This is a genomic window from Caballeronia sp. ATUFL_F1_KS4A (genome assembly GCF_023630905.1).
Taxonomy (GTDB): Bacteria; Pseudomonadota; Gammaproteobacteria; order Burkholderiales; family Burkholderiaceae; genus Caballeronia; species Caballeronia zhejiangensis.
In genome coordinates, this window is sequence record NZ_JALQEB010000034.1 from 171331 (window position 1) to 284818 (window position 113488).

Annotated in this window: 107 protein-coding genes (2 of these 107 running past the window's edge); 36 read left to right on the forward strand and 71 right to left on the reverse strand. The window is 63.3% G+C overall.

The window, feature by feature from the left end; translation table 11 throughout:
* The 6 genes in view from NCS03_RS21270 to NCS03_RS21295 are tightly spaced (at most 5 nt apart) and all read right to left on the reverse strand, a layout consistent with a single transcriptional unit that may run on beyond the window.
* Window positions 1-1123: the 5' portion of an AMP-binding protein gene (locus NCS03_RS21270; protein ID WP_008348097.1), read on the reverse strand. Its footprint begins 440 nt before the window's first position; only the first 1123 of its 1563 coding nucleotides appear in the window; it begins with the start codon at window positions 1121-1123; its stop codon lies off the left edge, out of view.
* Window positions 1116-1643, reverse strand: a complete 528-nt coding sequence (locus NCS03_RS21275) for a (2Fe-2S)-binding protein (RefSeq protein WP_085955302.1) — start codon at window positions 1641-1643, stop codon at window positions 1116-1118. The genes NCS03_RS21270 and NCS03_RS21275 overlap by 8 nt, the downstream gene beginning before the upstream one ends.
* Window positions 1644-1648: 5 nt before the next feature.
* Window positions 1649-2470, reverse strand: a complete 822-nt coding sequence (locus NCS03_RS21280; protein ID WP_008348100.1) for an FAD binding domain-containing protein — start codon at window positions 2468-2470, stop codon at window positions 1649-1651.
* A complete protein-coding gene (locus NCS03_RS21285) occupies window positions 2467-5499 on the reverse strand; it encodes a xanthine dehydrogenase family protein molybdopterin-binding subunit (RefSeq protein ID WP_250529729.1) in 3033 nt (1010 codons plus the stop codon). The genes NCS03_RS21280 and NCS03_RS21285 overlap by 4 nt, the downstream gene beginning before the upstream one ends.
* Window positions 5500-5503: 4 nt before the next feature.
* Entirely contained in the window at window positions 5504-6118 is a 615-nt protein-coding gene (locus NCS03_RS21290) for a UbiX family flavin prenyltransferase (protein WP_008348102.1), read from the reverse strand.
* Window positions 6111-7604: a UbiD family decarboxylase gene (locus tag NCS03_RS21295; protein ID WP_250529730.1), complete on the reverse strand. Its 1494-nt coding sequence runs from the start codon at window positions 7602-7604 to the stop codon at window positions 6111-6113. The genes NCS03_RS21290 and NCS03_RS21295 overlap by 8 nt, the downstream gene beginning before the upstream one ends.
* A gap of 276 nt (window positions 7605-7880) precedes the next feature.
* On the opposite strand from NCS03_RS21295, the gene NCS03_RS21300 reads away from it, so the two are divergent.
* The 3 genes from NCS03_RS21300 to NCS03_RS21310 all read left to right on the forward strand — a co-directional run bounded on the left by NCS03_RS21300 (window position 7881) and on the right by NCS03_RS21310 (window position 12538).
* Window positions 7881-8822: a LysR family transcriptional regulator gene (locus tag NCS03_RS21300; RefSeq protein ID WP_008348104.1), complete on the forward strand. Its 942-nt coding sequence runs from the start codon at window positions 7881-7883 to the stop codon at window positions 8820-8822.
* Entirely contained in the window at window positions 8819-10258 is a 1440-nt protein-coding gene (locus NCS03_RS21305) for an aldehyde dehydrogenase family protein (RefSeq protein WP_175980896.1), read from the forward strand. Before NCS03_RS21300 ends, NCS03_RS21305 begins: the two co-directional genes overlap by 4 nt.
* Window positions 10259-10633: 375 nt before the next feature.
* On the forward strand, window positions 10634-12538 hold the full coding sequence (locus NCS03_RS21310) for a hybrid sensor histidine kinase/response regulator (protein WP_250529731.1): 1905 nt from the start codon (window positions 10634-10636) through the stop codon (window positions 12536-12538).
* A gap of 119 nt (window positions 12539-12657) precedes the next feature.
* Here the strand turns inward: NCS03_RS21310 and NCS03_RS21315 are convergent, their stop codons facing one another.
* Window positions 12658-13827 (reverse strand): zinc-dependent alcohol dehydrogenase, encoded by a 1170-nt coding sequence (locus NCS03_RS21315; protein ID WP_175980901.1) that lies wholly within the window; start codon window positions 13825-13827, stop codon window positions 12658-12660.
* 734 nt (window positions 13828-14561) lie between these two features.
* Here NCS03_RS21315 and NCS03_RS21320 point away from each other — a divergent pair.
* The 8 genes from NCS03_RS21320 (at window position 14562) to oxlT (ending at window position 23580) form a co-directional block, all read left to right on the forward strand.
* Window positions 14562-15710, forward strand: coding sequence for a glutathione-independent formaldehyde dehydrogenase (locus NCS03_RS21320; RefSeq protein ID WP_239294579.1), 1149 nt, complete (start codon window positions 14562-14564; stop codon window positions 15708-15710).
* 167 nt (window positions 15711-15877) lie between these two features.
* Window positions 15878-16639 (forward strand): SRPBCC family protein, encoded by a 762-nt coding sequence (locus NCS03_RS21325; protein WP_250529732.1) that lies wholly within the window; start codon window positions 15878-15880, stop codon window positions 16637-16639.
* Between the two features lie 11 nt (window positions 16640-16650).
* Window positions 16651-17823, forward strand: a complete 1173-nt coding sequence (locus NCS03_RS21330; RefSeq protein ID WP_034470938.1) for a zinc-dependent alcohol dehydrogenase — start codon at window positions 16651-16653, stop codon at window positions 17821-17823.
* A 79-nt stretch (window positions 17824-17902) separates the two neighbouring features.
* Window positions 17903-18997, forward strand: coding sequence for an SMP-30/gluconolactonase/LRE family protein (locus NCS03_RS21335; RefSeq protein ID WP_250529733.1), 1095 nt, complete (start codon window positions 17903-17905; stop codon window positions 18995-18997).
* A 105-nt stretch (window positions 18998-19102) separates the two neighbouring features.
* Entirely contained in the window at window positions 19103-19558 is a 456-nt protein-coding gene (locus NCS03_RS21340) for a RidA family protein (RefSeq protein WP_250457413.1), read from the forward strand.
* Window positions 19559-19685: 127 nt separating this feature from the next.
* Window positions 19686-20444 carry a GntR family transcriptional regulator gene (locus NCS03_RS21345; RefSeq protein ID WP_250529734.1) on the forward strand — a complete coding sequence of 253 codons (759 nt, stop codon included), beginning with the start codon at window positions 19686-19688 and terminating at the stop codon, window positions 20442-20444.
* Window positions 20445-20578: 134 nt separating this feature from the next.
* Window positions 20579-22198, forward strand: coding sequence for a gamma-glutamyltransferase family protein (locus NCS03_RS21350; RefSeq protein ID WP_250436545.1), 1620 nt, complete (start codon window positions 20579-20581; stop codon window positions 22196-22198).
* Between the two features lie 101 nt (window positions 22199-22299).
* Entirely contained in the window at window positions 22300-23580 is a 1281-nt protein-coding gene (gene oxlT, locus NCS03_RS21355) for an oxalate/formate MFS antiporter (protein WP_250529735.1), read from the forward strand.
* 21 nt (window positions 23581-23601) lie between these two features.
* Here oxlT and NCS03_RS21360 read toward each other — a convergent pair whose 3' ends face one another.
* Complete coding sequence (locus NCS03_RS21360) at window positions 23602-24453, reverse strand: LysR family transcriptional regulator (RefSeq protein WP_008348117.1); 852 nt, start codon at window positions 24451-24453, stop codon at window positions 23602-23604.
* 134 nt (window positions 24454-24587) lie between these two features.
* Here NCS03_RS21360 and NCS03_RS21365 point away from each other — a divergent pair, with 134 nt between their 5' ends.
* On the forward strand, window positions 24588-25460 hold the full coding sequence (locus tag NCS03_RS21365; RefSeq protein WP_250529736.1) for a DMT family transporter: 873 nt from the start codon (window positions 24588-24590) through the stop codon (window positions 25458-25460).
* 63 nt (window positions 25461-25523) lie between these two features.
* Here NCS03_RS21365 and NCS03_RS21370 read toward each other — a convergent pair whose 3' ends face one another.
* From NCS03_RS21370 to NCS03_RS21415, 10 genes are all read right to left on the reverse strand, one after another.
* Entirely contained in the window at window positions 25524-27065 is a 1542-nt protein-coding gene (locus tag NCS03_RS21370; protein WP_250529737.1) for an amidase, read from the reverse strand.
* Between the two features lie 29 nt (window positions 27066-27094).
* Entirely contained in the window at window positions 27095-27859 is a 765-nt protein-coding gene (locus tag NCS03_RS21375) for an SDR family NAD(P)-dependent oxidoreductase (protein WP_250521930.1), read from the reverse strand.
* Between the two features lie 46 nt (window positions 27860-27905).
* The gene (locus NCS03_RS21380; protein ID WP_008348127.1) at window positions 27906-28556 is read right to left on the reverse strand and encodes an ANTAR domain-containing response regulator; all 651 of its coding nucleotides are present in this window, start codon (window positions 28554-28556) and stop codon (window positions 27906-27908) included.
* Between the two features lies 1 nt (window position 28557).
* Window positions 28558-29712 (reverse strand): transporter substrate-binding domain-containing protein, encoded by a 1155-nt coding sequence (locus NCS03_RS21385; protein WP_008348129.1) that lies wholly within the window; start codon window positions 29710-29712, stop codon window positions 28558-28560.
* Between the two features lie 81 nt (window positions 29713-29793).
* A complete protein-coding gene (locus tag NCS03_RS21390) occupies window positions 29794-30780 on the reverse strand; it encodes an acetamidase/formamidase family protein (RefSeq protein ID WP_008348131.1) in 987 nt (328 codons plus the stop codon).
* Between the two features lie 12 nt (window positions 30781-30792).
* Window positions 30793-31500: an ABC transporter ATP-binding protein gene (locus NCS03_RS21395; protein WP_008348132.1), complete on the reverse strand. Its 708-nt coding sequence runs from the start codon at window positions 31498-31500 to the stop codon at window positions 30793-30795.
* Complete coding sequence (locus NCS03_RS21400; RefSeq protein WP_008348134.1) at window positions 31497-32207, reverse strand: ABC transporter ATP-binding protein; 711 nt, start codon at window positions 32205-32207, stop codon at window positions 31497-31499. Before NCS03_RS21400 ends, NCS03_RS21395 begins: the two co-directional genes overlap by 4 nt.
* A complete protein-coding gene (locus NCS03_RS21405; RefSeq protein ID WP_250529738.1) occupies window positions 32204-33286 on the reverse strand; it encodes an ABC transporter permease subunit in 1083 nt (360 codons plus the stop codon). Before NCS03_RS21405 ends, NCS03_RS21400 begins: the two co-directional genes overlap by 4 nt.
* A gap of 8 nt (window positions 33287-33294) precedes the next feature.
* Window positions 33295-34164, reverse strand: a complete 870-nt coding sequence (locus NCS03_RS21410; RefSeq protein ID WP_250436559.1) for an ABC transporter permease subunit — start codon at window positions 34162-34164, stop codon at window positions 33295-33297.
* A gap of 72 nt (window positions 34165-34236) precedes the next feature.
* Entirely contained in the window at window positions 34237-35469 is a 1233-nt protein-coding gene (locus NCS03_RS21415; RefSeq protein WP_008348141.1) for an urea ABC transporter substrate-binding protein, read from the reverse strand.
* Window positions 35470-35806: 337 nt separating this feature from the next.
* Here NCS03_RS21415 and NCS03_RS21420 point away from each other — a divergent pair, with 337 nt between their 5' ends.
* Window positions 35807-36616, forward strand: coding sequence for a class II aldolase/adducin family protein (locus NCS03_RS21420; protein ID WP_008348142.1), 810 nt, complete (start codon window positions 35807-35809; stop codon window positions 36614-36616).
* Window positions 36617-36716: 100 nt separating this feature from the next.
* Window positions 36717-38021 carry an MFS transporter gene (locus tag NCS03_RS21425; protein ID WP_250529739.1) on the forward strand — a complete coding sequence of 435 codons (1305 nt, stop codon included), beginning with the start codon at window positions 36717-36719 and terminating at the stop codon, window positions 38019-38021.
* Window positions 38022-38030: 9 nt separating this feature from the next.
* Here NCS03_RS21425 and NCS03_RS21430 read toward each other — a convergent pair whose 3' ends face one another.
* Together NCS03_RS21430 and NCS03_RS21435 are read right to left on the reverse strand one after the other, a co-directional pair.
* Entirely contained in the window at window positions 38031-38942 is a 912-nt protein-coding gene (locus NCS03_RS21430) for a LysR family transcriptional regulator (RefSeq protein ID WP_008348147.1), read from the reverse strand.
* A 152-nt stretch (window positions 38943-39094) separates the two neighbouring features.
* Window positions 39095-39307 carry a DUF6900 domain-containing protein gene (locus NCS03_RS21435; protein WP_250440982.1) on the reverse strand — a complete coding sequence of 71 codons (213 nt, stop codon included), beginning with the start codon at window positions 39305-39307 and terminating at the stop codon, window positions 39095-39097.
* Between the two features lie 320 nt (window positions 39308-39627).
* On the opposite strand from NCS03_RS21435, the gene ptsP reads away from it, so the two are divergent.
* Both ptsP and ptsG read left to right on the forward strand, forming a co-directional pair.
* Window positions 39628-42159 carry a phosphoenolpyruvate--protein phosphotransferase gene (gene ptsP, locus NCS03_RS21440; RefSeq protein WP_250529740.1) on the forward strand — a complete coding sequence of 844 codons (2532 nt, stop codon included), beginning with the start codon at window positions 39628-39630 and terminating at the stop codon, window positions 42157-42159.
* Between the two features lie 23 nt (window positions 42160-42182).
* Window positions 42183-43967 (forward strand): PTS glucose transporter subunit IIBC, encoded by a 1785-nt coding sequence (ptsG, locus tag NCS03_RS21445; RefSeq protein ID WP_250529741.1) that lies wholly within the window; start codon window positions 42183-42185, stop codon window positions 43965-43967.
* A 1-nt stretch (window position 43968) separates the two neighbouring features.
* Here the strand turns inward: ptsG and NCS03_RS21450 are convergent, their stop codons facing one another.
* Window positions 43969-45177, reverse strand: coding sequence for a benzoate/H(+) symporter BenE family transporter (locus NCS03_RS21450; protein WP_250503242.1), 1209 nt, complete (start codon window positions 45175-45177; stop codon window positions 43969-43971).
* 75 nt (window positions 45178-45252) lie between these two features.
* Window positions 45253-46575 (reverse strand): MFS transporter, encoded by a 1323-nt coding sequence (locus NCS03_RS21455; RefSeq protein WP_239294831.1) that lies wholly within the window; start codon window positions 46573-46575, stop codon window positions 45253-45255.
* Between the two features lie 290 nt (window positions 46576-46865).
* Between NCS03_RS21455 and NCS03_RS21460 the strand changes: the two genes are divergently transcribed.
* A complete protein-coding gene (locus NCS03_RS21460) occupies window positions 46866-47372 on the forward strand; it encodes a MarR family winged helix-turn-helix transcriptional regulator (protein WP_200889168.1) in 507 nt (168 codons plus the stop codon).
* Here the strand turns inward: NCS03_RS21460 and NCS03_RS21465 are convergent, their stop codons facing one another.
* The 13 genes from NCS03_RS21465 to NCS03_RS21525 form a co-directional block, all read right to left on the reverse strand.
* Window positions 47373-48968 carry an MFS transporter gene (locus NCS03_RS21465; RefSeq protein ID WP_250529742.1) on the reverse strand — a complete coding sequence of 532 codons (1596 nt, stop codon included), beginning with the start codon at window positions 48966-48968 and terminating at the stop codon, window positions 47373-47375.
* A gap of 47 nt (window positions 48969-49015) precedes the next feature.
* Window positions 49016-49639, reverse strand: a complete 624-nt coding sequence (locus NCS03_RS21470) for an N-carbamoylsarcosine amidohydrolase (RefSeq protein WP_250521939.1) — start codon at window positions 49637-49639, stop codon at window positions 49016-49018.
* Window positions 49640-49657: 18 nt separating this feature from the next.
* A complete protein-coding gene (locus NCS03_RS21475; RefSeq protein ID WP_250529743.1) occupies window positions 49658-50692 on the reverse strand; it encodes a 2,5-dihydroxypyridine 5,6-dioxygenase NicX family protein in 1035 nt (344 codons plus the stop codon).
* The gene (locus tag NCS03_RS21480; protein ID WP_250521940.1) at window positions 50679-51527 is read right to left on the reverse strand and encodes an alpha/beta fold hydrolase; all 849 of its coding nucleotides are present in this window, start codon (window positions 51525-51527) and stop codon (window positions 50679-50681) included. Before NCS03_RS21480 ends, NCS03_RS21475 begins: the two co-directional genes overlap by 14 nt.
* Window positions 51528-51538: 11 nt before the next feature.
* Window positions 51539-52291 carry a maleate cis-trans isomerase family protein gene (locus NCS03_RS21485; RefSeq protein ID WP_034471022.1) on the reverse strand — a complete coding sequence of 251 codons (753 nt, stop codon included), beginning with the start codon at window positions 52289-52291 and terminating at the stop codon, window positions 51539-51541.
* A 34-nt stretch (window positions 52292-52325) separates the two neighbouring features.
* Window positions 52326-53291, reverse strand: coding sequence for an amidohydrolase family protein (locus NCS03_RS21490; RefSeq protein ID WP_250529744.1), 966 nt, complete (start codon window positions 53289-53291; stop codon window positions 52326-52328).
* A 71-nt stretch (window positions 53292-53362) separates the two neighbouring features.
* A complete protein-coding gene (locus NCS03_RS21495) occupies window positions 53363-54553 on the reverse strand; it encodes a xanthine dehydrogenase family Fe-S subunit (RefSeq protein WP_250529745.1) in 1191 nt (396 codons plus the stop codon).
* A gap of 10 nt (window positions 54554-54563) precedes the next feature.
* A complete protein-coding gene (locus tag NCS03_RS21500) occupies window positions 54564-55400 on the reverse strand; it encodes an FAD binding domain-containing protein (RefSeq protein ID WP_250529746.1) in 837 nt (278 codons plus the stop codon).
* The gene (locus NCS03_RS21505; protein ID WP_250529747.1) at window positions 55397-57802 is read right to left on the reverse strand and encodes a xanthine dehydrogenase family protein molybdopterin-binding subunit; all 2406 of its coding nucleotides are present in this window, start codon (window positions 57800-57802) and stop codon (window positions 55397-55399) included. Before NCS03_RS21505 ends, NCS03_RS21500 begins: the two co-directional genes overlap by 4 nt.
* A gap of 20 nt (window positions 57803-57822) precedes the next feature.
* Window positions 57823-58332: an aromatic-ring-hydroxylating dioxygenase subunit beta gene (locus NCS03_RS21510; protein ID WP_034470910.1), complete on the reverse strand. Its 510-nt coding sequence runs from the start codon at window positions 58330-58332 to the stop codon at window positions 57823-57825.
* Window positions 58333-59625, reverse strand: coding sequence for an aromatic ring-hydroxylating dioxygenase subunit alpha (locus tag NCS03_RS21515; protein ID WP_250529748.1), 1293 nt, complete (start codon window positions 59623-59625; stop codon window positions 58333-58335).
* Window positions 59612-60856: an NAD(P)/FAD-dependent oxidoreductase gene (locus tag NCS03_RS21520; protein WP_250529749.1), complete on the reverse strand. Its 1245-nt coding sequence runs from the start codon at window positions 60854-60856 to the stop codon at window positions 59612-59614. Before NCS03_RS21520 ends, NCS03_RS21515 begins: the two co-directional genes overlap by 14 nt.
* 14 nt (window positions 60857-60870) lie before the next feature.
* On the reverse strand, window positions 60871-61176 hold the full coding sequence (locus NCS03_RS21525; protein ID WP_250440994.1) for a non-heme iron oxygenase ferredoxin subunit: 306 nt from the start codon (window positions 61174-61176) through the stop codon (window positions 60871-60873).
* A gap of 166 nt (window positions 61177-61342) precedes the next feature.
* Here NCS03_RS21525 and NCS03_RS21530 point away from each other — a divergent pair, with 166 nt between their 5' ends.
* Together NCS03_RS21530 and NCS03_RS21535 are read left to right on the forward strand one after the other, a co-directional pair.
* The gene (locus NCS03_RS21530) at window positions 61343-61639 is read left to right on the forward strand and encodes a hypothetical protein (protein ID WP_250529750.1); all 297 of its coding nucleotides are present in this window, start codon (window positions 61343-61345) and stop codon (window positions 61637-61639) included.
* Between the two features lie 22 nt (window positions 61640-61661).
* Complete coding sequence (locus tag NCS03_RS21535; protein WP_034470899.1) at window positions 61662-62786, forward strand: DSD1 family PLP-dependent enzyme; 1125 nt, start codon at window positions 61662-61664, stop codon at window positions 62784-62786.
* Here NCS03_RS21535 and NCS03_RS21540 read toward each other — a convergent pair.
* The 5 genes from NCS03_RS21540 to NCS03_RS21560 form a co-directional block, all read right to left on the reverse strand.
* On the reverse strand, window positions 62774-63070 hold the full coding sequence (locus NCS03_RS21540; RefSeq protein ID WP_250529751.1) for a DUF3325 domain-containing protein: 297 nt from the start codon (window positions 63068-63070) through the stop codon (window positions 62774-62776). The genes NCS03_RS21535 and NCS03_RS21540 overlap by 13 nt on opposite strands.
* Window positions 63067-64725, reverse strand: coding sequence for a PepSY-associated TM helix domain-containing protein (locus tag NCS03_RS21545; RefSeq protein WP_502801534.1), 1659 nt, complete (start codon window positions 64723-64725; stop codon window positions 63067-63069). The genes NCS03_RS21540 and NCS03_RS21545 overlap by 4 nt, the downstream gene beginning before the upstream one ends.
* Window positions 64692-64979: a DUF3649 domain-containing protein gene (locus NCS03_RS21550; RefSeq protein ID WP_175980978.1), complete on the reverse strand. Its 288-nt coding sequence runs from the start codon at window positions 64977-64979 to the stop codon at window positions 64692-64694. Before NCS03_RS21550 ends, NCS03_RS21545 begins: the two co-directional genes overlap by 34 nt.
* A gap of 261 nt (window positions 64980-65240) precedes the next feature.
* Window positions 65241-65492 (reverse strand): hypothetical protein, encoded by a 252-nt coding sequence (locus NCS03_RS21555; RefSeq protein ID WP_250440998.1) that lies wholly within the window; start codon window positions 65490-65492, stop codon window positions 65241-65243.
* A 79-nt stretch (window positions 65493-65571) separates the two neighbouring features.
* Window positions 65572-66786 carry a YeeE/YedE family protein gene (locus NCS03_RS21560; protein ID WP_008348170.1) on the reverse strand — a complete coding sequence of 405 codons (1215 nt, stop codon included), beginning with the start codon at window positions 66784-66786 and terminating at the stop codon, window positions 65572-65574.
* 125 nt (window positions 66787-66911) lie between these two features.
* Here NCS03_RS21560 and NCS03_RS21565 point away from each other — a divergent pair, with 125 nt between their 5' ends.
* Together NCS03_RS21565 and NCS03_RS21570 are read left to right on the forward strand one after the other, a co-directional pair.
* A complete protein-coding gene (locus NCS03_RS21565) occupies window positions 66912-67592 on the forward strand; it encodes a dihydrofolate reductase family protein (RefSeq protein WP_175980982.1) in 681 nt (226 codons plus the stop codon).
* Between the two features lie 112 nt (window positions 67593-67704).
* On the forward strand, window positions 67705-68427 hold the full coding sequence (locus NCS03_RS21570; protein ID WP_008348173.1) for a DeoR/GlpR family DNA-binding transcription regulator: 723 nt from the start codon (window positions 67705-67707) through the stop codon (window positions 68425-68427).
* 74 nt (window positions 68428-68501) lie between these two features.
* Here the strand turns inward: NCS03_RS21570 and NCS03_RS21575 are convergent, their stop codons facing one another.
* The 8 genes from NCS03_RS21575 to deoC are packed head-to-tail and all read right to left on the reverse strand — an operon-like array spanning window position 68502 to window position 78121.
* A complete protein-coding gene (locus NCS03_RS21575; RefSeq protein WP_235366231.1) occupies window positions 68502-69521 on the reverse strand; it encodes an ABC transporter permease in 1020 nt (339 codons plus the stop codon).
* Between the two features lie 38 nt (window positions 69522-69559).
* Window positions 69560-71080, reverse strand: a complete 1521-nt coding sequence (locus tag NCS03_RS21580; RefSeq protein ID WP_250436581.1) for a sugar ABC transporter ATP-binding protein — start codon at window positions 71078-71080, stop codon at window positions 69560-69562.
* 47 nt (window positions 71081-71127) lie between these two features.
* A complete protein-coding gene (locus NCS03_RS21585) occupies window positions 71128-72132 on the reverse strand; it encodes a substrate-binding domain-containing protein (protein WP_250436582.1) in 1005 nt (334 codons plus the stop codon).
* Window positions 72133-72184: 52 nt separating this feature from the next.
* Window positions 72185-73228 carry an ABC transporter permease gene (locus NCS03_RS21590; protein WP_008348180.1) on the reverse strand — a complete coding sequence of 348 codons (1044 nt, stop codon included), beginning with the start codon at window positions 73226-73228 and terminating at the stop codon, window positions 72185-72187.
* Complete coding sequence (rbsK, locus tag NCS03_RS21595; protein WP_008348182.1) at window positions 73225-74157, reverse strand: ribokinase; 933 nt, start codon at window positions 74155-74157, stop codon at window positions 73225-73227. Before rbsK ends, NCS03_RS21590 begins: the two co-directional genes overlap by 4 nt.
* Window positions 74154-74636 carry an RbsD/FucU family protein gene (locus tag NCS03_RS21600; RefSeq protein ID WP_008348185.1) on the reverse strand — a complete coding sequence of 161 codons (483 nt, stop codon included), beginning with the start codon at window positions 74634-74636 and terminating at the stop codon, window positions 74154-74156. The genes rbsK and NCS03_RS21600 overlap by 4 nt, the downstream gene beginning before the upstream one ends.
* Window positions 74637-74696: 60 nt before the next feature.
* A complete protein-coding gene (locus tag NCS03_RS21605) occupies window positions 74697-77087 on the reverse strand; it encodes an aldehyde dehydrogenase family protein (protein WP_250529753.1) in 2391 nt (796 codons plus the stop codon).
* A gap of 26 nt (window positions 77088-77113) precedes the next feature.
* A complete protein-coding gene (deoC, locus tag NCS03_RS21610; protein ID WP_250436587.1) occupies window positions 77114-78121 on the reverse strand; it encodes a deoxyribose-phosphate aldolase in 1008 nt (335 codons plus the stop codon).
* Between the two features lie 290 nt (window positions 78122-78411).
* On the opposite strand from deoC, the gene NCS03_RS21615 reads away from it, so the two are divergent.
* The 11 genes from NCS03_RS21615 to NCS03_RS21665 all read left to right on the forward strand — a co-directional run bounded on the left by NCS03_RS21615 (window position 78412) and on the right by NCS03_RS21665 (window position 88404).
* Window positions 78412-79629 carry an ABC transporter substrate-binding protein gene (locus tag NCS03_RS21615; protein ID WP_250529754.1) on the forward strand — a complete coding sequence of 406 codons (1218 nt, stop codon included), beginning with the start codon at window positions 78412-78414 and terminating at the stop codon, window positions 79627-79629.
* An 83-nt stretch (window positions 79630-79712) separates the two neighbouring features.
* Window positions 79713-80585, forward strand: coding sequence for a branched-chain amino acid ABC transporter permease (locus NCS03_RS21620; protein ID WP_034470891.1), 873 nt, complete (start codon window positions 79713-79715; stop codon window positions 80583-80585).
* A gap of 18 nt (window positions 80586-80603) precedes the next feature.
* A complete protein-coding gene (locus NCS03_RS21625; protein ID WP_250529755.1) occupies window positions 80604-82388 on the forward strand; it encodes a branched-chain amino acid ABC transporter ATP-binding protein/permease in 1785 nt (594 codons plus the stop codon).
* Window positions 82372-83076 (forward strand): ABC transporter ATP-binding protein, encoded by a 705-nt coding sequence (locus tag NCS03_RS21630; RefSeq protein WP_008348196.1) that lies wholly within the window; start codon window positions 82372-82374, stop codon window positions 83074-83076. The genes NCS03_RS21625 and NCS03_RS21630 overlap by 17 nt, the downstream gene beginning before the upstream one ends.
* Window positions 83077-83124: 48 nt before the next feature.
* On the forward strand, window positions 83125-83661 hold the full coding sequence (locus NCS03_RS21635; protein WP_250529756.1) for a 2,4'-dihydroxyacetophenone dioxygenase family protein: 537 nt from the start codon (window positions 83125-83127) through the stop codon (window positions 83659-83661).
* The gene (locus NCS03_RS21640) at window positions 83658-84677 is read left to right on the forward strand and encodes an NAD(P)H-quinone oxidoreductase (protein ID WP_008348200.1); all 1020 of its coding nucleotides are present in this window, start codon (window positions 83658-83660) and stop codon (window positions 84675-84677) included. The genes NCS03_RS21635 and NCS03_RS21640 overlap by 4 nt, the downstream gene beginning before the upstream one ends.
* 1 nt (window position 84678) lies before the next feature.
* Window positions 84679-85440: an SDR family oxidoreductase gene (locus NCS03_RS21645; RefSeq protein WP_239294834.1), complete on the forward strand. Its 762-nt coding sequence runs from the start codon at window positions 84679-84681 to the stop codon at window positions 85438-85440.
* Window positions 85437-86540: a glycerol dehydrogenase gene (locus NCS03_RS21650; RefSeq protein WP_250529757.1), complete on the forward strand. Its 1104-nt coding sequence runs from the start codon at window positions 85437-85439 to the stop codon at window positions 86538-86540. Before NCS03_RS21645 ends, NCS03_RS21650 begins: the two co-directional genes overlap by 4 nt.
* On the forward strand, window positions 86537-87553 hold the full coding sequence (locus NCS03_RS21655; protein ID WP_033536211.1) for a LacI family DNA-binding transcriptional regulator: 1017 nt from the start codon (window positions 86537-86539) through the stop codon (window positions 87551-87553). Before NCS03_RS21650 ends, NCS03_RS21655 begins: the two co-directional genes overlap by 4 nt.
* 99 nt (window positions 87554-87652) lie before the next feature.
* Entirely contained in the window at window positions 87653-88195 is a 543-nt protein-coding gene (locus NCS03_RS21660) for a hemerythrin domain-containing protein (protein ID WP_250457388.1), read from the forward strand.
* A gap of 29 nt (window positions 88196-88224) precedes the next feature.
* Entirely contained in the window at window positions 88225-88404 is a 180-nt protein-coding gene (locus tag NCS03_RS21665) for a hypothetical protein (RefSeq protein WP_250457387.1), read from the forward strand.
* Window positions 88405-88425: 21 nt separating this feature from the next.
* Here NCS03_RS21665 and NCS03_RS21670 read toward each other — a convergent pair whose 3' ends face one another.
* The 4 genes from NCS03_RS21670 to NCS03_RS21685 all read right to left on the reverse strand — a co-directional run bounded on the left by NCS03_RS21670 (window position 88426) and on the right by NCS03_RS21685 (window position 90351).
* Window positions 88426-88731 carry a hypothetical protein gene (locus NCS03_RS21670; protein WP_008348212.1) on the reverse strand — a complete coding sequence of 102 codons (306 nt, stop codon included), beginning with the start codon at window positions 88729-88731 and terminating at the stop codon, window positions 88426-88428.
* On the reverse strand, window positions 88728-89102 hold the full coding sequence (locus NCS03_RS21675) for a phage holin family protein (RefSeq protein ID WP_008348214.1): 375 nt from the start codon (window positions 89100-89102) through the stop codon (window positions 88728-88730). Before NCS03_RS21675 ends, NCS03_RS21670 begins: the two co-directional genes overlap by 4 nt.
* A gap of 81 nt (window positions 89103-89183) precedes the next feature.
* The gene (locus NCS03_RS21680; RefSeq protein WP_008348216.1) at window positions 89184-89729 is read right to left on the reverse strand and encodes a low affinity iron permease family protein; all 546 of its coding nucleotides are present in this window, start codon (window positions 89727-89729) and stop codon (window positions 89184-89186) included.
* Between the two features lie 181 nt (window positions 89730-89910).
* Entirely contained in the window at window positions 89911-90351 is a 441-nt protein-coding gene (locus tag NCS03_RS21685) for a DUF3597 domain-containing protein (RefSeq protein WP_034470889.1), read from the reverse strand.
* Window positions 90352-90525: 174 nt separating this feature from the next.
* Here NCS03_RS21685 and NCS03_RS21690 point away from each other — a divergent pair, with 174 nt between their 5' ends.
* Window positions 90526-91110 carry a hemerythrin domain-containing protein gene (locus NCS03_RS21690; protein WP_250529758.1) on the forward strand — a complete coding sequence of 195 codons (585 nt, stop codon included), beginning with the start codon at window positions 90526-90528 and terminating at the stop codon, window positions 91108-91110.
* Window position 91111: 1 nt separating this feature from the next.
* Here NCS03_RS21690 and NCS03_RS21695 read toward each other — a convergent pair whose 3' ends face one another.
* The 4 genes from NCS03_RS21695 to NCS03_RS21710 all read right to left on the reverse strand — a co-directional run bounded on the left by NCS03_RS21695 (window position 91112) and on the right by NCS03_RS21710 (window position 97458).
* Window positions 91112-93430, reverse strand: a complete 2319-nt coding sequence (locus NCS03_RS21695) for an FdhF/YdeP family oxidoreductase (RefSeq protein ID WP_250529759.1) — start codon at window positions 93428-93430, stop codon at window positions 91112-91114.
* A gap of 107 nt (window positions 93431-93537) precedes the next feature.
* A complete protein-coding gene (locus NCS03_RS21700) occupies window positions 93538-94770 on the reverse strand; it encodes a phosphatidylserine decarboxylase family protein (RefSeq protein ID WP_250529760.1) in 1233 nt (410 codons plus the stop codon).
* Window positions 94771-94825: 55 nt separating this feature from the next.
* On the reverse strand, window positions 94826-96142 hold the full coding sequence (locus NCS03_RS21705) for an MFS transporter (protein ID WP_250436614.1): 1317 nt from the start codon (window positions 96140-96142) through the stop codon (window positions 94826-94828).
* 41 nt (window positions 96143-96183) lie between these two features.
* A complete protein-coding gene (locus tag NCS03_RS21710) occupies window positions 96184-97458 on the reverse strand; it encodes a glucarate dehydratase family protein (protein ID WP_008348230.1) in 1275 nt (424 codons plus the stop codon).
* A gap of 155 nt (window positions 97459-97613) precedes the next feature.
* Between NCS03_RS21710 and NCS03_RS21715 the strand changes: the two genes are divergently transcribed.
* A complete protein-coding gene (locus tag NCS03_RS21715; protein WP_033536277.1) occupies window positions 97614-98309 on the forward strand; it encodes a GntR family transcriptional regulator in 696 nt (231 codons plus the stop codon).
* A 3-nt stretch (window positions 98310-98312) separates the two neighbouring features.
* On the opposite strand, the gene NCS03_RS21720 is transcribed toward NCS03_RS21715, so the two are convergent.
* The 11 genes from NCS03_RS21720 to NCS03_RS21770 all read right to left on the reverse strand — a co-directional run bounded on the left by NCS03_RS21720 (window position 98313) and on the right by NCS03_RS21770 (window position 111038).
* A complete protein-coding gene (locus NCS03_RS21720) occupies window positions 98313-99569 on the reverse strand; it encodes an aromatic ring-hydroxylating oxygenase subunit alpha (RefSeq protein WP_250436619.1) in 1257 nt (418 codons plus the stop codon).
* Window positions 99570-99686: 117 nt separating this feature from the next.
* Complete coding sequence (locus NCS03_RS21725; RefSeq protein ID WP_250521956.1) at window positions 99687-100613, reverse strand: LysR substrate-binding domain-containing protein; 927 nt, start codon at window positions 100611-100613, stop codon at window positions 99687-99689.
* A gap of 7 nt (window positions 100614-100620) precedes the next feature.
* On the reverse strand, window positions 100621-101622 hold the full coding sequence (locus NCS03_RS21730; RefSeq protein WP_008348237.1) for a LysR family transcriptional regulator: 1002 nt from the start codon (window positions 101620-101622) through the stop codon (window positions 100621-100623).
* 45 nt (window positions 101623-101667) lie between these two features.
* Window positions 101668-102438, reverse strand: a complete 771-nt coding sequence (locus NCS03_RS21735) for a pyrroline-5-carboxylate reductase (protein ID WP_250529761.1) — start codon at window positions 102436-102438, stop codon at window positions 101668-101670.
* A gap of 17 nt (window positions 102439-102455) precedes the next feature.
* A complete protein-coding gene (locus NCS03_RS21740) occupies window positions 102456-103949 on the reverse strand; it encodes an aldehyde dehydrogenase (protein ID WP_250529762.1) in 1494 nt (497 codons plus the stop codon).
* 17 nt (window positions 103950-103966) lie between these two features.
* Window positions 103967-105298, reverse strand: a complete 1332-nt coding sequence (locus tag NCS03_RS21745; RefSeq protein WP_250457373.1) for an NAD(P)/FAD-dependent oxidoreductase — start codon at window positions 105296-105298, stop codon at window positions 103967-103969.
* Window positions 105299-105310: 12 nt separating this feature from the next.
* On the reverse strand, window positions 105311-106198 hold the full coding sequence (locus tag NCS03_RS21750; protein WP_175981019.1) for a dihydrodipicolinate synthase family protein: 888 nt from the start codon (window positions 106196-106198) through the stop codon (window positions 105311-105313).
* Between the two features lie 85 nt (window positions 106199-106283).
* A complete protein-coding gene (locus NCS03_RS21755) occupies window positions 106284-107165 on the reverse strand; it encodes a glycine betaine ABC transporter substrate-binding protein (RefSeq protein ID WP_008348248.1) in 882 nt (293 codons plus the stop codon).
* 55 nt (window positions 107166-107220) lie between these two features.
* A complete protein-coding gene (locus tag NCS03_RS21760; protein WP_175981021.1) occupies window positions 107221-108108 on the reverse strand; it encodes an ABC transporter permease in 888 nt (295 codons plus the stop codon).
* Window positions 108105-109391 (reverse strand): quaternary amine ABC transporter ATP-binding protein, encoded by a 1287-nt coding sequence (locus NCS03_RS21765; protein ID WP_250436634.1) that lies wholly within the window; start codon window positions 109389-109391, stop codon window positions 108105-108107. Before NCS03_RS21765 ends, NCS03_RS21760 begins: the two co-directional genes overlap by 4 nt.
* A 354-nt stretch (window positions 109392-109745) precedes the next feature.
* The gene (locus NCS03_RS21770; protein WP_250529763.1) at window positions 109746-111038 is read right to left on the reverse strand and encodes an NRAMP family divalent metal transporter; all 1293 of its coding nucleotides are present in this window, start codon (window positions 111036-111038) and stop codon (window positions 109746-109748) included.
* 233 nt (window positions 111039-111271) lie between these two features.
* On the opposite strand from NCS03_RS21770, the gene NCS03_RS21775 reads away from it, so the two are divergent.
* Together NCS03_RS21775 and NCS03_RS21780 are read left to right on the forward strand one after the other, a co-directional pair.
* Window positions 111272-111475, forward strand: coding sequence for a cold-shock protein (locus NCS03_RS21775; protein ID WP_008348254.1), 204 nt, complete (start codon window positions 111272-111274; stop codon window positions 111473-111475).
* Between the two features lie 194 nt (window positions 111476-111669).
* A complete protein-coding gene (locus tag NCS03_RS21780; RefSeq protein ID WP_008348256.1) occupies window positions 111670-111888 on the forward strand; it encodes a hypothetical protein in 219 nt (72 codons plus the stop codon).
* A 91-nt stretch (window positions 111889-111979) separates the two neighbouring features.
* Here NCS03_RS21780 and NCS03_RS21785 read toward each other — a convergent pair whose 3' ends face one another.
* From NCS03_RS21785 to NCS03_RS21800, 4 genes are all read right to left on the reverse strand, one after another.
* On the reverse strand, window positions 111980-112396 hold the full coding sequence (locus tag NCS03_RS21785) for an organic hydroperoxide resistance protein (RefSeq protein WP_008348258.1): 417 nt from the start codon (window positions 112394-112396) through the stop codon (window positions 111980-111982).
* A gap of 36 nt (window positions 112397-112432) precedes the next feature.
* Window positions 112433-112705: a hypothetical protein gene (locus NCS03_RS21790; protein ID WP_250441014.1), complete on the reverse strand. Its 273-nt coding sequence runs from the start codon at window positions 112703-112705 to the stop codon at window positions 112433-112435.
* Window positions 112706-112740: 35 nt separating this feature from the next.
* The gene (locus NCS03_RS21795) at window positions 112741-112959 is read right to left on the reverse strand and encodes a DUF4148 domain-containing protein (RefSeq protein ID WP_250529764.1); all 219 of its coding nucleotides are present in this window, start codon (window positions 112957-112959) and stop codon (window positions 112741-112743) included.
* A gap of 207 nt (window positions 112960-113166) precedes the next feature.
* Window positions 113167-113488, reverse strand: partial view of a thioredoxin family protein gene (locus NCS03_RS21800; RefSeq protein ID WP_008348264.1) — the 3' portion only. It continues 218 nt past the right edge of the window; the window shows 322 of its 540 coding nt (coding positions 219-540); its start codon lies off the right edge, out of view — the gene reads right to left on this strand; its stop codon occupies window positions 113167-113169.

Sequence of the window (113488 nt, forward strand, 5' to 3'; positions counted from 1 at the left end):
CCGGGCGATTCCAGTAGCCTTCGAAAGCCTCGTCGCCGAGCAGGTCCGCGATGATCTGGCCTTCCTCGCCGGCAGCGGCGATCTGATCGGGCGATACGGCATCCAGCTTCACGACGCGCAGCCGCGTGTTGATGCCCGCGCGCCCCGCGCTGCCGGGCTTCTTCGTCGCGTCCTGATCGATGCTGAACGTATAGACCTCGGACGAGCCATAGTGATTGACGAAGAGTTCCGGCTCGAAGGCGGCGGACAGGCGCTTGAGCAGGCCGTCGTTCATCGGCGCGCCCGCGAAACCGAGCTTCCTGACCGACGACGTGTCCGTGGCCGCGAACGTCTTGTCGGCGAGCAGGTCGTGATAGAGCGTCGGCACGAGGTAGAGGCACGTGAGCCCGTGCGCGGCGATGGATTCGAGCGCGAGCTTCGCGTTCCAGCGGCGCACGCAGACGAACAGGCCGTCGACGAGCGCCATCGCGAGCAGCGAGCGCACGCCCATCGTGTGATAGAGCGGCATCACGCCGAGCGTTCTCTCGCCCCGCCGATACAGGTTCTGCGCGACATGCGCGAGCGCGCCCGCGCGTTCGTGACGATGACGCCGCGGCACGCCCTTGGCCTTGCCGGTGGTGCCGGACGTGTAGAGGATCAGCGAGATGTCGTCGGCGGTGGCGCGCGTCGTCGCGTCGTGGCGCGCTTCGCTGCGGTCGGCAACGAGCGCATCGAACCCCAGGTTGCGGCCGGGCGCATCGTCGAGGCCGATGCGCGGCACGTTCTGCGCAGCCGGACTCTGGATGACGGCATCGGCGCAAACGGGCTCGTAGACGATCGCCTTCACGCCGGCATCGGTCACGCAATAGTCGAGTTCGTCCGGCTTCGCGCGCCAGTTGAGCGGCACGATCACGATGCCGGCGAATTGTCCCGCCCAGTGCAGCGTCGCCATTTCCCAGCGGTTCTGCAGCACGACGAGCAGCCGGTCGCCGCGTTCGAGACCGAGCGCGCGCAGGCCATCGGCGACATTCAGGATCACGCGATGCCACTGTGCATAGGTCAGTTGCAGTTCGCCATCGACGAGCGCGAGCGCGTTCGGACTGCGCTCGACGCTTTGCAGAAAGGTGCGGCCGAGATCAAGCATGTTCGACCTCGCTCGTGTCCGCTTGCGTCCGGCGGCGCGCCGCCACGTCGAGCACCGCCGCCACGATCGGCGTGTAGCCCGTACAGCGGCAGATATGCCCCGACAGCATTTCGCGCACTTGCTCCTCGGTCGGATTCGGCACGCGTTGCAGATAATCCGCGCACGACATGAGGATGCCCGCCGTGCAGAAGCCGCACTGCAAGGCGTGATGCCGCTGGAACGCCTGCTGCAGGTCGCCGAGCGTCTGCTCGGGCGCGAGACCTTCGACGGTATCGATACGCCGTCCGTCCGCCTGCACCGCGAGCATCAGGCACGCGCGCGCCGCAACGCCATCGACGTGCACGGTGCATGCGCCGCAGACGCCGTGTTCGCAGCCGACGTGCGTGCCGGTCGCGCCCAGTTCGTGCCGGATGAAATCCGACAGCAGTTCGCGCGGCTCGCAATGGCCGCTGCGCTCGCGGCCGTTGAGCGTCAGCGCGATGCGCTGCCGTTCGTCCCGCCGCATGATGTTTGCCGACATGTCGCTCACTTCGCCTCCTCGATCACACGCCATCCGAGTTGCCGGACCAGATTCCGGCGATATTTCGCGCTGATATGCGCGTCGTCCTGCGCGTTCAGTTTCCAGCTCAAATCGTTCAGTGCGCCGCGCAGGTCGTCGCCTGCGAGACGCGGCCAGCTTTCGACCACGGGCCTGTCGGCGACGCCGCCCACCGCGATGCGAATCGCATCGTCCGATACGACCGCCGCGCACGCGACGATCGCGAAATCGCCGTGACGCGCGGAGAATTCGCTGAACGCGTAGCGCTCGCCAGCTTTTCGCAGCGGAAAGCGCACCGCTTCGACGAGTTCGTCCGGCTGGCGCGCGGTCATCAACATGCCCTGAAAGAAATCCTGCGCGGCGAGCGTGCGCCGCTTCTTCTTCGAGCGCAGCATCACGTCGCCGCCGAGCGCCGAGAGCACGAGCGGCAGTTCCGCGCTCGGGTCCGCATGTGCGATCGATCCGCACACCGTTCCGCGATTGCGGATCTGAAAATGCGAGATATGCGGAAAGGCCATCGCGAGCAGCGGCACTTCTTCTGCGAGCGTCGCGCGCCATTCGACGCTGCCTTGCGTCGCGGCCGCACTCACGACGAGCCGCCCCGCTTTCTCGTCGATGCGCACGGCACTGAGTTCGGCGGTGCGGGATATATCGACGAGCATCTTCGGCTGCGCGAGCCGCATGTTGAGCACGGCCATCAGCGACTGTCCGCCCGCCAGCACGCGCGCGTCCTCGCCGTATTGCGCAAGGGCGTCGAGCGCGTCCTGCGTGGTCGGCGCGCGCAGATAATCGAACGCTACCGGCTTCATGCGCGCCTCCTGAAACGTGCGAGGAATCTCGCGAGCCACGATCCGCGCGTCTGCACCGGCTTGCCCGCCGCCTGCCGCCCGAGCGATTCGAACAATTGATTCAGCACGACCTTCGTCGCGCCTTCGAGCATGCGGCCGCCGACCGCGGCGACCTTGCCCGACACCTGCGCTTCGTAGTCGTACGTGAGCCGCGTGCCGCTGCCTTGCGGCTTCAGTTCGACGAGACCGCTGCCGCGCGCGCTGCCGAGCGGCGACGTGCCCGCGCCCGCCAGCCGCAGACGATGCGGCGCGTCGATCTCCGACAAGCCGATGCGCGCCTCGAAACGTGCCTTGATGAGGCCGACGCCCACGGTCACGTCCGCGCGATACTGGTTCGGCGCGGCTTCTTCGAGCGCATGACAGCCCGGAATCACGTTAGCGAGCGCCTTCGGATCGAGCAGCACGGCGAACACGGCTTCCGGCGTCGCGGGCAGATCGACGCTTCCCTGCGCCGTCAGTGCGCGTCCGCCGCCCGGCGTCGCGGGCTTCGCCGCCGGCGCTTCGCGATATTCGGGGCGCGACGGCTCCGGATCGTCGATGCCGATCATCGCCATGACCCTGGACGGCGTGAGCGGCAAGCGAATGTCTTCGACGCCGAGCGCATCGGCCACCGCGTTCGCGATGCACGGCGGCGTGCTCATGTTGTTGCCTTCGCCGAGCCCTTTCGCGCCGAGCGGCGTGAACGGCGACGGCGTCTCCAGATGCACGATCACCGGATCGGGCACTTCGCAGGTCGTCGGCATCAGATAGTCGGCGAGCGTGCCGGACTGGAAGCTGCCGTCCGCGCCGTAGCGGAACTCCTCCATCAGCGCCGCGCCGACGCCCTGCGCGAAGGCGCCGCGAATCTGGCCATCGGCGAGCGCGGGATTGAGGATCGTGCCGGCATCGTGCACGGTGACATAACGGTCGATCCGCACGCGCCCGGTCGCACGGTCCACTTCGACGCCGCACATGTCGAACGCGAAGCCATACGCCGCCGACGTGTTGATGCGGTCGGCCTCGTCGGGCGCGTCCATGTGCGGCGGCGACCAGAACACAGTCTCGCGCAGGCCCGGCTCCTCGCCTTCGGGCAGGAGCGCGGGCGCCCAGTGCGGCGCATTGCTCGCGGCGCGCGCGAACGGCAGCGCGCGATCCTCGGCGTGCACAGGAAAGATGCGCGCGCCTTCGAAGCGGATCTCGTCGGGCGAGCAGCCGAACTGCTTCGCGAGCACGCGCGACAGCTTCTCGCGCACGCGCGTGGCGGCCAGATGCACCGTGCCCGCCACCGCGCCCGCGAAGCGGCTCGAATAGTTGCCCGCCGCGACGGACCACGCGTCCTTGTGCGTATCGAATTCGACGTTGACGACGATGTCCTTCGGGTCCAGCCCGAGCACATCGGCGACGACTTGCGCGCACACCGTCATGTGCCCCTGCCCCGCGGGCGTCGATGCGATCGTCACGACGACGCCGCCCAGCAGATCGACGCTGACTGTGGCGCTCGCGATCGCGCCGTTCTTCGGCCCGGCCTTGCGGCGCGCGTCGGCGGGCATGACGGTCGTGATGTAGCCCATGTTCGATACCGACGGCTCCACGATCGCCGCGAAGCCGATGCCGAAGAGCCGCCCTTCCCTGCGCGCGGCATCGCGGCGTGCGACGAGTTCGGCGTAACCGCCTTCGTCGATCGAGCGGCGCAGCGCTTCCTGATAGTTGCCTGAATCGAGCAGCGCGCCGGCCGCCGCGCGATACGGAAACGCATCGGCGGGAACGAAGTTGCGGCGATACACGTCGAGCACGTCGAGCTTCAGTTCGATGGCAATGCGCTGAATCAGCCGCTCCAGCGCGAAGTACACCTGCGGTCCGCCGAAGCCGCGCACGAGGCCGGTCGGCGTCTTGTTCGTGAGCACGACCCGATTGCGCACGAGCAGATTCGGGATCGCATACGCGCCTGTCAGACAGCCGTGCATCCGGTAGAACGTCGCGGGCTCCGGCGCGCGCACGTAACCGCCGACGTCTTCAAGCTGGTCGTAGGACAGCGCGACGATGCGGCCATCGCTTTGCACCGCCGCCTCGATGGTCGAGAGGCGCGCCGTCGCGGAGGTCGCCGCGCTCAGGTGCTCCAGCCGGTCCTCGACCCATTTCACCGGCGCGCCCGCCTTGCGCGACGCGAGGCACATCAGCACGACATACGGAAACACGGCCTGCTTCACGCCGAAGCTGCCGCCCGAGTCGCGCGGAGCCTTGTGACGCAGACGGTTCGCGGGCACGTTGAGCGCCATCGCCATGACGGCGTGCAGCGAGAACGGCCCCATGAAGTTCGACGTGACGTCGTAGCCTTCGTCGCCGGACAGATATTCGGCGATCACGACGCCGCACTCGATCGGCGCGCAGGTGTTGCGCGGATACTGCGCGACGAGCTTCACGCGATGCGGCGCGTTCTCGAACGCCGCTTCCGGCTCGCCGTAGCGGAAATGCCGGTCGCTGACGACGTTGCTGCCGACGCGCTCGTGCAGCAACGGCGCGTCGTCCCGCACCGACTGCTCGATCGACGTGACCGGATCGAGCGTCGCGTATTCGACCTTGATGAGATCGAGCGCGTCTTCCGCGAGGGCACGCGAATCCGCGATGGCGACCGCGACCGGCTCGCCCACATAGCGCACGCGGTCCATGGCGAGCGCCCACTGTTCCATCGGCGATTTCACGCCGACGACGAACGGACGCGACCACGCACGCAGATCGTCGCGCGTGAGCACCGCATGCACGCCGTGCAGCTTCAACGAGGCGTCCGTGTCGATAGAAACGATGTCGGCATGAGCGTGCGGCGAGCGCAGGATCGCGGCGTGCAGCGTGCCTGGTTTCACGGCAATGTCATCGCCGTAGCGGCCGCGGCCCGTGAGAATCGCCGGGTCTTCGAGGCGCTGCATGGCGCGGCCGACGTGGCGCTGCGGCGTGGCAACGGCGTCGTCGGCGACGCGTGCATTGATATCTGCGAAGGCGGTATCGCGCTGATTCATCGCATCATTCCTCATCTTGCGCGCGGCGGCCGAATGCATCGGCGAGGCCGCTCCAGCGTCGCGCGATCTCCTGATGCTCGATGCCGAAGAGATCGAGAATGCGCCCGACCGTGTGATCGACCACATCGTCGATGCTCTTCGGATGCGCGTAGAACGCGGGCACCGGCGGCATCACGATCGCGCCCATTTCGGTGGCGAGCGTCATGTTGCGCAGATGCGCGAGATTGAGCGGCGTTTCGCGCGCGACGAGCACGAGGCGGCGGCGTTCCTTGAGCATCACGTCGGCGGCGCGCGTGAGCAGGTTGTCGGCGAAGCCGTTGGCGACGGCCGCGAGCGTCTTCATCGAACACGGTGCAATCACCATGCCGTCGCTGACATACGATCCGCTCGCGACCGACGCGCCGATATCGCGCACGTTGTGGACGACGTCGGCGAGCTGGTCGATGTCGCCGCGCGTCAGCCCGAGTTCCTGCGCCGCCGTCACCGCGCCCGATGCCGACACGATCAGATGCGTCTCGTGCGTGCCGAGCCGCCGCAACGCAGCGAGCAGGCGCACGCCGATCACCGCGCCGCTCGCGCCGGAAATGCCGACGACGAGGCGCTTCTTCTGCTCAGCCATGATTGCGCGCCAGGTAGGCGTCCAGTGCGCTGTTGTCGGCGGCGACGAGCGCGTCCAGATCGACTGCGTCCTGTCCGGGAATGCGCACGCGCGTAAAGACGTGCTCGGCATAGACGACGGGGCGCGTCGCATCGAGGCCCATCTTCGTGCTCATGCCTTGCAGATGCGCGGGCGCATCGGCGGGCTGGCCGACAGTCGTCGACGGATCGAGCGGCGAACCCTGCGCGCCCGCGATCACGACGAGATCGCGGTCCGCCTGAAAACGCGTCGCGATGGCCCATTCGATTTCGGCGGGATCGTGCACGTTCACATCGGGATCGACTACGACCACTTGCTTGATGTCGTAATGCGCGCCGAACGCGCAGAGGATCACGTTCTTCGCTTCGCCTTCGCGCTTCTTGTCGAACTGCACCCACAGGTGATAACGGCACACGCCGCCCACCGAAAGATGCACGTCCTTCACGTTGGGATGGCTGCGTTGAAGGTGCGCGAGCAGCGTCGCTTCGCGCGGAATCGCACCGAGCAGCAGATGCTCCATCTCGGCGGGCACGATCGTATGAAAGACCGGATCGAGCCGATGCGTCACCGCCGTCACTTCGATGACTTCGCGCGCTTCCTTTGCACTGTAGTACTTCGGGAATTCGCCGAACGGTCCTTCCGGCTCGCGCACGTCCGGCAGAATGCGCCCTTCGATCACGATCTCCGCGAACGCCGGCACATGCACGCCGTTCGTCACGCACGCGACGACGGGCAGCGGCGCGCCATGCAGCGCACCCGCGATCTCCAGCTCGTCGTGATCGATCGGCGTGATCGCTTGCGAAGCGAGCATCGTGAGCGGATCGACGCCGATGGCTACCGCGACATCCAGCGCATCGCCGGCTTCTTCCGCCGCGCGCTGAAAGGCATAGAGGTGGCGCGGCAGCAGCAGGATCGCCATGCGGTCGCGGCCATGCACCTGAATGCGGTTGATCGAAACGTTCTGCACGCCGGTCCGCGGATTGCGTGCAATCACGAGACCCGCGGTGATGTACGGGCCGTTGTCGTGTTCGCTATGCGTCGGAATCGGCAACAGCGCGTGCAGGTCGATGCCGTTCGTATGCACGACTTGCTGGCACGGCGCGTTTTCGCGCTCGACGCGTTTCGATGGAAGCGGCGCAGCAACAGCAGCCGAGAAGCGGGCGAGCAGTTCGGTTTCGTCGACGCCCATCGCTTCCGCGATCCATGCACGCTTCGCCATGAAGCCGCTGACGACAGGCACCGCGTGACCGCCCGGCTGCGTGAAGAACGCCGCCTGCGTGCCGTCGAGGCGCTTGGCGATGGCAGCGAGTTCATGTTCGAGCGCAACGGGCTTGTCGATCGTCGCGACGCGGCCGGTCCGCGCAAGATGCGCGAGCCAGTCGCGCAGCGAAAGGGAGCCGGTATCGGTGCGATCCGGGGCCCACGAGAATGCGGGATTGCCGTTCGTTGCGGCATCGCGTGTGTTCATCAGCGTCTCCATCTGGGCGCGCCTGCCAAAGCCAGCGCATTGGATGAAGCGTAGCGAGATCACCCCATAACGGCTAATACTGTTTATTGATGCGCCGAATCATTCGTGCTTATATCGGTGCTAGCCCGGATGACACGGTTGTTACGGTCACGTATCAATGGAGCACGCGCGAATGGGCGCTTGAGCAGCAAGCCTGAACAAACGCCCGGCGCGGTCCATCGAAGCAGTCTGATAACGGTGCGGTCGCCTATTAGCATCGCTGATACCCCACGGAACATGGACCTCAAGCAAATCCAGTACTTCATCGCGCTGTTCGAGGACGGCTCGGTCACGCGCGCGGCCAAGCGTCTCAACATCGTGCAGCCCGCGCTCAGCATGCAGATCGCGAAGCTCGAGGACGAATTGCATCAGCAGCTTTTCGAGCGCGGCGCGCACGGCATGGCGCCGACCGCCGCGGGACGGCTGATGTACCGCCTGTTCTTGCCGATCATGCGGGACCTGGCCCACGCGCGGCAGCAACTCGTGCAGCGCGACGAAGTGGTCACGGGACATGTCGGCATAGGGTTGATCGCATCGGTGACGGAGAGCGTGCTCGCGGATTCGCTGTCGCGCTTTCACGCGCGTTACCCGGATGTCGAAGTCACCGTCGCCGATGGCTACAGCGCCACCTTCATCGACTGGGTCGCGGGCGGCCAGCTCGATGCCGCCATCATCAACAAGCCGCGCGCGCGTCTTTCGCTCGACTCGCGCCCGCTGCTCGACGAAGAGATGGTGCTCGCCACCAGTGCGACGCATGGACCGGATCTGCCGCACGCGATCGAACTCGCGCAACTGCCGGAACTGGAACTCGTGCTGCCGACCAAGCGCCACGGTCTGCGCGGCGTGCTCGACAGCGCCGCGCAGCACGAAGACATCCTGCTTGCGCCGCGCTTCGAGATCGACGTGCTGTCGACCATTCTCAAGCTCGTCGAAAATACGCGCTTCGCGACGATCCTGCCGCGCATCGTCGTCGAGCGGGCCGCGCGGCACGGCACGTTGCGCGCATGTCCGATTCTCGCGCCGCGAATCGTGCGACACATTCTCTGCGTGAGCCATCCGCGCCGCCCGTTGAGCGCGGCGGCCGAAGCGCTCATCGCGATCATCGGCGACGAGTTGCATCGGGCGTCGAACTTTTCGGGTGACGAACCCTCCCCCTTAATCAAGGAAAGCTCCGCATGAACGCACGACACTGGATCGCCGGCGAATGGACCGGCACGCCGACGCTCGACAGCATCGACCCCGCGACGGGGGAAGCCATCGGCCAATATGCCGACGGCGGCGCGCACGAAGCCGACGCAGCCATCGCCGCCGCGCGACATGTGTTCGATCGCACGACGTGGGCGCAGGACGCGCGTTTGCGTCAGGACGTGCTGCTGGCGTGGGCCGCGGCGCTGGACCACGAGCGCGAGTCGCTCGCGACGCTGCTCACGCGCGAGAACGGCAAGACGATCGCGCAGTCGCGTGGCGAGATCGCGGGCGCCATCTCGGAGGTGCGCTATTACGCGGGTCTTGCGCGCCATATCGCCGGGCATGTGCTGGAGCCTGAGCCCGGCACGATATCGACGATGCTGCGCGAAGCGGCCGGCGTCGTCGCGATCATCGTGCCGTGGAACGCGCCCGCCGTGTTGCTCGTGCGCTCGCTCGCGCCCGCGCTGGCGGCCGGTTGCACGGCGATCGTCAAGCCCGCCGCCCAGACTTCGCTCGTGACGGCCGCGATGATGCGCTGCTTCGAGCTCACCGCGTTGCCCAAGGGCGCCGTGAATCTCGTCAACGAGCGCGGATATGCGGCGAGCGAGCGGCTCGCGGATTCACACGGCGTCGATGTCCTCAGCTTTACGGGATCGACCGCGACGGGCAAGAAGATCATGGTCGCGGCGGCGGACAGCATCAAGAAGCTGTCGCTCGAACTCGGCGGCAAGTCGTGCTGCGTCGTGTTCGGCGATGCGGATATCGACGCCATCGCGCCGCGTCTCGCGCGGGCCGCGACGATCATCTCGGGTCAGCAATGCACCGCGGCGCGCCGCGTGCTGGTTCATGCGTCGCGGGCAGCGGACATGCGCGAGAAGCTCGCGTCGGCGCTCGCGTCGCTGAAGGTCGGGCCGGGCATCGATCCGGCGACGGATATCGGCGCGCTCATCGACGCCGCCACGCGCGATTCCGTCGAGCACACGATCGAACGTGCGTGCGCGACTGCCGATCGCGTGCTGCTGCGCGGTGCTCCATCGGGACATGCGTTTCTGTCGCCGACGCTCGTCGAGCATGCCGACCCCAAGGCGTTCTTCTGTCAGGACGAGATATTCGGTCCGTTCGTCACGCTGGAGGTGTTCGAGAACGAGCAGGAAGCGATTCTGAAAGCCAACGATACGGTTTTCGGCCTCTCCGCGAGCGTGTGGACGAACGATGGTCCGCGCGCGTTTCGCATGGCGCGGGCGCTGCGCAACGGGACGGTGTGGATCAACGATCACAACAAGCTATTCGCCGAGGCGGAAACCGGCGGCTATCGTCAAAGCGGGCTGGGACGGCTTCATGGCTATGATGCCCTTGCGGATTTCACCGAGCTCAAGCATATCTGCATGCCAGCCGGCGTCGCGGACGGGATCGCGCCGCTGCGGTGATGGCGGGTGGCGGGCCGGCTCCGTCGTGCCGAGCCAAGGCACCAAAAAGAAAGGCAAGAGTCATCCTGTGTAATCCCGATATAAGAAAGTTTTATCCGAGCCATCACGCGATGCTATTAGAACCGGTGGACCTTTCTGCCTAGAATTCAGGTCTCTCAGGTTCGTCGGAATCTCGCTTCTTTGACGGACTTTCAAGCGCCGCCCCCGTAATGGAGTCGGCGCTTTTTTGTTGGCGACTCGGACCCGACTCGCTGACCGAGCGAGGGGCACCGAGTTCCGCCGGCAGCGGATTCCAACGCTCTGCAAGTCGCGAGAAGATAGGAACAAAGACTGCACAGTGGACAGGATAACAACCAGCCCAATCGAGTCACGACCATGATCGTACGCATCGCCCAATATCCACCGAAACAGCGCCTGGTCTTCGGTATTGCAGCTACCGCCGTTATCGTGACAGCTCAGCAGGCGCTGACGATGGTTGCCCACGGACGGCTGACATTCCTCTTCTTCAGCGCGACGCTTCCGTTGATCACGGTGCTGTTCGGCGCGTGGTCGGGATCGCTGCTTCTCGTGAGCGGCATGGCCTTCGGCGCGCTCTGGATGCCGCCCGTCGGCAGTCTGGCCGTTCTGCAACACGACGACCGCATCGTGCTGGTGGCATACGCGTTGGTCGGGGCATTTCTGGTGGCGGCCGGGCAGCAACTCGCCAAGGTGGCGCGGCGTGCAGGAAGCGCCGAAGCCGCTACGCAGGAGGCCACGGATCGCCTTCTGCAGGTCGAGCGCCAGGCGCGACACCGGTTCGACGTGGCCCTGGACAGCGCAGGCGTGCCGTTCGTCATCCTGACCCCGGTCGTTCGCGAGGGCCGCATCGCCGAGTTTCGATGGGACTATCTGAACAAGGCGGCCGCCCAGCTTTTCAATCAGAACGCCGCAGTCGTGATCGGCAGTTCCACGGCATATGTGCGTCCGGCCGGGTGGGAGGCGAACATGCTGCTCGAGCGGCTCACACCGCTCGCCCAGCGCCCGGGAAGAGAGGCCTTCGACATACGCGTATCGGGTGAAAACGGCGAGCAGTGGTTTCACGTCGTCGCGGCGTCTCTGGACGGTTCGGTCGTGGCGTGGTTCGGAGACGTGACGCCACGCGTGCGGGCCGAACAGGCCCTTTCGGAGGCTGACCGCCGCAAGGACGAGTTTCTCGCGACGCTCGCACATGAATTGCGTAATCCGCTCGCGCCGATCCGACACGTCGCGGAGATACTCGAACAGCCGAACTTGACGGAAGAGCGCAGGATCTGGTGCATCAGCGTGCTGCGCCGGCAGTCGGCCGCGATGGCGCTTCTGCTCGACGACTTGCTGGACGTGTCGCGCATCACGCGCGGCGCGCTCAAGCTGCGCAAAGAGGCCGTGGCGATGCGCGAAGTCGTCGACGAAGCGGTCGAAATCGCGAGACCGATCCTCGCAGGCAAGGGGCACGAGCTCGTCATCAAGCCGCCCGTCAGACCATTGCATATCGAGGCGGACCGGCTCCGGCTCGCGCAAGTACTGGCCAACCTGCTGATGAACGCGGCGAAGTACACGCCACCGGGCGGGCGCATCGAACTCGCGGCGACGGCTGACGACGCCGAGATCGTCCTGTCGGTCACGGACAACGGTATCGGCATCGAGCCGGACAAACTGTCGGCGATCTTCGCGATGTTTTCCCAGGTCAATCGCGATCAGCATCGGCAGGGCGGTCTTGGCATCGGCCTCGCGCTGTCCAAATCGCTCATCGAGCTGCATGGAGGCCGACTCACCGCGTCGAGTGGCGGAAAGGATCGGGGGAGCTGCTTTGCCATTCATCTGCCCGCGACGTCGCGCGTGTTGCCCATGCCGGCGCCAACACGCGCTGCGCTTGCCGTTCACGCGTCGGCCCCGAAGCGCCGAATCCTGGTCGTCGACGACAACGTCGATGCAGCGGACGCAATGACGGCGTTTCTGGAGATGCAGGGACACGATGTACGAACAGTCTATTCCGGCGAAGAGGCGATCGAACTCCTCGGCGAATACAACCCGAACGTGGTCTTGCTCGACCTTGGCTTGCCGGGCATGAGCGGGCTCGACGTCGCGCGCCGCATACGGGCAACGCCCTCGACGCACGACGTGACGCTCATTGCCGTCACCGGCTGGGGTCAGCAACAGGACCGGGCGCGCACAACAGACGCCGGATTCGATTTTCACTTCACGAAGCCGGTCGATATCGCGCAACTGACTCAAGCCGTCGACAGTGCGGTCGCCGCGCCATAGAAGAAGGCGGCCTGCGGCAGTGACATTCGCGGTGCTTCCGTCCATGATCGTGCGACCGTTTCAACGGTCGCGGCGGAACCTCCGCACCAGCGGATTCAGGCAAGCCGCCGTCTTCCCGACTAAGGCTTCAGCACGACCTTGATGCAGCCATCTTCCTTGTCGCGGAATGTCTTGTACATCTCGGGTCCTTGATCGAGCGGCACCGTGTGCGTGATGACGAACGACGGATCAATCTGCCCTTCCTGAATGCGTCGCAACAGGTCGTCCGTCCAGCGGTTCACATGTGTTTGGCCCATGCGCCATGTCAGCCCCTTGTTCATGGAAGCGCCGAACGGAATCTTGTCGATGAGACCGCCGTACACGCCTGGAACCGACAGCGTGCCCGCCGGACGGCAGACGTAGATCATCTCGCGCAATACGTGCGGCCGGTCCGTTTCCAACATCACGGCCTGCTTCGCCCGGTCGTACAGGGAATCGAATGAGCGCGTCGCATGCGACTCCATGCCGACCGCGTCGATGCACTTCTCGGGGCCCTTGCCTTGTGTGAGATCGGCCAAGCGCTCGAGGACGCTCTCTTCTTCGAAGTTGATGACCGTGGCCCCGCCCGCACGCGCCATGGCGAGACGCTCGGGCACCCGGTCGATTGCAATCACCTGCTTCGCGCCGAGCAGAACGGCGCTGCGAATCGTCATCTGGCCGACGGGCCCTGCGCCCCAGATCGCGACGGTGTCTGTCGGCTCGATGTCGCACTGAGCCGCCGCCTGCCAGCCGGTCGGAAAGATGTCGCCGAGGAAGAGCACCTGCTCGTCGGTGAGGCCGTCGGGAATCTTCACGTGCGTTCTGTCCGCATACGGTACGCGCACGTATTCGGCCTGACCGCCCGGATAGCCGCCTGTGAGATGCGTATAGCCGAACAAGCCCGCAGTCGTGTGGCCGAACACCTTGTTCGCGACGTCCTGGTTCCGATTGCTCCGCTCACAGACGGAAAAGTTGCCGCGCTTGCACTGTTCGCATTCGCCGCAGATGATCGTGAAGGGAACGACGACCCGATCGCCGATCTTCAGCGTGCTATTCGCGTTGCCGACTTCCACCACCTCGCCCATGAATTCGTGGCCCATGATGTCGCCGGATTCCATGCCGGGCATGAACCCATCGAACAGATGCAAGTCCGAGCCGCAGATGGCACATGTCGTTACCTTAATGATCGCATCGCGGGGATGTTCTATGACCGGGTCCGGAACCGACTCGCACCGGATGTCCTTCTTGCCTTCCCAGATGAGCGCTCTCATCGCTAGCCTCCATTGTGAGTGAGCGGTTGTATCGCGCGGCATCCTCTTCGCTTCACAGCAACGCGGCAACCGCCACGCAAACAGCATTCGACGTTCCGTTCAACGCATGCTGTCTTGCCCGCATCGTTGGTTGTCCATCGGGCCATCGACGCCGGCCGGGAATCGGGAGTCGCTGGTCCTGCATCGGTGTCCATGTCAATGAGTGTCCTTATGCGCTTCCGTGCCCGATATGCGGGCGCGCCGAGCTTTTTTGTCATGGACAAGCGCTTCGATAAACGACCGGCGATGCGGGCTAAGTCCGCGAGCCAACTGACCGAATAGCGACCCTTCCGGTTCTCGAACCAGGCCGCTCTTGCAAGATCTGCAGCCCGGTGCAAGTTCTTCGCGACTACGCGATTACACGTCACCCCCACGCATCGATTAGATAGTCGTATCAATCGCACTGGATCTCGATGCTCATCCGCGAGTCGCCTCTGTCGACCCGAATCGGGCACGCGGATAGCTGCGCTTACATCGCGCACCGTCACCAAAAATCCGGAAGCGCATGGCACTCACTATTTAGGATGGCGATAGATTGTCCGGCTTCAACCAGCAATAGCAGACGCTGTCTGCAAAGTGCCGGTCTGCATGAGAGAGGGACGTACCGCAGGTGGGTCTGCGGGTTTGTCGACGCCGACAGCCGCCGAAGGTTTCGCGGCTCAGGCTCTTCGCAGTTGAACTCTCGGGAGAAACATATGAAAGCCGTTGTGTATCGCGGTCCTCGTGAAGTTACGGTCGAGAATGTTCCGGATCCCAAGATCGAGCGTCCGACCGACGCCATCGTCAGAATCACCAGTACCAACATCTGCGGTTCCGATCTGCATATGTACGAGGGCCGAACCGACTTCGAGCAAGGCCGCATCTTCGGTCATGAAAATCTGGGCGTCGTTCAGGAGGTCGGGCCTGCCGTGGAGCGGATCAAGCCCGGCGACTGGGTGTGCCTGCCATTCAATGTAAGTTGTGGCCACTGCATGAACTGCGAGCGCGGCCTCACGGCGTTTTGCCTGAGCGCGAATCAGCCGGGAATCGCCGGCGGCGCATTCGGCTTTGCGGACATGGGTCCGTGGCCGGGCGGACAGGCCGAATATCTCCGGGTGCCTTGGGCCGACTTCATGTCCTTGAAGCTGCCGCCTGACGCCCAGCAGAAGCAGACCGACTACGTGATGTGCGCCGACATCTTCCCGACCGGCTGGCACGCGACCGAACTCGCCGGCATGAGGCCCGGCGACGCCGTGGTGATCTACGGCTCCGGCCCCGTCGGTCTGATGGCCGCGCACTCGGCGATGATCAAGGGCGCCCGCAGCGTCATGGTGGTCGATTGCCATCCCGACCGGCTCAAGCTCGCGGAGTCCATCGGCGCGATCGCGATCGATTATTCGAAGGAAGATCCGGTGCAGCGGGTCATGGATCTCACCCAAGGCATGGGCGCGGACGTGGGATGCGAATGCGTTGGCTACCAGTGCCACGATCCGGCTCCGCAACGCCACGAGAACCCCAATCTCACGATGAACAACCTGGTGTCGTCGGTCAAGTTCACCGGCGGGATCGGCGTGGTGGGCGTGTTCATTCCCGAGGATCCGGGCGCGCAGGACGAACTGGCGAAGAAAGGTCAGATCGCGTTCGACTGGGGCAAGTGCTGGTTCAAGGGGCAGCACATCGCCACGGGCCAGTGCAACGTCAAGGCATACAACCGGCAGTTGCGCGATCTGATACACGCGGGCCGCGCGAAGCCATCGTTCATCGTGTCGCACGAGTTGAAACTCGACCAGGCGCCTGACGCCTATCAGCACTTCGACGTGCGCGACCACGGCTGGACCAAGGTGGTCTTGCATCCGGGAGGTTAGCGAAGCGACGCAGCGATCGTGGTTGCATGAGCGCTCGGGCTCATCGCTCAATCATTGCCACGCGTGCAATGGGCTCGAGCGTCGCCAACATGTCTCGTCGATCCCGCTGCACGGTACGAACCGCGTAGCGGGCACCACGGCGATCAGTAACCTTTGGAGCATTTGTTATGGCAAGCAACATTCTTGCTATCCGGCCGCGCGAATCACTGAGGCGCGGCGGCCATTCTTCGGGCGTGTCGGCCGGAGAAGCCATGCAAGGCATTGGCTGGATCCCCGTCGCGCTCAGCGCGGCCTTGATCGTGTCCGGACTCGCCGGACGAAAGAAAGGCGCCGTGGCTCTCGCGCTCACTGCCTGCGCGGGCATGGCAGCGGCGAGTGCCGGGTACGGTGTCCCGCTCCATCGCGGACGGACAGACAACAAGGGGCGAAGTGGGACCGCCGGCGCGACGCCGGAGGTGGAGCGCGCAATCACCATCGGCAAGACTGCGGACGAGCTTCGTCGGCTCTGGCTTGCGCCCGGGACGCTCCCGCAACTCGTGGCAGGCTTCGCGACGTTGCACCCGGCGGGCGACGGCCGCATGCGCTGGGAAATAAGGACGCCGCTCGGTCGCGCCTACCAATGGGAATCCGAGATCGTCGACGGCCCCGGCGGAGGCGTCGGCTGGCGCTCGCTGCCTGGCGCCGCCATTCCGAACGAGGGATCCGTTCGCTTCGACCCCGCCCCGAACGACCGCGGCACCGTGGCGACGCTGCACGTCCGGTTCGACCCGCCCGGCGGCGCGCTCGGTGAAGGCCTGCTGCAACTTCTGGGGACCACGCCGCTGAACCTGGTCGCGGACAACGCGCTGCGGCGCTTCAAGAGCCTCGTCGAGACCGGCGAGATTCCCACCACTGAGCGGCAGCCCGCTGCTCGCGCAACCACGCGTTAAGGAGAGTGAGCATGCGAGCACTGTACTGGAACGGGGTAAACGACCTGCGCGTCGGGACTGTGAAAGACCCGGAGATCATCAATCCCCGCGACGCGATCCTGCGCGTCAGTCTGTCGACGACTTGCGGCTCGGATCTTCACTTCATCGACGGCTACATCCCGACGATGAAGTCGGGCGATGTCATCGGCCACGAGTTCATGGGCGTGATCGAGGAGATCGGCCCCGAGGTGAAGCGCCTCGCAAAGGGCGACCGCGTCGTGGTTCCTTCATTCATCGTTTGCGGGCAATGCTGGTATTGCCAGCACTCCCTCTACTCGTTGTGCGACAACACGCATCCCAAGCCCGAGCTACAGGCACCCCTTCTGGGCGGACATACGACCGCAGGCATCTACGGCTACACGCACGCGTTCGGCGGCTATGCGGGCGCGCACGCGCAATACGTGCGCGTACCGTTTGCCGACAACGACTGCTTCAAAGTCCCTGACGGCGTCGCGGACGATACGGCGCTGTTCCTCTCCGATGCGGCGCCGACCGGCTACATGGGCGCCGACTTCTGCAACATCCAGCCGGGCGACACGGTCGCGGTCTGGGGCTGCGGCGGCGTGGGGCTGATGGCGCAGCAAAGCGCGCGTCTGATGGGCGCGGAGCGCGTCATCGCGATCGACCGCTTTCCCGAGCGCTTGCAGATGGCGCGCGAGCACGCCGGCTCCGAGACGATCGACTATACGGCGGTCGACAGCGTCCTCGAAACGCTCATGGAAATGACCGGCGGGCGCGGCCCCGACGCGTGCATCGACGCGGTAGGAATGGAAGCGCACGGCACCGGGCCGCAATACGCGTATGACCGCGTCAAACAGGCGCTGCGTCTGGAGACGGACCGCGGCCAGGCGCTGCGCGAGGCCGTGATGGCCTGCCGCAAAGGCGGCACGCTGTCGGTGCTCGGCGTCTACGGGCTGATCGACAAGTTCCCGATGGGCGCCATCATGAACAAGGGCATGACGGTGCGCAGCGCGCAGCAGCACGGGCAAGCCTATATGGATCGGCTGCTCTCGCACGCGCAGAAAGGCGAGCTGAACCCTGCTTACCTCGCCACTCACCGCTTCTCGCTGGAGGACGGGCCACGCGGCTACGACATGTTCAAGCACAAGACCGACGGCTGCGTCCGCGCCGTGTTCGCGCCTTGAATTCGCCGCGCATCCCGAGTGCCGCCATGCAAAGGAAACGACCATGATCCGAATCGCAGCCGCGTCCGCCATCGTGGCGATGACGCTTCTCGCCAATGCATCCATCGCACAGCAGCACGCGGGGCCTACATCCGATACGCCACAACTGCAACAGGTCGCAAAATTCGAGCACCAGGTTACGGGCGTGACCGTTTCGAAGGATGGGCGCATCTTCGTCAATTTTCCGCGCTGGACAGAAGATGCGCCGGTCTCGGTTGCAGAAGTGACGCGCGACGGCCAGATCAAACCCTACCCGGACGACGAGTGGAATGCATGGCGCAACGAGAAGAAGAACCAGATGTCCGCCGGAGATCATTTCGTGTGCGTCCAGAGCGTCGTGACCGATGCACACGGCAATCTTTGGGTCGTCGATCCGGCCGCGCCAGCCACGGCATCGCTCGTGCCGGGCGGACCCAAGCTCGTCAAGATCGACCTCAAGGCGAACCAGGTCGCGCAGGTGATCCGCTTCGACGAGAGCGTCGCGCCCCAGGGAAGCTATCTGAACGATGTGCGGTTTTCGCCGGATGGTCACTATGCCTATCTGACCGATGCCGGGGCCAAGGGAGCGCTCGTGGTCGTGGATCTGCAGACCGGCAAGGCCAGGCGCGTGCTCGGCGGCCATCCGAGCACGCAGCCGGAAAAGGACGTGGTCGTCAGGATCGACGGGCAGCCGCTACGCCGACCCGACGGACGCGGAGTCGAATTCGCCGCCGACAGCCTCGCGCTTTCGCGCGATGGGCGCACGCTCTACTGGAAAGCACTGACCGGTCGCACGCTCTATCGCATCGCGACAAACGCATTGCAGAACCCGCGTCTGTCGGAGAAGGACCTCGAAACGCGCGTGGAGCGTGTCGCCGAGACGGAGCCGACCGACGGTCTTTGGATCGATGAGCGCGGGCGGCTTTATCTGAGCGCGATCGAGCAGGACGCAGTCAGAGTCCGTGACGGGGATCGCATCACGACCCTCGTGCAGGACAAGCGGCTGCGCTGGCCCGATACGTTCTCCGAGGGCCCCGACGGGACCCTCTACGTTACGAGTTCCCACATCCAGGACATGAGCTGGTTCAAGCCCGAGACAGGCCCCCGCCTCGAGACGCAGTTGTGGCGCATCGAGGGGATCGGAGCGAAGCAGTGACGCGCAGGACGGGCCGCCCTTCTGGAAATACAAATCGCGATCGCGATAGCCGAGGATATTGACCGGGTTACGCTAGTGTTTTGATCACATCACGGTGAGCCGAACATGAACGTATCCGAACGCCTTGCACAAGCGGGGATCGAACTGCCGGCGCCCATCGCGCCGCTCGGCTCCTATCGAACGGTGTCGATTGCGGGCAGTCAGGTCTATGTTTCCGGTCTCGGGCCTTTCGAAAACGGCAAGCCAATCGTCGGAATGGTCGGCGGCGACATGTCTGTCGAAACGGCGCGCCACGCGGCGCATCTGACGATGCTGATGATCCTGGCTTGCGTCGATCAAGCCTGCGGTCTGGACAACATCGAGCGATGCAGCCGGCTGACGGTCTACGTGCGCGCCGAACAGTCGTTCACGCAACATCCGCAAGTGGCCAACGGCGCCAGCGACCTCTTGCTGACATTGTTCGGACAAGAAAGGCTTCCCGCTCGAAGCGCGCTCGGCGTGCATACGTTGCCGATGGGCATCCCGGTCGAGATCGACAGCATCTTCGAATTGAAGCGATAAATCGCGTGGCAGCTTCGCTGGCGAACGCGCCATTTATCCACAAAGCGATTTTTGCCGTCCGGCAATTCTGGCGACGCGCAGCCCTTTGATAAGCTTCCCGTCCATGCACGCTACCCCGCTCACCGTTATGGCCGACGCAAGCCTTGCCAACGCGCAAGACGCCGCGCTGTCGCGCGCGGATCATGTTTATTACACGCTGCGCGAGGAAATCTTCGACATGCGGATCCTGCCCGGCGACCGGCTGACGGAAGGCGCCATTGCGGAACGCTTCGGCGTATCGCGTACGCCTGCACGCGAAGCGCTGCAACGCCTGCAAAGCGATGGCCTGATGCAAGGCTATGTGCGCGGCGGCTGGGAAGTGGTGCCCATCGACAACAAGCGTTTCGACGACCTCTACGAGATGCGCCAGATGATCGAGGTCTTCGCCGTGCGCAAGCTCTGCAATGGCGAAACGCCGCAAGCCGATCTTCACTTGCTGCTCGATGCGCTCGATCGCATCTGGCGCGTTGGCCGTGCGCGCCGGATCGTCGATGGACGAAAGCTCGTCGAACTGGACGAATCGCTGCATCATGCGCTGGTAGCGGCCGCGGGCAACGATGAACTCACCGCGACGATGCAGCGCGTCACCGACCGTATCCGCGTGGTGCGCCGGCTCGATCTCGTGAAGGGCGATGGCATCGCGGAGACGTATGAAGAGCATGCCGCCATTCTCGATGCCATTCGTCGCGGCGACAGCGCATCGAGCGTCGAACTGGTGTCTCGTCATATCAGCGGCAGCCAGGCAAGCGTGAGCGGCCTCACGATGCAGCGCCTGCTCGGCGCCCGCACCGAAGCGGGGCGTTCGAGCGTCGCGCACGCACCGGCGCGACCGCGGCGCACCATCTGACGGCATCGCCGCACTTCCTTCAAACATGCGGCAAACCACGCTGCAAGGCATAGCCAGCAAGGCTCCATAGGGTTTTCACGGACGCCTGGCACGGAACTCGCATTGACGATTTCGTTGTATACAAGGAAACGTCGATGTCTCTGGAAGTCTCTGCTGCACTCAATCCCACACGCGGCTCGCGCGGCATGGCCGTGGCGCCGCATGCGCTTGCATCGCAAAGTGCGCTCGCCGTCCTTCGAGAAGGCGGCAACGCCGTCGAAGCGATGATCGCCGCCGCCGCCACCGTCGCGGTGGTTTATCCGCACATGAACAGCATCGGCGGAGACGGCTTCTGGCTGATCTCGCGTCCGGGTCACGCGCCGATCGGCATCGAGGCGTGCGGTGCGGCAGCGATGCGCGCCGACATCGGCACGTATCGCGCGCTGGGCCTCGACGCCATTCCTGCACGCGGCCCGCTCGCGGCCAACACCGTCGCGGGCACCGTCTCCGGTTGGGACTTCGCGCAGCGCTTCTCGAAGAACACGCTCGGCGGACGCCTACCCGTTGCGCGTCTGCTGGAAGACGCGATTCATTATGCGAAGGCGGGCATTCCCGTCACGCGCAGTCAGTCCGACTGCATGGCGGGCAAGTGCGGCGAACTCGGAAACGTGCCGGGCTTCGCGCAAACCTTCATGCCCGATGCCCGCGTGCCGCGCACCGGCGAGCGCTTCGTCAACGCGCGTCTCGCCGCAACGCTGCAACAGCTCGCCGATGCCGGTCTCGACGACTTCTATCGCGGAGATCTGGCGCGCAGCATCGCGCACGACCTGTCGTCGCTGGAAACGCTCATCACCCTCGCCGATCTCGAACGGCACACGGCTCGCGAACGTACGCCGCTCGCGCTCACGCATACGCTGGGCACCGTCTACAACATGCCGCCGCCGACGCAAGGTCTCGTGTCGCTGCTGATTCTCGGCGTGCTGGACCGCGTGCTGACCGACGACATGAACCCGCTCGGCCCCGAGTTCGTCCATGCATGCGTCGAAGCGACGAAGCTCGCCTTCAAGGTGCGCGACGAACACGTGACCGATCCGGACCACATGCGCATCGATGCCGTCACGCAACTCGATCCCGCCGCGCTCGATGCGATGGCCCGGCAAGTGTCGATGTCGCGCGCCGCGCCCTGGGGCCGTGGCCGCGGTCCCGGCGATACGGTCTGGATGGGCGTCATCGATGGCGATGGCGTTGCCGTCAGCTTCATCCAGAGCATTTATCACGAGTTCGGCAGCGGCATCGTTCTCCCGCAGTCGGGCATCAACTGGCAGAACCGGGGTTGCAGCTTTTCGCTCGATCCGTCGTCGCTCAATCCGCTGATGCCGGGCCGCCGTCCGTTCCACACGCTCAATCCCGCGCTCGCCCGTTTCGCCGATGGCCGCACGATGGTCTACGGCAACATGGGCGGCGACGGCCAGCCGCAATCGCAGAGTGCGGTGTTCTCGCGCATCGCGCGATTCGGCTGGAATCCGCAGGCCGCGATCGATGCGCCGCGCTGGCTGCTTGGCCGCACGTGGGGCCAGTCGACCGACTCGCTCAAGCTGGAAGCGCGCTTTCCCGACGAGACCATCGACGCATTGCGCGCGCTCGGTCACGACGTCGAAGTGCTCGCCGCCTACGACGAAGCGATGGGGCACGCCGGCGCAATCGTTCGGTATCCCGATGGATTATTCGAAGCCGGTCACGATCCACGCAGCGACGGCTCAGCCGCCGGCTGGTAACGCTCAACACGCTCTTGCTTCGAAGTGATCCGGTTCCGCGCTCGTCGAACCGGAGGGCACGACTCATCCTTTTTTATCCGCACATCAACCGGGGAACGCCTATGAACACACGCATCCAGACACTGCACGACGATGCGGCCGCGCCCGCGATCGCCGCTCACAACCGCTGGCTGCAACTCGGTCTCGGCCTGCTTTGCATGATGTCGATTTCGAGCCCGCAATACGTGTGGACGCTGCTGACCAAACCGCTGTCGGCGAAGCTCGGCGTGCCGCTGCCCGAGTTGCAGGTCACGTTCTCGCTGCTCATCATCCTGCAGACGTTCTTCTCGCCGTTTCAGGGCAAGCTGATCGACCGCTTCGGTCCGCGCCTGCTGATTTCGCTCGGCACCGTCATGTCGGGCCTGAGTTGGGTGCTCTCGTCGATGGCCGCGAGCACATCGATGCTGTATCTCACCTACGGTCTCGTGGGCGGGCTCGGCACGGGCATCGTGTATGTCGGCGTGGTCGGGCTGATGGTGCGCTGGTTCCCCGACCGGCGCGGCTTCGCGGCGGGCGCGGTGGCCGCGGGCTACGGCATGGGCGCAATCGTGACGACGTTCCCGATCTCGGCATCGCTGGCGGCGCGCGGTCTCGATGCGACGCTGTCGATCTACGGCATCGCGTTCGCGGTCGTGGGCTTCGTCGCATCGCAAGGCTTGCGCGTGCCGCGTGACGAAGCGCCGGCGAAGGCATCGGCGGTGGCGGTATCGAACGTGCCGAATCTGCGTCCTTCGCAAATGATGAAGTCGCCGCTCTTCTGGCTCATGTTCGCCATGATGACGATGATGTCCACCTCGGGCCTCATGGTCACATCGCAGATGGCGACCTTCGCGGCGGACTTCGGCATCACGCAGGTCGTCGTGTTCGGCATGGCCGCGCTGCCGCTCGCGCTGACCATCGACCGCTTCACCAACGGACTCACGCGCCCGCTGTTCGGCTGGGTCTCCGACAAATTCGGCCGTGAAAACACGATGTTCTTCGCCTTCGCGCTCGAAGGCGTGGCGATGGCGCTGTGGCTCCTGACGCGCGACAACGCCGTCTTGTTCGTGCTGCTCTCGGGCGTCGTCTTCTTCGGTTGGGGCGAAATCTTCTCGCTCTTCCCGTCCACCTTGACGGATACCTTCGGCACGCGCCACGCCACCGAAAACTATGGCTGGCTGTATATCTCGCAGGGCATCGGTTCGATCTTCGGCGGACCGCTCGCGGCGCTCTTGCATCAGCACGCGGGAAGCTGGGTGCCGGTGTTCAGCGTCGGGATCACGCTCGACATCGTGACGGCCGTGCTCGCGATGTTCGTGCTGAAGCCGATGCGGGCGAAGTTTCTCCAAAGAGCCGGCGCTTGAATGCTCGAATCGTGCGCGGCGCTAAAGCCGGAACTGCTGCCGCAGCGCCGTTGCGAGCAGATCGATGGCCTCGGTTGCGCGTCCGGTGTCACCGCGCATCAACACCACCTCGTGATCGGCTACATGCGCAAGACCGTCGATCACGCGCATGTCCGCGGTGACTCTTGCCCGGTCGAGCAGCGTCACCGCGAGCCCTGATTCGACGCACGCCTTGATGACTTGCGTCGATGCGCTGTCGAGCACGACTCGCCACTTGCGCCCCGCGGCTTCCAGTGCGTCTGTCATCGCCAAACGATAGGGACACGGCTCGGCGTACAGCGCCAATGGAACCGGACGTGACTCGTCGAGCGCGAACGTCGGACTGCCGACCCAGACGGGCGTCGTCAGCGTCAATACGTTCGCCGATCTGCTTCGGTGCGCGGGCTGAACGAAGATCGCCAAGTCGAGCTTGCCGCGCGCGATCTGATCCCGCAGCTTGAAGCTCGGCGCGGTCTTCACTTCGAGCACCACGTCGGGCCAGCTCGTCGCGAAGTCCGGCAGGATGTCATGAATCACATGAGCAGCGTATTCGTCGGGGATGCCGAGCACGACGCGGCCCGCCAGCCGTTTGCCCTTGATCTCGTCGATTATCCGGTCGTGAGCCGCCAGCAACTCGCCCGTGCTCGCCAGCAACCGTTTGCCCAACACGGTCAGCGTGACCGACTGATTGTCCCGCTCCAGCAATCTGCCGCCCGCAGCGGCTTCCAGACGCTGAATGTGAAGGCTCACCGCCGCCGGACTTCGGTTGACGTGCTCGGCCGCCGCCCGGAAGCGCCCCAGCCGCGCTATCGCGTGAAAGGTCCGCAGCAGTTCGATGTCTAGCACTGTGCTCATCGTGTGATCCCGGGTGGTTTAGCGTTGTTGAACGACCGGATCAGTATATTTTGATTTTCGAATCCACGGCGGCGCGCTAGTGTGGGTGCATGGCGAGAACATACACAGACCAGCCCGTGCCGGGACGGAGCCCCATGCCGCTGCCTTTTCTCGAAGCGGCAATGGTGCTCACCTGGAGTTCGGGCTTCATCGGAATGCGGTTCTCGGCGGACTATGCGCCGGTCTACCTGGTGACGTTGTGGCGGTTCATCGCGCTGTCCATCGGCTTGTTTCCGTTTGTGGCGCGGGAGATGCGGCATGCGCCCAAGTCTGTTCTGATCCGGCAATCATGCATCGGCGCATTGGCGATGGCCGGCTATCTTGCGGGCGTCGCGGGTGGCGTGCAGCTTGGCGTGCCCGCCGGTCTCGCGGCCCTCATCGCGGACTTGTTGCCTGTCGGCGTGGTGCTGATTACCACATGTCTCTTTCGCCAGCGCAGCCCGGCTGTCGTGTGGGCCGGATTAGGGCTCGGTCTTGCCGGGACGCTGATCGTCTGTCGCGATGCCCTTTCTCTCGGCAGCGCGCCCGCATGGGCCTATGGACTGCCGGTCGCGGGGATGCTATCGCTCGCGGCGGGCACCGTCTGGCAGCAACGTTCTTCGCACTGCGGCACCCTGACTCCGCTCGGCATGCTCTGGCTGCAGAGCTTCGTGTCGTGCCCGATCTTTCTCGCGTTGCAAGCATCTCAAGGCCGCATTGCACCGATGCTGTCCGCCGGTTTCGCGGCGAGCGTCGCGTGGAGCGTCATCTTCGCGACGCTCGGCGGATGCGGTCTTTACTGGGCGTGTCTGCGGCGGACATCGTCTGCTCGCGTGACGAGCGTTCTGTTCCTCAGCCCGCCCGTCACGCTGATCTGGGCATGGGCGATGTTTCGCGAGCCGCTATCGTGGCTGATGGCTCTCGGCACGGTGATATCCGGCGCGGGAATACTTCTTGTCGTCAATCGCAGCAGCGGCGATGGCGGCTAGCGCGGGATTCGTGCGGCCCGCCCGCAAAGGCGAGCCATTCGACGCACGCGCGTGCAACCCGCGTCAGGCGAGCACAGGCGCCTTCCGCTTGCCCGCGCCTTGCTCATACGCATAGGCCAACGCGAGCAACGCGCCTTCGTCCCACTGGCGGCCCACGAAGATGAGGCCGAACGGCGAGCCCGACGCGTAATAACCCGCCGGCACCGCGACGCCCGGCAGACCCGCGATATTGATCTCGCCCACGGTCGTTTCCTGAATGGTGTCCTTGCCGTGTAGCGGCGGAAGCTCGCAACGCATCTGCGGGAAGACGAGGGCATCGAGTCGTTGCTCGTCGAACACCTTGTCGAAGATGCGCAGATAACGCGCCTTCAGTGCGACGAATTCGGGCATCTCCGGCGGCAGCGACGGATTCGCCAGCGCGGCCTTGAAATCCGCCAGGTTATGCATGAAGTTCAACACGCCGTCCGGACCGAATGCGTCTTCGTCCTGCGTGGCCTGCGCGAACTCCGCGAAGGTCTTCAGCGCCGCGCCCTTGCCGAGCCGTTCGAGATACTTCTCGACATCGTAGGGAATGGATTCGAGACCGCGCGCATCGAAATTGGCCAGCGGCGCAGTCGTCTTGCGCAAATCGGCGAAGCCCGAGCCTTGAAACGGATCGTCGATCAGCGTCGCGCCGAGCGATACCAGTTCGCCCTTCGCGCGCTCGTACAACGCGGCGGCTTCGTCGGAAAGCGGCTGATTGCGCCACCCGGGACCGTAGAGCCCGATGCGTTTGCCCCGCAGCGCGTTGCCGTCCAGCGCGGCCGCATAGCCGCCTTCCGGTTGCCGGCCCACGCTCGCGAGCGTCTTCGGGTCTTCGCTCGTATAGCCGGCGAGCACGTCGAGACACAGCGCGGCGTCTCTCACGTTGCGCGCGATCGGCCCGACGACATCGCGGTTGCCCGACAACGGCACCACGCCCGCATTCGGCACCAGACCGATGGTCGGTTTGATGCCCACGAGATCCTGCGCCGATGCGGGATTCTGGATCGATCCGCCGGTTTCCTCGGCGAGCCCGAGCACCGCCATGCCCGATGCCACCGCCGACGCCGTGCCCGCGCTGCTGCCGCCCGGCACGCGGTCGCGCATCGCGACATTGATCGTGGGGCCCGCCCAGCTATCGTTGGCGTGCGAGCCGGTGTGGCTCAGGATCGGCACGTTCGTCTTGCCGAGCAGAATCGCGCCCGCACGACGCATGCGCGCGACGACCGGCGCATCGCGCTCGGGCATCAGATCGACGCCGCCCGTCTTGCTGTACAGCTTCGACCATCCCGCGGTGGTCGGGAAGCCGACCATGTCCATCGGGTCCTTGATGACGACCGGCACGCCCGCGAGCGGCCCCAATGCTTCACCGGCCGCGCGCCGTTCGTCGATGCTGCGGGCATCGTCGAGCGCCGCCGGATTCAGAAAGATCAGCGCGTTATAGGTGCCGTTATGGCGCTCGATCCAGTCGAAGCAGGCCCGCGCCAGTTGCTCGGCCGTGAACTTGCCGCGCTTGAATCCGTCCTGCACGTTCTCGACCGTGAGGTTGACGAGATCGATGTCGATCGCACTGCGTGTTTCCATTCGATGCCCCCGTTGAGTTGCCCGGTTTGTCAGAGTTGAACGCCGCGCGTGAGCGCACCATCGACGACGATGTTCGCGCCGCTCACGAAGCTCGCCGCCGGACTCGCAACGAACGCCACCGCATTCGCGATCTCCTGCGGCTTGCCCATGCGTCCGGTCGGATTGAGCGCCAGCGCGCGTTCGAACAGCGCCGGATCGTTGTGCTCGATCCAGTCCCACACGCCGCCTTCGAAGTACACGTTGCCCGGCGAAACCGTGTTCGCGCGAATTCCCTTCGATGCGAGTTGATTCGCGAGCCCCTGCATGTAATGCACGAGCGCGGCCTTGAAGACGCCATAAGGTCCCGCAGCGAAGTCGATCTCGCGTCCCGATACGCTCGAAATCGCGACGATCGAAGCGGCCTTGCTCGCGGTGAGATACGGCATGGCGGCATCGACGAGATTGACCGTGCCGAGCAGATCGGTCTCGAACTCCTTGCGCCACGATTCGATGTCGTTGCCGATAGCAAGCGCGCTCACGTTGGACACGAGGATATCGAGCCCGCCCCACTCCGCACCCACGCGCTCGACCCACGCCTTGAGCGCCGCGCCATCCGACACATCGACGGCCGCGCCCGATGCCCGAGCGCCGCTCAGTTCGGACAGCGCGCTCGCAGTCGCCGCGACGCTGGCCGCGTCGCGTGCGCAAATGGCCACGTCGGCGCCCTCGGCAGCCAGCGTCCGCGCAATCGCGAGACCGATGCCCTTGGTTCCGCCGGTGACGATCGCCTTCAAGCCCTTCAGTTGCAGGTCCATGTTCGTCGCTCCTTTGTACGTCGATGAAAATGGCGGCACGACGCGCTCACTCCCGGTCGCGCCCGTCCTCCGTTGAAAGTCCGCGCGCGATCTGCAGGACTTCGCCCGCCTGAATGACGGAGTGGCAGATATCGTCGATGGTCACGCGCTTTTCCATCGCCTGCGCGCGCAACATGTCGTACGCTTCGCGCTCGCTCACGCGATGCATGATCATCAAAATGTTCTTGGCTTCCTGCAGATGCCGGCTGTCGAGCAGCTTCTGTTCGAGCCTCGCGATGCGTTGCGTATGCTGACGCGCGCGCCTCGCGTGATAGAGCGCCATCACCACGGTGGACAAGAGACCGGAGGCGCGAATGGGCGTCGTGACGATGCCGTCCGATCCCAGCTTGATGGCCTGATCGATGAACGTCGGGTTCTCATACGCCACCACGCAGATGACGGGCGGCGCATCCGGACCGCTCCACTCGCCCTTCGGCGCACGCTCTTCGGGCAGCAACGCGCGAAACACCAGATCGGTCTTCTCGGGCAGCGTGTCCGTGGGCGGCCAGCATCGCTCCACCTGAAAGCCCATGCGCCTCAGATGATTCGTGAGCGTCAGTCCGTCATCGTCATCGGGATGAAACACGACGACGCGCGCATTGCGCTCGAGAATCGAACCGGTCAGGCTTCGCTGGCCTCTGTCTGTTCGCGCGCTCACGTCAGTACTCTCGCGTGCTCAGCTTCGTGACCCAGTCCCCGAGCGTCTGACGCGTCATGTACGGATCGGGGCCGACGGCGAACTTGGACTCGCGCAGGATCGTGAACTGGCCGTCGGCATTCGCGCGGCCGATGCGCGGATAGAGCGCCATGTGATGATTGACCGGATCGATACGCACGCGGCCTTGCGGCGCAGCGTATTCCGAGCCGAGCAGATGCGGCATGATCGCCCCGATCTCGTCGGAGCCCGAGCGCGCGTAGGCCTCGGCGAACATGTGCATCTGATAGTACGCGGCCTCCCAGTTCATGTCGGTCGGGGTATCGGAGCCGTAGCGCGACTGATGATGCGCCACCGCGCGATGATTCTCTTCCGTGTCGATGCTCTGAAAATACGGCGCCGCCGTGATGTGCCCCGCCGCGATGCCACGCTGCATCGCGTGGATTTCCGTCTCCGATGTGTTCAGGCTGCCGATCGGCATGCGCGACGGATCGAAGTCCGCGTGCGCGTAGGCATCGTAGAGATACGGCACGGTCGCGCCGATGACCGTGCTGAAGATCCAGTCCGGCGACTTGCGCCGGATGTCCGCGACGACCTGTTCGAACTGCTCGCGCGTGGCGTCGAGCGAAAGATAGCGTTCGCCGAGGATCGCGCCTTCCGGATGCTGAAGCAGCAGCTCCTGCATGGTGCGGTTGCATTCGTACGGATAGACATAGCTCGAACCGACGAAATACACGCGCGCGCCGAACGTCTCCGTCATGAAGTCCGCGAGTTGCACGCCGTTCTGATTGGGCGACGCGCCGCTGTAGATGATGTTGTCCGAATACTCGAAGCCCTCGTACATCTGCGCGTAAATCAGCAGACGGTTGTGCTTTTCGACGACGGGCAGCATCGCCTTTCGGCTCGTCGATGTGTATCCGCCGAAAATCGTATTGACGCCGTCCTTCACGATCAGACGCTCCGCAAGCTCGCGGAACGCAGCCGGATCGGACGCGGGATCGTAGTGGACGGCGACGAGCTCGCGCCCGCCTATGCCGCCGCGCGCATTGATCTCTTCGACGGCGAGGCGCGCACCACGCCATTGAGACTGCTCGAGCAACGCGGTCGAGCCGCTCGTCGAGCACAACAGGCCCACTCGGATGGGATCGGACAAAGCCATTTCGTGACACGCTCTCGAATGCGCGCGGAACGGCGGCCCCGCGCGTGATACCAACTGCTCTGGATTCGTCTGACTGACGCGTTATTTGAGGTAGTGCTTGGCGACCATTGCGCCAACCGTATATTTTGGATCGACAAAATTGCCCAGTCGAACCTTGCCGACCTGACTCAGCATCATGTACGCGTCCCACTTGTCGAAGCCGTATTCCGCGGCCATCCACAGCACGAGTTCACGGTACGCGATGCGCGTCGCGTCTTCCAGCGGCCGCGCGCTGCCGATGCTCATCAGCGCATCTTCGTTTTCGAGGCGCGGCCAGTCGATCTGCCACTTCTTGATGAGATCGACGCGCACGGTCGTCGTGCTCTGATATTCGACGGCCGTGCCGCAGACTTCGCCGTCGCCCTGACAGGCGTGTGCATCGCCGATGAACAGCCGTCCGCCCGGCGAGCGCACCGGCAAGTACGTGATGCTGCCCGGCCCCATGTCGGGCACGTCCATGTTGCCGCCGTGATTGTCGGGGGTGAGCGAATTGATCGAATCGATTTCGGGTGAAAGACTCAGCGTGCCGATATGCGGCTTGTACGGCAGCGTGTTGCGTTTGCTCCAGTACACGTTTTCTTCGTCGATCTTGATCTTGCGCACCACTTCGGGCAGCGGCTCGTTCAGGAGCGCGGTGTAGTCCGTGCCCGTCAATCCGCCGAAGTTCGGGATCATGCAGCAGAAGCCGTGCGGATCGTCGCCGCGCGGCGCCATCTTTTCGATGTAGACGGCGACCACATCGCCCTTCTCCGCGCCCTCGATCATGATCGGCCCGTTCTGCGGATTGAGGAACGGCACCTGCAGCACTTGCGATGGCTTGTCCGTCTCCTCCCTGATCTTGCCTTCGAACGCGTCGCGCGTTTCCACGACGACGCGATCGCCGGGCTTCACATGCAAGACCGGCTGCGAGTACGGGCCGATCGTGTAGTGATACGTCTTCTGCATTTCCTCGGTCAGATGGTGCTCCACCGGCTCGCGATCGGCGCCGACGCCACGCTTCATCATGATCGAGTCTTCAAGCCATTTCATGTTTCGTCTCCGTCACAGTGCCAGATACTGGCGAATCAGTTGTTCGTCCGCGAGCTGCGCGGGGCTCAGCGTCTCGACGATGCGGCCCTTGTCCATCACGCAGCAGCGCGTCGCGATGCGTTCGACCATCCCCATGTCCTGCTCGACCAGCACCACGCCGATGCCGGTTTCACGCGCGATCTGCTGAAGCGTCTCGCCGATCAGATCGACGATCGATGGCTGGATGCCTTCGGACGGCTCATCGAGCAATACCACTTTCGGCGAACTGATGAGCGCCCGCGCGATCGCAAGCTGCTGCTGTTCGCCGCCGCTCATGGTTCCGGCCTTCTGCTGGTAGCGCTTCTTCAGAATCGGAAAATAGCCGACCACCTTGTCCTTCATCTGCGCCGCCTGCGCGCGATTCGCCTGCGCGCCGACCTGCAGGTTTTCCGCGACCGTCAACGCGCCGAAAATCTCGCGGCCTTGCGGCACGTAGCCCATGCCCTTCTGCGCGCGAACATACGGCTTTTCGTGGCCGATGGATTCGCCATCGAGTTCGATGCTCCCCGCATCGAGATCGATCAGCCCGATCAACGCGCGCATCAGCGTCGTCTTGCCGACGCCGTTGCGCCCGATGAGCGCCAGCACTTCGCCCGCCCCGACGCTCAACGACACGCCGTTGAGCACGCGTCCGCCGCCGTATCCCGCTTCCACGCCCGACACTTGAAGCAACGCGCTCATTTCTTCTTCCCCAGATAGACTTCCGCGACATCGTCGCGTGCGAGGATCTCGTCGAGCGGGCCATCGGCGAGCAGGCTTCCTCCGTGCAACACCGTCACGCGCGACGCGATCTGCTTGACGAAGGTCATGTCGTGCTCGACCACCATCATCGTGAGACCCGCAGCCGACAGACGCTTGATGAGCTCGCCGGTCGCATGGGTTTCCTCGACGGACATGCCGGCGACGGGTTCATCGAGAAAGAGCAGCTTCGGACGCAGCGATACGGCCATCGCGATTTCGAGCCATTGCTTCTTGCCGTGCGACAGATTGCGCGCGAGCACGTGTTCCTCGTTTTCCAGCATGAAGCGCTGCAAGAGTTCATCGAGGCTTTCCGGGCGATCGTCCTTCGCGCGATGCAGCGACAGTTGCAAGTGCTGACGCACGCTCAGGTCCGGGAACACGCCGGGAATCTGGAACTTGATGCTCATGCCCATGCGAATGCGTTCGTGCGGCAGCACATGACTCATGTCCTGGCCGAGAAACATCACGCTGCCTTCCGACGGCCGGTGCTCCCCCGTGATGAGCTTGAAGAACGTGCTCTTGCCCGCGCCGTTCGGCCCGATCACGCAGCGAATCTCGCCTGCATCGATGCGGAAGTCGATGCCGTTGATGACGTGCGCGCCGCCGAAGTGCTTCTTGAGTCCGCGCGTTTCCAGCAGCGTGGTCATGACTTGCCCTCCTCCCGTTTGAGACATGCGCCGCCGCGAGGCGCATCCTGACCCGCGCGGCCCTGCATGCGCCGCAGATGCCGCGCGACGAACGGCAGCAGACCTTCCGGCGCCGCGAGCACGACGATCAACAGGATCGCGCCGAGCAGGATCAGCGCGTACTGGCTGCCGTACACCGCGAGATTCTGCGAAAGCCACACGAGGAGCGCCGTGCCGAGAATGGTCCCGCCGATGCTCTTTCTGCCCGACGTCGCCACCCAGATCACAGGCATGGCGGCGGACGTGAGGCCCATCGTCGAGGGCGTGATGTAGGAGCCCCAGATCGTGTACAGGGCGCCCGACAATCCGCCGAGCGCGCAGCCGAGCACGAACACGAGCAACTGATGCCGGCGGATATCGACGCCCAGCATCTCGGCGCGCTGCGGATTCTCGCGAATGGCGATGAGCGTGAGGCCGAACGTGCCGTCGAGCAGCTTGCGCATCGCGACATAGACGACGATCAGCAGAATCAGCACGAGGTAGTAGAAGCTCGCGTTTTCCAGCGTGAGCGGTCCGCCCGGCCAGGGAACCGTGAGCGGAGGCATGCCGCCCATGCCGTTGTAGCCGTTCAGGCGCGCTTCGCCGATCGCCCATTGCGGACCGGCCGTCTGCGACATGAACGTTTCGAGCACGAGCGTCACCGACAACGTGACGATGCCGATGAACACGCCCTTGATGCGGCCATAGAAGATCATGTAGCCGATCAGCGCCGCCGCGACGATGCTCACCACCAGTCCCGCGCCGAGACCGAGCCACGAATCGAACCAGGCATCGCCGTAATTCAGCGTGAAGATGCCGTAGCTGTAGCCCGCCAATCCGAAGAAGGCGGTCTGCCCGAAGGACAGGATGCCGCCATAGCCCCACATTGCGGCGAGGCCGACCGCGCCGAACGCCCACAACAGGCAGTACGCGAGATTGCCGCTCGTGGTGGCATCCACGACGAGCGGCAGCGTGAGCGCCACGAGCCAGGGCACGTAGTGCGCCGCGCGAGTCGTGGCGCTCGCGGGAGATAGCCGCGAAGGCTCTTTCGTTTGCTTCACATTGCCTCCTAGCGCGCGCGGGAAAAGAGGTTGCCGAGACCTTGCGGCATCAGCCGGATCACGACGATGACCGTCACCAGCAAGCCGATCTGCCCGAACAACTGACCATACGAGGCCGTGAGCGCGGTCTGGATGACGGCGAGCACGGCCGCGGCGGGCGTCGTCCCCGCGATCACGTTCGCGCCGCCGACGACCACCGACACGAACGCCTGCACGATGAAGTTGCTGCCCATCGTCGGCACGGCGGTCATGGTCGGCGCATAGAGCGCGCCGGTCAGGCCCGCGAGTCCCGCGCCGAGCGCGAACGTCAGCGTATAGAGACGGTCCGTGCGCAGGCCGAGACATTGCGCGATGCTGGCGTTCTGGATCGTCGCGCGGGCGCAGACGCCGTAGTTCGTCTTGAAGAACAGCAGATAGAGCGCGAACAGGATGGCCAGGGCGATGCCGGGCAGCACGGCGCGGTACGTCGAAAACGAATAATCGCCGAGCGAGAACGATCCGAACGGCGTGCCGATGCCTTCTATCGAAGGTCCGGCGACGAGCAGCATGGTCTGCTGCACGATGAGGCTGATTGCCCACGTCGCCACGACGGAATCGAACAAGCGGTCGTACAGGTGGCGAATCACGAGCCGCTCGATCACCACGCCCGCGAGCGCCGCCGCGAGCGCCCCGAGCAGCATGGCGAGAGGAAGCGGCAAGCCGCGCTTGGCCGCGATGATCGTCACGTAGGCGCCGCACATGATGAACTCGCCATGCGCGAGATTGATGACGCCCATCATGCCGAAGATGACCGCGAGACCGAGCGCCGCGAGCACCAGATAGGCGAAGCTGTCGCCGAACTGATAGACGAGCGAATAGAGAACCGAAAAGGTGGCCATGCATGCTCCACGTTCAAGAGACCTGCGCGCGCCCGTCGTGTGCGGCGCGCGCGCCGGCCCGGATCAGGACGATCAGGACTTCTTGGGCAGGTTCGACGGCGTGTACTGGCGATGATCCGGCTTGTTGGGCAGATCGCAGCCCACCTTGCCGAGCCAGTACGGCTGGACGTCGTCCCAGACCTTCGGAATATCGACCGAGTGATCGTCCTTCACATGCACGAGGTAAATGGTGTGGCTCGCGTGATGGCTCTTCGGGTCCATGCACACCTTGCCCTGCGCGCCTTCCGTGCAGATGCCGCTTTCGAGCGCCTTGCGCACCGCGTCCTGATTCGTCGTTTTGGCTTTTTCGACGGCGGCCTTGTAGAGATAGATGGCGTCGTACGCGTTCGCTGCTTCCTGATTGATGTACGGCTCGTTCGGGAACTTCGCGTGGAAGCGCTTCTTGAAGTCGTTGCTGGCGGGCGTATCGACTTCTTCGACGTAGTTCGCCGTCACGTACATGTCCTTCAGCGCAGGCGGTTTGAAGCGCTTGTGCTCATACGCCTGACCGACGTTGACCGAACTCGCCATCGGCAGATTCAGATGTGCCGACGCCTGCTGCTCGTAGTACGACGCCTGATTCGCGCCGACCAGCAACGTCACCACGAAGTCGGGCTTCGCCTTCTGGATGTTCTGGATCGTCTGTCCGAACTGCGATACCGACAGCGGAATGAATTCCTCGCCGGCCATCGTGCCGCCGTTCTCCTTGACGATGTTGCGGACCCACTCGGCGGAAATCTGCCCGAAGTTGTAGTCGGCGGCGATGGTGTACACCTTCTTGCCGTACTTCTGCATCATCCACGGGATCAGCGTCGAGAATTGCTGTTCGGGCACGGCGCCCGTGACGAACGTGTTGGTATCGCACACGCCGCCTTCGTACTGATTGTCGTACCAGTAAAGCTGTTTCGCGCGGTCCATGATCGGCCGAATCGCTTCGCGAGATGCGCTCGAGAATGCGCCGAAGATCACATCGGGCTTGTCCGTCTGAACGAGACGCCGTGCCAGTTCCTGGAACTTGGTGTTGTCGGATTGCGTGTCGTAGGCGATCAGCGAGACAGGACGTCCGAGGATGCCGCCCTTCGCGTTGATCTCATCGACTGCGAGTTGCGTGGCGTGAATTTTCGGAATGGTCGCCAGTGCGAAGTTTCCCGAGGCATCTTCCAGCAGGCCGATCTTCACGGGATCGGCGGCACTCGATGCGAGCGAAGTCAGTGCAAGTCCTGCGGTAAGGGCGAGACGCATCCAGCCCGACGGCTTCAGCAACATGCGGATTCTCCAGAAATGAGCGCTAGAACAGGGGGAAAAACGCGGACAAAAAAAAGCCCCCTGACGAACCGCGGGTTCGTCAGGGGGCTTCTGTGCCGGATCCTCGGGCGGACATCTTTGTCAGGCCGCGAGGTATGGAGCCCAGTCTAATGCGTCAAATTTTTCCTTGTCAACGGTGGACAAAAATCGCCGGATGGCCGAAATCGCACGCGCGGCACAGGCGCCGGTGAAGCGGCGGGCCGGACGATATGCATAAATCCTATTCCGGATAGCCCCTGAATCCGCCGAAAGTCCGCTTCTATACTGGCATTCCATACCTTCACGAGGAGACGAAACGATGTTGATGGACGCCAAGGACTCGGTCTACAGTCCGACACAGGACGACCTGATTTTTCCGCAAGAACCGACGTTTTCGAGTTCCGCCGAGGAACGCCGCTATCGCAAGGAGCATCTCGCGGCTGCGTGCCGGATCTTCGCGCGTCATGGCTTCAGCTTCGGCTTCGGAGGCCATCTGACGGTGCGCGATCCCGAGCATCCGGAGCTTTTCTGGACCAATCCGATGTGCGTGCCGTGGTCGCGCACGAAGACATCGCAACTGGTGCTCGTCGATCATTCGGGCACGGTGATCGAAGGCAAGTACGCCGTGAATCGCGCGGGCTATGTGCTGCATTCGGCGATTCACGCGGAGAACCCCGACATCATCGGCTCGTGTCACGCGCATACCGTCAACGGCGACGCCTGGGCCGCGATGGGCAAGCCGCTCGACTACGTGACGCAGGACGCGTGCATGTTCTACGGCAGCCATACGGTGGTGCGCGATGGCGCGGGCAAGGTGCCGGTCGCGAATGAATCGGGTAATCCGATCGCGCGCGCCTTCAACGATCACAAGGCCATCATCCACCAGAATCACGGGCTGCTGACCGCGAGCCGTCACAGTATCGACGATGCCGTGTGGACGTTCATCGCGCTCGATCATTGCTGCAGGATGCAACTGCTGATGGACGCGGCCGAGTCGCGCCCGATCGAGATCGATCCGGAGTTCGCGGAGTATTCGCATCGCCATCTGGGCAATTCGTTCATCAGCTGGCTGCATTTCCAGACCATGCTCTACGAAATCAACGAGCAGGAGCCGGATTACCTCGACTGACCCATCGGTGTGCGAGGTACGGCGGCGGCATGCGCCATGTCGCAACTTGCCCGCGCATGCCGCCCGAGAGCGCTCAAGAAAATCTATATTGGAGACACGCATGGACGCGCTATATGGCGAAGAAGCCGTCAGACAGACGGACATGAGCCGCACTTACTACCGAGCCTACTGGCGGCTGTTGCCGCTATTGCTGATCTGTTATCTCGTTGCCTATCTCGACCGCGTCAACGTTGGCTTTGCGAAACTGCAGATGCTCGACGCACTGCGTTTCGACGACGCGATCTACGGCCTCGGCTCGGGCATCTTCTTCGCGGGCTACTTCTTCTTCGAGGTGCCGAGCAACCTCATCATGCGCCGTGTCGGCGCGCGTAAGTGGATCGCCCGCATCATGCTGACGTGGGGCGTCATCTCGGCGGCGATGATCTTCGTGCAGACGCCGATGCAGTTCTACATCGCGCGCTTTCTGCTCGGCGCCGCCGAAGCCGGTTTCGCGCCCGCGATCATGTATCTGCTCACGCTGTGGTTTCCGGCCCGCTATCGCGGCCGCGCGATGTCCATCTACGTGATGGGCGCGCCGCTCGCGTTCGTCGTCGGCGGTCCGATCTCCGGCTACATCCTGCATGCGTTCTCCGCCAACGCGCATATGGCTGCGTGGCAATGGCTTTTTCTGATCGAAGCGATTCCGGCCGTCGTGCTCGCGTTCGTCGTGCTTGCCTTTCTCGATGACGATCCCGCGCGCTCGCGATGGATCAGCGAGGACGAGCGCTCGAACGTGCTGGCCGAAATTCGCGCGGAGAACGCTGGCAAGATCGATCATCCGAGCGTGCGCGCGTTTCTCGCCAACCGGAAGCTGTGGTGGTTCTGCGCTATCTTCTTCTGCCTCATCATGGGCCTCTACGCGCTCGGCTTCTGGATGCCCTCGCTCATCAAGCGCAGCGGCGTGACCGATCCGTTGTCCATCGGCCTGTATTCGGCGGTGCCGAACGTCGTGGCGGCGATCGCGCTGTTCGTGTCGAATCGCAGCGCCGACCGCACCGGCGGACGCCGCGCGCATTTCGCCCTCTTCATGCTGATCGGCGCGGTGGGACTGGCCACGAGCATGTGGCTTTCGGCAGGCCCGATCATGACGACGCTATGTCTGTCGATCGCGGCGGCGGGCGTCTATTCGTGCGTCGCGCTCTTCTGGGCGCTGCCGACGAGCCTCTTCGTCGGCGCATCGGTCGCGGCGGCGCTCGCGTTCATCAATTCGGTCGGGAATATCGCGGGCTTCGTATCGCCTTATCTCGTCGGCATGCTCAATGTGATGGTCGGTCACGCGGAAATCGGCATGTACGTGATCTCCGCGTTTCTCGTGCTCGGCGCGGCGATGACCATGCGTCTGCCGAAGACGCTCGACGACAAGTGAAACGCCGGCTCAGGCGGCCCACGGCGGCCGCTTGAGCCTTTCCGTCACGTAGTCGATGAACGCCCGCACACGCGGATGCAGCGACGAGTCGCGCGGATACAGCGCATAGATCGCGGTTTCGTCCTTCGGCTGGAAGTCGGTCAAGAGCGGCACGAGCATGTTGCTGCGAATCGACGGAAGCACCATATGCTCGGCCATGCGCGTGATGCCGACGCCAGCGAGGCACATGTACACCGAGCTCACGCCGCTGCTCGTCTGAAAGTTGCCGTCGATGAGCATGGACGTGCGCTCGCCATCGACCATGAAGGGCCAATGGTTGAGATGATCCATCGGCGGCTCCCACATCAGGCAATTGTGGTTGACGAGATCCGCCGGCACCGAAGGCACGCCGTGCCGCGCGATATACGAAGGCGACGCGGTCACGACGCGCTGCAGATGACACAGCTTGCGGCTGACGAGATTCGAGTCCTGCAGGCTTCCCATGCGGATCGCGACATCGAATCCTTCGCCGATCACATCCGCGAGCGTATCCGACAGCGACAGGCGCACCCGCAGGCCGGGATAGCGCTCCAGAAAGCCCGGAATGAGCGGCACGATCTGATCCATGCCGAACGAAGTCGCGACCGTCACGCGGATACTGCCGGTCATGTGCTGACCCGCGCGCGCGAGTTGGGCTTCGCCGGTGTCGATGTCGTCGAGAATGCGCTTGCACAGCGCGAGATATTCGTTGCCTTCCTGCGTGACCTGCAGACTGCGCGTCGAGCGCCTGAGCAGCGCGACGCCGAGGCGCTTTTCGAGCGCCGAGACCGCGCGGCTGACATACGGCTGCTGAAGGTTGAGCATGAGCGCCGCAGCGGTGAATCCGCCGGTTTCCGCGACGGCCTTGAAAATCCTCATTTCGACGAGGCGTTCGTCCTTCATGTACTCGGTGCGGCCTAAGCGATGATCAACCAGCGATCTTAGCCAGCGGCTGCTTACTTCTATATCGGGAGTTGCACGGGTATGGATTCCCGGCCGATTCGAGCGGCTCGAGCACGGGCTCGCGACCTCAGAAACCGTCTCGCCAACCGTCTTCAGACGGTGCTCGCCGCGCGCTTCACGCCGTTTCCGACCAAAAGACCCAAGTCGTAAGCGCGTTCGAGCGCGCGCCCGAGTTCCTCGACGCGACACATGCGGATGTCCGCGCTCGGCTTGCCGATCGGATCGAACGATTGAATGCCTAGCTCGTCGCGCGCGATTGTCAACAGCGGCTCCCAATGAGCTTCAGTCTTGTTGCGGTAGGTCATGGTTTGCGCTCCTTTCTCTTGCATTTGTTACTTAACAAGCTTAGGAGCGCGAGCCCCCGTTACCTGCGACGGATCGCCGCGATTCGAATGTCGTCTCTAGAAATCGTCATTGCGCCGCGAAACAATAGCGCGCTTTTTGCCGCCACTGCTCTTGAAAGCAGAACGCGGCGTTTCAGAATCCGAATCGATGTGGGCATTCCGGCACGTACTGCGTGCTTTTGCGAACGCACATCCATTCGGTCAGCGAATCATGGAGCCGTTGCCTATGATTGATCTCAGGCCGGTTCCAGCTCATCGTCAAAGGACAAGGAGTCGTTCACATGAAAGCTCCTCAACGTTTGGCACGAATCGAGTTGATAGCGCCGTTGTCAGGCGTGATGGTCCAACTCGACACCGTGCCCGATCCAGTTTTCGCGCAGAAGATGGTCGGCGACGGCGTATCGATCGATCCCACTTCGGACGAATTGCTCGCCCCGCTCTCGGGGACAGTCACGCAGCTGCATCGAGCGGCGCACGCGGCGACGATCACCGGCGAAAGCGGTCTCCAGGTGCTGATCCACATCGGCCTCGACACCGTGATGCTGCGCGGGGAAGGCTTCACGCCGCTCGTCAAGGAAGGCGACACCGTCACGACCGGCCAGCCGCTGATCCGCTTCGATCCGGTCGTCGTCGGCGCGCGGGCCGTGAGCCTGCTCACGCAGATGGTCATCGCCAACGGTGAGCTCGTGACCCGCTACGTGCCCGCCACGGGCCTCGTCACGGCGGGCAAGGACGTCGCGTTGACGGTCGAATTCGTCGGCGCCGCCGGGGACGACGCGAGCGGCGGCCCAGCAGGCGCCATCCGGTCAGACGAAATCACGCTGCCGAATCCGCAAGGCCTGCACGCGCGGCCCGCTGCCGTATTCGCCGCCGAAGCCAAGAAATACAAATCCGACATTCGCGTCCTGCGCGGCGACGACAGCGCGAACGCGAAATCCGTCGTCGCGCTGATGGCGCTCGCGACGAGCTTCGGCGACAAATTGCGCGTCGAGGCCGCCGGCCCCGATGCCGGCGAAGCCGCCGCCGCGCTCGCGCGCCTGCTCGCGTCGGGCTCGGGCGAAAAGCCCGGCCACGCGCCCGCGCCCGCCGTTGCCGCGGCCGAACCGGTCGCACCGGCGCGCGCCCCGTCCACGAACGCCAACGAATTCACGGGCGTATCCGCGTCGCCGGGACTCGCGGTCGGCAAGATCGTGCAGTTCCGCCGCGAAGTCATCGACGTGGCCGAGGCGGGCGAATCGCCGCAACGCGAACGCGCACGGCTCGACGCCGCGCATCACGAAGCGCGTCAGCAAATCGAGGCGCTGAAGGCGAATCTGACTGATCCGTCCAAGGCGCAGATCCTCGACGCGCACCTCGAACTGCTCGACGATCCCGATCTCACCGACGCGGCCATCGCCGGCATCAGCGACGGCAAGAGCGCGGGTTTTGCGTGGCGCGCCGCGTTCGAGACGCAGGCGAGCAATCTGGAGAGGGTCGACAACGCGCTTCTGCGCGAGCGTGCGGGCGATATCCGCGATGTCGGCCGCCGCGTGCTGGCGCTGCTCGCGGGCGTAAAGCAGGCGCATATCGACGTGGCGGACGAATCGATCCTCATCGCCGAGGAGCTTTCGCCCTCGGACACGGCCTCGCTCGATCGCAGCAAGGTGCTCGGTTTCTGCACGACGACCGGCGGCGCGACGAGTCACGTCGCGATTCTGGCGCGCTCGCTCGGCATTCCGGCGATCTGCGGCATCGACGAAGATGCGCTGCAATTGCCCGATGGCACGCTCGTCGTGCTCGACGGTTCGCACGGCAGCCTGCGGCGCAATCCCAGTGCGGACGATCTGGCCAAGGCGCGCGAGCGCATCGACCGTCAGACGAAAAAGCGCGAGGAAGAGAAAGTCGCCGCGAGCAAGCAGGCCGTCACGGCGGACGGGCATCGCGTCGAAGTCGTTGCAAATATCCGGAATGCGCAGGAAGCGCGCGATGCGGTCGCGGCGGGCGCGGAAGGCGTCGGACTGCTGCGTTCCGAATTTTTGTTCGATAACCGCGACACCGCGCCGTCGGAAGACGAACAGGCCGCCGAATATTGCGCCGTGGCCGAAGCGCTCGGCCGCGAGCGTCCGCTCGTCGTGCGAACGCTCGACGTCGGCGGCGACAAACCGCTGTCGTACCTGCCGCTGCCGAAAGAGGACAACCCGTTCCTCGGGCTGCGCGGCGTGCGCGTGAGCCTCGATCGTCCCGATATGTTCCGCACGCAATTGCGCGCGATTTTGCGGGCCGCGCCGATCGGCAATCTGCACATCATGTTCCCGATGGTCGCGTCCATCGAGGAAGTGCGCGCCGCCAAGCGGCTTCTTCAGGAAGAAGCCGGCGATCGCATCGACAGCGTCAAGGTCGGCGTGATGATAGAAGTGCCGTCCGCCGCGCTCATCGCCGAGCCGCTCGCGCGCGAAGTCGATTTCTTTTCCATCGGCACCAACGATCTGACGCAGTACACGGTCGCGATGGATCGCGGACATCCGAAGCTCGCGAAACAGGCGGACGCGCTGCATCCGGCGGTGCTGCGTCTGATCGGCATGACCGTCGATGGCGCGCACAAGCATGGCAAGTGGGTCGGCGTGTGCGGCGGCATCGCGTCCGATGCGATGGCGGTGCCGGTGCTCGTCGGCCTCGGCATCGACGAGCTGTCGGTCAGCGTGCCTGCCGTCGGCTCGATCAAGGCGCAACTCGCGCGCCTCACGATGGGCGAAGCCCGCCAGCTCGCGGCAAAGGTAATCACGTTGGGCACGGCCGCCGAAGTGCGCGCCCTGCTCGCCCCGTACGCGGAATAAGCGGAACAAGCGGAGACAAAAAAATGTTCAAAAACGCATTCGGCGTGGTGCAGAAGGTCGGCAAGTCGCTGATGCTGCCGGTCGCGGTGCTGCCCGTCGCCGGCCTCTTGCTCGGTCTCGGCGCGACCGATTTTCATGGCTACGTGCCCGCCATCATCCTCGAACTGATGAAGAACGCCGGCGACGTGATCTTCGGCAATCTGCCGTTGATCTTCGCGATCGGCGTGGCGCTCGGCTTCACGGAAAACGATGGCGTATCAGGAATCGCCGCGACCATCGGCTATCTCGTGATGACGGCGACGCTCGGCGTCATCGCGAAGCTCGAAGGCGTCGAGCCGACGATGATCATGGGCATTCCGTCGATTCAGACCGGCGTGTTCGGCGGCATTCTCGCGGGCGGTCTCGCGGCGTGGATGTTCAACCGCTATTACCGCATCACGCTGCCAGCCTATCTCGGTTTCTTCGCCGGCAAGCGCTTCGTGCCGATCGTCACGGCCATCGGTGCGATCGTGCTCGGCGCGGTGCTGTCGGTCGTGTGGCCGCCGATCGGCGGTGTCATCAAGGCGTTCTCGCAATGGGCGGCGGTCTCCGATCCCCGCACCGCGGCGACCGTGTACGGTTTTGTCGAACGTCTGCTGATTCCGTTCGGTTTGCATCACATCTGGAACGTTCCGTTTTTTTTCGAGGCGGGCAGCTTCCTCGATCCGACGACAGGCAAGATCGTTCATGGCGACATCAACCGTTTCTTCGCCGGCGATCCGACCGCGGGCATTCTGTCGGGCGCCTTCCTGTTCAAGATGTTCGGTCTGCCCGCCGCCGCGATCGCGATCTGGCATTGCGCCAAACCCGAAAAGAAGGTTGCGGTCGGCGGCATGATGGTGTCGGCAGCGCTGACTTCCTTCCTCACCGGCATCACGGAGCCGATCGAGTTCGCGTTCCTGTTCGTCGCGCCCGTGCTGTACTTCATTCACGCGTGTCTCGCGGCGTCGGCGCAATTCGTCGCCAATACGCTGAACATGCACATGGGCTTCACGTTCTCGCAAGGCGCGATCGACTTTTTGATGTTCAACCTGATCGGCAACAAGGCGACGCACGCGTGGTACGTGTTCATCCTCGGGCCGATCTATGCGGCGATCTATTACGTCGTGTTCCGTTTCGTGATTACGCGCTTCAATCTCAAGACGCCGGGACGTGAGGACGATACGGCGGCCACTGCCGCGGTAAGTTCCAGTGGCGTCGGCGGACGCTCGCGCGATCTCGTGCTCGCGTTCGGCGGCCGCTCGAACATCAAGAGCCTCGATGCGTGCATCACGCGCCTGCGCATCACGGTGAACGATCCGTCGCTCGTCGATGATGCAAGGTTGAAGGCGCTCGGCGCTGCGGGCGTCGTGCGCGTCGGCAACGGCGTGCAGGCGATTTTCGGGCCGCTGTCGGAGAACATGAAGACCGACATGCAGGACTATCTGAAGACCGCGGGAAGCGACGCCGATCTGCCAGTGGCGGGCGCAGCATCCACCGCCACAGCTTCCGACGCGATGAGCGCCCCGGCTTCGGCGCCCGCGCAGGATGCAGCGCAGCAGAAGGCGCGCGCGGAAAAGATTCGCGCGGCGCTGGGCGGCGCGGCCAATATCCTCAAGCTCGAACCGCTCGCGGCCACGCGCTTGCGCGTCGCGCTCGGCGATGCGTCGCGGCTCGACGGCGCCGCGCTGAAAGCAGCGGGCGTGCCGGCGACGCAGCCGCTTGCCAACGGCGAAGTCGATCTGATCGTTGGACTCGAAGCGGAGAACCTTGCGGGCGCGATGCGTTGATTCACGCGGGCACGTCGCCCGAGCGCGGCTTTTCCACGGCGTAGTAAGCGAGGCACCCCGCCACGACGCCCCAGAAAGCCGCACCGATACCAAGCAAGGTCACGTCGCTGAGCGTAACGACGAACACGATCATCGCGCTCAGCGGCAACGCCGAACGAAACGCGCTGACGAAAGACTTTTCGAGCACGCCCATCATCGCGAGCCCGGCGAGAATCGCGATATACGCGCCGGGCAGATTCGCCAGCAGAAACACATATGCCGTGGCGAACACGCCGATCGCCACGCATATGACGCCCGCGATCAACGCGCCGATGTAATGCCGGCCATGCGTGCCGCCCGACACGAGAATCGCATTGCTCGGCCCCGCAAGCACCGAAGGACAGCCGCCGAACGGCGCGGTGATCGCGCTCAGCACGCCGCTATAGATCGTCACGAGCCGCAACGACGTGCGATATCCCGATGCCCGCGTCACCGCGATTCCCTGCGCGTTCTGCACGAAAATCACGGTGATGAGCATCGGCAACAAGAGTTGCGAGATCGCGTGAATATCGAAGCGCGGCGCGACGAGCGCAGGCGTCGCCGTCCATGCACCGCCGCTGTGACTCGGCAAACGGAAGCCCGTTGCGAAGAGAATCGCCGCGCCTGCCAGCATCGCGCCGATGAGCGGCGGCATGGGCGCTGCGTTGCGTCGCTCGAGCCACATCAGCCCGAAGAACGCGATCGACATGCTGGCGCCTATGAGCGGCGCGGCTATCGTCGAATGCACGACGGCCAGCACGTACTTGATGAAGAGTCCGGCGATCATCGCCATGACGATCGCCATGGGCACCCATCGGTCGAGCAGCGCGACGAGGTTCGTCACGCCGAGCACGAGCAGCACCGCGGCGCACACGAGATACGTGCCCACGGCTGCGCCGAATCCGTATTGCGCGATCACCGGCGCGGCGAGAATCGCGCCGGGAATCGTCCACAGAAAGAGCAAAGGCTGACGCGTCTTCCAGCTGATGACGATGCTCGCCAGCCCGTTCATTCCGATCGACGCGAACAGCCACGACGATGTCTGCGCGAAGCTCAAGCCGCCCTCGCGCGACGCGGCGATGATGATCGCGACCGGTCCCGTCGCGGAAAAGGTCATGCTCGCGAACGCAAGCGAAAAGTACAAAAGCCATGACCGGCCGATGCCGCTATCGGAAGCGCCGCCAACAGACATGTGTCTCGCTCGAACGGAAGCGTTTTCTCGCGTCGGCATCGACGCAAGAAAATGCTGCGGATTGAAGGGCCGGCCTCAATGCGCCGTCGATTCGGCATGTACGGGCGCACGCCATGCGAGACCGATGATCACGCCGAGCACGCAAAGCGCGCCAATGTACCAGGCGGGGGCCATCGTGATGCCCTGCCGCCCTACCAGAAACGAGGCGATTGCGGGCGCGGTGCCGCCGAAGATCGCATACGCCGTGTTGTACGAGAGCGCGAAACCGGTGAAGCGCACTTCCGGCGGAAAGCTCTTCACGATGATGTAAGGCCCGAGCGTGATCGTCCCGATCAGGAAGCCGCCGAGGATATACAGCGCCCACACGGACTGACTGCCCGCGTTCAGGTTCATGTAGAACGCGCCGGTGACGAGCAGCATCGCGACACTGCCGATCGCATACGCGCGCCCGCCGCCGATCTTGTCGGCTGCCCATCCAGCGAAGGTGCTGCCGACGATCAGCCCGAAGATCGACCACGAGTTGTTCGTGAAGACATCCTTCGGCGCGAAGTGGAACTGCGATTGCAGGAACGTCGGCGTGTAGAGGAAGTACAGCACGAAGATGCCGGAGAACACCCACGTCGCCAGCAGCGAGACGATTACCGCGCCGCGATGCTCTTTCAGCACGACCGCGAGCGGCAGACGCGCATCCGCTTCACGCTTCGCACGCAGCGCTTCGAACACCGGCGTTTCCTGCAGATAGCGGCGCAAATAAACGGAGATCAGACCGAACGCGCCGCCCGCGATGAACGGCAGACGCCAGCCCCAGCTCTTCAGATCCGCCGGCTCCATGTTGCCGATGAGGAACTTCGCCGACAGCGCGCCGAGCAGAATGCCGGTGCAAAGACCCGACATCAGAAGACCGCATGCGAGACCGATACGATCGCGCCTCACATGCTCGGAGCAGAAGATCCACGCACCCGGCACTTCCCCGCCGACCGAAAGACCCTGCAAAACGCGGCACAAGAGAAAGAGCAACGGCGCGACGATGCCGAGCGTCGCATAGCTCGGCAACAAGCCGATGAGCAACGTCGGCGCGGCCATGAGAAAAAGGCTCAGCGCGAACATCTTCTTGCGGCCGATGCGATCGCCAAAGTGCGCGAAGAAGATGCCGCCGATCGGACGCACGAGATAACCCGCTGCGAAGATGCAGAACACTTCGAGCTGCGCGAGCCATTCGGGCGTCTGCGGCGGAAAGAACACGGTGGCGAGCAGCTTCGTGAAGAACACCGCGACGATGAAGTCGTAGTACTCCAGCGCGCCGCCTAGCGACGCCAGCATCAGCGTCTTGATATCGTTGCGTGACATCGACCGCCCATGAATGGCGACGTCGTCCGTCTGTACCGGGGTAGAACTCATCTTTGGCTCCAAACTCTGAGTGAGGTGACGTTCAACGCATTCGCCATTTAATCAGCATGCTGATTATTCATGCGCGCCTTCTTCACCTGCGCATGACCCTGTGCGACGCATCGTTCTATTGACTTCGCGTATTGACTTCAATCATTGACATCCGGCGTTCCAGCCATCAGCATTTCGTCAGTATGCTGACGGATAGATTTGTATCCGGAAAAAATTAGGAGCGCAACTGTGATTGCACCTACAATCTTTAGATTCCTGCGTGGCAAAACTTCTTCGATAAAGGGTTAAGGATGAGTACCGTTGCCGATAAAAAAGCTGCTGTTTCCGATGGCGGCATCGAGACCGGACACTTGTGGCAGCGGCCGGGGTTTCTGATCCGGCGGCTCAATCAGATCCATATCGCGCTCTTCTTCGAGTGCTGCAAGGACTTCGCCATCACGCCCGTGCAGTACGGCTTGCTGACCACATTGAGCGAGCGGCCCGGTCTCGACCAGACATCGCTGTGTGCGGAAGTGGGCGTCGATCGCACGACGATGGCCGACGTGCTGCGCCGTCTGGAGGAACGCGGACTCGTCAAGCGCGAGCCGAGTCCGCACGACGGGCGCCTCAAGATCGCGAACATCACCGCGAAAGGACGCCGCACGATGAAGGACATGTACGGCAGCATGCGTGAAGCTCAAGTCAGATTCCTTGGCCCGCTGAGCCCCGAAGATCGCGCTCATTTCGTGCGAATGATGATGCAGCTCGTCGAAGGCAATAACCAATACGGCCGCACTTCCCTCAAGCATTTCGACTGACTATCGCGTGATATCGCGGCGGTACGTTTCGGGCACGAAGAGCGCGCCGACCGCGAACGACACTACCGCGATCACGATCGGATACCAGAGCCCGAAGTAGACGTTGCCGCGCGCCACAGCCATCGCCGACACCACGAACGGCAGCATTCCCCCGAACCAGCCCGAACCCAGATGGAACGGCAACGATAGCGACGTATATCGAATGCGCGCCGGAAACAGCTCGACCATGAATGCGGCCATCGGGCCGTAGACCATCGCGAGATAAAGCAGCAGAAGCCACATCAGAAATACGACCATTGGCGCGTTGATTTTCGATGCATCCGCATGCGCCGACCAGCCCGAGGCGATCAACGCCTTTTCCAGTTCGCGTTTGTCGCTTCCATGAACGACGATCGAGCCGATTTGCGTCGATGCCGCTTCTCCCGCTTGCAACGGAGCGCGGTCATACGAAACACCCGATGCGCTGAGAAACGAGCGTATGCGATCGCATTCCGTCACTGGCGCGGAGAACAGCGTAAAGCGGCAATCGTCCGCGCGGACCGTTACAGGTGCGCTCTTCTGAAACGCTTCCAACCGAGGATTCGCGTAGTGCGTGAGCGCATGAAAGATCGGTTGCGTCGTCGCGGCGAGCAACAGGCACGCGAGCATCATGATCCACTTTCGTCCAATGCGATCCGATAGCCAGCCGAACACGAGGTAGAACGGGAATACCGCGATCAATGCAATCGCGAGGAACAGGTTCACCGTATTGGGCGCGACTTTCAGCGTGTTCTGCAGAAAGTACATGGAGTAGAAATGTCCAGTGCCGAAGACGACACCCACGCCCGATGCCGTGCTGAACAGCATGATCAACACGTATTTGAGGTTCGCCCATTCGCCGAAGCTCTCGCCTATCGGCGAAGTCGATAACCTGTTCGCGCGCTTCATCTCACGAAAGGTCGGCGATTCGGCGAGCTTCGTGCGCAGATACACCGAGATCGCGAGCAACACGATCGACACGAGGAACGGCACGCGCCAGCCCCAACTCTGGAATGCGGCTTCGTCCATCGATGCACGGCTGATGCTGACCGCCGCGATCGATGCGAGCAGGCCCAGCGTCGCTGTCGTTTGCAGCGAGCTCGTATAAAAGCCGCGCCGATCCACAGGCGAATGTTCCGCGAGATAGGTCGCCGCGCCGCCCGTTTCGCCGCCGAGCGCGAAGCCTTGCAAGAGCCGCAACGCAACGAGCAAGCCAGGCGCCGGCATGCCGATCTTGTCGAACGACGGCAGCAAGCCCACGCCGATGGTCGCGACGCCCATCAACACGATGGTCGCCATGAACGTGTACTTTCGCCCGATGCGATCGCCGAGCCTGCCAAAGAAGAGCGCGCCGAGCGGACGTACGAGGAAGCCCGCACCGAACGTCGCGAGACTCGCGAGAAAGGCCACCGTATCGTTGCCGCTCGGAAAGAACAACGTGCTGAACGTGCCCGCTAGCGCAGCGTAGATATAGAAGTCATACCATTCGAGCAACGCACCGAACGAAGACGCGACGATCAGCGTGAATTCATGACGCGTGACTGCGCGGTGCGACCGCTCCGAAAGAGACGTGGCCATGTCGATCCCATGCGCCCTGGCATCAGGCGAGCCGTGCTACGAGATGATCAAAGATCTTTGAGCAATTCGAGCGCTTCATCACGCTTCATCACGGCAGCGTATTTCTGCGCCATGTCGAAGAGATTCGCCTCGTGCGGCGCAATCGCGCGATCACCGACGCAATCCGACAACACGAATGGACGAAATCCGTATTGCATCGCATCGACGACGGACGACCGCACGCAACCGCTCGTCACTGCACCCGCGACGACGAGCGTTCGCACGCCATGCTGCGTGAGCCATGCCGCGAGCGACGTCCCGAAGAACGCCGATGGCGCTGTTTTGCGCACGACGAGTTCGCCTGCGCGCGGCGTGAGCTGCGGCACGATCGCGCTGTCGTGCGAATCTTCCTTCAGCGCGAGCAGGCCCGGCACTTTCATCGTGAAGACGTTGTGATCGGAGTCATCGTCGGCGAAGACGATACGGCTATGTGCAACCGGCCAGCCCTTCTCGCGCGCATGCGCAAGCAAGGGCACGGTGTTCTCGATGGCTTGCGGAATATTGCCGCCGCCGAACACGTCGGGATTCGCGAAGCCGTTCACCAGATCGACGATCAAAAGGCCGACCGGCGCTTTCGGTTCGAGCGTCGAGCCGAAGCTCTGACGCTTGTAGGTTTCGATATCGTGGGACATGTGCGGGGTTTTCCTGGGTCAGCGGTCGAGGACCACGCCATCGCGCACGACGGCTTCGCCATCGAGGAATACATCGCAATGACGCAGCGGAATGTCGATATGACAGGTCGTCGAGCGGCTGCCGCCGGCTTCGTTATTCGGTCCGAGCGAAAACAGGAAGTTGCCTTCGAACGCGCGCGCATCCATGCCGATGGTCGCCTCGCGATCGTAGAGCCCGAGCGTCGACCAGTGAGCGCGCGGCTGCAGGCCCCAGCCGATATGCGAAATCGCGTAGGCCTCTGCATCGTTGAACGTCGCCATGTATTCGCTTAGCAATTGCGCGTCGATGCCGCCTTCGATGCGCTTTGCATAACCGCCTTCGACGGTCAGTTCAATGCGTTCCTGCACATAGCTTTTCTGCGGCAACAAAATATCGCCGCGCTCGATCGCGATGCGGCCATGCGCCTTGCCATCGTTAGGAAACGTCAGCGCGAATCCGCTTGGCCAGTGATCCCAGCGCCCCGGTTCATCGACGAAACCGTATTCGGCGATCGGTTCGAACTCGCCGAGCGGACAGCGAAAATCCGTCCCCGCGGCGGAGACGATATGCATCTCCTTAGCGCGCGCGATGCGCGCCCGTGCGGCGAGCACGCGTTCGCGATCGGCGGGTGTCGGCACGAGGCGCGTAAGCACTTCGGGTGGCTCGACCGCGAGCAGGATCTTCGTGCCGGCCTTGAGTATGTCGAGTTGCTCGGGCGAGAACAGCAAGGTCATCAGATCGAGCACGAGATCGCTTTCCTTCAACGCGGCAATCGCGGCCCGGTTGCCGGTCAACGGCGTCGTGCCGAGATACGCGAGGGAATCGCGGCTCAACGCCTTCTCGCCGTTCACCGGCGGCAAGTCGAGGCGATTGACGATTGCGCCCATCGCTTGCGTCGCGATCAGTGCGGTCGATAGCGTTTGCGGATGCGTCGACGCGCTCGTGAGAATGGTGACGGTCTGCCCTGCTTCGAGACGCGAGAGCTCGAGCACCTTCGTCCACGCATCGACCATCTGATAATCACTGACTGGCATGATTGCCTCCTTCAACGAGCGTCGGAATGGATGCGCCGAGGAAATCGCCGAGCGCGGCGTGAAAGCCAGCTTCGTCGTCCCACGGAATCATGTGACCAGCGTCACGCACGCGCGTGTGCTGAAGATGCGGCACGAGTGCGCGAATCTCTTCGACGTCTTCGTCGCGCACGACGTCGCCTCTGCCCGCGGTGACGAGCAGCGCGGCAATCCGCAGATGCGCGAGATCGGCGTGAATGTCGTCGGTATGGAAGCCTTCAAAGCTCGCGCGTATCGCGCGTTCGTCACATGTATGAAGCCACTCCGCGCGCAACGCGAGTTGTTCATCGGTCCATGTGGGACAGAAGGCGCGCATTGCGTCGGCCGTCATGCCTTCGCGCGACTGCCGGATAGAATCGATGTACCACGGCAATTGCGACGGATAGCCACGACGTCCCGGTCCCGAAACGGGCGGATCGATCATCGCGAGACGCGTCATGCCCGCGGGCTGCGAACGCGCAGCGCGTATGCCGATGCGCGCGCCCATCGAGTGACCGACGACGCTGTAGCGCTCGAATCCCAAAGTAGTTGCGAACGCAACCAGATCGGCGGCTTGTGCGTCGAGGCTGTAGTCGAGCGAATCCGATGCCGACGACAAGCCTCGTCCGCGCACATCGAGCACATAGGTATCGAACACTTGGCCAATATGCTCCGCGACGAAGCCCCACGTCACCGCAGGACTCGTAATGCCCGGCACGATGATCACCGGATCGAGTCCCGTGCGTGCGCCACCGTAACGCAGATAGTGCTGACGGATGCCATTCGCCTGAACGTTCGCGCCGTACAGATAGGTCGACATGTCGCCCTCGCTCAATATGCGCCGGACAGCAACGCGCCCGCGCCCGGCACGACGGCTTCGAGACCGAGTTGCTTGAGCATCGCATAGGTCGTCGCGACGGCCGCGGTGACGACCGGCTTGCCCGTCATTGCCTCGACCTTCGCGATCACCGGCAACGAAGGCATCTGCACGCATGCCGACAGCACGATGGCATCGGCTTCCTCATATCGCATCGACATGACGATCTCGGGAAGGCGGCTCGGATCATGACGCGCGACTTCGAGATTGTCGGGAATCTCGAGCGCGCGATAGTCGATCACGTCGTAATCCTCATTGCGGATATAGTCGACCACGAGTTCGGTCAACGGCTTCATATAAGGCGTGACGACGACCACGCGCTTCGCGCCGATCACCTTCAATGCATCGACCAGCGCGCCCGCGCTCGTGATGACGGGCGCATCGCCGCCGTTGTCGACGGTGCGCTCGTGCAAGCGCTTTTGCGATACGCGATGATAGCCATGACCCATCGCCATGATCGCGACGAGACACGCATAGCCGAGCACATCGACGCGCGCATCGGAGAGTTCAACTGCGCAGCGGTCCGACTCGGCATCCATCGCGGCGAGTTCTTCCTTCACGACCTTTTTCATCCGCATGCGGCTCGAATGAAACGTGAAGCGCTCGGGGCGAATCGTCTGGCGCGCGAGCAACATCGCGGGAATCTCGGTCTCCATCGTCGTGTTCGAACTCGGCACGATCTGGCCGATGCGGTAGTGCTTGGTCATGTGCTGCTCCATGTGCTTGTGTTCTTCGGGGTGGTCAAAGGCGGAAGAGGCGTTCCGCATTGCCGTGACAGACGAGCGCTCGCGTGGCGTCGTCGAGCGGCGCGCGTTCTATGAAGTCCGCTGCGATCTCCGTCGATTCATACGGATAGTCAACCGAGAACATCACCCCTTGCGCGCCCATTTCGCCGATCGCGCCGATGAGCGCCGGGGCCGAGCACACGCCCGAGGTCGTGATCAGGATGTTGGTGCCGATGTAATCCGAGGGCGCCCGTTCAAGACTCAGGCCATGCGAATAAACCGCGAAACGGCTGTCGAAGCGCCAGCGCAAGAACGGCAGACCTTCGCCCATGTGCCCGAGAATGATCTTCAGATTCGGGAAGCGATCGAACACGCCGCTGAACAGCAGGCGCAGTGCGTGGCTGCCGGTTTCGATGCCCCATCCCCAGGTCGCGCCGGTGAGTTCGGGATGACCGTCGAGCACGCGCGGGCTCACGAATGCATCCGTCGGATGCAGATATAAAGGTACGTCGAGTTCCTGCATCGTCGCCCAGAAGGGATCGTAAGCGCGGTCGTCGTAGTAGGTGCCGAGTGTGTGACCATTGACGAGCGCGCCCTTGAAGCCGAGTTCGCGCACGGCGCGCGTCAGTTCATCGGATGCGGCCTTCGCGGTATGCATCGGCAACGTCGCAAAGCCGCCGAAGCGCAACGGATGACGCGCGATCTGCTGCGCGAGAAAGTCGTTGCTCGCCTTCGCGCGGCTGATCGCGAGCGCCGCATCCGGCTCGCCCTGCACGCTCGGGCCCGTTTGCGAAAGTATCGTGTAGTCGATGCCCGCGCGATCCATTTCGACGATGCGCTGTTCGTCGAAATCGGTCAGGCGCGCGGCGAGATCGCGCAGGACTTCAGGCGCGATGTGCTGCGTGAAGCTCTTCGAATAGCCCTGGAAACCGGGCGTGCTGAAATGCTCTTCCAGGGCGATCTTGCGAATCCGCTTGTTCATTTGAACTCCATTTGATCAGTAGGCTGACGATATGATCGTGCGACGAGCCGGGACCGGCTCATCTCGCGTGCTCAATCGCCCTTTCCGAAAAGCTGTTTGATGCGCGCCCAGATGACGCTCCACACGAGGCTGCCCGCATTGAACTTCGCGGACGATGAGGACAGCGCCGCCTCGGGCGCCGCGTTACCGCCGAGCTGCGCCGTGATGCGCGCGCCGAAATCCGCGATCATCCTGCGCACGAAATCCTTCACGAGGCCCGAACGCGAGAACTGCGCGAGCGGTCCTTGCAACATGTATTCGAGCGTGACCGCGACCCGCGTTTGCCCGCCCCCGCCTTCGCTCGTCAATGCATATGTCACATCGCCATTCGCTCGCGAACGGCTGATGTTGTCCTGCCCCGCTCCACGCATGACCGCGCGATGCGCGGCATCGTCGCGTTCCAGGCGCGCCGCGCCAGCGAAGTTCGCCGACATCGGTCCGAACTTGATCGCGATCTTGCCCTTCACGCTTTCGCCGTCGTGCTCCACGAGTTCCGCGCCCGGAAGACACGACGTGACCGAAGGCAGATCGCCCATGAACGCCCACACCTTGTCGAGCGCGAAGGGAACGACGAAGCTGTCGTCGATTGCGGTCCACCCTTTGCGTTGCGCGGCGGGTTGATCCGTCGATGCAGTGCTCGCGGCCACGGGTGCCTGCGGCGCGGCAACCGGTGTAGCGGCGAACGTCTGAAATGCTGGCGCCGAAATAGTTGCACCGCTAACTATTGCGCGTGCGATAGGCGCATCCGCGATCGGTTCCGCTTTCAGATCGGCGAGAACCGCCTTGATCGCAGCGACGATGCCCATATAGCCTGTGCAGCGGCACAGATTGCCAGACAGTTCGAGCCGGATGCGTGCTTCGTCCGCATCGGGAAAGCGGCGCACGATATCCCGCGCGGTGATCAGCATGCCGGGCGTGCAATAACCGCATTGCAGGCCGTGATGGATCGAGAACGCACGACGCAGACGCTTCATCAGTTCGTCGTCCTCGAAGCCTTCGATGGTGCGTATGTTCTGCTGATCGAAAGCGACGGCGAATGTGATGCACGAGCGCACCGGTTCGCCATCGACGAGCACGGTGCAGGCGCCGCACACGCCGTGCTCGCAACCGAGGTGCGTGCCGGTCAGGTTGTGTGCATCGCGAAGAAAGTCGCCGAGATGCACGCGCGATTCGACATCCTCGCGCACGGATCGATCGTTGATAGTAAGTTCGATGACGGACATGGCAGTCTCTTTAAACCGTATTCGCGTTCGACACGCCGAACGCCTGCAGAAGACAACGTTCGAGCGCTGCGGTATGAATCTGCCGATCGATGCCGTCCGCGTTCGGCATCGCACTCGTCACGGCTTGCGCGAGCGCTTCGCCGTTGGCGGCAGACGGGCCGCGTTGCGCGATCTGCCGTGCGAGATCATCGAGTGCGGCCGGCGGGCCATCGAGCGCGCCGAGCACGATGCGCGCGAGTCCCGTGCGTGCATCGAATGCAGCCGCTGCGCTTGCATGTGCGAATTCGCCGGTCTTGCGGCACAGCTTGTAATAACCCCAGCGAAGCGTCGGACCGAACTTCGGCAGCAACACGGCGGTAATGATCTCGCCGTCAACGAGCAACGTCGTGAACGCACCCAGCATGAATTCGCTCACGCGGACTTGCCGCGCGCCGCCTGCTTTCGATAGCTCCAGACGGGCATCGACAGCGGACAATGCAAGCGGCCAGTCGGCGGCGGGATCGGCATGAGCAAGACTGCCGCCGATGGTCCCGCGATTGCGAATCGCACGATACGCGATGCCGCCCGCCACATGCTGCATGTACGGATGACGCAGCAGTGCGTGCTTGCCGTCTTCGATCTCCGCATGCGTGACCGCCGCGCCGATACGCACGTGATCGCCCGCGTCGCAGACACTGCGCAGGTCCGCGATGCGCGATACATCCACTACGCGGCCAGGCCGTGCAAGCCGCAAGTTAAGCATCGGGCCCATCGACTGACTGCCTGATATCGGCTTTGCGCGAGTCAACTCCTTGAGCGCGTCGGGCAATGACATCGCCCTTACATACTCGAACGCAGCGGCTTTCATCCCGCCACCTCCTGACTGAGTTCTTCCTTGCGCGCCGCCTTGCGAGCCTTCGCGGCCTCGATCGCGGCCAGCAAACGGCGCGGGGTCAACGGCGTTTCTGACACGAGCGCGCCGATGGGCGTGAGCGCATCGTTCACTGCATTGAAGAGTGCAGCCGGCGGCGCGATCGCTCCGCCCTCGCCCACGCCCTTCGCGCCGAATTCCGTATAAGGCGACGGCGTTTCCATATGGATGATCGTCAGCGACGGCAACTCGGTCGGTCCCGGCAACATGTAGTCGGCGAGTGTCGACGTGAGCGGTTGCGCGTTGTCGTCGTAGAGCGTTTCCTCATAGAACGCGGTGCCGATGCCTTGCGCCGTACCACCGATTGTCTGCCCTTCGACGACCATCGGATTGATCATGCGACCGCAATCTTCGACGATCACATAGTCGAGAATCTCGACGTCGCCTGTCTTCGGATCGACGGCGACTGCCGCCGCGTGCGTCGCATAGCTGAACGCGCCGGTATCGACCTTCGGCTTGAAGCCTTGCGTCGCTTCGAGACCCGCGAGATTCACGCCCGCAGGCAAGCGCTCGGGACGGAGATACCATGCAGCCGCGATCTCCTGAATCGTCACGCGGCCCGTTACGCCGATCACTTCACCGTTCTCGAAGCGCACCGCTTCCTGTTCTTCCCCAAGCAGATGTGCGCCGATGAAAAGCAGACGCGGCACGAGTTCGCGGCACGTCGCGGCCACCGCGCCGCCAGCCATCACGATGCTGCGCGATGCGTACGTGCCTGTCGAATACGGCGTAAGCGCGGTATCGCCATGCACGACCTTGATCTTTTGCAGCGGCACGCCGAGCACTTCGTTCGCGATCTGCGCGAGCGTCGTCTCCATGCCTTGTCCGTGCGAGTGGATGCCCGCGCGCAGTTCGAGTCCTCCATCGGCCGTGATACGCACGGTCGCGAGATCGTATCCCGGCACGACCGGCAAGCCCCATGATGCGAACACGGCCGTGCCATGCGCCGATTGCTCGGTGAACGTCGCGAATCCGATGCCGACGAGACGCCCATCCTTCTCGCCCTCTTTCTGCCGTGCGCGCCACTTCGGCACATCGAGTTGCGCCACTGCGCGTCGCAGGCTCTCCTGGAAGTCGCCGCTGTCGTAGTGTTTCTTCACGACATTGGTATAAGGCATGTCCGCGCCACGCACGAGATTGTCATGGCGCACTTCCCACGCTTCGCGTCCGACCGCGCGCGCGATCGCATCCATCGTGAGTTCGATTGCGAAGCACACGCCCGTGCGCGCTACGCCGCGATACGGCAGAAAGCCCGGCTTGTTGGTCGCGGCGCATTGCGTACGGCAGCGATAGCCGCTGAAATCGTAAGGCCCCGGAAGGTTGCCGAGCGCCTGCCCTGTTTCAAGACCGATCGTAAAGGGCCATGCGGAGTACGCCCCGCCGTCGATCAAAAGCTCCGCATCGAGCGCGAGCAGACGGCCGTTTGTATCGGCATAAGCAGTGAGTTCGTAGTGATGCTGACGCGAGTTCGCGCCCGCGATCAAATGCTCGCGCCGATCCTCGATGAAACGAAAAGGCTTCTTGTACGTCAGCGCGAGCCACGCAATGCACAGCTCTTCCTGCTGCAACACGCACTTGTAGCCGAACGCGCCGCCGACATCGGGCGAAATGACGCGCACCTGCGCATGATCGATGCCGAGACATTGCGACAGCACCGTGCGAATCATATGCGGCACTTGCGTCGAGGTGATGACCACGAGTTGCGAATGCGTATGGTCCCAATACGCGAGCACGGCCTTGCCTTCCATCGGCACCATGCATTGACGCGCGAGATCGACCTTCTGCTTGACGACAACGGGCGCGTCCTTCGAACGCTCGTCGAAGTCGATGTCCGCCTTGAGGTCCAGAAAGAGATTGTCCGTCCAGTGATCGTGCACGCGCACGTCGGTGCGTTCGCGAGCGGTGAACGCGCTGGCGAAGGCTGGCAGCTCGTCGAGATCGAGCTCGATTTCCTCGGCGATATCTTCGGCTTGCGCGCGGGTCTTCGCGAAGCACATCGCGACCGGCTCGCCGACGAAGCGCACCTTGCCCGATGCGAGCGGCGGATGCGACGAAGGCTTGTACGTCGGCAGGCTCGAATCGGCGACGATATCCGTGGCGTCGTGCATGTCGTCGCGCACGATCACCTGTGCCGCATGACTCGCCGGCTTGCCGATACGCACGATACGCGCATGCGCAACCGGACTGCGCAAGAACGCGACCTCCTGCAGATCGGGAAACGTGTAGTCGGCGACGAACTTGCCCTTGCCATGAAGATGCCGCTCGTCTTCGCGCCGCCTCACGCGCACGCCGACGCCACCGCTTTCGGCTGGCGCTTCCATGTGTTCCGTGTCACTCATGCGCTCTCCCCCAACGATGTTCAGACAGGGTAGGCGAGATCGTTCGCGATCATCGCGGTGTCGTAGACAGCCTGTCTTTCCTTCAGCAGAAGAACGTTACCATTGCGCGCGAAGCGGTCAAAAAGCCTGCCCGCCTGATGCAGCGTAGTCGCGCCTTCGACGAGCGTTTGCAGCAGCATGTAGTTGCTCTGCGCGACGATTTCCTCGTCGGTCGCGTTCAAGATACGCACGTTGGAAACGAAGTGCAGCATTTGACGCGGCGCGAACATCTGCGTGCGCGCAATCGCGACCGCACGATCGCGCAGCATGTCGCGTCCTTCGGCGTAGACGAGCCCGACGGGAAATCCATTGGCCGCGTTCTCGTATTCGGTCACGCGATAAAGACAGTTCTCGGTAAAGAATTCAGGCCAGCGCTCGATGTCCCCGCCATCGAGCGCCGCGCAATACTCCGCATGAAAGTCTTCGACCGCCGCGCGTGCGATCAGCGCCTTGTCGTGCGCGATGTTCTGTTTTTCGAATCCTGGCAGCATCTAGAACCCCATCACTTCACGATAGTGCTTGTACATGGCGCGAATGGCGGCTTCGGAGATCAGGTTGTCGGCCGTTCCGATCTTGTCGCCATCCAGCTTGATGATGCTGCGGTCGCTCACCGAGCGGCGCACGCCTTCCTGAACGAACTTCATCGCTTCGTTGTCTTCGAGGCCGAGAAAGCCCGACGGTCCCATCAGATTGCCCTGACGCAAACGGTGACGCACCATGTCTTCCGTGTCGTCTTCATAACCGAACATCGTCCAGAGCATGATCATGCTGTTCGGTCCGTTCGGCACGATATGTCGAATGCCGAGCGTATTCATCTCGCGCTGCACGATGAGGTTCGGCCAGATGGTCTGCATCGTCACCGACCATTCGGAATCGAACTCCTTGATGAATTCGAGGAAGCGCTCGTCACGCAAGATCATGCCGTCGTGGAAGGAACGCATCTCCTTCTTCTTGTCTTCATCGATGGTGGCGTAGAGCGAATCGCTTTTTGCGGAGGCCATCGTGCCGTGAATGCCGTATTTGCTGTCCGCGACCATCGCCGAACGATTGCCCGCCACGAGCAGGCCGAACACGACGAGGAACGAGTGCAGCAACGTCGCGTGATACGGGTCCTTCAAGTTCTCGTGATACATCTTCCAGTTGCACGGCAGCTCGTTCTTGTAGAAGCCGAGCACGCGCAGGCGCTTGCCGTTGAACACTGCGTCGAAGTCCTCGAGTATCTCGGGCGTGAGATAGTCTTCAAGCGATTCCATGTCCTGCGCGAACGATGCGAACACGACCCCATTGCGCGTCGCAACCGCAAGTTTGCGAAGACCGTGATCATCGTTGCGGAAATCCTTCGGCATGCCGCCCAGCTTGTTCACCCCACGCCGGAACGGCACGCCTTGCAGATTGCCCTTGAGGTCATACGACCATTGGTGATACGGGCACACGAACTCCTTGTTGTTGCCGCGGCTATGCCGGCAGAACTCCGCCCCGCGATGCGCGCAGCGGTTTTCGAACACGTTGATCGAGCCGTCTTCCGCGCGCGATACGACGACCGGCGTCGGGCCGACATAAGAGCGCTTGAAATCGCCGGAATTGGGCACTTCCGCTTCGAGCGCGACGAAGTTCCAGGTGCGCCCGTGGAAGATCCGTTCGACTTCGCGCGTATAGACCGCCTCGCTCGTGTACACCCAGTCCGGGATGCATTGCAGCCCTTCTTCGGGCCAAACGAGCCCTTCTATCGGCGGGTTTTTCGATTGAGGCGTATGAATGCCGATGATCGTTTCAGACGAGTACACCTTGATCTCCCGAGTGTGTTGAGCGAACCAGCTTGTCGAGCTGGCGCAGCTTGATCGTGGGGTCGGCGAGCATGCGGGGATCGACCGCAACGCCTTCTTCGACGAGCCTTCTGATGGCGCGCAACTCGCCGCCTTGATTGATCGCGAGCACATGCGCGATGACGCCGCCGCGCAGACCCATCAGCACGGTCTTGTCATCGACGCCCGCGCGTTCGATCCACTGATCGATCTCGCCATCGGGCAGGCCGAGAATCTGGATGTTCCAGTCGTATTGGTCGGTCCAGAACCACGGCGTCGGTGCATAAGCAATCTCTTCTCCGGCGATGTTGCGCGCCGCCACGATCGCCTGTTCCTGCGCGTTCTGCCACGATTCAAGACGCGTCGCGCGACCGTTTGCGCCGTATGGGAAGTTGGCGCAATCGCCTGCCGCATAGACATTCTCGGCGGACGTGCGGCAATGCCGATCGACGACGATGCCGTTGTTCGTCGCCATGCCCGCAGCTTTGGCGAGTTCGTCGTTCGGCTCCTGGCCGATAGCGATCACGCCCAAGTCGAACGGCGTTGCATCGACTTGCACGCCGTCCGCGTGCTCCGTGACTTGCAGATGCTTCACGTCGAATATGAAGCGCACGCCGTGAGTTTCGTGCTTCATGCGCAGACGTTCGGCGAACATGGGCGGCAGCGCGCGGCTCAGCAAGCCCGATGCCGTTTCGAACACGCTCACGTCGAGGCCGCGCGTTCTTGCGCTCGCCGCGAATTCCAACCCTAGAAATCCAGCGCCGATCACAGCCACCGATTGAGCCGTTGCGAGCCGCGCACGCAAGCGCATCGCATCGTCGAGCGTGCGCAGATAGAACGTATGCGGACCTTCCGGCGCGCCCGGCAACTGCCGCGCACGACCACCCGTCGTCAGGATGCAATGGTCGTAGCGCAGTTCGCCATTACGTTCGAGCGTCGCGACGCACGATTGCGTATCGAGCCGCAGCACTCGATCGTTGAGCCATTCGATGCGCGCATCGCCGTATCGCTCGACGGCATGCACCCAGCCGTTGAAGCAATCGTCATCGTCCTTCGCGATGAGGACATCCTTTGACAGCGGCGGCCTTTCATACGGCGCATGACGCTCATCGCCGACCAGCACGATGCGCCCTTCATAACCATGCGTGCGCAACGCTTCTGCCGCGCGCGCGCCAGCCTGCCCCGCTCCGATGATCAATGCAGTCCGAGTCATGATTTGCGAGTGCATCAAAGATCGACGTAGATCTCGCCGCCTTCCACCTGCACGCCGTATACGCGAATCGGTTGCGTGACTGGCGCGCAAAGGGCAGCGCCCGTGCGGATATCGAAACGCCCCTGATGCAGCGGACATTCGATGCAGCCGTCTTCCATATAGCCGTCGCTCAAGAGCGCGAACTGGTGCGTGCAAACGTTGTGCGTGGCATGCACTTCTCCGTCGAGCAAATAGAGCGCGATGCGCTCTTCGCCGATCGTCACGCCGAACGGTTCGTCTTCCACTAGATCGGCGAGCTTCGCCGCGAACTTGAGTGCCATTCGTCGCCCCTTCGAAAATCGATCAGTATGCTGATGAATCTGTTGTTCGTATGCTAGCAGGACTTTTCGCCGAGTCAACCGATCAAAAATAATGGCTTTCCCGTAGAGAATCCGGCAAGAACGCGTTCGTGCGATGATTCGAAGATTCGTCCCATCGATCAGCGTCATGCCTTCCACCGCCGTCACGCGCACGAGCCCGCTGCCGCTTGCGAGCATTGGCTTCATCCTTGCATCGATGCTGTGCCTCGCAATTGTCGATCCGCTCGCGAAAGCCATCGCGCTGCGCTATCCCGCCAACGAGCTCACGTTCTTTTGCATGTTGTTCGGCCTGATTCCGCCCGTGGCGATGTGCGCTGTCGGCCAGCGCTCGCTGATCGATCGCGTGAAGCGGCTCCACTTCAGGGGACAGACCTGGCGCTGCCACGCAACGGCGATAGCGCTGCCGACGGGACCGATCGCCTGATCATCGCTCGACCAAGGACATCATGAATCTCGAAGCACTCGACACGCCCGCCGCGATCATCGATATCGCGCGAATGCAGCACAACATCGACCGGATGCAGACGCGCATGAACGCGCTCGGCGTGAAGTTTCGGCCGCATGTGAAGACGACGAAATGCGCCGGCGTCGTGCGCGCGCAGATTGCAGCAGGCGCGCAAGGCATCACCGTATCCACGCTGAAAGAAGCGGAAGCATTCTTCGCGGCGGGCATCGACGACATTCTCTACGCGGTGGGTATCGTGCCCGCGAAGTTGCCGCGCGCGATGGCCCTCAAGCAAAAAGGCTGCGATCTGAAGATCATCGCCGACAACGCGGCGGCGGCATCGGCGATCGTCGCGTATTGCAAGCACGCGAACGACATATTCGAAGTGTGGCTCGAAATCGATACGGATGGTCATCGCTCAGGCCTCGCGCCCGATGACGACGCGCTCATCGAGATCGGCCGCGTGCTTCAGGAAGGCGGCATCGAAGTCGGCGGCGTGATGACGCACGCTGGCTCCAGCTACGAATTGAACGATCAAGAAGCGCTCGCCGCGCTCGCGGAACAGGAGCGCGCGGGATGCGTGCGCGCGGCCGAACGGCTTCGCGCTGCCGGCATCGCATGCAGGACCGTGAGCGTCGGCTCGACGCCGACCGCGCTCGCCGCGAAGCATCTCGAAGGCGTCACCGAAGTGCGCGCCGGCGTTTATGTGTTCTTCGATCTCGTGATGGCGAACGTCGGTGTTTGCGATGCAAACGATATCGCGTTGAGCGTGCTCACGAGCGTCATCGGTCATCAACCCGACAAGGGCTGGGTCATCGTCGATGCGGGATGGATGGCGATGAGCCGCGACCGCGGCACGTCGAAGCAGACGCACGATTACGGTTATGGACTTGCATGCGCGCTCGACGGTACGCCTCTCGAAGGCTGCGAACTCGTCGGTGCGAATCAGGAGCACGGCATTCTCGCCGTCGAATGTCGCGATGAGATCACGAAGCGGTTTCCCATCGGCATGAAGCTGCGCATCCTGCCGAATCATGCATGCGCGACGGGCGCGCAATACCCCGAGTACCAGGCGTTAGCCGCCGACGGCAGCACCATCGCATGGCCCCGCTTTCACGGCTGGTGAGGTTGACGAGCGGAAAGCCGCTCATAAACGATGAGACCGCCAAACACGATTCCCGCCGAAACACTCGTGCAGCCGCTATAGCTGACGAGGCCGAGCGCCCATCCTTGATAGTCGACGATGAAGCGCAGCGCGAGCACGAGACCGCACCATCCTGCTATTCGAAAGCCGCGCGTTTGCCCTGCGCGAAGCGCGCGGCCGAATAGCATCATCTGATGACGATCCATCGAGACCGCGAGGCAAGCGAAGGCCATCAGGCAGAAAACGATGCTCAAGAGATGCGTCATGCGCTTTCCTTTTCGCGCTCGGGCATGACGGCACGCGCCGCGATGCGCTTGCCAACGGGCTTCGTGCGCGGACGATGGCGTGTCACGCGTATCGCCAATGCCGCATGCAGCAGGGCGAATGCCCACATCATCAGATCGAAGCCGGCGAACACCCAATCGCCTTGCGCGATGCTGCGCCACAAGGGCCGGTTCGTGGTCAGCGCATTGAGCGCCGGCACGAGCGCGAGCATCGCCGTGGCGAGCCAAAGCAGTTCGATCCACGCGCGCCTTGCGGGACGCACGAACGCATATAGCAGCGTCGCGCCCCACATCGCGAAGAAAACATTGACCTCGGCATCGTCACGCGCGGCGATGCCGAGCGGCAGCAGCCGATTGCCCCACAGAAAGCTCGTCATCGCGATGGAAAGTCCCGAGATGCTCGCGATATTCAAACGTTCGACGAGCCAGAAGCCGACGTACGGCCGCGCCGGGTCGGCCAGCTTCTGACGGCGCTTGACCGTCCACATGACGAGCCCCGTGCCGACCATCGCCGTGCCCGCGAGACTGACGATGAAGTACAGCCAGCGCAGTTGCATATCGCTGAAGCGTCCGAGATGCAGCGCATACAGCACGCCGCGCGTTTCGGCCGCGCCGCCGACGCTGTCCTTCACTTCGATGAGCTTGCCCGTCACGCCATCGAAGAGCATGTACTGCGGACTCATCGACACGCGCGACGCCTCACCTCGCGAAACAGCCACGCGCGCGGTGCTGTCGCCGGGATTGGTGATCGTCACGCGACCGACCTTGTCGCGGCCCCAGCGCGCTTGCGCTTCGCGCACCATCGCATCGACGCGTACAAGCGGCGCGTTCTGTCCGGAAGACTCGCGAGGCTGAATGAACGCGCTGAGTTGCGAAGTCATCGCGGCGCGTTCGGCGGGTGTCCTGAAGGCGGTCTGCGCGCCCCACGGCATGTACATCGCCATCAACGTGACGAGGCCGGTGTAGGTGATCATCGCGTGAAATGGCAGACCGAATACCGACAGCGCGTTATGCGCGTCGAGCCATGAACGCTGACCCTTGCCCCATCTGAATGTGAAAAAGTCGACGAAAATTTTCTTGTGCGTAATGACGCCGCTCACGATCGCGACGAGCATGAACATGGCGCACAGGCCCGCGAGCCAGCGCCCCCATAACACCGGCATGAAATAAAACTGGAAATGAAAGCGATAGAAAAATTCACCGCCGAGGGTCTCGCGCGCGGTCGTGCGCTCGCCCGTGACCGGATCGAAACGGGCTGATTCGAATGCGCGCTTGCCCTTGGATGCGCCCGGCGTACGCCAGAACGAATCGATGACGCTCGTGCGTTCGTCCGGCAATGCGAAGCTCCACTGCGTACTGCCCGCCGCGATCTTGCCGAGCGTCTCGACGACGCGTTGCGCGACGAGCGCCGCATCCGGCATGTCGCGCTGCTGCGCTTGCTCGGGCCGCATCCATTGCGACGTTTCGTCCTTGAAGTAGCTGACGGTCCCGGTAAGGAACATCGCGTAGAGAATCCAGCCCGCGAGCAGGCCCGCCCACGTATGCAGATCGGACATGCTCTGGCGAATGCCGCGGCCTTTCGCTTTGGAATCGCGCGCGCTTTTCACGAGACGTGTCCTCCCGGCCATACCGTCCATGCGGCCATCAACAGCGGCACGGCGATGAACGCGAGCCCGCTCCATGCCCGACGCGCGCTGCGAACCGCGAACACCCAGATCACCGCGCACACGTAGACGACGAAGCTCACGAGCATGCCGGCGAGCACGGCTTGCGGCTTGCTCATCGGCAGGGCGAGTGCCGCGACGCTCGCGAGCGCGGCGAGCGCGTATCCGCCGAATATCGCGGCCACGATGCGAGAGACGAGCGGGCCGTGCCGGACGAGCGCGCTCATTGGTCGTGTACGCGTCGGCGCGTCATAGGCTTTCAAGGCGTTCTATGCGAAAGATTGGCCGGATGCACGTCTGCAACGACGAGACGGAATCAGGCGCGTTGAGGTCCGCGTTGCGCGGCGTAAATGATAATAATTATCAATAACGCTCCGCAAGCTTGTCAAGCAACGCTTAAAAGTGGAACGCTGTGGCGCGATCGCGCGAACAGAATGCGATGCGCGTGTGGCGCATCGGCGAGCACAAGATGGACGAACTGGCGGCGTTTATTCTTTGCCCGTGACCCACTTTTTCGTCGCGTGATAGCCGCGCTTCGACGTATCGGCGATGGCATGTCCGGCCGATTTCGCGCCGTCGCCGATGGCGTGCGCCGCATCCCGCGCCGCACGTCCGGTCTGGCGCCCGGCCGATTTCACGTCTTCCTTGAACTGATGGGCGCCCGATTCGACGCTCGCATGTGCCAACGGGCCGAGCGCGATCAGCAAGGCCGGAACGATGAGCAAGGTAGTCTTTTTCATGCCGGCGATTTTCGCATATGGCGCGGACCGCTCCGTTCAGCAAAAAAACGGAACGAACGTGTCACGCGCGGTGTGACTCTCAGCAAGCCGTCGGCCGCACGCGCTCGACTTCGAGTCCGAAAAACGGACGCAGTCGCGTGCCGACTACATTGCCGAAGAAGGCCGCGACGAGCCACAGCCAGCCATGCAAGCTGCCCGATACGATGCCGCTGAAATACGCACCGATGTTGCAGCCGTACGCGAGCCGCGCGCCATAACCGAGCAGCAAGCCGCCGACGATCGCCGCGATCAGCGAGCGCATCGGCACGCGCCAGACGGGCGCATAGCGGCCCGCGAGCGCGGCGGCGAGCATCGCGCCGAGCACGATGCCGATATCCATCACGGATGTAACGTCGTGAGAAATCGGCGCGGCGAGCGCGGCCGCGTTGGCCTTGCTCATCCAGTATGGCCAGCTCGCGGTATCGACGCCGAACAGGGCCGCCGCTTTCGCGCCCCACAACGCGAACGCGGACGTGATGCCCCATGGACGCCCGGACAGTGCGAGCGTCGCGAAGTTGAGCACGGCGAGGGCGATGCCGCCTGCCACGAGCGGCCACGGTCCATGCAGCCATGGCGATGTATGCGCCGGCTGCACGTGCGCGGCGACGAGCTTGCCATGACGGCGCTTCTCGATGACGACCGTGACCGCCGCGATCAGCGCGAACACGATCCAGTTGACGGCGAGCGCGGGCCCCGCGCCGAGCGTCTTCACGAGCGATACCGGTTGCATTTGCGGCAATGCGGTCCAGAACGGCATGTGCGCGGTCGCGATGACGGAACCCGCGATGAACGCAGCGAGCGTCACGATCATTCGCGTGCTGCCGCCGCCGACGGTGTACAACGTGCCCGACGCACAGCCGCCGCCCAGTTGCATGCCGATACCGAAGATGAACGCGCCCACGACCACCGACGTCCCTACCGGCGACACGAGCCCGGTCACCGGCGTGCCGAAAAGCGACCCTGCCGCGAGCGCGGGAAAGAACAGCGCGACGCCGACCGCGAGCATCAGCATTTGCGCGCGCAGCCCGGCGCCGCGGCCATCGGAGATGAACACGCGCCACGCCGACGTGAAACCGAACGCCGCGTGATAAAGCGAGACGCCGAGCAGCGCGCCGACCACGTAAAGCGCAGCCTGGCGCGCGCCGACGGTTTGCCCGAGATACACCGCGCCGAGGACGATCAACAACGCGGCGATGCCGAGCGGCTTCGGATCGATATCCGCGCGGCGTGCAAGAGGAGTAGCGAGATCTGACATGACGATAAGCGTTTCGAAAAAATGCGGAACAGCTACCTATTTTCTCGCGTTTGGCTGATCTTCGCAGGCGGCACAGCGCTTGCATCGGCCGTTGCATCGAAGCCCTTTCCTGCACGGAGAAGAAGATGCATATCGTCTGTCACATGATGTCGTCGATCGACGGCCGCAGTCTCACCGACAACTGGAACCTCGATTTCGCGTCGCCCACCTACGAAGACACCGCCGCGCGCTTCAACGCCGATGCGTGGGTATGCGGCCGCGTCACGATGCAGGAAATCTCGCATGGCAAGGACCGCGACTATCCGCGCGGGCTCGCGAAGCGTCCGATTCCACGCACCGATCATTTCGCCAAACGCGACGCGAGCCAGTACGCGATTTCCATCGATCCGAAGGGACGTGTCGCCTGGAAGAGCAATACGGCGCTCGAATCGCATATCGTCGAAGTGCTGAGCGAGAGCGTCGATGACGATTACCTCGCGTATCTGCAATCGATCGACGCATCGTATGTGTTCGGCGGCAAGGACGATATCGAACTGAAGCGCGTCGTCGAAACGCTCGAACGCGAGTTGAAGATCAAGAAGCTGATCGTCGAAGGCGGCGGACATGTGTCGGGCGCGTTCGTCAATGCGCAGCTTGCCGATGAAGTCAGCGTGCTGATCATGCCGCTCGTCGATGGACGCGAAGCGCATACGTCGTCGTTCGAAGTCGCGATGGACAAGTGGAAAACGCCCGCCTACCTCAAGCTGGATTCCATCGAAAAACTGGAACACGACGTCGTCTGGCTGCGCTATACGCGCAAGTCCTGAACCTCGGGATTTACCCGCGCCACCGCATGCAAGCCGTTAAAAATGCGGCTTGCATTGTTATAATTCTTTCATCCCGCGAATAAAAGCTAACATCATTCCTCGCGCCGCTCCGATGGCCAAGAACGACCGCCTGCGTGCCCTTTCCGGCGCGCTCGAAAAACAGAACGTGATGCGTCTGCGCGATGCGGCCGCGCTGCTCGGCGTTTCGGAGATGACGGTGCGCCGCGATATCGCCGCGCATCCCGGCCAGTTCACCTATCTCGGCGGCTATATCGTCAGCGCCGCCGATGTCCCCAACGCGGGCTACACGATCGAGGAAGAGAAAGACCATTTCGCGCAAGCGAAGGCGGTCGCTTCGAATCACGCGGCGCGTCTGCTCGCGGATAGCGAAACCATCTTCATCGATTGCGGCACGACGCTGACCACGCTCGCGCGGCAGATTCCCACGGAGATGCATCTCACTGTCGTGTGCTATTCGCTCAATGTCGCGGAAATTTTGCGGCGCAAGCCCAACGTGCGGATGATCCTGCTCGGCGGCGTCTATGTGCCGTCATCGGAATCGTTCGCCAGCGACGAGAGCGTCGAAACCTTGCGGCGCATGGGCATCAACAAGGCGTTCATGTCGGCAGGCGGCGTCGATGAAGCGCGCGGCGTGACGTGCTGGAACTTTCATGAAGTCGCCATCAAGCAAGCCGCGATGGCGAGTTCGGTGGAACGTCATCTCGTCGTCGATGCGAGCAAGTTCGGCAAGGTCAAGGCCGTGCGCTTCTCGCAGCTTTCCGAGTTCGATTCGGTGATTACCGAGGAAGGTCAGAAGCTCCGCAAACGCGTCTGAATCGTTCCGATAAAAATCAGAAAGGCTCGTTCAGGTTTCGAACGAGCCTTTTTTGTTCCGCTTTTCGAAGGGCGTTACTGTCTGCGTCCCAGCGCGAACAACGTCCCCGCAACGAGAATGAACGCGCCGATGATGACCTTCTGCCAGGTGCTCGGCACGCCGATGAGAATCAGCACGCTATTGATGAGCGTCACCAGCACGACGCCCAAAAGCGTACCCACCACCGTTCCCGTACCGCCCGTGATGCGGGCACCGCCGAGAATCACCGCCGCGATCACATCGAGTTCCGTGCCGACGAGATCGAACGGGTTCGCAAGCCGGTTCGTCGACACGTGCAGGATGCCCGCCACGCCCGCCAGCAAGCCGGTATAGCCGAACACGAAAAGATGAATGGCGCGCAAGTTATAACCGAGACGTTCTGCAATGGCGAGCGAGCCGCCCATCGCATAGACGCCGCGGCCCATCATCGTGCGATTGAGCAGCCACCAGGTCACGATCGCCGCGATCACGAGCGCGAGCACGGACACCGGCAACACCGCGCGCAAGCCATCCGGCGTGTGATAGAAAAACAGCGGCAGGCGCCCGAACGTATCCATGCTGTGCGGAATGTTCATGAAGAACTGCGTGCCGACGAACGTCAGCAACAATCCGCGATACAAATATTGCGTGCCGATGGTGACGATCAGCGAAGGCGCTTTCAATCGATGCACGAGCATGCCGTTGATGACGCCGAGAATCACGCCGCCGATTGCGCCCGCAAGCAGAATCAGCACGAACGGGCACTCCGGCCACCAGGCGAAGACAGCCTTCGTGATCGAATACATCGTCAACGCGGCGATTGCCGTGAACGACACGTCGATGCCGCCCGACGCCAGCACGACGAGCGTGCCGAGCGCGAAGAGCGAGACCGTCGTCGCGGAATGGAGCATGTCGAACAGTGTCGCGAACTGGAAGAAGCGCGGATTGATGCTGCCCACGACGAGACACGTCACCACGATCAGCCCGACCGTGAACCACTCCGGATTGCGCATCAGTTGCGCATACAGATTGCCCTTGCGCACGCGCGGCGCGACTTGGGCCGCGTGTTGCGGCATCGTCTCGCTTCCCGTGCGGCGGATGGATTCGCTCATGCTCATGCTGCCTCTGAAAGTAGCGCGTGATAAAGATCGGCCTCGTTCAAGCGATCCGCGCGATATTCGTTCGCGACGCGGCCTTTCTTCATCATCAGAATACGGTCGCAGTTCTGCAGCAGTTCGGGCAGGTCGTCGCTGATCAATATGATGCCGATGCCCTCCTTCGACAGCCGCTGCATGATGCGATAAATGATGTCCTTCGATCCCACATCGACGCCCACGGTCGGACCATGCAGGATCAGCACGCGCGGATCGATCGCGAGCCAGCGGCCGATCAGCACGCGCTGCTGGTTGCCGCCCGAAAGCGATTGCACCGGCTTGTCGACATCGGGCGTCGCGATCTGCAAGTCCTTCACGGTGCGCTCGGCAAGCTCTTGCGCACGCTTGCGATCGATCTGACCGAAGCGGTCACGCAGGCTCGCGATCATCGCGGTGACGACGTTGTCGCGAATCGGCTTGTCGAGAAAAAGCCCTTCGTTCAGGCGGTCTTCGGGCACATAGCCGATACGTTGCGCCTTCGCATCCGCGGGCGAATGCAGACGCACGCGCATGCCGTCGAGCGTCACCGTGCCCGTGTCCGCAGGCGCGACGCCCGCAAGCGCACGCGCAAGTTCGTTGCGGCCCGAATCGAGCAGCCCCGTCACGCCGAGAATCTCGCCCTTGTGCAGCTTGAACGACACATCGGCGAACTGGCCCTTGCGGCCGAGACCTTGGACGTCGAGCACGATCTGCGACGCGCCTCCGTCACCTTCCGCGCGATAGCGTTCCGTCGACAGATGCTTGCCCGTCATGAGCTCGCTGATCTGCGCCTTCGTATAGTTTTCGATTGGACCTTGCGCCATCTTCTGGCCGTCGCGTAGCACGATCACTTCGCCGCCGATCGCATAGCACTCGTCGAGCTTGTGACTCACGAACAGCACGGCGACGCCATCCGCGCGCAAACGCGCAAGCACGGCGATGAGGTTATCGACTTCTTTCTGCGTGAGCGATGTCGTCGGCTCGTCCATGATGACGAACTTCGCTTCGCTCGCAATGGCGCGCGCGATCGCAACGAGCTGGCGCGTCGCGAGCGGCAGTTGCTCGATGAGCGTCTTCTGGAAATCCGCGTCGCCCGGCAGTCCGACGGCTTCTAGCGCACGCGCGGCGGTTTGTGCGAGCGCTTTGCGATCGAACGTGCGCGCGAGCTTGCCCGCATGTTCCGCGAGTTCGGATGTCAGCGCGACGTTCTCCGCGACGCTCATGTTCGGCAGCAGCGACAAGTCCTGATAAACGGTTTCGATGCCCGCCGAAAGCGATTCGAGCGGCGAAAGCTTCTTGTGACGCGCGCCTTCGATCACGAGCTCGCCTTCATCGGGCGGTTGCGCGCCCGAGATGATCTTGATGAGCGTGCTCTTGCCGCAACCGTTCTCGCCGAGCAAGTGATAGATCTGGCCGCGCTCGAACGAGAGGCTTACGCCACGCAGCGCATAGACGCCGGTGAAACGTTTATGGATATCGACGACTTCGAGGAGCGGTGTCATATCGTGTAGTCGAGCGAGGCACACCGCAGTGCGCCTCGCGAATGGCATCAGAAGTTGTATTGCTTGTAGTTCGACTTGTCGACATCGACCCAGCCGGTGCCGCGCACGATCACGCCCTTGCCCGGGCCCTTCGTGACCGTCACCTTGTTATAGCCGGTGATGCCGAGGTCTGCGCCGTTCTGCACTTCCTTGCCGTCGACGAGCATCTGCGCGACCTTGTTCATCGCGAGACCGGCGAGCTTCGGATCCCAGAACGCGATGCCGTTGATCGCGCCGCTTTCGAGGAACTTGGCCGCTTCCGTCGGCAAGCCGGTGCCGTACACGCAGATCTTCCCGACCTTGCCGGCCTCTTCGACCGCGCGGCCGATACCGATGACGTCGAGCGACGACGAACCCTGGAAGCCCGTCAGATCCGGATGCTTGCGCAGCACTTCCTTCGCGACCTGATACGCGCGCTCGCCATCGTTATTCGTTTCGAGCTTCGGTTCGACCAGATCCATCTTCGGATACTTGGCCTTCGCATTGCCGATGCCGCCATCGGCCCATTGCACCTGCGAGCGCGAGCCGAGCGAGCCGACCAGCACGGCCCACTTGCCCTGATTATTCATGCACTTCGCGAGGCGCTCGTTCAGGCCCGCGCCGTATGCGGTGTTGTCGAAGGCTTCGATGTCGACCATCGTGTTCTTCGCGTTGTCCGCTTCATGCGTGACGACCTTGATGCCGCGATCCATCGCTTTCTTGAGCGCGGGTTCGAGCGTCGGCGGATCGTAGGGCACTACCGCAATTGCCGTGACCTTCTTCGCGATCAGATCCTCGATGATCTTGAGTTGCTGCGCGGCGTCGGCGCGGCCCGGACCCGTCTGATATGCATTGATGTTCGGATTCTCCTTGCCGAACTCCTTCACGCCTTCGTCCATGCGATTGAACCAGTTGATGCCGGTCACTTTCACGACCGTCACGATGGTTTCGTTGGTTGCGGCCTGCGCCGCTGCGATCGCGCCCGCCGCGAGTGCGATCGCGGTGAGTGCGGTGCCCAGTTTGCTCAGTTTCATTGCGTTGTCTCCTTTATCTATCCATTGGTCTCTTTGAACATCACACGCAACACTAACGTCCGGTCGATGCGGGCGGCGGTGGAACATTGCTCTTGGGCGCGGCTCCGCCGATGCCGAAGATCGCGCGCACGCGGTCGCCGCCCGCGAATGCAAGCGATGCGAGCAGCAGGAAGCCCCACGCGCAATCGCCGAAAAACTGCGATACGCCGAGCAGATTGAAGAGGCTCGACAGAAATTGCAACACGGTCGCGGCGAGAAACACGCAGACGATGCGTCCATAACCGCCCGCCGGATTCACGCCGCCCATCACCGCGATCAGGATCGCGATCAGCAGATACGAATTGCCGTAGTCCCACTTCGCGCTCGACGTATGCGTCGCGCTGATGAGACCCGCGAGCGAGGCGAGCACGCCGCACATGCCATACGTGAGAATCAGCATGCGCGCGCGCGGAATGCCCGCGTAGAACGCGGCCTTCGGGTTCGTGCCCATCAGATAGAGACGCAGACCGAACGGCGTACGCTTCAGAATCCAGCCGAGCAGCAGAACCGCGGCGATGAAGATCCACAGTGAAATGGGCACTTGCAGGAAGGTGCCGTTGCCGATGTTCGACAGCGGATCGACGTATTCCACGCGCACGGATGCGCCGTTGCTCAACACCACCGCGATGCCGGTGAAGAGCAACTGCGTGCCGAGCGTGCAGAGAATCGGCGTGAGCTTCAGCTTCGCGATGACGACGCCATTGAGCAAGCCGCCGAGCGCACCCATCACCATGACGATGCATACGAATACCGCGGTATAGAGCGCGGGCGAATCGTCGGCGGAGACCATATGCGGCAGCATCATCGCGGCGACCATGCCGGAGAGATTCGCAAGGCCCACGCCCGACAGATCGATGCCGCCGTTGCCCGACACCATCGACAGCATGATGCCGAGCGCAAGCAGGCCGAGCTCCGGCAACTGGCCGCCCATCGACTGAAGATTGTCGATGTCGAGGAACTGGCCGTGCGACATCCACGTTGCGACGATCACCACGAGCACGTTCACGCCGATCAGAAAGTTGAACTGGCGATCCGCGAGCCACTTCGACGCTTTCATTGCGTGACGCTCCTTTCCGCTAGCAGCGCGTTGATTTCATCGAGACGCGGCATCGACGGCGCGGTGCCCGGACGCGTCACCGAAATGCTCGCGAGCGCGCAGCCGAAGCGCACTGCATCCACAGGGCTTTCGCCGCGTGCGAGGGCCGCCGCGAAGCCGCCGGTGAAGCCATCGCCCGCGCCCGCCGTCTCGACGACGCGGCCGCATTCGAAAGCAGGCACGAGCGTCGATTCGTTCGACGTATGCAAGAGCGCGCCCGCTTCGCCGAGCGTGACGATCACGGCGCGTGCGCCTTTTTGGAGCAGTACGTTCGCGGCGCGGCGTGCGTCGTCCGCCGAAGCGATCTCGATGCCGGTGAGCGCCTGCGCTTCGGTTTCGTTCGGCGTGATGTAGTCGCACAGCGGATAGATATCGTCCGTCAGCGGCAAGGCGGGCGCGGGATTGAACACCGTCGTCACGCCATGTTTGCGCGCGAGTTCGAGTCCACGGCGCGCGGCCGGAATCGGTTGTTCGAGCTGCGTGACGAAGACGCCGGCACGCGCGATATCGTCTTCGATCGCATCGACGTCTTCGGGCGCGAGCGTGCCCGCAGCGCCCGCCGCGACGATGATCGCATTGCCGCCCGTGTTCTCATCGACATAGATATGCGCGGCACCCGTCGCGACATCGTTCATTACCGTTGCGCGCGATGTGATGCCTTCGGCGCTCCATGTCGCCTGCGCGATATCGCCGAACGCATCCGCGCCGATGCGGGTGCAGAAGATCACGTCCGCGCCCGCGCGTGCGGCGGCCACCGCCTGATTCGAGCCCTTGCCGCCCGGTCCCATCTGGAACGCGGAACCCGCGACCGTTTCGCCGAGCAGCGGCATGCGTTGCGCGCGAAACGCGAGGTCCGTCACATAGATGCCGAGAATGACGACGCTTTTCATCGCGTGCCTCCGTGCGCGGCTTCGGGCGCATCCGGCGCGAGTTGCACGCCCTTCTTGAAGATGAAGCAGCCATAGCCGCGCGCTTCGCCCGTCGCGATCACGCAATATGCGTTCTTCGCGCGCTCGTAGAACGCGAAGCGTTCGACCGGCGCGAAGGGCAGCGCGCGGCCTTCGGCATCGTCCACTTCGCGTTGCGCTTCCCGTTGCACGGCGGGCAAGGTAGTTGCATCGCCAACTATCTCCATGCGGCCCGCGGGATCGTCGACGAACGTATCGAGCGGCAGCACCGACAACACGGCGCGCACCGCACGTGGCGCGCTCACGCCGTCCATGCGCAGCACGCGGCCGAGCACCGTTTTGCGCGCGACAGAGTCAGCGGGGAAATGGGCATCGCAGATCACCACTTCGTCGCCGTGGCCCATCGCGGCAAGCGCGTACAGGATATCGGCGTTCAAGAGCGGATCGATGTTCTTCAGCACAGCGTCTCCTCCATGCATGAGCGCGTTCCGTATCGGAATCGCGCCGAGTCAATTCCTTGATCAGTCTCCGTACGGCACCCAGATGTTCTTCACTTGCACCGCCTGTCGAAGGAAAGGCAGCCCTTCGCTTGCGGCATCGTGCCAGTCGAACACGCGGCCCTGATCGACGAACGTGCGCTTCAGATTGCCGATCGACTCGCGCTCCACCATCGCCGATAGCGCCGCGCCGTGGAAGCACCAGAGCGCATCGACGTCATCGTGTTGCGCGAGCGTTTGCGCCAGCGAACGCGCATCGCCGGTCACGATGTTCAGCGCGCCGCCCGGCACATCCGATGTCTCGACGACCTGATAGAAGTCCGTCGCCATCAGCGGACACGTCTCGCTCGGCACGACGACCACGCGATTGCCCAGCGCGAGCGCGGGCGCGACGAGCGACACGAACCCGAGCAACGGCGCTTCATCGGGACACACGATGCCGATCACGCCCAGCGCTTCGTGCATCGCCAGCGCGACGCCATGCAGCGGGGGCGCATGCACGGCGCCGTCGTACTTGTCGGCCCAAGCGGCATACGTGAAGAACCGCGCGATCGATGCATCGACTTCGCGCTTCGCATCGCGCTCGCTCGAACCGGCGCGCGTGACGAGCTGCTTCGCGAATTCATCGGCGCGTGCGCTCAGGTTTTCCGCGAGGTAGTACAGCACTTGCGCGCGGTTGTGCGCGCTCGCCGACGACCATTTCGTCATGCCGCGCGCGGCCGCGACCGCATTGCGTATGTCCTTGCGATTGCCTTCGCCCACTTCGCCGACGATCTCACCGGCGGGCGAATGCACGAGCCGCGAATAACCGCTGTCGGGCCGCGCCTGCTTGCCGGCGATGAAGAGCTTCGCCGTGCGATCGAGCGCACTCACATTGCCGGCATCGACGAGCGAATCCGGTTGCGCCTGCAACGATTTCGTTTCGCCGCGCACCGGAAGCTTGGCCCATGCGCGCGGCTTCAGGTATTCGTAGATGCCCTCGCGTCCGCCTTCGCGTCCGAAGCCCGACTCGCGATATCCGCCGAAGCCGACCGCCGCATCGAAGAGATTGGTCGCGTTGATCCACACGACGCCGCATTGCAGGCGCGGCGCGACGTCGAGCGCGCGGCTGATGTTCTCGCTCCACACGCTCGCGGCAAGGCCGTAGCGCGTGTTATTTGCGAGCGCAACGGCTTCTTCCGGCGTGCGGAAGCTCATCGTCACGAGCACGGGCCCGAAGATCTCTTCCTGCGCGAGCGTCGATGCGGGCGCGACGTTGGTGACGAGCGTCGGCGGAAAGAATGCACCGCTCTCGGGCAACGTGGCACGCGGCGATCGATAGACTTCGCAGCCTTCGCGCTCGCCCTTGTCGACGAGCGCGCGAATGCGTTCGAGCTGAATGTCGTCGACGACCGCGCTCATGTCGATGCCCTTATCCAGCGACGTGCCGACGCGCAGCGTATCCATGCGGCGCTTCAGCTTCTCGACGAAGCGCGCTTCGATGCCTTCCTGCACGAGCAGACGCGAGCCCGCGCAACACACTTGTCCCTGATTGAACCAGATCGCATCGACAACGCCTTCGACGGCGCTGTCGATATCGGCATCGTCGAACACGATGAATGGCGACTTGCCGCCGAGTTCGAGCGTGAGCGACTTGCCCGAACCCGCCGTGCTCGCGCGGATCTGACGGCCCACTTCGGTCGATCCCGTGAATGCGATCTTCGCGACGCGTTGATGTTCGACGAGCGCCGCGCCCGTGCTGCCATCGCCGGTGACGATGTTGAGCACGCCCTTCGGCAAGCCCGCGCGATGCGCCAATTCAGCGAACAGCAACGCCGTCAACGACGTGAATTCCGCGGGCTTCAGCACGACGGTATTGCCGAGCGCGAGCGCCGGCGCGATCTTCCACGCGAGCATCAGCAGCGGGAAATTCCACGGCACGATCTGGCCGATCACGCCGAGCGGCGCCCAGTCCGCGAACTCCTTGTCCTGCAGTTGCGCCCATCCCGCGTGATGCAGAAAATGCCTTGCTACAAGGGGTATATCGATATCGCGCGACTCGCGGATCGGCTTGCCGTTGTCGAGCGATTCGAGCACGGCGAAGAGACGGCTGTGCCGCTGCACCATGCGCGAAAGCGCATAGAGATGACGCGCGCGCCCCGCTCCGCCGATGGCTTGCCAGCCTTCGAGCGCATCGTGCGCGGCTTGCACAGCGGCATCGACATCCGCTCCCGTGCCTTGCGCGATCGATGCGAGCACGCGGCCGGTCGCGGGTTCTCGTGAGTCGAAGCGCGCGGCGTCGTCGCTGTCGCGCCATACGCCGTTGATGAAGTGACCGAAGCGCCCGTCATGCTGATCGAGCCATGCGCGCGCGGCGCGATCGTCTTCCGGTGCGGGTCCATATTCCATTGAAGAGAAGTATTCGGCAACGCTCATGAGGCTGTTTAGTGAAGTCTGTTGGATCAGGCGACGGGATGGCGATTGAACGACGAATAACGTCCGCTCACATGATGTTCGAGCTGGCGTTCGATATCCGCGAGCAGGCTCGATGCGCCGATGCGAAACAGATCCGCTTCGAGCCATTCGCGCCCGAGCTCTTCCTTCATGAGGATCTGATACTCGAGCACCGACTTCGCAGTCGACACGCCGCCCGCCGGCTTGAAGCCGATCATGACGCCCGTGCGCGCGAGATAGTCGCGGATCATCCGCACCATCACGAGCGACACGTCGAGCGTCGCGTTGACGCTTTCCTTGCCCGTCGATGTCTTGATGAAATCGGCGCCGGCCATCATGCAGATCATCGATGCCTTCGCGACATTCGACAGCGTGCGGATATCGCCGGTCGCGAGAATCGCCTTGACGTGCGCGTCGCCGCATGCCGCGCGGAAATCGCGCATCTCGTCGTAGAGCGCTTTCCAGTTGCCCGTCAGCACATGCTCGCGCGTGACGACGATATCGATCTCGGACGCGCCATCTCTCACCGATGCCTCGATCTCGCGCAACTTCAGTTCGTGCGGATTGAGGCCAGCGGGAAAGCCCGTCGATACGGCCGCGACCGGAATGCCGCTGCCCTCGAGCGCGTTCACTGCCGTCCTGACGTAACGGTGATAGACGCACACCGCCCCCGTTTTGATCGACAGAGGCGGCATGCCGAGCGCGTCGAGCAGATCGTCGCGCAATGGACGGCGCGCCTTCGCACAGAGACGTTCGACGCGGCCATGCGTGTCGTCGCCGGAAAGCGTCGTGAGATCGATGCAGGTGATGGCCTTGAGCAGCCACGCCGCCTGCGCGTCTTTCTTGACCGCGCGGCGCGTGCCGAGCGTCGACGCGCGGCGCGTCACCGCCGACTGATTCACGCGCAGGCCGTCGAGCCAGGCGAGATCGAACGGCACGCCGGGATTGCGCGCGCTGGCGTGAACCTGGGCCTTGCCGGGCCACGCGACGATGGACTTCGATGCAGTTTCCAGCATGAGATCGGTATGCCGGCGTCTTGTGCGACGCACAACAGTTTTTGATAGATTGATCTCAGTTTATAGCATTCTTGTTAGGATCGTGACATAGGGAAAGTTCGGAGACGACCGCGCCGAGTCTCACTCTTCCGTGCAAACCCTCGGTTGACGTCTTTGCGTTCATCGACGCAAACTTGAAGCGCTTCAAATTCAGTCGATCAACCCAGACAGAGCAAATTCGGCAACGCAACCGAACTTTCTTGCTTTCGATTTGAAGCGCTTCAATTTCGAACGATACAAGGAGACACCGCATGTCCTCGCACCTTCCCCGCACTGTCCTGCGCGCGCTCGCCGCCGCGTGCGTCGCAGCATCGAGTCTCACTGCCGCGCACGCCGCCGACATCAAGATCGGCGCGCTCTTCCCCTTCAGCGGCGGACTCGCGCTGCTCGGCGACGAAAGCTATCGCGGCGTGCAGCTCGCCGTCGACGAGCGCAACGCGGCGGGTGGCATCAACGGCGAGAAAGTGGTGCTCGTCAAGGCCGATGCCGTCGATGCCAATCAGGCCGTCGGCGAAGCGCGGCGTCTGACGTCGGTGGAAAACGTGTCGGCGGTGTTCGGAAGTTATTCGTCGGCGGTGTCGTCGGCGGCGACGCAAGTGACCGAGCTCGCGGGCGTGCCGTTCTTCGAACTCGGCGCGACGGCGGACACCATCACGAGCCGCGGCTTCAAGTATCTGTATCGCAGCAACTCGACCACGAAGACCTTCGCGGACGGCACGCTCGAAGCGCTGACCAAGGTCGTCGCGCCGCAACTCAAGGTGGATCCGAAGACGCTGAAGATCGCGATCATCGCGGAAGACGGGCCGTACGGCACGCTCGTCTCCGGCTTTCAGAAGGAAGGCGCGAAGAAGCTCGGTCTGAACGTCGTGCAGGTGTTGCCGTATTCGGCGAAGAGCGTCGATCTGTCGTCGCTGATTTTGCGTCTGAAGGGCGCGGACGTCGATATCGTGCTGCAGACCTCGTATCAGAACGACTCGATCCTGTTCTTCCGCCAGGCCGCGCAGGCCGGCTTCAAGCCGAAGGCGGTCATCGGCGCGGGCGGCGGCTACTCGCTCTCGGATACGGCCAAGGCCGTCGGCGCGCAAATGAACGGCGTGTACGACATCGACTTCCCGCAAGTCGCGATGAACGAGAAAGGCGCACCCGGCCTCGAAACATTCACCGCCGAATATCAGAAGCACTTCGGCATGGCGCCGCGATCGGGCCATAGCCTCGTGAACTATGTCGGCGCGAAAGCGTTCCTCGATGTGCTCGCCAACGCGAAATCCACCGACAAGGACAAGATCCGCGCCGCCGTGCTCGCCTACAAGAAGCCGACGGGCACGACCGCCGCTGGCTGGGGCTTCCAGTTCGCCGACAACGGCCAGAACCAGCTCGCGACCACCAACGTGATGCAGTGGCAAGGCGGCAAGCTCGTCACCGTCTATCCGGAAGCGGTCGCGATCGCGAAGCCCGTCGCGGCGCAGTAAAACCGCCGCTGTCGACCCGCATTTCTCTTTCACTCGAACCGCGGGGCGCGTGACACGCGCTGCGCGGTGTCCAGGAAACGAGCATGTCCATTCTTCTGCAACTTCTGGTCAACGGCCTGTTGCTGGGCGGCGCGTACGCGATCATCAGCATCGGCCTCACGCTGATCTTCGGCGTCGTGCGCGTGGTCAACTTCGCGCACGGCGAGCTGCTGATGGTCGGCATGTACGCCGTCTGGCTGCTCGCCGCGAAGCTCGGCTGGCATCCGTATGTGTCGGCGGTGCCGGTCGCGCTGCTGCTCTTCGCATTCGGCGTGCTGATCCAGCGCTTCATCATCCAGCCGCTGCTTTCCGCCGACGCGCACATTCAGATTTTCGCGACCGTCGGCGTGTCGACCGCGCTCGTGAATCTCGCGCTGATGATCTTCGGCGCGGACGTGCATCCCGTCGATGTGAGCTTCGGCACCGAGCATCTGCAGTTCGGCGACATCAACATCGTGAGCGGGCAACTGATCACGTTTGCCGCCGCGCTCGCGGTCGCGGGCGGGCTGCATCTGTTCCTGCAACGCACCTACACAGGTCGCGCGTTTCGCGCGGTGGCGCAGCATCGCTACGCGGCCTCGCTGATGGGCGTCAACGTGAAGACGACGTACGTGCTCGCGTTCGGCATCGGCGCGGCGCTGGTCGGGCTCGCGTCGGGCTTGCTGGTCGCGCAGTATCCGGTGTTCCCGACCGTCGGCCAGTACTTCGTGCTGACCGCGTTCGTCATCGTCGTGCTGGGCGGTCTCGGCAGCTTGCCGGGCGCGCTCGTCGGCTCGATCGTGATCGGGCTCATCGACAGTCTCGCGGGCTACTACATCTCGCCCGACATGAAGGAAGTCGTCTACTTCGCGATCTTCCTCGTGATTCTCGTGGTGCGCCCGACCGGTCTCTTCGGTCTCGGACGCGGCTCCGAATAACGTTCAGCGAGGCATTCGATGTTTGCCAATCTCCTGCATCCGCGCGGCTACATGGGCGCGCTGGCGCTCGTCGCGCTGCTCGCCGTGCCGTTCGCGCTGCAATCGCCGTTCGCGTTTCACCTGGCCGTGCTCGTGTGCATCTTCGGCGCGCTCGCGACGGCGTGGAATATCGTCGGCGGATTCGCCGGACAGTTGTCGCTCGGACACGCGGTGTTCTACGGCATCGGCTCGTACGCGGCGACGCTGCTCGTCATCAACTTCGGCATCACGCCGTGGCTCGGCATGTTCGCGGGCGCGGTGATCTCGGCGATGGCGGCGATCGTCATCGCGTATCCGACGCTGCGTCTGCGCGGACCGTTCTTCGCGCTCGCCACGATCGCGTTCCTCGAAGTGTGCCGCCTGCTCACGGTGCACGAGGAAAGCTGGACGGGCGGCTCGGCGGGCCTGAACGTGCCGCTCAACATCGGCCTGCAATGGATGGTGTTCCGCGAAAAGTGGGCGTATCTGCTGATCGCGTTCGGCTTTCTTCTGGTGACGTTGTGGGCCGCGTGGCTCATCCGCCGCTCGCGCTTCGGCTTCTATCTGATCGCCGTGCGCGAACGTGAAGATGCGGCGCGCGCGGTCGGCGTGAACGCGGTGAAGGTGAAGATCGGCGCGGCGGTGATCTCGGCGGTGCTGACGAGTCTCATCGGCTCTTTCCACGCGATGTATCTCACCTTCATCGATCCGTCCGCGGCGTTCTCGCTGGAACTGTCGGTGCAGATCGCGATGTTCGCGCTGATCGGCGGACTCGGCAGCGTCGCCGGGCCGCTCGCGGGCACCGTCCTCGTGCTGCCGATCGCCGAGCTTGCGCGCGGCTGGCTCAGCTCGTTCGGCAGCGGCACGCACGGCTTCGTCTACGGTGTCGTGCTGGTGCTCGTCGTGCTGTTCATTCCGCGCGGACTCGTCGGGCATCTGGGCGGCTTCGTGCTGCGCTTCATCGACCGTCTGCCCGGCGCGCGCACGCCGCCGCCCGCACCGGCGAAGTCGATCGCGCCCGCCGATGCGTTGCCGCTCGGCACGCCGCTGCTCGTCGCGGAGCATCTGAAGAAGCGCTTCGGCGGACTCGTCGCGACCGACGATGTTTCCCTCACGCTGCACGCCGGCGAGATTCTCGGTGTGATCGGCCCGAACGGCGCGGGCAAGACGACGGTCTTCAATCAGCTTTCGGGCTTCATCCGGCCGAACGAAGGCATCGTGAAGATTCGCCTCGCCGATGGCACCTGGGCCGAACCGCGCACGCCCGATGCGTTCGCGAAGGACGGCGTCGGCCGTACTTTCCAGATCGCGCAGCCGTTCGCGGGTCTCTCGGTGCTGGAGAACATCATGCTCGGCGCGTTCATGCATACGCGGGTCCGCGTCGAAGCGGAATCGATCGCACGCGAAGTCGCGGAGATCACCGATCTCACGTCCTTGCTCGATACCGAAGCGCGCAGCCTCACGGTCGGCGGCATGAAGCGTCTCGAAGTGGCGCGCGCGCTCGCCACGCGCCCGCGCGCGCTTCTGCTCGACGAAGTGATGGCCGGTCTCAATCCCGCCGACATCGCGCGCGCGATCAACATGGTGCGGCGCATCCGCGATTCAGGAATCGCCGTGCTGATGATCGAGCACATGATGCAGGCGACGATGGCGCTGTCGGACCGCATCATCGTCATCAATGCCGGGCGCATGCTGAAGGAAGGCAAGCCGTCCGATGTCGTCAACGATCCTGAGGTGATTCAGGCCTATCTCGGCAAGGGGTATCTCGATGCTCAAGCTGCATAACGTCTCGGCCGGCTACGGCAAGAGCGAAGTTCTGCGCGGCGTCTCGCTCGATGTGCAGGAAGGCGAGATCGTCACGCTCGTCGGCGCGAACGGCGCGGGCAAGACCACGACGCTGAAGACGCTATGCGGAATCGTCGCGGCGCGCGGCGGCAGCATCACGTTTCAGGGACAGGAACTCGTTGGCAAGTCCTCGCACGACATCGTCGCGATGGGCGTCACGATGATTCCCGAAGGCCGTCAGCTGTTCCCGTTCCTGAGCGTCGAAGAGAACCTGCTGATGGGCGCGTTTCGTCACGCCGCACGAAGCGCGCGGCGCGAACGCATGGACGAAGTGCTCGAACTCTTTCCGCGCGTGCGCGAGCGTCTCACGCAACTTGCCGGATCGCTATCGGGCGGCGAGCAGCAGATGGTCGCCATCGCGCGCGGCATGATGTCCGCGCCGAAGCTCCTGATCTTCGACGAACCGTCGCTCGGTCTTTCGCCCTTGCTCGTCGAGCAGATGTTCGAAGTCGTCGGCACGGTCGCGGCGCGCGGCGTGACGGTGCTGCTCGTCGAACAGAACGTGTTCCATACGCTCAAGCTCGCGAACCGCGGATACGTGCTCGAAAACGGCGCCATCGCGCTTTCCGGAACGGGCGCAGAATTGCTCGATAGTCCCCACGTGCGGCGCGCCTATCTCGGTCATTGATTCAGCGAACCGGCGCATCGCATCCAGAAACCACGGAGATAAAAACTCATGCAAACCGAAGTGAAACCCGACGAACAAGTCATCGCCTATCAGTTGCCGCAAGTGCCGTACATGTCGAAGGACCTCGTGCACGGCGGCGTCATGACCGACTGGCTCGAAGACGACAACCTGTGGGTGCCCGCGACCGAAACCGTGTCGTTCAAGCCGCTCATTCTCAACGCGAGCCAGGGCTATTACGTGAATCTGCTGCGGGTGCGCTGCAGCGGCGTGATCTCGCGGCATCGTCATAGCGGCGCCGTTCATGCGATGGTGCTCAAGGGCCGCTGGTACTACCTCGAACACGACTGGGTCGCGGAGCAAGGCGGCTATGCGTTCGAGCCCGCGGGCGAAACGCACACGCTCTTCGTGCCCGAAGACGTGCCCGAGATGATTACCTGGTTCCATGTCACGGGCGGCTATACCTATGTCGATCCGCAAGGCGTCGCGCAGGGTTACGAAGACGTCTTCACGAAGATCGAGGCGGCGCGCCGGCACTATGCGTCGATCGGTCTGCCCGCCGATTACATCGAATCCATCATCCGATGAACGCCATGACATCCACTCTTCCCGCATCGATGCAATACGTCGACCACGGCGCGGGCGGCGCGCCCGACTGCATGCGGCTCGCGCAGGGACCGCTGCCCTCGCCCGGCCCGAACGACGTGTTGATCGAAGTCGCCTACGCAGGCGTGAACCGTCCCGACGTGCTGCAACGCTCGGGTTCGTATCCGCCGCCGCCGGGCGCATCGCCGCATCTGGGACTCGAGGTGTCGGGGCGCATCGTCGCAACGGGCGCGGAGGTCACGCAATGGCGCGCCGGCGATGAAGTCTGCGCGCTCGTGCCCGGCGGCGGCTACGCGCAATACTGCATCACGGATGCATCGCATTGTCTGCCGCTGCCGAAAGGTTTCACGCTGCTGCAGGCCGCGGCCTTGCCCGAAACGTACTTCACCGTCTGGACCAACGTGTTCGAGCGCGGCCGCCTGCAGGCGGGCGAAACGTTTCTCGTGCACGGCGGATCGAGCGGCATCGGACTGACGGCGATCCAGCTCGCGCACGCATTCGGCGCGCGCGTCATCACGACCGTCGGCAATGCGGAAAAAGCGCAGGCCTGTCGCGAAGCGGGCGCGGATCATACGATCAACTACCGCGACGAAGATTTCGTCGATGCCATCGCGACTCTCACCGATGGAAAAGGCGTCGACATCATCCTCGACATGGTCGGCGGCGATTACATCGCGCGCAATATCCGCGCGCTCGCGCTCGAAGGCCGGCTCGTGCAGATCGCGTTTCTCGAAGGCAGCCGCATCGAACTGGATGCCATGCCGATCATGCTACGCCGTCTCACCTTTACCGGATCGACTCTGCGCGCGCGCGGCATCGAACAGAAAGCGGCGATCGCGAAAGCGCTGCACGCGCACGTCTGGCCGCTGCTCGAAGCGGGCCGCGCGCTGCCCGTGATTCATCGCGTGCTGCCGCTCGCCGACGTCGCGGCCGCGCACGCGCTGATGGAATCGAGCAGGCATATCGGCAAAATCATGCTAAAAGTGGGAGACCAATAACGTGCGGCACGACAAGCGTGTGGTCCTGGTGACGGGTGGCAGCGGCGGCATCGGCGAGGCGCTCGTCGAGCGCTATGCGCGCGATGGCGCGGCCGTCGGCATCGTCGATGTCAACGAAGAAACAGGCGCGGCGCTCGCAAGACGTCTCGCCGATGCGGGCCTGCGCGTGCATTTCGCCCATGCCGACGTCGGCGATTTCGCCGCGTGCGAAGCCGCGTGCCGTGCGATCGAGGCCGCGCTCGGTCCGGTCGATACGCTCGTCAACAACGCGGGCATTTCGCCGAAACACGCGGGCAAGCCGATGCCCGTCTGGCAGATGTCGCCCGACGAATGGCGCCGCGTGATGGACGTGAACGTGAACAGCGTCTTCAACTTCTGCCGCATTCTTGCGCCGGGCATGGTGGAGCGGCGCTTCGGACGCATCGTGTCGATGTCGTCGGTGGCGGGCAAGGCGTACCTCGACATCGTCGCCGCGCATTACAGCACGACGAAAGCCGCGCTGATCGGCATGACGCGGCATCTCGCGGGGGAGCTCGGGCCGCACGGCATCACGGTGAACGCGATCGCGCCGGGGCGCATCGATACGCCGCTCGTTCGCGGCGTCGCGCGGGAGGCCAACGAAAAGGTCGCGCAAGAAACGCCGTTGCGGCGGCTCGGCGCGCCCGACGAAGTGGCATCGACGTGCCTGTTCCTCACATCCGATGAAGCCGCGTTCGTCACCGGCCAGGTGATCGACGTGGCCGGCGGATGGCTGATGACATGACGACGAACGCGCCGTTGAGAACCATCGGCTTTCCGGGGCGATACACGCAAGGGCCGGGCGCGTTGTCCGCGCTCGGATCGACGCTCGCGGAACTCGGCGCGCGACGCGCGTTCGTGCTCGTCGATGGCGCGGTCATCGATCGCGTGTCGGCGCAAGTCACGCGATCGATCGAAGACGCGCACATCGTCACGTTTCCCGGCGAATGCACGGCCGCGGTCATCGCGAAGCTGAGCGACGATGCGCGCGAACTCAACGCGGATGCCGTCGTGGCCATCGGCGGCGGCAAGACGATCGACTCGGCGAAAGGCGTCGCCCGGGCGCTGAACGTGCCGATCGTGATCGCGCCGTCCGCCGCTTCGAGCGATGCGCCGACGAGCCGCCTCATCATCCTGTACGACGACGCGCATCGCGTCGCGGGCATCGACATGTTGCCGCGCAATCCGGACGCGGTGATCGTCGATACCGCGCTGATCGCCGCCGCGCCCGCGCGTCTCTTCGCGGCCGGCATCGGCGATGCGCTCAGCAAGAAGTACGAAGCCGCGCAATGCCAACGCGCCGATGGCCTGAACTCGTACGGCACGCCGCCGCTGCCGGGCGCGCTGCTGCTCACGCGCGCGACGCTCGCGATCCTGCTCGAAGACGGCGCGCGCGCCTACGCCGACATCCGGCGCGGCGAACTCACCGATGCCGTCGAACGCGTGATCGAAGCGACCGTGCTGTTGAGCGGCGTCGGCTTCGAGAGCGGCGGCCTGTCGCTCGCGCATGCGCTGATCCGCGGACTCACGGCGATTCCCGCGATGGCCTCGATGATGCACGGCGAACTGGTCGCCTTCGGCACGCTTGTACAATTGTTCGTCGAAGATACATCGCCCGAAGAGATCGAACCGTTGGCCACGCTCATGACCGCAACCGGATTGCCGCTCACGCTCGCAGAACTGGGGCAGCACGCCCCGCTTACATCGGCACAGCAAACGCTCATCGCAAACGCCACGCTCGCCACGCGCTATAGCCGGCACATGTCGCCGCCGCTGACGGCTGCGCAGCTGATCGAAGGCATCGCCCGCGCCGATGCCTATGGACGCGCGCGCAGCCCATCATGAAACCCACGCGCGCTACGCTCGCGGATGTCGCGCGGCTGGCGGGCGTCTCGCTCGGCAGCGCGTCGCGCGCGTTGTCCGTGCCGGATCAGGTCAAGCCGCAAACGCTCGCCAATGTGCAGCGCGCGGTCGAACAGCTCGGCTACGTGCGCAACGGCGCGGCGCAGGCGCTTGCCTCGCGCAAGACGCGCACGGTCGCGGCCATCTATCCCACGCTCAACAACCCCATTTACGCCGATTCGATTCAGGCGCTTCAGCAGACGTTATGGGGTTATGGGTATCAGTTGCTGATCGCGAGTCACGAATACAAACCGGCGCGCGAACTCGAATTGCTCCGTGCGATTCTGGAACGCGGCGTCGACGGGCTCGTGCTCGTCGGCACCGATCATCCGCCTGAAGTTTTCGAACTCACGCGCCTGTACGCGTTGCCTTATGTTCTGACGTGGTCGGTGGATGAAACGCAGTATCCGCATTGCGTGGGCTTTTCCAATTTCGACGCGGCTTACCGGCTGGCGAAACGCATCGTCGGATTCGGGCATCGGCATGTGGCGATGTGCGGCGGCTCGACCTTCGGCAACGAACGCGTGCGCGCACGGCAGGCCGGCACGCGCGCCGCGCTCAGGGAAGCGGGATTGGATCTGAGACCCGAATGGATCGTCGAAGCGCCGTTCACCTTTGAAGGCGGCAGGCAGGCGCTGCGCGAACTGTGGGACGGCGAAGCGCGGCCCAGCGTGGTCATCTGCGGCACCGATCTACAGGCAATCGGTCTGCTGGACGAATGCCGCGCGAAGGGCATTCGGGTTCCCGACGATCTTTCGGTAACGGGCTTCGACGATATCGAACAGGCGCGGCTCACCCAGCCGCCGCTCACGACGGTACGCGTTCCGTCGCTGGAGATCGGCACGCGCGCCGCGCGGCATCTCATGGCGCTGATCGACGGCAAGGACGGCGATAACGAGCTCGTGCTCGATGCGCCCGTCGTGGAACGCGGCACGCTGGCCAAACCCGCGGCCTGAACGCATCGTTCCGATGTTTAGTTTCATCGCCCGCGATGCGTCGTAGGCCCGCTCTTTGCTCGTTATCGTGACACCCCACATTCCGAAAAGGAGTTCACGATGCCGCGCCAACCCTCCACCCAGCCGACGACCACCGCCCCGTCCGGCACCGCCCGCAGCCAGGACGCGATTCAGGTGCTGACCGACGATCATCGCGCCGTGCAAAAGCTGTTCGACGCGTTCGAGAAAGCGGAGAAAGACGATCTCGACGCGAAAGCCACGCTCGTGCGCCGCGCCTGCGAAGAACTGACGGTTCACGCGATGATCGAAGAAGAGTTGTTGTACCCGGCCGCGCAGGAAGCGCTGGACGAAGACGACCGGCCGGATGTCGAAGAGGCTTACGTCGAGCACTATCTCGTCAAGGTGCTGATCGAGAAGTTCACGCAGCTGAAGCCGTCCGACAAGGGTTTCGACGCCACGTTCAAGGTGCTGTCCGAAATGGTGAATCACCATATCGAAGAAGAAGAATCGGAACTGTTTCCGAAATTGCGCAAGTCCGGAGCCGATCTGGACGCGCTCGGCAGCAAGCTGATGCAGCGCAAGGAACAGCTCGAAGCGAAAATCCCGAAGGACGCAGGCGATAACACGATGCGCCTGCATTGACGCTCTTGAGCGCGCACCGGAGCCGAATCATGAAAAACCCCTGGGCGAAGAAGAACCCTTTCCTCAGCATGTGGCTTTCCGGTGCGAACGCGGTCATCGGGGCGACGCGCGGCCGCGCGACTGCGCAAGCGAAACGGCAAGCGTCGACTCTCTTGACGGCCGCGCTCACGCCGCCGCGCAAGCCGAAGAAGCGGCGCGCGCGGCGTTGAACACCATTCATCCGCGAACGATCATTCGCGCAGCGCGTTGAGCAGATCGCCGAACGCCCGGTGAGTCGACGCGCTCAATCCCGCGCCGACCGCCGTCTGCACCGTGCGACGCAAGCCAAGAATCGCGACACCCACCAGCGCGAGCGCGATGAGTTCCGCATTGGGCGTGCGCAGAAACCATGGCGCGGGACGGGCACTCGCCGGCAGTGCGCGGCGCGGCGCACGCGCGATTCGCATCGGTTCGTCGGCCATATGCGCGGCGATCAGCTCCGCGCGCGATTCCGCCATGCGCGCGAGCACGACGCTCTGAGCTTCGGCGTGCTTCATTGCGTCGCCTCCTTGATGGCATCGACGTCGCGGCGCAACTCGCTGCGCAGCAACTGGAACGGCTCGGCCGGCTTGCGCGACATCATCACGATGACCGCGATCACCGCGACCGCGAGCCACGCAGCCGCGACGCACCACGCCGTCAGCACGAGATGCGGCGTGCCGACAGCCGTCACGATCACAGCGATCGATACGAACGACAGCGTGAACAGCGCGCCGATCGCGAGCGCGACCAGCGCGACGACTTCATGCAGCACGCGCTTCTTGGTTTCAGCGAGTTCGATCGGAATCAACTCGCCGTAGTCGACGAGGCGTCTCGTGCAGAAATGGCCGACCCTGCGCCAGTTGGCGATTTTTCTCTGAATTGTCATCGTTACTTCTCCGGCGAGTTTTTGTCGAAACGGAGTGTTACGGATGACCAACAGCAGTGTGCATGCCAGCGCAACGCAACTTCATCGTGTCCGCTTGGCCGCGGTCTTGGCGTGAGCGCGCGCGAGACGCCGCGCGATGTCGGCGGCCGCGCCGTCGTCGGTCCGCGCCGGAGCTTCGCCGCCCTGCTTTTCCGATGCGAGTTGCAAATAAGCGGCGGCCAGCTTGCGCAGTTCTTCCTCCGTTGCATCTTCGATACCGATCAGCTGATTGCTCGCCGTGCGATGCGACGCGAGCAACTCGTTGAGCTTCAGATGCATCGCCACGCTGTCCTTGTTCGCGCTCTGCTGAATCAGGAACACCATCAGAAACGTGATGATGGTCGTGCCCGTGTTGATGACGAGTTGCCACCCGTCCGAAAACTTGAATAGCGGTCCGGATATCAGCCAGACCACGATGCAAATGACCGCCAGCCCGAACGCGACCGGCGAGCCGGCCCATCTCGTGACTGCGCTTGCGAAAGCATCGAACGCGCGAGTGACGGGATGTGCGTTCGCATAGGCCGGGCTGGACGTGTTGGGCACCGTGTCCAGCGGCGCCGCGTCGGAAATCTGGTCTCTGTCGTTCATGTTTCTCCCCTGCATACTGCAAAAGAAAGGTTCGAGCTACCGTGCCTTTCGATGGACGCGTCGTGCCTTCCCGGAAATGCGTCGTCCGTATCGTTTTTTTCTTGTTGTTTCGACCGTCTGGCGGACGACGCACGCTTCGACCTGCCATCGCGCGCGTCTTCCGTCTGATGAAAAGCGTCGCTTACTTGAGTTCGTCCGGCACCTTGCCGCCGTTTTCCGCGAGCTTCTGCATGACCTGCTTATGAAGCCAGATATTCATTGCAGCGGAATCTTCCGTGTTGCCCGAGTAGTGCAGTTCCGCAGCCAGTTCCTTGCGCGCGGACAGGCTGCTGTCCAGACCGAGCAGCTTCATCAGATCGACGATCGACGTGCGCCAGTTGAGCTGCTCGCCGTGATTCGCCTGCATCTTCGTCAGCACGGCCTCGACGTCCACTTCCTGCATCGGCGCGGCGGCTTGTGCGGCCGGTTGTGCGGGCGTGGACGCGGCGGTGGACGTCGTCGGCGCGGCGGCAGCGCCTCCGGCCGGCGCTGCGGCCTGACCCGCAGCCGTGCCCGTGCCGGTGCTCGCCGGTGCGCTGTCGTGGTGGAAGATCTTGTTCAGGATATTGGAAAAAATACTCATGGCCCCTCCTTCAGAAGTGAGTTCACGAACGATGCAAGTCCCGTGCCGCTACCGCCGCGCATGCGATGCGGAATAACGCTTGCTGATCGCATGTCGTGCCGGAGCGAGCACGATAACGCGTCTTTCCCCACCACCACAGCAGAGCTGCAAAGCCGCCAAGGAGTCACCGTGGATATGCCTTCCTGTTCCCCTTCCATCACGACGATGATCCGCATGGATCACACGCATGTCATGGCGGCGTTTCATCGCTATCACGCGGAGACATCGTGGTGGAGAAAGCGCGCGATCGTCGAGCTTGCGTGTACTGCACTTGAAATTCACGCGCAACTGGAGGAAGAAATCTTTTATCCCGCGTTGAGCGAGGCAATGGCAGGCGACGAGCGTCTCGCCAAAAGCAAGCCCGAGCACGACCAGATGCGCGAAGACATCGCGAAGCTGCGCGCGATGGGTCCGCAGGACGCAGCCTACGACGCGCGTTTCATGCAGCTCATGCGTGAAGTGATGCATCACGTCGCCGATGAGGAAACCGTCTTGCTGCCCACTGCCGAACGCTCGCTCGCTTCACAGTTGTCGGAACTTGGTGCGCGCATGACGAAGCGCCGCATGCAACTCGTCGCACAGAGTCGTCCGTCTGCGATTGCGGCGAATACGTTCGGAACGTTTCCGCTCGCATCGCTCGCCGTGATGTCCCTTGGCGCGCTTGCGATCGCGCATTGCTTGCGGCCCGCTTCCGCGCGCCGCATCCGTCGATCTGCATGATTCAGTGTTCGCGCGGCGCGCCGTTGACTTCGACGATGAACACCGGAATCGACTTCGCGCCGGGCACCTTGCTTTCCTTCGCGCAATGCCATAGCGGGAGCAACGGATTGCACTCGGGGTAATAACCCGCGATGCATCCTTCCGGTATGTCATACGGATGTATGCGCAGGCCCGCCACACGCCGATCGAAACCATCATCGGCAATGGTGCGCAGCGTGATGCGGTCATCTTTCTTCAGGCCGTGTCGCGCCATGTCGGCTTCGCACATGAAGATCACCATGCGATCGCCCTTGACGCCGCGAAAGCGATCGTCGTGGCTATAGATCGTCGTGTTGAACTGACTGTCGCTGCGCAGCGTCATGAGGCGCAGCGAATCGGGTTCGCGTTCGGGCATGTCCGGGTCTTCGCCGAGCGTTTCCGGCACGAAGAATTCCGCCTTGCCGCTCTTCGTCTGCCACTTGCGTTCGCGCGCGGGCAGAGCGCGAGGAAAACCGCCGGGCGTCCACATTCTTTCGTTGAAGTCGTGAAAGCTCTCGGGATACGTCTTCGCGATTTCATCGCGTACCAGCGCATAGTCGTTGCGCCAGCGATCCCAGTCGATGGTCGATCGCTCGCCGAGCGTATGCTTCGCCAGTTCCGCGACGATATACGGCTCCGAGCGCGCATCCGGCGACGCGGGCTCCGCGACGCCGCGCGAACCGTGAATGCAGCCGGTGCTGTCTTCCATCGTGACAGCCTGCGCGCCGCTCGCTTGCGTATCGATCTCAATGCGGCTCAGACACGGCAGAATGTACGACTTCTCGCCATGCACGAGATGACTGCGATTGAGCTTTGTCGCGACATTGACGGTGAGCTTCAGACCGCGCCACGCCGGTTCGATGCGCATGCGGTCGGGCACCGAACGCACGAGGTTGCCGCCAAGATTGATGACCGCGCTGACCTTGCCATCGAGCATGGCTTCGAACGCTTCGACGATATTCATGCCCTTCTCGCGCGGCGGCTCGAAACCGAACTGGCTCGCGAGCTTGTCGAGCGGCGCGAGCTCCGGCTTCTCGGTGATGCCGACCGTGCGCTGCCCCTGCACGTTCGAATGCCCGCGCACCGGCGACGGTCCCGCGCCCGGCTTGCCGACATTGCCGCGCAGAAAGAGCAGATTGCACAGCATGCGTACGTTCTGCACGCCCTGCCTGTGCTGCGTGATGCCCATGCCGTAGTGGGCCATCACTGCGTTCGCGCGCATGTATTCCTCGGCGGCGGCTTCCATGTCAGCGCGCGGCAGTCCCGCCACGCGCTCGATATCGTCCCACGATGCAGCGCGCACGTAATTCGCGAAGGCTTCGAAGCCCACGGTATGCGTTTCGATGAAATCGACATCGAGTACGCGCGGTTCGTTCGCTTCCTTCGCGCGGTCGTCGGCGTGAATGACGGCCTTGCAGATGCCGAGCAACGCAGCGGTATCGCCGCCCGTTTTCAGCTGATGATATTGCGTGCTGATGAGCGTATGCGCGGGCGTCATCATCTCGACGGGCGACTGCGGGTTGGCGAACTTCAGCAGTCCCGGCTCGCGCAGCGGATTGAACGTGATGATCGGCACGCCGCGCTTTCTTGCTTCCTGCAGCTGATGCAGCATGCGCGGGCTGTTGGTCCCGACGTTCTGTCCGAGGAAGAACATGAGGTCGGTCTTCTCGAAGTCCTCGAGCCTGACGGTGCCGACGCCCACGCCGATCGCTTCCTTCAGTCCGACGCTCGTGCTTTCATGGCACATGTTCGAACTGTCGGGCAGATTGTTGGTGCCGTACATGCGCGCGAAAAGCTGATACATGTACGACGTTTCCAGCGATGCTCTGCCCGATGCATAGAACACGACGCTTTTCGGATCGAGCGCGCGCAGTTCGCGGCCGATGTCCTCGAAGGCTTCCTGCCACGAGACGCTCACGTACTTGTCGGTGGCCGCGTCGTAACGCAGCGGCGCGGTGAGACGTCCCGCGTCCTCGAGATCGTGGTCATGCCACGCGCATAGCTGCGTCACCGTATGAAGCTCGAAGAACTGCGGCGTCATGCGCTTCGCCGTCAGATCCCATGCGGTTGCTTTCGCGCCGCTTTCACAAAACTCGAAGGTGTGCGGATCGGCGGGCTTGGCCCACGAACAGCTCACGCACGCGAAGCCTTCGGGCTTGTTCTGCTTCATGAGCACGGTGCTCGCCTTGAGCGGCACCTTCTCGTGAACGAGCGCGCCGGTGACGGCTTTGAGCGAACCCCAACCGCCCGACGAATAGGGATAAGCGTCGTTCTTGCGAACGGCATTGTCTGATTCGGCCATGTCTTTGCCTCGCGCGTTGTGCATTTATCTGCATGTATTTGCCTGATGCGCGAGCAATTGCCGTTCCTTTCTGATTGCTTAAGCGAACGCAGTTCCCTGGCCGCAATTCAGCGCGCCGTGCAAAGATGCGCGTTGATCTGCACGGGCGGCGCATCGTCATCGAATGGCTTCTGCCGCTCGAAGCTTTCGATCACGCCGGGCCTGAAGACGAGGCAATACGTGGAACCTCCGTATTGGAAGTAGCCGAGCTCTTCGCCCTTGCGCACGCGCTGGCCCGGCAACGCCTCGATCATGCATGACGACACTTCCGCCATGCCGACGAACACGCACGCAACCTCGCCGATGTCCGGATCGTCGCAATCGATGACGATGACCGCGCGCGCCGCGACCGCAGTGATATAGCCTTGCGAATCGTTGAGGCTGCCGGGATCTTCGCCTTCCGAGTCGGCATCCGAGAAGTAGGTGCCGTCGACGAGATATGCCTTCACGATCGTGCCGCTCACCGGCGCATGCCAGCGATGATAGAAAAACGCGCTTAGAAAGGCCTGATACACCGTGCCACCGACGAATCGCTTCGCGAGTTGCGCTTCTTTCGCCGTGAACATGTCCATCAGCGAATAAGGCTGCGACTTGATCCAGAACGAGTCTTCCAGTTGCACATCGTCCTGGACGTTATAGGGCGAAGCCTCGCACGCACTGACGATGATCTTGGCGTTATCCGGCTCTGCAACAGGCCGCGCGCCAGGCTTGAATTCGCGCGTGAAGAAATGATTCCACGACGCGAAGCCCCAATACGGCTTATGCGGATCGCAGAGAAACTGGTGCAGTCCGATCTTGCTATCGGCCTCTTTGCTGAACCAGCCATCGGACGCGTCGGTGTTCAGATGCGTGCGCGAATACGGTCCGCTGAGAAAGCCGGACCACACGTTCAGCACGCGCTTCAGATGCGCGTTGAATGCGGGATCGCGAAAGAGCGCATAGCCCGACGGCATGACCATCGGCCAGTCTAGCAATGCGTTGATGGGGCAATGGATCAGGCTCGATTCGCTGAACGGCGGCGCGTACGTCAGCATCGCATCGAGCAATACGATGAATTCGTCGATGCTCGCATAACCGAGCTTGAATCCGGCTTCATGCGCCTGACGGATCGCGCGCGTGAAGTCCATGCGCACGACCGGATCGTCGTGGATGAAAGCCGCCATCTCTTCGATGACGCTGTTGCGTTTCGTTCTGCCCGCGCGCTGCCGGGCGTACTCGGCGAATGTCTCGCGAAAGCGCGCGATCGCCTGCTCTTCGCGCGGGAGCCATTCGCCCAGTCTGTGGCGCTGATTCGTCGCCATTGTCGTCTCCGATCGATGTACCGATCGAAGACGGCCAGCAGTTTGTATGCCTCCCTTACTTCTGCACGCCCGGCCGCAGCGCCGCGACGTCGCGCCCTTCGCGAGGCGTCATGCGAGCGAGGAACACGACGCCCGCAGCGAGAATCGACATCACGGCGAGGCCTGTCAGGCCGCCCTGAATCGAACCCGTCTTTTGCTCGAGAAAGCCGAAGGTGGCCGGCGCGACGAAGCCGCCCAGATTGCCGATCGAATTGATCAGCGCAAGCACGGGCGCGGCGATGCGTGCATCGAGATAGCCTTGCGGAATCGGCCAGAACAGCGACGATGCAGCCTTGAACCCGATAGCGGCAAAGCAGATTGCAACGAACGAGAACACCGGACTGCCCTGGCCCGCTGCGTACATGCCGGCGGCCGCGATGAGCAACACGCACGCGACCCATGCCTGCTGAAACTTGAAGCGCGCCGCGAGCGCCGCGAACAGATACATCGCGACGATGGAAATGAGCCACGGAATCGAGTTGAACAATCCGACCTGGAAATCGTTCAGGTGCCCCATCTTGCGGATGATGCTCGGCAGCCAGAACGTCGCGCCATAGATCGTCAGCGACACAGAGAAATAGATCAGGCAGAAGATCAGGATCTGCGGATCGCGCATCAGGCTCCACGACGACGGCGTCTTCACATGCGCGGCGTCGCGGCGGCGCTGCTCGTCTTCGATCTCCGTGACGATCGCGTCCTGCTCGGCGCGCGTGAGCCACTTTGCATCGCGCGGCTTCGAATCGAGCCAGAACCAGACGAAGCCGGCGAGCACGACCGACGCCATGCCTTCGATGATGAACATCCACTGCCAGCCGCGCAGGCCCGCGCCTTCGATCAGCATCAGCCCGCCCGAGATCGGGCCGGAGAACACGGAAGCGAGCGCGGAACCGCTCAGGAAGACGGCCATCGCCTTGCCGCGTTCATCGCGCGGCAGCCATTGCGTGAAATAGAACACGACGCCCGGAAAGAAGCCCGCTTCGGCCGCGCCGAGCAAGAGACGCATCGCATAGAACGAGGTCTCGCCCTGCACGAAGGCCATGCCCACGGCCGCGAGTCCCCACGTAATCATGATGCGCGTGAGCCACGCTTTTGCGCCGAAGCGCTGCATCAGCATGTTCGACGGCACTTCGAACACGGCATAGCTCACGAAGAACAGGCCCGCGCCGAGGCCATAAGCGGCCGCGCCGATGCCGAGGTCCGCGCTCAAATGCTGACGCACGAATCCGATGTTCACCCGGTCGATGTAATTGACGATGAACATCACGACGAAAAGCGGCAGCACATGCCACTTGATCTTGCGAACGGCGCTCGACAGCGCGCTGGAACTGCTCATGAGGGTGTCTCCTTGAATGCCTTGTGTTGTTGTTCTATGGCTCAGAAGCGCGGATTCTTGCCTGAGAATTCCGGCTGATATTTGCGCATCTGCGAAAGGTCGTCGCGATTGCGCACGCCGCACGTCTTGTACTGCTCGTGCAATTCGGCGAGCTTCTCGCGATCGAGCTCGACACCGAGACCGGGCGTCGTCGGCACGCGCACCGCGCCGTTATCGAACTTCACGCGGCCGCCCTTGATGACTTCCTCTTCCTGCCACGGGTAGTGCGTGTCGCATGCGTAGGTGAGGTTCGGCACACTCGCGGCGACATGCGTCATCGCCATGAGGCTGATGCCGAGGTGCGAGTTCGAATGCATCGACATGCCGAAGCCCCAGAGCTTCGCCATGCGCGCGAGTGTCTGCGTGGCGCGCAGGCCGCCCCAGTAGTGATGATCCGAAAGCAGCACCTTGATCGAGCCCATGTTGCAGCCGCGGCGGAAGTCGTCCATCGTCGTGATGACCATGTTGGTCGCGAGCGGCAGTTTCGTGTGCTTCTGCAGTTCGGCCATGCCTTCAAGGCCGGGGCACGGATCCTCGTAGTATTCGAGAATTTCATCGAGCTGCGGCGCGGCCTCGATGCTGGTTTCGAGCGTCCAGTTCGCGTTCGGATCGAGACGCAGCGGCATGCCCGGGAACGCCTTCGCGAGCGCCTGCATGCACGCAATTTCATGCGCCGGCTCGAACACGCCGCCCTTCAGCTTGATGCTCTGGAAACCGTAGAGGTCGATCATGCGCTGCGCCTGCGCGACGATCTGCTCCGGGCTGATGCCCTCGCCCCACGCATCGGGCGCATACGGCTTGTCGATGTGCTCGGCGTACTTGAAAAACAGATACGCGCTGTAGGGCACGGCGTCGCGCACCTTGCCGCCGAGCAAGTCCACGACCGGCGCGCCGACGATCTGGCCTTGCAGATCGAGCATCGCCACTTCGAGCGTGCTGATGACCTTGGGCGCGTTTTTCGCGGCGTGCGAGCCGGGCGCGAGTTCGAATTCGACCGCGCCGGGCGTCGCGGTGATCGTCGCGCGCACGCGTTCTTCCATCACATTCAGATCGAAAGGAGACAGGCCGATGACGAGCTCCTTCGCCTGATCGAGCACCCGCAGCATCGGCTCGTCGCCGTAAGTCTCCGAGATGCCGACGCGTCCGTCGCTCGTCTCCAGTTCGACGATCGCGCGCAACGCCCACGGTTCGTGGATGCCCGCGGCGTTGAGCAACGGACCATCGCGGAATGCGATCGGCGTGATTCGAATCTGGGTGATGGCGATATCGCGGGTCATGTCGGGCGTTCCGAAAATTAATGGAATGGCCGAATGGTAAAGCACTAATATATTAGTGTGTCAGTCGGGTAAACGCCGACCCGCCAACGGCTTACTCATCGGGCATGGGCGCGGCTATAGTACTAATGTTTCAGTCGCTTTCCTTTCAATCCGAAATGAATAATTCCGCTTCCGTGCATCGCCTGGACCGTTCTCGTCATGCCGCGCCGCAGGTGTTCGAGCGGCTGCGCGACATGATCCTGTCGCTCGAATTGGAACCGGGCACGGTGCTGTCGCGCACCGAACTCGCGACGCGCTACGGCCTGAGCCAGACGCCGGTGCGCGACGCGCTGATGAAGCTCGGCGAAGAAGGACTGGTCGATATTTTTCCGCAGCACGCGACGGTCGTAAGCCAGATCAGCGTGGCATCGGCGATGCAGGCGCACTTTCTGCGTCGCTCGATCGAACTGGAAATCGTGCGCACGCTCGCGCGGGAGCATAAGGCGTCGCTGATCGCGCGGCTGCGCGCGACGATCGCGGAACAGATGGAATGGATGGAGCCGCAGGACGTCGAGCAGTTCTCAGCGCTCGATCAGGCGTTTCATCGGCAGATGTATGAAGCCGCGGGCGTGCCGCAGTTGTGGGATCTCGTGCGCAGACTCAGCGGGCATATCGACCGGTTGCGGCGGCTGCATCTGCCGGTCGAGGGCAAGACGATGGCCGTGGTGCGCGACCACACGGAAATCGTCGATGCCATCGAAAAAGGCGATGCCGATGCCGCCGATGCCGCGTTGCGCAAGCATCTTTCCGGCACGCTCAGTCAGGTGGACGAGATCCGCACGCGCCACCCGACCTTCGTCACGGATCACTGATGTTCAAACGCCGTGCGCGCTCAGGCGCGCCGAATACCAGCGCGAAAACTGCTCCACGTAGCTTTCCGTGAACGGCGAGAACACCGCTGGCCGATACGCCGGATCCTGCGTGCCTTCGTGCGTGATTTCGACGAGATGCTTGTCCTGCGCGTTCGTCGCGACCCACACTTCCGTCAGATCCTGAAGCTGATAATCGACGCCTTCGACGGCATCCGCGTGCACGAGCCATTTCGAACGCACGAGCGTTTTATCCGGCGCGAGCGGGATGATGTACGAAATCACCGCATGATCGCTCATGACGTGCGTCCATGAGTTGTGCGTCCAGAGATGCGTGTCGCCGAGATCGCGGCGCTGCAGATTGCCGAGCAGCTTCTGGCTCGCGACCTTCGTGCTGATCGTCTGCGATTCGCCGTAGCCCGCGATCACGAGTTGTTGCGTCCGGAATTGCGTGACCGCGTCTTCGTCCAGCCATTCGACGGTCGCGCTCGTGAAGCCGTCGTTCTCCCAACTCGCCTGACACGCCGCGTTCCGTTTTTTATAGGCTTCGATTTCGAGCAGCGATTCTTCGCTGAGGTTCTCCGGACAGAAACCGAAATCCTCCGGCAAAAACGAGGCAGTGAGTTCCGGATGCGTCGCGGCGCAGTGATAGCACTCGCGATTGTTCTCGATCACGAGCTTCCAGTTGCCGTTCTCGATGATCTCCGATTCGAACGCGATCTTCGTGTTCGTGAGGTCGTAGGGCGCGAAGCGCGGCGCCATCGTGTCTTCGAGCTTCGCGATGTCCGCCGGCGGCTCGTCGGCGAGGCACACGAAAATATGTGTCCCGACGATCCGCGTATGCACCGGCAACAAACTGCGGCACTTCGCGTCGAAATCCTTGCCCATGTGCGCGGCGTGGCGCAGGCTGCCGTCGAGATCGTAAGTCCATTGGTGATACGGGCAGACCAGCATGCCGACGGTCGATTTCCCCGGTTCCTTCAGGCGCGCGCCGCGATGCCGGCAGACGTTCCGATAAGTGCGGATGTTCTCGTCGTCATCCCGAACGATGATGATCGAAGCACGGCCGATATCGACGGTCGACACATCGCCCGGCTCGGGCACGTCCGCCGTCACGCCGACCAGCATCCAGTGCTTCTGGAAGAAGACCTCGACGTCCGTCTCGAACACGTCCTGCCGTCCGAACAGCTCGCCGGGCAAGCCATGCCCGGGCTCGCGGCTGCGGATCAGTTCGCCATGCGTCTTCATTTGCACTTCGGACATCGTCGCTCTCCAACGTTCAGGGTATCGGGACTTCGAATGGTCCCGCCATATTCCGAGTATTGGATCGCTGAAAAATAGCGTCAATGCGCTTTATTTTCGGTGTCGCATGACTTTGGTTTATGCGAGCGCGCCGTCGCGCAGCCATTCGATCAGACCGCCGATGGCAGGCGTGAAAGCGCGGCCATGCGGCACCACGGCGAAGTACGAATCGGTCGGCCTGAACGATGCCACTTCCAGCCTGACGAGATCCCCGCTCTCGATAAAATCCTGAACGAGCCGGCCCCATCCGAGCGCGACGCCCTGGCCGTAGCGCGCGGCCTGAATCGCATCGGTATAGAGGCTGCAACGCAGCGCGAAGTTCAGGCGCATCGGCCGGCATCCGAGCGCGTGGAACCACTCTTCCCAGCCCATCCAGCCTTCGGTCGTCGAATCCGACTCGACGAGCACCGCGCCAGCCAGTTCGTCGAGCGTCGCGGGCGCGGGCTGCTTTTCGAGCCATGAAGGCGCGCAGACCGGAAACACCTCCTCGTCGAACAGCAAAGTCGCCGTGCCGTCCGGCCACAGCCCGTTGCCGAAGCGCACGGCGACGTCGATTTCCTTGTGCCGCAAGTCGGCCGTGAACATCTGCGTCGACAGCCGCAGCTGCAGGTCGGGCTGCAACGCCTTGAGCGACGCAAGCCGCGGCAGCAGTCGAAAATGCGAAAACGCGGATGTCGCCGCGAGCACGAGTTCCTGCTGAACGGGCCCGCGCGCGAGGCGATCGAACACGCTCGCGATCTTCTGCATCGATTCCGCGACGACGCGATACAGCGCCTCGCCTTCGTCGGTCAGTTCGATCGCGCGATGCAGACGGCGAAATAGCCGCGTGCCGAGCGTCTCTTCGAGAAAGCGCACCTGCCGGCTCACGGCGGCCTGCGTAACGCCCAGTTCATGCGCCGCGAGCGTGAAGCTGCCGAGCCGCGCGACGGCCTCGAACTCCACCAGCGCCGTCACCGACGGAATGAGCCGCCGATAACCCTTCGTTTTTTCGGTTGCCGGTTTCATGCGGCGCTCATAGAACGGCCTTCGATTCGGCGGCGGGCCATCCCTGCATCATCGTGCCGATTTCCTCGTCGAGCCATTGGCGAAACTGAATGTATTCCGGGCGTGCTTTCGCGTTGCGATGCGTGATGATGTAGTGATGACGATCGTGGAACACCAGCGCATCGTCGACGGGACGCACCAGCTTTTTCTGCTCCACCTGACGATGCACGAGGTGATGCCAGCCGAGCAAGGTGCCCTCGCCCGCTTCGGCCTGAGCCACAAGCAGGCGATAGTCGTTGCTTTCGAAATCGTCGTGCTGATCGAGCCGCTCGGAACCGTCGCCTTGCTGATACCAGTTTTTCCACACGCGCCAGTCGACGTGCTCGCACACCTGCGCGCGCCCGAGCAGCGACAGGCTCAGCGTCGGATGCGCGAGCAGATCGAGCGGCTTTAGCGCACGGCCATGAAAATAGCGCTCGAAAAACGGAACGCTACATACCGGATAAACGATGTCGTGAAAAAGCGGCTCGACTTCGTACTCCGCTTCGCGCGGCGGATTCTTCGTGATGATGACATCCGGCTCCATCAGATCGTCGAGCTCCATGAAGTGCTCGGTCACCATCACATGCAGGCGGATGTTCGGAAAACGCTGGCGAAACGCGGGTAATCGGAACGAGAGCCAGAGCGCCGAAAACGTATGAGAGATGCAGAGCGTGAGCGCATGCCGGTCGACGCGCCGCACCGCCTGCGCCGCCTCCGCGATGTTCATGATCGACAGATACGACGCGTTGTAGAGAATGCGGCCGGCGTCGGTCAGCGCGATGTGCCTGCCGGTGCGCTCGAAGAGCGCGACCTCCAGCGTGTCCTCCAGCTCCTTGATCTGCCGGCTGACGGCCGCCTGCGTGACGCACAGCACTTCGGCGGCTTGCGTGAAGCTCTCGTAACGCGCCGCGGTGACGAAGCACCGAAGCGCGCGCAGCGACGGCATCTGGGCGAGAAGCCTGTCCGCGAACTGCTGTTTCTTCTGCATGTGACTCACCTTCGAGGGCTCGCGATCAGCGCTTGTTCTTCGTGTTCACTCGCGCCCTTGCACGCGGCGCATGATCGCGTCGAGCGCCTTCGAGTAGTGCGTGTAGGTGCCCCGCTCCGACAGTTCGCGATTGAGCTGCTCGTTGAGGCCGCCTGGCGTGCTGACACGCCCGATCATCGACGAGAAGGGTTGCGTATCGAGCGTCGTTTCATGAGCGAGGCCCACATGATAGCCCGACAAAAACGAACGCGCGGACGCATACGGCACGCCTTGCCGCGCGAGCCACGACGCCTGCTCTTCCAGCAACGCGAAAAACGCCGCCATCGTCGCGGTGGCGGCCGATAACGCATTGAACTGGTGTTCGTCGTCCACTTCGACCGCTTCGCCGAGCGGCGCGAAGAGCGCGCGTGCGATCTCATCGCGCGGACAGAGCGCCGTGCTGCCCTTGCCCGACGCAACAGCGGGTAGCGGAATCGCGCGCACGACCTTGGCCGCGCGGCGCACGAGGGCGCGCATCTCATCGAGCGACTTGGCCGCGATGAAGCTGATGACGTGATGCCGCGCATCGAACGTGAGTTCGCCCAGCACGTCTGCCGCGATTTGCGGCAAGACCGCGAGACACACGACATCCGATGCATCGAGCACGCCCTGATTGCTGGCGCAAACCTCGATGCGCGCGTCGAGTTTCGCAAGACGCGCGGCGGTCTGCGCGTTGCGCGGAGACAGCGCGACCCGCTCGAAGGGAACATCGAAACGAATCATGCCGGTCACGACCGCCTCCGTGATCGTGCCCGTGCCGATAAAGCCAATACGCATGTTGCCTCGTCCGATAATCAGTCGAGCTTCAGCCAGGTCGTCTTCAGCTCGCAATATTGGTCGTGCGCGTAGATCGACTTGTCGCGTCCGCCGAAGCCGGACTGCCCGAAGCCGCCGAAGGGGGTCGACAGATCGCCCTCGCCGAAGCAGTTGACGGTCACGATGCCCGCGCGGATGCGCGCCGCGATCTTGTGCGCCTGGTTCACGTTGTCGGTCCACAACGAAGCCGCGAGGCCGTAGCACGTATCGTTCGCGATGCGCACGGCCTCGTCGACGTCAGCATATTCGATAACGCACAGGACCGGGCCGAAGACCTCTTCGCGCGCGATGCTCATCTCGGGCGTGACGTTGTCGAAGATGGTCGGCTCGACGAACCAGCCGCCCGTTTCCGCGAGCGTCGAATTGCCGCCGCAAGCGACGCGCGCGCCTTCTGCCTTCGCCTTCTCGATGTGGCCGAGCACCTTGCGGTAATGCGCTTCCTCGATGAGCGAGCCGAGCTTGACATCGGGATCGAGCGGATCGCCCGTCTTCCAGCCTTCGAGCACGGCCTGCATCTTTTGCAGCAGTTCGGCCTTGTGGCTCGAATGCACCAGAATGCGCGATCCCGCGCTGCAGTTCTCGCCCATGTTCCAGAACGCGGCGGCGACGGCCTGCTCCGCGACGGCATCGAGATTGGCGACATCGGGCAACACGACTTGCGGATTCTTGCCGCCGCATTCGAGCACCACGCGCTTCATGTTCGTATCGGCGGAATAGCGCAGGAAGCGCTTGCCCGTTTCAGTGGAACCCGTGAACGCGATGAGATCGACATCGGCGTGCGTGCCGAGCGCCTGCCCCGCGCTTTCGCCGAAGCCCGTCACCACGCTGAACACGCCGGGCGGAACGCCGGCTTCGATCGCGAGATCGGCAATACGCAGCGTCGATAGCGACGTCTGCTCCGCGGGCTTCACGATGACGCTATTGCCCACGGACAGCGCCGGCCCGATTTTCCACGCGAGCATCAGCGCGGGGAAATTCCACGGCAGCACCGCACCGACGACGCCAATCGGCTCGCGCGTGATCATGCTCACGACGCTCGACCCCGATGGCGACAGCGCGTCGTAACGCTTGTCCGTGACCTCGGCATGCCAGCGAACGCACGCCGCCGATTCCGGAATGTCGAGACCCATGCATTCGCTGATCGGCTTGCCTGCTTCGAGCGCTTCGAGCAGCGCGAGTTCTTCAGCGTTGTCGTCGATGAGTTGCGCGAGACGCTGCAAGACGGCCTTTCTCTGCGATGGCGCGGCCTTCGACCACACGCCCGATTCGAACGACTCGCGCGCCGCGACGACCGCGCGATCGACGTCCTTCGCTTCGCACCTGGCGATCTGCGCGAGCACCTTGCCCGTCGACGGATTCAACGTATCGAACGTTTCATTCGATGCCGCGTTGCAGCGTGCGCCCGCGATGAACGCGCGGCCATCGAGCGACAGATGTTCGGCCTGACGTTTCCATTCCTGATGCGTCGTCATGTCATGTCCTCAAAGATTCAAAGCTCGGCGCCCGCCGAGAATTCCTTCATCCAGATTGCCGCCGATACCGCCACGTCCGCGATCGGCCGCATCGGCAGAGAACGCGGATGCGGTTGTTTCAGCAGTTGATCGATCAGCTCGTTCGAGCGCCCGAGCACATGTTCGGCGATGAGCTTGCCCGCCGCCGATCCGCGGCTCAAACCAAGTCCGTTGCAGCCGACTGCTTCGTACACGCCGTCGTCGCGCTGGCCGAAGAGCGCGCCATTGTTCGCCGAGAGGCACAACGCGCCGCCCCACGTGTATTGCAGCTCGACATCCTCGAGCATCGGAAAACGTCGATCGAACGAACGTCGATGCAGATGCTTCGCCTTCGTCAGATCATGTTCCGAGACCGACAGATTCGGCCGGAACGCGAAATGGTTGCGTACGCAAATACGGTTGGTCGCGAGACGTCGCACGGTCGTACCCATCGGGTCCGCGGGAATGAGCGCCCACGAATCCGTTCCGCCGAGCCGCGCGATTTCATCGTCGGTCATCACGCGCGACATCGACGCGAACGTGTAGACCGGCAGCAAGCCATTCGGATGGCCGCCGAACGTCGCCGCATACGCGTTGGTGCAGAGCACGACGCGCTTCGCTTCGATGCTGCCGTTCGCGAACGTCAGCAGCTTCGTCTGGCCGCGCGCTTCCATGTTCTTCACCGCGCTCAGTTCCAAGACCGTCACGTTCGACGGCTGCGTGGCCGCGAGACCGCGCATGAGTGCCGCCGGCTGAACCGTGCTGCATCCCGGCGTGAAGAGCGCGCTTTGATAGAAGCGCGTGCCCGTCACCTTCGCGATCGCGGCTTGGTCCAGCCATTCGCACGGCTCGTCGATACGCGCGAGTCCGTCCGCGAAATGCGTCAGCGCCGTGTGGCCTTTCTTGTTAACCGACGCGTGATACTTGCCATCATCGCGCCAGTCGCAATCGATGCCGTGCCGCTTCACCGTATCGCGCACATAGCCGATGCCGTGCCGTTGCAAGCGCACGTCCGCCTTGTCTGCCTCGACACTGCGCGAATAGCTTTCGCTGCTGATGTCATGCGGCAGATCGACGAAGAAGCCGGAATTGCGGCCCGCCGTCGAGCGCCCGATGCGATCGGCCTCGACGAGCGCGATCGATGCATCCGGCGCAAGCTCGGCGAGCCGCCGCGCCGCGCACAAACCGGTGATGCCGCCGCCCACCACTACGTAGTCGAAGCGCAGCTCGCCCGTCACGCGGTTCGCGGGCGCGGCGGGCGGCAGGCTTTCCCACCATCCGTTGACGCCATCAGGTGCGGGAAGCCGCATGAAATCCAGTTTCGAGGCCATTCACGTATCGCGTTACTGAGCGTTGCGCAGCAAGGGTTGAACGAGCCTCGCGAAGGCGCTGCGTTCTTTGTCGTTCAACGTGCCGAGCGGCGCACGCGCGATGCCGACTTTCGTGCCCGCGAGCTCGCAGCCATAGCGCACGTACTGGATGAACTTGCCGCTGCGCTCCAGCAATTCGAGCACCGGAAGCAACTGCGTCATCAGCTTGCGGCCGGTGCCGAAATCCCCGCGTTTAACGCATGCTTCGAGCAAATCCGTATGCGCTTCCGGCAAAAAGTTCGACGCGCCCGCGACCCAGCTACGCGCGCCCCATGCGAAGAATTCGAGCGCCTGATCGTCCATGCCGCAACTGAGAACGAAGCGCTCCGGCAGTTGCGTCGCCAGATGATGCAGATGCGCGATGTCGCCCGTGCTCTCTTTCATCGCGGCGAAGTTCGGGCGTTGCAGCAGCTTGTCGAGCACTTCATCGCCAATGGCCGTGCCGGTGCGCGCCGGAAAGTTGTAGAGCATGATCGGCATGTCGAGCGCGTCGTCGACCTTCAGCAAGTGATCGAGCAGCTCGTCTTGCGTCGGCTGCACGTAGTAAGGCGCCGCGACCAGCAATGCGTCGTAGCCAGCGCGCTTCGCTTCGTTACCGAGACGCACGACTTCCTTCGTCGTCGTCGCGTTGATGCCGGCGGTGAGATAGGTCTTGCCGCCGACCGCCGACGCTACCGTCTCGAGCGTCTTCACACGCTCTTCGAAACTGAGCGCATAGTATTCGCCGGTCGTGCCGCCGACGCCCATGCCCGTAACGCGGCCAACGAGACTCTGAGCATGCTTGCCGAGCATGTCGTGATCGATTTCGCCGTCGGCCTTGAACGGGGTGACGAGCGGTGTATGTACGCCTTCGAAGCTCATGTTTGTCTCTCTGATGGATGGATCGTGCGAAGTCATGCGCGGCACACGTCGGACGAGCGCTTTGCAAGCGTCCTGCAATACGCCTTCACTGTGTCAGCCACGCCTTGACCTTGTCCGGATGCGCGTCGACGAATTTCTTCGCGGCCGTCGCGTAGTCGTTGGTCGAATTGCCTTCGAATTCGATCGATTCCACGTCCGCGAGCGTCAGCTTGAAATGCTTGAAGAACACGTCTGCGCGGGGGAACTTGCCCGCGAACTGCTTCGAGGCGAATGCATGGACCTGCTCTTCGCCGCCGAGCGTGCCCTTCGGGTCCTTCAGATAGCGCATCTGCCACTTCTGGAACAACCAGTGCGGGCTCCAAACGGTCGCGACGATCCATTGCTTCGATCCGTATGCGCGCTGGATTGCCGCAAGCATGCCGGCCTCGCTCGCCGATTGCAGCTTGTAGCCCGACAGGTCATACGCCTTGATGGTTTTCTCCGACGCCTGCATGAGACCGCCACCCGGCTCGATGCCCTGGATCACGCCGTTGAGCTGCTTCTGCACTTCAGGCTTCTTCAGATCCTCGATCGAGGAAACCTGCGACTCGGGCACATACGCGGGCACCGCCCAGCCGTTCTTGCCGCCCGTATAGATGATGCCGACGTCGTCGAGCGTGTCCTTGTAGCGCGCGACATACTGACCGTGCGTCACCGGCAGCCAGCCGCCGACCATGATGTCGAGATCGCCGCGCGATACGCCCTGATACTGGATGCCGATATCCGCCTGAACGAATTGCACCGGCTGCTGAAGCTTCGTCTCCAGCACGTACTTCGCGACATTGGCGACCGCGAGCACGTCGGCCCAGTTCGTGACCGCCACTTTGATCGGCTCGGCGGACATCGCCGGGCTCGCGCCGACCCCGAACGCCACAATGGCCGGCGTCACTATCTTGACGATCAAGGATTTGATCAGGTTGTTTTTCATTACGGACTCCGTATCTTTCATAGCATTGTGGTTGAGTAATCGATGCTCGTATCGCTCAGGTCTGCGCGTTCGCTTGCGCCGCGGCGGGCTTTGCCGGCGTGGAGATGACCTTCTTCTTTTTCTTCGCTTTCACGCCGAAGCTTTCCGTCAGGCGATCGAGAATGATCGCAAGCAGCACCACGCCGAGACCGCCCTCGAAACCGATGCCGATATCGAGCCGCTGAATGCCGCTCAGCACGTACTCGCCAAGGCCGCCCGCGCCGATCATCGAAGCGACCACCACCATCGACAGCGCCATCATGATCGTCTGGTTCACGCCCGCCATGATCGAAGGCAGCGCGTTGGGCAACTGAATTTTCCAGAGCAGTTGCGCATCGGTGCTGCCGAACGAGCGGCCGGCTTCGAGCAATTCTTCGCGCACCTGGCGGATGCCGAGCGTCGTCAATCGAACGACGGGCGGCATCGCGAACACGATCGTGGCGATCACCGCGGGCACGCGGCCGAGGCCGAAGAGAATGACCGCGGGAATGAGATACACGAACGCGGGCATCGTCTGCATGAAGTCGAGCAGCGAACGCAGCACGACTTCGACACGCCTGTTGCGCGCGCCCCAGATGCCGAGCGGCACGCCGATCACGAGACTGAAGAACGTCGCCGCGACAACGAGCGCGAGCGTCGATACCGTCTGCGCCCACAGGCCCATGTAGTTGATGACATAGAGCGCCGCGCCGACGAACACCGCGAACACGACGCCCTTTCTCCACAGCGCGAGCACCATGAGGATCACGAGCATCGCGATGAACGGCACCGCGCCGAGACCGTCTTCGAGGAGCTTGATGACCGCGCCAAGAGCAGCCGAGAAGGCATCGAAGCCGCCGCGAAAGTGCGAGAAAAGGAAGTTGACCGCGTCTTCGGCGAATCGTCCAAAAATCGAGGAATTCATGCTGCTCTCCGCTCCATGACCTGCTTGAGAATCGTGCGGCAGGACACCACGCCCGCGAGCCTGCCTTGTTCATCCGTGACCGGCACGTCGTGCTCCTGTCCCAGTGCAATGGATGCGAGCTGATGCAGATCGGCTGTCAGCGGAACCGCCGCGACATCGCGAAGCAATGCATCGCTGATCGGCCGCTTGCCGCTCTTGTGCAGCGATGCAGGCGTCACGCAACCCTGATAGCGCCCTGCTTCATCGCAGACGTATCCGCACTCCGCGCCGCTGTCGATGAGGCTGTTCAGATAGCGCTCGGAAGGCGCGCTGGTATTGCACGCGATGAGACCGCGCTCGACCTTCGTCATCAGGCTCGATGCTTCGAGGAAGCGCGACACGTCGACGTTGCGGAAGAAATCGCGCACGTAGGCGTCGGCGGGTGACTGGATGAGTTCTGCCGGCGTGCCCACCTGAATCAGACGGCCGTCCTTCATGATGCCGATGCGCCCGCCGATCTTCACCGCTTCCTCGATGTCGTGCGAAATGAAGACGATCGTGCGCCGCTCTTCCTTCTGCAAACGCAACAACTCGTTCTGCATTTCGAAGCGGATGAGCGGATCGAGCGCGGAAAACGCTTCGTCCATCAAGAGCACCGAGGGATTCACCGCCAGCGCGCGCGCGAGACCCACGCGCTGCTGCATGCCGCCCGACAACTCGCTCGGCAGCAGCTTCTCGTAAGAAGCGAGGCCGACGCGCGTCAATGCGGCGCGTGCGATGTCATAACGTTCCGATTTTTTCTTGCCCGCGACTTCGAGCCCGTAAGCAATGTTGTCGATGACCGAGCGGTTCGGCAGCAGCGCGAAAGACTGGAACACCATCGCCATTTTTTCGCGGCGCACGGCGCGCAGTTCGGGCGTGCTCATCGGCGCGATGTCGCGGCCTTCGAGAATCACTTGCCCCGAAGTCGGCTCGATCAGGCGATTGAGCAGACGCACGAGCGTCGATTTTCCGGAACCGGAGAGGCCCATGATGACGAAGATCTCGCCCGCGTTGACGGCAAGGCTGACATCGTCGACGGCGACCATATTGCCTGTCTGCGCGAAGATTTCGTTTCGGCCGAGGCCTTGTTTCAAGAGCTCCTGGGCGCGCTCGGGCTTCGCGCCGAAAATCTTCGAAAGGTTCTTGACCGTGAGAATCTCGGTCGTGGATGCCGCGACAGGACGCGCCGGCGATACGGTGCCGGACTGCGCGGAAGCCGTGCTCGTGACTTCGTTCGGTGCGAGCGTCAGGTTGGGAATCATCGGGTCATTCCACCTAGCAGGTTCAAAAAGGAGTTTGTCGCTGCCGGAAACAACCCGGCGTTCTTTGCGTTGAATGAAGCGTACATGGCCAATTTCGATCATCCACCGACATTTTCTGAGCCCTTTTCGATACTTCTGGTAATGCATGTGCCCGTCGCATTCGATGCCTGAAAAAAACGGAACGCAGCGTGAATGCCGTAGAGCCAGCACGGGCGCGGCTTTGCAGGCGACGGGCGCGCGCGTGGCCGCCGTTTGCCGCGAGACCGCTCGAAAGCGACGCTAGGGAATGCCCCTAAGCGACGCCCTTCGCATGACTTTTTCGGATGGTAGGGGCGGAGATTTACGCGAATGCCGTCACTGCACTTCGAGTATGAAGTGGGCGATCACCGCCGCCGCGGTCGCTATCGTGGCGAGCCAACTCAGCGCGCGAAGCGCCCAATGCGCGGCGAGGTCGCCCACGGCTTCGCGCTTCGAACTGAGCAGCACGAGCAGCACGAGGACCGGCGTCACGGTCATGCCGTTGACCACCGCGCTCCAGTAGAGCGCGCGCACCGGGTCGACGTGATAGTGCGTGAGGACCACTGCTGCGATCGTGCCGAGCGCGATTGTGGCGACGAGCACATACGCGATCCGCCGGTCTCGCCGTTCGCCGCGTTTCCAGCGGAACGAACTGGCTACGGCCTGAGCCGCCGAGCCCGCGAGCGGCGGCAGCGCCAGCAAGGCCGATCCGAGAAGCGCAAGTGCGAGAACCTGCCGCGCGTAACCGTGCGCGAGCGGCTCAAGTACACGCGACATCGAGACCGTATCGCCGGCGGATGCATGGTCGAGCAGATGGAGCGTCGCGGCCGCGGCGATCATCACGCAGATCGCAACCGCGTTCGAGCACGCCGTTCGCCAGAGCGTGTCGCGACGCACGCCGCGCATCGTCCGCTCCAACGCTTCTCCACGATCGCCGCGCTCTCGTGCGTCGCGGACCTCCTGCTCCGCTTGCGCAAACATCAAGTAAGGGCTGACGGTCGTGCCGAGCACCGCGATCAGCATCGACATGTAGCCCTCCGTCCACTCGACGCGTGGAATCACCGAGCGGATGGCAACCAGTCGCCACGGCACGTCGACGAGCAGGATCACGCCGACGTACGCGAACATCGCGAGCGTCAGCCACTTGAGGACGCGCGCGTATCGCGCATAAGCGACGCTCCATTGCAACACGAGCGAAGCGCATCCCGAAGCAAGCGTGAGCCACAGGAGCGAACCGCCGACGAGCGAACTGAGCGCGATGCCCATGGCGAGAACATCGACCGCGATATTGAACGTGTTGGCGATCACGAAACGCGCGACCGCAAAGTAGAAGAACAGCCACGAATAGTGTTCGCGCATGTTCGTCGTCAGGCCTCGTCGCGTGATGGCGGCGACGCGAGCGGCGATCAATTGAAGCGCGACGGTCGACGGGTACGTGAGCACGCACACCCACAATAGGTCGAATCCGTACCACGCGCCGGCGAGCGTATAGGTGGCGAGGCCGCTCGGATCGTTATCCGATGCAATCGTGACGAGGCCCGGTCCGACGTCCGCCGCCCACGACTGCGCGGGCCGCGCGGCGCCGGACATGCGGCCGTCGAGCGCCGTCTTCTTCTGACGAAAACGCATGTGCCAACTCGATGACGAGATGCACACGCGATGCACGAATCGTTCCGCTCGCCTTCGCTTCGAAACGAATAGTTGACCATTTCTCTTGGAATTGGCATAATGGTCGTTGAAGTACAAGAAGTCGATTGCTGCTCATCAATAGTCCGATTTTCCCCGGTATTCGTTGTCCATTCCCCTCCTTGCCGCTTCATCCCGCTCGATCGAGCAACTTATCTATTCATTTCAGGATTTTTATGGACACCGGTACGGTTAAATGGTTTAACGACACCAAGGGTTTTGGCTTCATCAGCCCGGATAATGGCGGCGACGATCTTTTCGCGCACTTCTCGGAAATTCGTTCGGACGGTTTCAAGACGCTGGCCGAAGGTCAGAAGGTCAGCTTCGAAACGAAGCGCGGCCCGAAGGGCATGCAGGCTTCGAACATCAAGCCGCTGTAAATCTGCCGCTGTAGCGCTGTAGATCCGCATCACGCCGGGAACCGCAACGCCGGTTCCCGCGCTCTTGTTGTCCGCCTCCGTTTCCCGCCTTTTCTCTCCCAGGCTCTGACAGCCTTTCGACGATCGCGTTATCAGCGCGCATCGCTCCTGCGCTTTCGGCATCTGGCCGCAAAGCATTTACATCTAAAACTAAAATGACATCACTCAATCACTACCGTGGTTATACGGTGCACGCGTCCGCGCATCGGCTCCGCGACAAGACGTTTTCAGCCAATCTGATGCTCGAGCGTTCGAGCGAACATCCGACGGATGCGCAGTATCGCTTCTACTCGCTCGACTATTTCGCGAAGGAGAGCGAGGCGGTCGAATTCTCGCGCCGATGGGCGCGCGAATGGATCGACACGCGAGGCTGACAGCCGCAACGATTCGGCCCGTGTCGGCCCCGTGCTTTCGATTGATCGATCAAGCTCCGGTCGACCGGACCGCATCGCGTGGATGAACGCGTCAGACCACCGTGATCGTCACATCGATATTGCTCTTCAGCGCCTTCGAGTACGGACACGTTTGATGCGCCATCTGCGCGATCTCTTGCGCCACCGCGCGCTCGATTCCCGGCAGGCTCACGTTCAGGCGCGCACGCAGCAGATACGCATCGCCGTTCATGCCGAGGTCCACTTCCGCATCGACGGCGGTGTCGGCCGGCAGACGCGTCTTCAGCTTCGCCGCGGCCTTGCCCATCGCGCCGATGAAACACGCCGACCAGCCCGCCGCGAGCATCTGCTCGGGATTGGTGCCCGCGCCGGCCGATCCGGGCGGCGAGAGTTTGACGTCGAGACGGCCGTCGGTGCTCTTCGCATGGCCTTCGCGGCCTCCGACGACGCGCGTTTTGCCCGTGTACAGGACGGTGTCGATCTGGGTCATGATGCGTTCCTCTTTGGATTCGAAAAGTTGACTGGCTTAGTGATGCGCGAAGAGCCGGGCGACGTCGTTCGTGGCCACGCCGCGCGCGCCCGATTGCGAAACCGTGTCGCTCATGCCGCCGTATGCCTGCATCGGCGCGGCGGCGCTTTCGCTGGCGATGGTCTGCGCGCTCACGCCGCGCTGCGACGAAGGCGCGCCGGCAAGCGGATCGTAGTGCGGCGCGGGGCCGTAGCCGCTGCTGGCGAAGGCGGAACCGGCGGCGACGGCGCTGACAGCGAAGACTGCGGCGGTGACGAATTGCTTGATCATGATTCGAACCTCGTTTGCGTGATTCAGGAAATGGATTAGCTGCCTTGATAGAGACTGCGCAACGCCGCGATCTCGCCATCGCGTTGCGCCTGTGCCAGCTCGGCCTTCACTTCGGCGCGCGTCTTGCCGGCATACGCGTGGTTCGCGACGGCCTGTTGGGGCTGCACGTTCAGCGGCACGTTCTTCACGGCGGCGTGAGCAACACCGGTCATGGCGCCGGCGACGAGAGCGAAAGCAACGATCGTGGATTTCATGGTGTTTCTCCTTGAATGCTGATGATTCGGTCGGTTGAGTGAGTTACGGCGATCGGGCATCGCGGGTGTCGGTCTTGGGTGTCACTCGTGAGCCGTCGTTGTGTGTATTTGAAGGCCCGCACGTATCTGGCTTGTGTCGGCGATGCGGGTCTTGTGCAATGTTTTGTATCGCGCACGTTGCAGATACATTGCGATACAGAACCCCGCCTAGCGCTCGGCCAGCAACTTGCCGATCGCGGCTTCGGTCTGCGCGTAATCGCCTTCGCCGAAATGCGTGTAGGCCACGCGCCCGTGCTTGTCGATCAGATAGAACGCCGGCCAGTACTGATTGCCGTACGCGGCCCACGTCGCGTAGCGGTTATCCAGCGCGACGGGATACGTGATCCCGTTGCGTTCGATCGCGCGCTTGACGTTGTTCGTATCGCGCTCGAACGGAAACTCGGGCGTATGCACGCCGACGACCACGAGCCCTTTGTCCTTGTACTTCTGATTCCACGATTTCACGGCCGGCAGCGTGTTGAGGCAATTG

Coding starts and splice junctions, on each gene's coding strand:
- NCS03_RS21275 (WP_085955302.1), bottom strand. CDS start 1,643: ATGTCGGCAAACATCATGCGGCGGGACGAACGGCAGCGCATCGCGCTG.
- NCS03_RS21280 (WP_008348100.1), bottom strand. CDS start 2,470: ATGAAGCCGGTAGCGTTCGATTATCTGCGCGCGCCGACCACGCAGGAC.
- NCS03_RS21285 (WP_250529729.1), bottom strand. CDS start 5,499: ATGAATCAGCGCGATACCGCCTTCGCAGATATCAATGCACGCGTCGCC.
- NCS03_RS21290 (WP_008348102.1), bottom strand. CDS start 6,118: ATGGCTGAGCAGAAGAAGCGCCTCGTCGTCGGCATTTCCGGCGCGAGC.
- NCS03_RS21295 (WP_250529730.1), bottom strand. CDS start 7,604: ATGAACACACGCGATGCCGCAACGAACGGCAATCCCGCATTCTCGTGG.
- NCS03_RS21300 (WP_008348104.1), top strand. CDS start 7,881: ATGGACCTCAAGCAAATCCAGTACTTCATCGCGCTGTTCGAGGACGGC.
- NCS03_RS21305 (WP_175980896.1), top strand. CDS start 8,819: ATGAACGCACGACACTGGATCGCCGGCGAATGGACCGGCACGCCGACG.
- NCS03_RS21310 (WP_250529731.1), top strand. CDS start 10,634: ATGATCGTACGCATCGCCCAATATCCACCGAAACAGCGCCTGGTCTTC.
- NCS03_RS21315 (WP_175980901.1), bottom strand. CDS start 13,827: ATGAGAGCGCTCATCTGGGAAGGCAAGAAGGACATCCGGTGCGAGTCG.
- NCS03_RS21320 (WP_239294579.1), top strand. CDS start 14,562: ATGAAAGCCGTTGTGTATCGCGGTCCTCGTGAAGTTACGGTCGAGAAT.
- NCS03_RS21325 (WP_250529732.1), top strand. CDS start 15,878: ATGGCAAGCAACATTCTTGCTATCCGGCCGCGCGAATCACTGAGGCGC.
- NCS03_RS21330 (WP_034470938.1), top strand. CDS start 16,651: ATGCGAGCACTGTACTGGAACGGGGTAAACGACCTGCGCGTCGGGACT.
- NCS03_RS21335 (WP_250529733.1), top strand. CDS start 17,903: ATGACGCTTCTCGCCAATGCATCCATCGCACAGCAGCACGCGGGGCCT.
- NCS03_RS21340 (WP_250457413.1), top strand. CDS start 19,103: ATGAACGTATCCGAACGCCTTGCACAAGCGGGGATCGAACTGCCGGCG.
- NCS03_RS21345 (WP_250529734.1), top strand. CDS start 19,686: ATGGCCGACGCAAGCCTTGCCAACGCGCAAGACGCCGCGCTGTCGCGC.
- NCS03_RS21350 (WP_250436545.1), top strand. CDS start 20,579: ATGTCTCTGGAAGTCTCTGCTGCACTCAATCCCACACGCGGCTCGCGC.
- oxlT (WP_250529735.1), top strand. CDS start 22,300: ATGAACACACGCATCCAGACACTGCACGACGATGCGGCCGCGCCCGCG.
- NCS03_RS21360 (WP_008348117.1), bottom strand. CDS start 24,453: ATGAGCACAGTGCTAGACATCGAACTGCTGCGGACCTTTCACGCGATA.
- NCS03_RS21365 (WP_250529736.1), top strand. CDS start 24,588: ATGCCGCTGCCTTTTCTCGAAGCGGCAATGGTGCTCACCTGGAGTTCG.
- NCS03_RS21370 (WP_250529737.1), bottom strand. CDS start 27,065: ATGGAAACACGCAGTGCGATCGACATCGATCTCGTCAACCTCACGGTC.
- NCS03_RS21375 (WP_250521930.1), bottom strand. CDS start 27,859: ATGGACCTGCAACTGAAGGGCTTGAAGGCGATCGTCACCGGCGGAACC.
- NCS03_RS21385 (WP_008348129.1), bottom strand. CDS start 29,712: ATGGCTTTGTCCGATCCCATCCGAGTGGGCCTGTTGTGCTCGACGAGC.
- NCS03_RS21390 (WP_008348131.1), bottom strand. CDS start 30,780: ATGAAATGGCTTGAAGACTCGATCATGATGAAGCGTGGCGTCGGCGCC.
- NCS03_RS21395 (WP_008348132.1), bottom strand. CDS start 31,500: ATGAGCGCGTTGCTTCAAGTGTCGGGCGTGGAAGCGGGATACGGCGGC.
- NCS03_RS21400 (WP_008348134.1), bottom strand. CDS start 32,207: ATGACCACGCTGCTGGAAACGCGCGGACTCAAGAAGCACTTCGGCGGC.
- NCS03_RS21410 (WP_250436559.1), bottom strand. CDS start 34,164: ATGGCCACCTTTTCGGTTCTCTATTCGCTCGTCTATCAGTTCGGCGAC.
- NCS03_RS21415 (WP_008348141.1), bottom strand. CDS start 35,469: ATGTTGCTGAAGCCGTCGGGCTGGATGCGTCTCGCCCTTACCGCAGGA.
- NCS03_RS21420 (WP_008348142.1), top strand. CDS start 35,807: ATGTTGATGGACGCCAAGGACTCGGTCTACAGTCCGACACAGGACGAC.
- NCS03_RS21425 (WP_250529739.1), top strand. CDS start 36,717: ATGGACGCGCTATATGGCGAAGAAGCCGTCAGACAGACGGACATGAGC.
- NCS03_RS21430 (WP_008348147.1), bottom strand. CDS start 38,942: ATGAAGGACGAACGCCTCGTCGAAATGAGGATTTTCAAGGCCGTCGCG.
- NCS03_RS21435 (WP_250440982.1), bottom strand. CDS start 39,307: ATGACCTACCGCAACAAGACTGAAGCTCATTGGGAGCCGCTGTTGACA.
- ptsP (WP_250529740.1), top strand. CDS start 39,628: ATGAAAGCTCCTCAACGTTTGGCACGAATCGAGTTGATAGCGCCGTTG.
- ptsG (WP_250529741.1), top strand. CDS start 42,183: ATGTTCAAAAACGCATTCGGCGTGGTGCAGAAGGTCGGCAAGTCGCTG.
- NCS03_RS21450 (WP_250503242.1), bottom strand. CDS start 45,177: ATGTCTGTTGGCGGCGCTTCCGATAGCGGCATCGGCCGGTCATGGCTT.
- NCS03_RS21455 (WP_239294831.1), bottom strand. CDS start 46,575: ATGAGTTCTACCCCGGTACAGACGGACGACGTCGCCATTCATGGGCGG.
- NCS03_RS21460 (WP_200889168.1), top strand. CDS start 46,866: ATGAGTACCGTTGCCGATAAAAAAGCTGCTGTTTCCGATGGCGGCATC.
- NCS03_RS21465 (WP_250529742.1), bottom strand. CDS start 48,968: ATGGCCACGTCTCTTTCGGAGCGGTCGCACCGCGCAGTCACGCGTCAT.
- NCS03_RS21470 (WP_250521939.1), bottom strand. CDS start 49,639: ATGTCCCACGATATCGAAACCTACAAGCGTCAGAGCTTCGGCTCGACG.
- NCS03_RS21475 (WP_250529743.1), bottom strand. CDS start 50,692: ATGCCAGTCAGTGATTATCAGATGGTCGATGCGTGGACGAAGGTGCTC.
- NCS03_RS21480 (WP_250521940.1), bottom strand. CDS start 51,527: ATGTCGACCTATCTGTACGGCGCGAACGTTCAGGCGAATGGCATCCGT.
- NCS03_RS21485 (WP_034471022.1), bottom strand. CDS start 52,291: ATGACCAAGCACTACCGCATCGGCCAGATCGTGCCGAGTTCGAACACG.
- NCS03_RS21490 (WP_250529744.1), bottom strand. CDS start 53,291: ATGAACAAGCGGATTCGCAAGATCGCCCTGGAAGAGCATTTCAGCACG.
- NCS03_RS21495 (WP_250529745.1), bottom strand. CDS start 54,553: ATGTCCGTCATCGAACTTACTATCAACGATCGATCCGTGCGCGAGGAT.
- NCS03_RS21500 (WP_250529746.1), bottom strand. CDS start 55,400: ATGAAAGCCGCTGCGTTCGAGTATGTAAGGGCGATGTCATTGCCCGAC.
- NCS03_RS21505 (WP_250529747.1), bottom strand. CDS start 57,802: ATGAGTGACACGGAACACATGGAAGCGCCAGCCGAAAGCGGTGGCGTC.
- NCS03_RS21510 (WP_034470910.1), bottom strand. CDS start 58,332: ATGCTGCCAGGATTCGAAAAACAGAACATCGCGCACGACAAGGCGCTG.
- NCS03_RS21520 (WP_250529749.1), bottom strand. CDS start 60,856: ATGACTCGGACTGCATTGATCATCGGAGCGGGGCAGGCTGGCGCGCGC.
- NCS03_RS21525 (WP_250440994.1), bottom strand. CDS start 61,176: ATGGCACTCAAGTTCGCGGCGAAGCTCGCCGATCTAGTGGAAGACGAA.
- NCS03_RS21530 (WP_250529750.1), top strand. CDS start 61,343: ATGCCTTCCACCGCCGTCACGCGCACGAGCCCGCTGCCGCTTGCGAGC.
- NCS03_RS21535 (WP_034470899.1), top strand. CDS start 61,662: ATGAATCTCGAAGCACTCGACACGCCCGCCGCGATCATCGATATCGCG.
- NCS03_RS21540 (WP_250529751.1), bottom strand. CDS start 63,070: ATGACGCATCTCTTGAGCATCGTTTTCTGCCTGATGGCCTTCGCTTGC.
- NCS03_RS21545 (WP_502801534.1), bottom strand. CDS start 64,725: ATGGACGGTATGGCCGGGAGGACACGTCTCGTGAAAAGCGCGCGCGAT.
- NCS03_RS21550 (WP_175980978.1), bottom strand. CDS start 64,979: ATGAGCGCGCTCGTCCGGCACGGCCCGCTCGTCTCTCGCATCGTGGCC.
- NCS03_RS21555 (WP_250440998.1), bottom strand. CDS start 65,492: ATGAAAAAGACTACCTTGCTCATCGTTCCGGCCTTGCTGATCGCGCTC.
- NCS03_RS21560 (WP_008348170.1), bottom strand. CDS start 66,786: ATGTCAGATCTCGCTACTCCTCTTGCACGCCGCGCGGATATCGATCCG.
- NCS03_RS21565 (WP_175980982.1), top strand. CDS start 66,912: ATGCATATCGTCTGTCACATGATGTCGTCGATCGACGGCCGCAGTCTC.
- NCS03_RS21570 (WP_008348173.1), top strand. CDS start 67,705: ATGGCCAAGAACGACCGCCTGCGTGCCCTTTCCGGCGCGCTCGAAAAA.
- NCS03_RS21575 (WP_235366231.1), bottom strand. CDS start 69,521: ATGCCGCAACACGCGGCCCAAGTCGCGCCGCGCGTGCGCAAGGGCAAT.
- NCS03_RS21580 (WP_250436581.1), bottom strand. CDS start 71,080: ATGACACCGCTCCTCGAAGTCGTCGATATCCATAAACGTTTCACCGGC.
- NCS03_RS21585 (WP_250436582.1), bottom strand. CDS start 72,132: ATGAAACTGAGCAAACTGGGCACCGCACTCACCGCGATCGCACTCGCG.
- NCS03_RS21590 (WP_008348180.1), bottom strand. CDS start 73,228: ATGAAAGCGTCGAAGTGGCTCGCGGATCGCCAGTTCAACTTTCTGATC.
- rbsK (WP_008348182.1), bottom strand. CDS start 74,157: ATGAAAAGCGTCGTCATTCTCGGCATCTATGTGACGGACCTCGCGTTT.
- NCS03_RS21605 (WP_250529753.1), bottom strand. CDS start 77,087: ATGAGCGTTGCCGAATACTTCTCTTCAATGGAATATGGACCCGCACCG.
- deoC (WP_250436587.1), bottom strand. CDS start 78,121: ATGCTGGAAACTGCATCGAAGTCCATCGTCGCGTGGCCCGGCAAGGCC.
- NCS03_RS21615 (WP_250529754.1), top strand. CDS start 78,412: ATGTCCTCGCACCTTCCCCGCACTGTCCTGCGCGCGCTCGCCGCCGCG.
- NCS03_RS21620 (WP_034470891.1), top strand. CDS start 79,713: ATGTCCATTCTTCTGCAACTTCTGGTCAACGGCCTGTTGCTGGGCGGC.
- NCS03_RS21625 (WP_250529755.1), top strand. CDS start 80,604: ATGTTTGCCAATCTCCTGCATCCGCGCGGCTACATGGGCGCGCTGGCG.
- NCS03_RS21630 (WP_008348196.1), top strand. CDS start 82,372: ATGCTCAAGCTGCATAACGTCTCGGCCGGCTACGGCAAGAGCGAAGTT.
- NCS03_RS21635 (WP_250529756.1), top strand. CDS start 83,125: ATGCAAACCGAAGTGAAACCCGACGAACAAGTCATCGCCTATCAGTTG.
- NCS03_RS21640 (WP_008348200.1), top strand. CDS start 83,658: ATGAACGCCATGACATCCACTCTTCCCGCATCGATGCAATACGTCGAC.
- NCS03_RS21650 (WP_250529757.1), top strand. CDS start 85,437: ATGACGACGAACGCGCCGTTGAGAACCATCGGCTTTCCGGGGCGATAC.
- NCS03_RS21655 (WP_033536211.1), top strand. CDS start 86,537: ATGAAACCCACGCGCGCTACGCTCGCGGATGTCGCGCGGCTGGCGGGC.
- NCS03_RS21660 (WP_250457388.1), top strand. CDS start 87,653: ATGCCGCGCCAACCCTCCACCCAGCCGACGACCACCGCCCCGTCCGGC.
- NCS03_RS21665 (WP_250457387.1), top strand. CDS start 88,225: ATGAAAAACCCCTGGGCGAAGAAGAACCCTTTCCTCAGCATGTGGCTT.
- NCS03_RS21670 (WP_008348212.1), bottom strand. CDS start 88,731: ATGAAGCACGCCGAAGCTCAGAGCGTCGTGCTCGCGCGCATGGCGGAA.
- NCS03_RS21675 (WP_008348214.1), bottom strand. CDS start 89,102: ATGACAATTCAGAGAAAAATCGCCAACTGGCGCAGGGTCGGCCATTTC.
- NCS03_RS21680 (WP_008348216.1), bottom strand. CDS start 89,729: ATGAACGACAGAGACCAGATTTCCGACGCGGCGCCGCTGGACACGGTG.
- NCS03_RS21685 (WP_034470889.1), bottom strand. CDS start 90,351: ATGAGTATTTTTTCCAATATCCTGAACAAGATCTTCCACCACGACAGC.
- NCS03_RS21690 (WP_250529758.1), top strand. CDS start 90,526: ATGCCTTCCTGTTCCCCTTCCATCACGACGATGATCCGCATGGATCAC.
- NCS03_RS21695 (WP_250529759.1), bottom strand. CDS start 93,430: ATGGCCGAATCAGACAATGCCGTTCGCAAGAACGACGCTTATCCCTAT.
- NCS03_RS21700 (WP_250529760.1), bottom strand. CDS start 94,770: ATGGCGACGAATCAGCGCCACAGACTGGGCGAATGGCTCCCGCGCGAA.
- NCS03_RS21705 (WP_250436614.1), bottom strand. CDS start 96,142: ATGAGCAGTTCCAGCGCGCTGTCGAGCGCCGTTCGCAAGATCAAGTGG.
- NCS03_RS21710 (WP_008348230.1), bottom strand. CDS start 97,458: ATGACCCGCGATATCGCCATCACCCAGATTCGAATCACGCCGATCGCA.
- NCS03_RS21715 (WP_033536277.1), top strand. CDS start 97,614: ATGAATAATTCCGCTTCCGTGCATCGCCTGGACCGTTCTCGTCATGCC.
- NCS03_RS21720 (WP_250436619.1), bottom strand. CDS start 99,569: ATGTCCGAAGTGCAAATGAAGACGCATGGCGAACTGATCCGCAGCCGC.
- NCS03_RS21725 (WP_250521956.1), bottom strand. CDS start 100,613: ATGAAACCGGCAACCGAAAAAACGAAGGGTTATCGGCGGCTCATTCCG.
- NCS03_RS21730 (WP_008348237.1), bottom strand. CDS start 101,622: ATGCAGAAGAAACAGCAGTTCGCGGACAGGCTTCTCGCCCAGATGCCG.
- NCS03_RS21735 (WP_250529761.1), bottom strand. CDS start 102,438: ATGCGTATTGGCTTTATCGGCACGGGCACGATCACGGAGGCGGTCGTG.
- NCS03_RS21740 (WP_250529762.1), bottom strand. CDS start 103,949: ATGACGACGCATCAGGAATGGAAACGTCAGGCCGAACATCTGTCGCTC.
- NCS03_RS21745 (WP_250457373.1), bottom strand. CDS start 105,298: ATGGCCTCGAAACTGGATTTCATGCGGCTTCCCGCACCTGATGGCGTC.
- NCS03_RS21750 (WP_175981019.1), bottom strand. CDS start 106,198: ATGAGCTTCGAAGGCGTACATACACCGCTCGTCACCCCGTTCAAGGCC.
- NCS03_RS21755 (WP_008348248.1), bottom strand. CDS start 107,165: ATGAAAAACAACCTGATCAAATCCTTGATCGTCAAGATAGTGACGCCG.
- NCS03_RS21760 (WP_175981021.1), bottom strand. CDS start 108,108: ATGAATTCCTCGATTTTTGGACGATTCGCCGAAGACGCGGTCAACTTC.
- NCS03_RS21765 (WP_250436634.1), bottom strand. CDS start 109,391: ATGATTCCCAACCTGACGCTCGCACCGAACGAAGTCACGAGCACGGCT.
- NCS03_RS21770 (WP_250529763.1), bottom strand. CDS start 111,038: ATGCGTTTTCGTCAGAAGAAGACGGCGCTCGACGGCCGCATGTCCGGC.
- NCS03_RS21775 (WP_008348254.1), top strand. CDS start 111,272: ATGGACACCGGTACGGTTAAATGGTTTAACGACACCAAGGGTTTTGGC.
- NCS03_RS21780 (WP_008348256.1), top strand. CDS start 111,670: ATGACATCACTCAATCACTACCGTGGTTATACGGTGCACGCGTCCGCG.
- NCS03_RS21785 (WP_008348258.1), bottom strand. CDS start 112,396: ATGACCCAGATCGACACCGTCCTGTACACGGGCAAAACGCGCGTCGTC.
- NCS03_RS21790 (WP_250441014.1), bottom strand. CDS start 112,705: ATGATCAAGCAATTCGTCACCGCCGCAGTCTTCGCTGTCAGCGCCGTC.
- NCS03_RS21795 (WP_250529764.1), bottom strand. CDS start 112,959: ATGAAATCCACGATCGTTGCTTTCGCTCTCGTCGCCGGCGCCATGACC.